Source organism: Gillisia sp. JM1 (assembly GCF_000424645.1).
In the GTDB taxonomy this organism is placed as follows: Bacteria; Bacteroidota; Bacteroidia; order Flavobacteriales; family Flavobacteriaceae; genus Gillisia.
The window spans coordinates 654964-770306 of record NZ_KE384218.1 but is presented as its reverse complement, the minus strand read 5'-3'; the positions used below and the strand labels follow the sequence as shown (position 1 = coordinate 770306).

General features: G+C 35.7%; 98 protein-coding genes, 2 tRNA genes, 1 pseudogene and 1 riboswitch (2 of these 102 only partly in view). Of the genes and pseudogenes, 50 read left to right on the top strand and 51 right to left on the bottom strand.

The window, feature by feature from the left end; translation table 11 throughout:
* The 10 genes from cobA to H033_RS0106670 form a co-directional block, all read right to left on the bottom strand.
* Positions 1-62, bottom strand: the 5' portion of a protein-coding gene (gene cobA, locus H033_RS19750; RefSeq protein ID WP_034886155.1) for a uroporphyrinogen-III C-methyltransferase. Its footprint begins 736 nt before the window's first position; only the first 62 of its 798 coding nucleotides appear in the window; the start codon lies at positions 60-62; the stop codon falls past the left edge of the window.
* The gene (locus tag H033_RS0106710) at positions 55-2148 is read right to left on the bottom strand and encodes a HEPN domain-containing protein (protein WP_026837608.1); all 2094 of its coding nucleotides are present in this window, start codon (positions 2146-2148) and stop codon (positions 55-57) included. Before H033_RS0106710 ends, cobA begins: the two co-directional genes overlap by 8 nt.
* A gap of 156 nt (positions 2149-2304) precedes the next feature.
* The gene (locus tag H033_RS0106705; RefSeq protein WP_026837607.1) at positions 2305-2934 is read right to left on the bottom strand and encodes a phosphoadenosine phosphosulfate reductase family protein; all 630 of its coding nucleotides are present in this window, start codon (positions 2932-2934) and stop codon (positions 2305-2307) included.
* A gap of 2 nt (positions 2935-2936) precedes the next feature.
* Entirely contained in the window at positions 2937-3185 is a 249-nt protein-coding gene (locus H033_RS0106700) for a DUF2061 domain-containing protein (RefSeq protein ID WP_026837606.1), read from the bottom strand.
* Between the two features lie 157 nt (positions 3186-3342).
* Entirely contained in the window at positions 3343-3750 is a 408-nt protein-coding gene (locus tag H033_RS0106695; protein ID WP_026837605.1) for an RrF2 family transcriptional regulator, read from the bottom strand.
* 141 nt (positions 3751-3891) lie between these two features.
* A complete protein-coding gene (locus H033_RS0106690) occupies positions 3892-4962 on the bottom strand; it encodes an aspartate kinase (RefSeq protein ID WP_026837604.1) in 1071 nt (356 codons plus the stop codon).
* A gap of 516 nt (positions 4963-5478) precedes the next feature.
* Positions 5479-6663 carry a trans-sulfuration enzyme family protein gene (locus tag H033_RS0106685; protein ID WP_026837603.1) on the bottom strand — a complete coding sequence of 395 codons (1185 nt, stop codon included), beginning with the start codon at positions 6661-6663 and terminating at the stop codon, positions 5479-5481.
* 4 nt (positions 6664-6667) lie between these two features.
* Entirely contained in the window at positions 6668-7747 is a 1080-nt protein-coding gene (locus H033_RS0106680; protein WP_026837602.1) for an aspartate kinase, read from the bottom strand.
* A complete protein-coding gene (locus tag H033_RS0106675; RefSeq protein ID WP_026837601.1) occupies positions 7710-8723 on the bottom strand; it encodes an alpha/beta fold hydrolase in 1014 nt (337 codons plus the stop codon). Before H033_RS0106675 ends, H033_RS0106680 begins: the two co-directional genes overlap by 38 nt.
* 94 nt (positions 8724-8817) lie before the next feature.
* Positions 8818-10110 carry an O-acetylhomoserine aminocarboxypropyltransferase/cysteine synthase family protein gene (locus H033_RS0106670; RefSeq protein ID WP_026837600.1) on the bottom strand — a complete coding sequence of 431 codons (1293 nt, stop codon included), beginning with the start codon at positions 10108-10110 and terminating at the stop codon, positions 8818-8820.
* 833 nt (positions 10111-10943) lie between these two features.
* Here H033_RS0106670 and metK point away from each other — a divergent pair.
* The 4 genes from metK (at position 10944) to H033_RS0106650 (ending at position 15100) form a co-directional block, all read left to right on the top strand.
* Positions 10944-12203, top strand: a complete 1260-nt coding sequence (gene metK, locus H033_RS0106665) for a methionine adenosyltransferase (RefSeq protein WP_026837599.1) — start codon at positions 10944-10946, stop codon at positions 12201-12203.
* A 137-nt stretch (positions 12204-12340) separates the two neighbouring features.
* The gene (locus H033_RS0106660; protein WP_026837598.1) at positions 12341-13705 is read left to right on the top strand and encodes an acyl-CoA dehydrogenase family protein; all 1365 of its coding nucleotides are present in this window, start codon (positions 12341-12343) and stop codon (positions 13703-13705) included.
* A gap of 11 nt (positions 13706-13716) precedes the next feature.
* Entirely contained in the window at positions 13717-14637 is a 921-nt protein-coding gene (locus H033_RS0106655; protein WP_026837597.1) for a 2-hydroxyacid dehydrogenase, read from the top strand.
* 10 nt (positions 14638-14647) lie between these two features.
* Positions 14648-15100, top strand: a complete 453-nt coding sequence (locus H033_RS0106650; protein ID WP_026837596.1) for a universal stress protein — start codon at positions 14648-14650, stop codon at positions 15098-15100.
* Here the strand turns inward: H033_RS0106650 and H033_RS0106645 are convergent.
* The gene (locus H033_RS0106645; RefSeq protein ID WP_026837595.1) at positions 15097-15612 is read right to left on the bottom strand and encodes a DinB family protein; all 516 of its coding nucleotides are present in this window, start codon (positions 15610-15612) and stop codon (positions 15097-15099) included. The two genes, H033_RS0106650 and H033_RS0106645, sit on opposite strands and share 4 nt — an antisense overlap.
* Positions 15613-15683: 71 nt before the next feature.
* Between H033_RS0106645 and H033_RS0106640 the strand changes: the two genes are divergently transcribed.
* The 3 genes from H033_RS0106640 to H033_RS0106630 are packed head-to-tail and all read left to right on the top strand — an operon-like array spanning position 15684 to position 19729.
* Entirely contained in the window at positions 15684-18977 is a 3294-nt protein-coding gene (locus H033_RS0106640) for an amidohydrolase family protein (protein ID WP_026837594.1), read from the top strand.
* 18 nt (positions 18978-18995) lie between these two features.
* Positions 18996-19310, top strand: a complete 315-nt coding sequence (locus H033_RS0106635) for a DUF202 domain-containing protein (RefSeq protein WP_026837593.1) — start codon at positions 18996-18998, stop codon at positions 19308-19310.
* Positions 19311-19357: 47 nt separating this feature from the next.
* Entirely contained in the window at positions 19358-19729 is a 372-nt protein-coding gene (locus H033_RS0106630) for a DUF6122 family protein (RefSeq protein ID WP_034886311.1), read from the top strand.
* Positions 19730-19734: 5 nt separating this feature from the next.
* Here H033_RS0106630 and H033_RS0106625 read toward each other — a convergent pair whose 3' ends face one another.
* The gene (locus H033_RS0106625; protein WP_026837591.1) at positions 19735-20655 is read right to left on the bottom strand and encodes a DUF302 domain-containing protein; all 921 of its coding nucleotides are present in this window, start codon (positions 20653-20655) and stop codon (positions 19735-19737) included.
* A 222-nt stretch (positions 20656-20877) separates the two neighbouring features.
* On the opposite strand from H033_RS0106625, the gene H033_RS0106620 reads away from it, so the two are divergent.
* Both H033_RS0106620 and H033_RS0106615 read left to right on the top strand, forming a co-directional pair.
* Entirely contained in the window at positions 20878-21492 is a 615-nt protein-coding gene (locus H033_RS0106620) for a deoxynucleoside kinase (RefSeq protein WP_026837590.1), read from the top strand.
* Positions 21493-21504: 12 nt separating this feature from the next.
* On the top strand, positions 21505-22158 hold the full coding sequence (locus H033_RS0106615) for a sterol desaturase family protein (RefSeq protein WP_034886310.1): 654 nt from the start codon (positions 21505-21507) through the stop codon (positions 22156-22158).
* Between the two features lie 51 nt (positions 22159-22209).
* On the opposite strand, the gene H033_RS0106610 is transcribed toward H033_RS0106615, so the two are convergent.
* Complete coding sequence (locus H033_RS0106610; protein ID WP_026837588.1) at positions 22210-23241, bottom strand: App1 family protein; 1032 nt, start codon at positions 23239-23241, stop codon at positions 22210-22212.
* A 294-nt stretch (positions 23242-23535) separates the two neighbouring features.
* On the opposite strand from H033_RS0106610, the gene H033_RS0106605 reads away from it, so the two are divergent.
* Together H033_RS0106605 and H033_RS0106600 are read left to right on the top strand one after the other, a co-directional pair.
* Positions 23536-24021, top strand: a complete 486-nt coding sequence (locus H033_RS0106605; RefSeq protein WP_026837587.1) for a ferritin-like domain-containing protein — start codon at positions 23536-23538, stop codon at positions 24019-24021.
* Positions 24022-24154: 133 nt separating this feature from the next.
* The gene (locus tag H033_RS0106600; protein ID WP_026837586.1) at positions 24155-24922 is read left to right on the top strand and encodes an XRE family transcriptional regulator; all 768 of its coding nucleotides are present in this window, start codon (positions 24155-24157) and stop codon (positions 24920-24922) included.
* A gap of 56 nt (positions 24923-24978) precedes the next feature.
* Here the strand turns inward: H033_RS0106600 and H033_RS22270 are convergent, their stop codons facing one another.
* The 4 genes from H033_RS22270 to H033_RS19745 all read right to left on the bottom strand — a co-directional run bounded on the left by H033_RS22270 (position 24979) and on the right by H033_RS19745 (position 27092).
* On the bottom strand, positions 24979-25101 hold the full coding sequence (locus H033_RS22270; RefSeq protein WP_262489276.1) for a hypothetical protein: 123 nt from the start codon (positions 25099-25101) through the stop codon (positions 24979-24981).
* A gap of 104 nt (positions 25102-25205) precedes the next feature.
* Complete coding sequence (locus H033_RS0106590) at positions 25206-25466, bottom strand: hypothetical protein (protein WP_026837585.1); 261 nt, start codon at positions 25464-25466, stop codon at positions 25206-25208.
* 96 nt (positions 25467-25562) lie between these two features.
* Positions 25563-25799 carry a hypothetical protein gene (locus tag H033_RS0106585; RefSeq protein WP_026837584.1) on the bottom strand — a complete coding sequence of 79 codons (237 nt, stop codon included), beginning with the start codon at positions 25797-25799 and terminating at the stop codon, positions 25563-25565.
* Between the two features lie 90 nt (positions 25800-25889).
* Positions 25890-27092: a 3-deoxy-D-manno-octulosonic acid transferase gene (locus H033_RS19745; RefSeq protein WP_081661861.1), complete on the bottom strand. Its 1203-nt coding sequence runs from the start codon at positions 27090-27092 to the stop codon at positions 25890-25892.
* 172 nt (positions 27093-27264) lie between these two features.
* Between H033_RS19745 and H033_RS0106575 the strand changes: the two genes are divergently transcribed.
* Positions 27265-28398 carry a DegT/DnrJ/EryC1/StrS family aminotransferase gene (locus tag H033_RS0106575; RefSeq protein ID WP_026837583.1) on the top strand — a complete coding sequence of 378 codons (1134 nt, stop codon included), beginning with the start codon at positions 27265-27267 and terminating at the stop codon, positions 28396-28398.
* 9 nt (positions 28399-28407) lie between these two features.
* The gene (locus H033_RS0106570; RefSeq protein ID WP_026837582.1) at positions 28408-29688 is read left to right on the top strand and encodes a metal-dependent hydrolase family protein; all 1281 of its coding nucleotides are present in this window, start codon (positions 28408-28410) and stop codon (positions 29686-29688) included.
* 76 nt (positions 29689-29764) lie between these two features.
* On the opposite strand, the gene fabD is transcribed toward H033_RS0106570, so the two are convergent.
* From fabD to H033_RS0106550, 4 genes are all read right to left on the bottom strand, one after another.
* Complete coding sequence (gene fabD / locus H033_RS0106565) at positions 29765-30646, bottom strand: ACP S-malonyltransferase (RefSeq protein WP_026837581.1); 882 nt, start codon at positions 30644-30646, stop codon at positions 29765-29767.
* 87 nt (positions 30647-30733) lie between these two features.
* Positions 30734-31234, bottom strand: a complete 501-nt coding sequence (locus tag H033_RS0106560) for a pyridoxamine 5'-phosphate oxidase family protein (protein WP_026837580.1) — start codon at positions 31232-31234, stop codon at positions 30734-30736.
* 169 nt (positions 31235-31403) lie between these two features.
* Positions 31404-31886: a dihydrofolate reductase gene (locus H033_RS0106555; protein ID WP_026837579.1), complete on the bottom strand. Its 483-nt coding sequence runs from the start codon at positions 31884-31886 to the stop codon at positions 31404-31406.
* A 4-nt stretch (positions 31887-31890) separates the two neighbouring features.
* On the bottom strand, positions 31891-32376 hold the full coding sequence (locus H033_RS0106550) for a 2TM domain-containing protein (RefSeq protein ID WP_316928625.1): 486 nt from the start codon (positions 32374-32376) through the stop codon (positions 31891-31893).
* A gap of 35 nt (positions 32377-32411) precedes the next feature.
* On the opposite strand from H033_RS0106550, the gene H033_RS0106545 reads away from it, so the two are divergent.
* Complete coding sequence (locus H033_RS0106545) at positions 32412-33500, top strand: aminotransferase class V-fold PLP-dependent enzyme (protein ID WP_026837577.1); 1089 nt, start codon at positions 32412-32414, stop codon at positions 33498-33500.
* Here the strand turns inward: H033_RS0106545 and H033_RS0106540 are convergent, their stop codons facing one another.
* From H033_RS0106540 to H033_RS0106490, 10 genes are all read right to left on the bottom strand, one after another.
* Positions 33501-33782, bottom strand: a complete 282-nt coding sequence (locus tag H033_RS0106540) for a DUF427 domain-containing protein (protein WP_026837576.1) — start codon at positions 33780-33782, stop codon at positions 33501-33503.
* 240 nt (positions 33783-34022) lie between these two features.
* A complete protein-coding gene (locus H033_RS0106535) occupies positions 34023-34991 on the bottom strand; it encodes an L-histidine N(alpha)-methyltransferase (RefSeq protein WP_026837575.1) in 969 nt (322 codons plus the stop codon).
* Positions 34992-35006: 15 nt separating this feature from the next.
* Positions 35007-36173, bottom strand: a complete 1167-nt coding sequence (gene egtB, locus H033_RS0106530; RefSeq protein ID WP_026837574.1) for an ergothioneine biosynthesis protein EgtB — start codon at positions 36171-36173, stop codon at positions 35007-35009.
* Positions 36174-36355: 182 nt separating this feature from the next.
* On the bottom strand, positions 36356-36772 hold the full coding sequence (locus tag H033_RS0106520) for an energy transducer TonB (protein WP_026837573.1): 417 nt from the start codon (positions 36770-36772) through the stop codon (positions 36356-36358).
* A 78-nt stretch (positions 36773-36850) separates the two neighbouring features.
* On the bottom strand, positions 36851-37675 hold the full coding sequence (locus H033_RS0106515; protein ID WP_026837572.1) for a thymidylate synthase: 825 nt from the start codon (positions 37673-37675) through the stop codon (positions 36851-36853).
* Between the two features lie 303 nt (positions 37676-37978).
* Entirely contained in the window at positions 37979-38953 is a 975-nt protein-coding gene (locus H033_RS0106510) for a YihY/virulence factor BrkB family protein (RefSeq protein ID WP_026837571.1), read from the bottom strand.
* A 127-nt stretch (positions 38954-39080) separates the two neighbouring features.
* The gene (locus tag H033_RS0106505; protein WP_026837570.1) at positions 39081-40784 is read right to left on the bottom strand and encodes a NupC/NupG family nucleoside CNT transporter; all 1704 of its coding nucleotides are present in this window, start codon (positions 40782-40784) and stop codon (positions 39081-39083) included.
* 10 nt (positions 40785-40794) lie between these two features.
* Positions 40795-41409 carry a bifunctional nuclease family protein gene (locus tag H033_RS0106500; RefSeq protein ID WP_026837569.1) on the bottom strand — a complete coding sequence of 205 codons (615 nt, stop codon included), beginning with the start codon at positions 41407-41409 and terminating at the stop codon, positions 40795-40797.
* A gap of 84 nt (positions 41410-41493) precedes the next feature.
* On the bottom strand, positions 41494-42462 hold the full coding sequence (locus tag H033_RS0106495) for an electron transfer flavoprotein subunit alpha/FixB family protein (RefSeq protein ID WP_026837568.1): 969 nt from the start codon (positions 42460-42462) through the stop codon (positions 41494-41496).
* A 74-nt stretch (positions 42463-42536) separates the two neighbouring features.
* Positions 42537-43283, bottom strand: a complete 747-nt coding sequence (locus tag H033_RS0106490; protein WP_026837567.1) for an electron transfer flavoprotein subunit beta/FixA family protein — start codon at positions 43281-43283, stop codon at positions 42537-42539.
* 173 nt (positions 43284-43456) lie between these two features.
* Between H033_RS0106490 and H033_RS0106485 the strand changes: the two genes are divergently transcribed.
* The 5 genes from H033_RS0106485 (at position 43457) to dinB (ending at position 51542) form a co-directional block, all read left to right on the top strand.
* Entirely contained in the window at positions 43457-44434 is a 978-nt protein-coding gene (locus H033_RS0106485; RefSeq protein ID WP_026837566.1) for a pyruvate dehydrogenase complex E1 component subunit beta, read from the top strand.
* Positions 44435-44493: 59 nt separating this feature from the next.
* Positions 44494-46983: a DUF5686 and carboxypeptidase-like regulatory domain-containing protein gene (locus H033_RS0106480; protein WP_026837565.1), complete on the top strand. Its 2490-nt coding sequence runs from the start codon at positions 44494-44496 to the stop codon at positions 46981-46983.
* A 66-nt stretch (positions 46984-47049) separates the two neighbouring features.
* Positions 47050-47562 carry an inorganic diphosphatase gene (locus tag H033_RS0106475; protein WP_026837564.1) on the top strand — a complete coding sequence of 171 codons (513 nt, stop codon included), beginning with the start codon at positions 47050-47052 and terminating at the stop codon, positions 47560-47562.
* A 120-nt stretch (positions 47563-47682) separates the two neighbouring features.
* Positions 47683-50076 carry a sodium-translocating pyrophosphatase gene (locus H033_RS0106470; protein WP_026837563.1) on the top strand — a complete coding sequence of 798 codons (2394 nt, stop codon included), beginning with the start codon at positions 47683-47685 and terminating at the stop codon, positions 50074-50076.
* 251 nt (positions 50077-50327) lie between these two features.
* A complete protein-coding gene (gene dinB / locus H033_RS0106465; RefSeq protein ID WP_026837562.1) occupies positions 50328-51542 on the top strand; it encodes a DNA polymerase IV in 1215 nt (404 codons plus the stop codon).
* A gap of 91 nt (positions 51543-51633) precedes the next feature.
* On the opposite strand, the gene H033_RS19740 is transcribed toward dinB, so the two are convergent.
* Positions 51634-53028 carry an IS4 family transposase gene (locus H033_RS19740; RefSeq protein WP_051227822.1) on the bottom strand — a complete coding sequence of 465 codons (1395 nt, stop codon included), beginning with the start codon at positions 53026-53028 and terminating at the stop codon, positions 51634-51636.
* Between the two features lie 198 nt (positions 53029-53226).
* Between H033_RS19740 and H033_RS0106455 the strand changes: the two genes are divergently transcribed.
* The 5 genes from H033_RS0106455 to H033_RS0106435 all read left to right on the top strand — a co-directional run bounded on the left by H033_RS0106455 (position 53227) and on the right by H033_RS0106435 (position 58899).
* A complete protein-coding gene (locus H033_RS0106455) occupies positions 53227-56247 on the top strand; it encodes a DNA polymerase III subunit alpha (protein ID WP_026837561.1) in 3021 nt (1006 codons plus the stop codon).
* A 22-nt stretch (positions 56248-56269) separates the two neighbouring features.
* On the top strand, positions 56270-57529 hold the full coding sequence (locus tag H033_RS0106450; protein ID WP_026837560.1) for a putative DNA modification/repair radical SAM protein: 1260 nt from the start codon (positions 56270-56272) through the stop codon (positions 57527-57529).
* On the top strand, positions 57526-58311 hold the full coding sequence (locus tag H033_RS0106445; protein WP_316928624.1) for a TIGR03915 family putative DNA repair protein: 786 nt from the start codon (positions 57526-57528) through the stop codon (positions 58309-58311). The genes H033_RS0106450 and H033_RS0106445 overlap by 4 nt, the downstream gene beginning before the upstream one ends.
* 136 nt (positions 58312-58447) lie before the next feature.
* The gene (locus tag H033_RS22035) at positions 58448-58588 is read left to right on the top strand and encodes a hypothetical protein (RefSeq protein WP_231367566.1); all 141 of its coding nucleotides are present in this window, start codon (positions 58448-58450) and stop codon (positions 58586-58588) included.
* An 80-nt stretch (positions 58589-58668) separates the two neighbouring features.
* Positions 58669-58899: a hypothetical protein gene (locus tag H033_RS0106435; RefSeq protein ID WP_026837557.1), complete on the top strand. Its 231-nt coding sequence runs from the start codon at positions 58669-58671 to the stop codon at positions 58897-58899.
* Positions 58900-59475: 576 nt separating this feature from the next.
* On the opposite strand, the gene H033_RS0106430 is transcribed toward H033_RS0106435, so the two are convergent.
* The gene (locus H033_RS0106430) at positions 59476-61938 is read right to left on the bottom strand and encodes a zinc-dependent metalloprotease (protein WP_026837556.1); all 2463 of its coding nucleotides are present in this window, start codon (positions 61936-61938) and stop codon (positions 59476-59478) included.
* A 249-nt stretch (positions 61939-62187) separates the two neighbouring features.
* On the opposite strand from H033_RS0106430, the gene H033_RS0106425 reads away from it, so the two are divergent.
* Positions 62188-64605 (top strand): hybrid sensor histidine kinase/response regulator, encoded by a 2418-nt coding sequence (locus H033_RS0106425; RefSeq protein ID WP_051227820.1) that lies wholly within the window; start codon positions 62188-62190, stop codon positions 64603-64605.
* 230 nt (positions 64606-64835) lie between these two features.
* Here the strand turns inward: H033_RS0106425 and H033_RS0106420 are convergent.
* The 4 genes from H033_RS0106420 to H033_RS0106405 all read right to left on the bottom strand — a co-directional run bounded on the left by H033_RS0106420 (position 64836) and on the right by H033_RS0106405 (position 69959).
* Positions 64836-64919: transfer RNA gene (locus H033_RS0106420), tRNA-Leu, on the bottom strand.
* Positions 64920-65102: 183 nt separating this feature from the next.
* A tRNA-Gly gene (locus H033_RS0106415) sits at positions 65103-65175 on the bottom strand.
* 111 nt (positions 65176-65286) lie between these two features.
* Positions 65287-67875 (bottom strand): DNA mismatch repair protein MutS, encoded by a 2589-nt coding sequence (gene mutS / locus H033_RS0106410; protein ID WP_231367565.1) that lies wholly within the window; start codon positions 67873-67875, stop codon positions 65287-65289.
* 251 nt (positions 67876-68126) lie between these two features.
* A complete protein-coding gene (locus H033_RS0106405; protein ID WP_026837553.1) occupies positions 68127-69959 on the bottom strand; it encodes an ABC transporter ATP-binding protein in 1833 nt (610 codons plus the stop codon).
* A 121-nt stretch (positions 69960-70080) separates the two neighbouring features.
* Between H033_RS0106405 and H033_RS0106400 the strand changes: the two genes are divergently transcribed.
* Positions 70081-70620 (top strand): TrmH family RNA methyltransferase, encoded by a 540-nt coding sequence (locus tag H033_RS0106400; protein WP_026837552.1) that lies wholly within the window; start codon positions 70081-70083, stop codon positions 70618-70620.
* A 4-nt stretch (positions 70621-70624) separates the two neighbouring features.
* On the opposite strand, the gene folK is transcribed toward H033_RS0106400, so the two are convergent.
* Complete coding sequence (folK, locus tag H033_RS0106395; RefSeq protein WP_026837551.1) at positions 70625-71767, bottom strand: 2-amino-4-hydroxy-6-hydroxymethyldihydropteridine diphosphokinase; 1143 nt, start codon at positions 71765-71767, stop codon at positions 70625-70627.
* 103 nt (positions 71768-71870) lie between these two features.
* Positions 71871-72332, bottom strand: a complete 462-nt coding sequence (locus H033_RS0106390; protein ID WP_026837550.1) for a tRNA (cytidine(34)-2'-O)-methyltransferase — start codon at positions 72330-72332, stop codon at positions 71871-71873.
* 447 nt (positions 72333-72779) lie between these two features.
* Here H033_RS0106390 and H033_RS0106385 point away from each other — a divergent pair, with 447 nt between their 5' ends.
* A complete protein-coding gene (locus H033_RS0106385) occupies positions 72780-75464 on the top strand; it encodes an AsmA-like C-terminal region-containing protein (protein ID WP_026837549.1) in 2685 nt (894 codons plus the stop codon).
* A gap of 305 nt (positions 75465-75769) precedes the next feature.
* Here the strand turns inward: H033_RS0106385 and H033_RS0106375 are convergent, their stop codons facing one another.
* Positions 75770-76564 carry a DUF2797 domain-containing protein gene (locus H033_RS0106375; protein WP_026837548.1) on the bottom strand — a complete coding sequence of 265 codons (795 nt, stop codon included), beginning with the start codon at positions 76562-76564 and terminating at the stop codon, positions 75770-75772.
* A 118-nt stretch (positions 76565-76682) separates the two neighbouring features.
* Here H033_RS0106375 and H033_RS0106370 point away from each other — a divergent pair, with 118 nt between their 5' ends.
* On the top strand, positions 76683-78227 hold the full coding sequence (locus H033_RS0106370) for a GH3 auxin-responsive promoter family protein (protein WP_026837547.1): 1545 nt from the start codon (positions 76683-76685) through the stop codon (positions 78225-78227).
* Positions 78228-78314: 87 nt separating this feature from the next.
* On the opposite strand, the gene era is transcribed toward H033_RS0106370, so the two are convergent.
* Positions 78315-79199, bottom strand: coding sequence for a GTPase Era (era, locus tag H033_RS0106365; protein ID WP_026837546.1), 885 nt, complete (start codon positions 79197-79199; stop codon positions 78315-78317).
* Between the two features lie 762 nt (positions 79200-79961).
* Between era and H033_RS0106360 the strand changes: the two genes are divergently transcribed.
* Together H033_RS0106360 and H033_RS0106355 are read left to right on the top strand one after the other, a co-directional pair.
* Positions 79962-81500 (top strand): SulP family inorganic anion transporter, encoded by a 1539-nt coding sequence (locus H033_RS0106360; protein WP_026837545.1) that lies wholly within the window; start codon positions 79962-79964, stop codon positions 81498-81500.
* 148 nt (positions 81501-81648) lie between these two features.
* The gene (locus tag H033_RS0106355; protein WP_026837544.1) at positions 81649-83076 is read left to right on the top strand and encodes a nicotinate-nucleotide adenylyltransferase; all 1428 of its coding nucleotides are present in this window, start codon (positions 81649-81651) and stop codon (positions 83074-83076) included.
* A 3-nt stretch (positions 83077-83079) separates the two neighbouring features.
* Here H033_RS0106355 and H033_RS0106350 read toward each other — a convergent pair whose 3' ends face one another.
* Together H033_RS0106350 and H033_RS0106345 are read right to left on the bottom strand one after the other, a co-directional pair.
* Positions 83080-87084, bottom strand: a complete 4005-nt coding sequence (locus H033_RS0106350; RefSeq protein ID WP_026837543.1) for a two-component regulator propeller domain-containing protein — start codon at positions 87082-87084, stop codon at positions 83080-83082.
* Positions 87085-87271: 187 nt separating this feature from the next.
* Entirely contained in the window at positions 87272-87598 is a 327-nt protein-coding gene (locus tag H033_RS0106345) for a YegP family protein (protein ID WP_026837542.1), read from the bottom strand.
* 284 nt (positions 87599-87882) lie between these two features.
* Between H033_RS0106345 and H033_RS0106340 the strand changes: the two genes are divergently transcribed.
* The 3 genes from H033_RS0106340 to H033_RS0106330 all read left to right on the top strand — a co-directional run bounded on the left by H033_RS0106340 (position 87883) and on the right by H033_RS0106330 (position 89328).
* Entirely contained in the window at positions 87883-88257 is a 375-nt protein-coding gene (locus H033_RS0106340; protein WP_026837541.1) for a hypothetical protein, read from the top strand.
* Positions 88254-88445: a helix-turn-helix transcriptional regulator gene (locus H033_RS0106335; protein ID WP_026837540.1), complete on the top strand. Its 192-nt coding sequence runs from the start codon at positions 88254-88256 to the stop codon at positions 88443-88445. The genes H033_RS0106340 and H033_RS0106335 overlap by 4 nt, the downstream gene beginning before the upstream one ends.
* 316 nt (positions 88446-88761) lie before the next feature.
* A complete protein-coding gene (locus H033_RS0106330; protein WP_026837539.1) occupies positions 88762-89328 on the top strand; it encodes a PAS domain-containing protein in 567 nt (188 codons plus the stop codon).
* 347 nt (positions 89329-89675) lie between these two features.
* On the opposite strand, the gene katG is transcribed toward H033_RS0106330, so the two are convergent.
* Positions 89676-91973 carry a catalase/peroxidase HPI gene (gene katG, locus H033_RS0106325; protein WP_026837538.1) on the bottom strand — a complete coding sequence of 766 codons (2298 nt, stop codon included), beginning with the start codon at positions 91971-91973 and terminating at the stop codon, positions 89676-89678.
* A 398-nt stretch (positions 91974-92371) separates the two neighbouring features.
* Between katG and H033_RS21215 the strand changes: the two genes are divergently transcribed.
* Both H033_RS21215 and H033_RS0106315 read left to right on the top strand, forming a co-directional pair.
* Entirely contained in the window at positions 92372-92569 is a 198-nt protein-coding gene (locus H033_RS21215) for an integrase core domain-containing protein (protein ID WP_316928646.1), read from the top strand.
* 103 nt (positions 92570-92672) lie between these two features.
* Complete coding sequence (locus H033_RS0106315) at positions 92673-93311, top strand: DUF2459 domain-containing protein (RefSeq protein ID WP_026837537.1); 639 nt, start codon at positions 92673-92675, stop codon at positions 93309-93311.
* Positions 93312-93612: 301 nt separating this feature from the next.
* Here the strand turns inward: H033_RS0106315 and H033_RS19725 are convergent, their stop codons facing one another.
* On the bottom strand, positions 93613-94281 hold the full coding sequence (locus H033_RS19725; RefSeq protein ID WP_231367564.1) for a bacteriorhodopsin: 669 nt from the start codon (positions 94279-94281) through the stop codon (positions 93613-93615).
* Positions 94282-95006: 725 nt separating this feature from the next.
* Between H033_RS19725 and H033_RS0106305 the strand changes: the two genes are divergently transcribed.
* Both H033_RS0106305 and H033_RS0106300 read left to right on the top strand, forming a co-directional pair.
* Positions 95007-96158, top strand: coding sequence for an ISAs1 family transposase (locus H033_RS0106305; protein WP_081661817.1), 1152 nt, complete (start codon positions 95007-95009; stop codon positions 96156-96158).
* 55 nt (positions 96159-96213) lie between these two features.
* Positions 96214-97002, top strand: coding sequence for a PhzF family phenazine biosynthesis protein (locus H033_RS0106300; protein ID WP_026837535.1), 789 nt, complete (start codon positions 96214-96216; stop codon positions 97000-97002).
* 55 nt (positions 97003-97057) lie between these two features.
* On the opposite strand, the gene H033_RS0106295 is transcribed toward H033_RS0106300, so the two are convergent.
* Positions 97058-99157: an amino acid carrier protein gene (locus H033_RS0106295; RefSeq protein ID WP_026837534.1), complete on the bottom strand. Its 2100-nt coding sequence runs from the start codon at positions 99155-99157 to the stop codon at positions 97058-97060.
* Positions 99158-100225: 1068 nt separating this feature from the next.
* On the opposite strand from H033_RS0106295, the gene H033_RS0106290 reads away from it, so the two are divergent.
* A complete protein-coding gene (locus tag H033_RS0106290; RefSeq protein WP_231367563.1) occupies positions 100226-100813 on the top strand; it encodes a response regulator transcription factor in 588 nt (195 codons plus the stop codon).
* A gap of 13 nt (positions 100814-100826) precedes the next feature.
* Here H033_RS0106290 and tnpA read toward each other — a convergent pair.
* The 3 genes and pseudogenes from tnpA to H033_RS21210 all read right to left on the bottom strand — a co-directional run bounded on the left by tnpA (position 100827) and on the right by H033_RS21210 (position 103396).
* Positions 100827-101259: pseudogene (tnpA, locus tag H033_RS19720) on the bottom strand (IS200/IS605 family transposase).
* 165 nt (positions 101260-101424) lie between these two features.
* A complete protein-coding gene (locus H033_RS0106280) occupies positions 101425-102294 on the bottom strand; it encodes a DUF4403 family protein (RefSeq protein WP_231367562.1) in 870 nt (289 codons plus the stop codon).
* A gap of 829 nt (positions 102295-103123) precedes the next feature.
* Positions 103124-103396: a hypothetical protein gene (locus H033_RS21210; RefSeq protein ID WP_231367561.1), complete on the bottom strand. Its 273-nt coding sequence runs from the start codon at positions 103394-103396 to the stop codon at positions 103124-103126.
* 328 nt (positions 103397-103724) lie between these two features.
* Between H033_RS21210 and H033_RS22030 the strand changes: the two genes are divergently transcribed.
* The 7 genes from H033_RS22030 (at position 103725) to H033_RS0106240 (ending at position 108462) form a co-directional block, all read left to right on the top strand.
* Positions 103725-104072, top strand: a complete 348-nt coding sequence (locus H033_RS22030) for a Crp/Fnr family transcriptional regulator (protein WP_231367560.1) — start codon at positions 103725-103727, stop codon at positions 104070-104072.
* Between the two features lie 291 nt (positions 104073-104363).
* Positions 104364-104738 (top strand): DoxX family membrane protein, encoded by a 375-nt coding sequence (locus H033_RS0106265; RefSeq protein ID WP_026837530.1) that lies wholly within the window; start codon positions 104364-104366, stop codon positions 104736-104738.
* 122 nt (positions 104739-104860) lie between these two features.
* Positions 104861-106021, top strand: a complete 1161-nt coding sequence (locus H033_RS0106260) for an MFS transporter (protein ID WP_026837529.1) — start codon at positions 104861-104863, stop codon at positions 106019-106021.
* Position 106022: 1 nt separating this feature from the next.
* A complete protein-coding gene (locus H033_RS0106255; RefSeq protein WP_026837528.1) occupies positions 106023-107279 on the top strand; it encodes an amidohydrolase family protein in 1257 nt (418 codons plus the stop codon).
* Positions 107279-107782: a nucleoside deaminase gene (locus tag H033_RS0106250; protein WP_026837527.1), complete on the top strand. Its 504-nt coding sequence runs from the start codon at positions 107279-107281 to the stop codon at positions 107780-107782. The genes H033_RS0106255 and H033_RS0106250 overlap by 1 nt, the downstream gene beginning before the upstream one ends.
* 12 nt (positions 107783-107794) lie before the next feature.
* Positions 107795-108160 (top strand): hypothetical protein, encoded by a 366-nt coding sequence (locus H033_RS0106245; RefSeq protein WP_026837526.1) that lies wholly within the window; start codon positions 107795-107797, stop codon positions 108158-108160.
* An 86-nt stretch (positions 108161-108246) separates the two neighbouring features.
* Positions 108247-108462 (top strand): hypothetical protein, encoded by a 216-nt coding sequence (locus tag H033_RS0106240; protein ID WP_026837525.1) that lies wholly within the window; start codon positions 108247-108249, stop codon positions 108460-108462.
* Positions 108463-108512: 50 nt separating this feature from the next.
* On the opposite strand, the gene H033_RS0106235 is transcribed toward H033_RS0106240, so the two are convergent.
* A complete protein-coding gene (locus tag H033_RS0106235) occupies positions 108513-109046 on the bottom strand; it encodes a DUF488 family protein (protein WP_034886151.1) in 534 nt (177 codons plus the stop codon).
* Between the two features lie 89 nt (positions 109047-109135).
* Positions 109136-109480: a cupin domain-containing protein gene (locus H033_RS0106230; protein WP_026837523.1), complete on the bottom strand. Its 345-nt coding sequence runs from the start codon at positions 109478-109480 to the stop codon at positions 109136-109138.
* Between the two features lie 408 nt (positions 109481-109888).
* Between H033_RS0106230 and H033_RS0106225 the strand changes: the two genes are divergently transcribed.
* The 5 genes from H033_RS0106225 to H033_RS0106205 form a co-directional block, all read left to right on the top strand.
* Positions 109889-111040: an ISAs1 family transposase gene (locus H033_RS0106225; RefSeq protein WP_081661816.1), complete on the top strand. Its 1152-nt coding sequence runs from the start codon at positions 109889-109891 to the stop codon at positions 111038-111040.
* Positions 111041-111213: 173 nt separating this feature from the next.
* Positions 111214-112518: a chloride channel protein gene (locus H033_RS0106220; protein WP_026837521.1), complete on the top strand. Its 1305-nt coding sequence runs from the start codon at positions 111214-111216 to the stop codon at positions 112516-112518.
* A 165-nt stretch (positions 112519-112683) separates the two neighbouring features.
* Entirely contained in the window at positions 112684-113247 is a 564-nt protein-coding gene (locus H033_RS0106215; protein WP_026837520.1) for a TetR/AcrR family transcriptional regulator, read from the top strand.
* 63 nt (positions 113248-113310) lie between these two features.
* Positions 113311-114057 carry an SDR family NAD(P)-dependent oxidoreductase gene (locus H033_RS0106210; protein ID WP_026837519.1) on the top strand — a complete coding sequence of 249 codons (747 nt, stop codon included), beginning with the start codon at positions 113311-113313 and terminating at the stop codon, positions 114055-114057.
* A gap of 205 nt (positions 114058-114262) precedes the next feature.
* A riboswitch (SAM riboswitch) is annotated at positions 114263-114362 on the top strand.
* Between the two features lie 415 nt (positions 114363-114777).
* A protein-coding gene (locus H033_RS0106205) for a RimK family alpha-L-glutamate ligase (protein ID WP_034886149.1) crosses the window boundary here: on the top strand, positions 114778-115343 show its 5' portion. The gene runs 421 nt beyond the window's last position; only the first 566 of its 987 coding nucleotides appear in the window; the start codon lies at positions 114778-114780; its stop codon lies off the right edge, out of view.

Genomic DNA, 115343 nt, shown 5'->3' with positions numbered 1-115343 from the left:
GTGATCAATTCCGGATCTCCCGGTCCTGCTCCAACTATACTTAATTTTGGCGTGTTAAACATTTTGTACCTCCTTTGCTCTATAGGCGTCTACCTTTTTAAGGAACATCTGCGCATCTTCTAAATATTTTACTGCAAATTCTTCACTGGCTGCTCTTTCATTTAGTTGATATGCAAATTCCTTGAAAGAGGTAGAAAGAGAAATCTTTTTCGTTTGCACAAATAGTTCATCGAACTGAGCAATTATCCCGGCCTGTGTGTTGGTTGAAACATCATCTGATAACAATAAAGCTTTAGCTGAATTCACTATAGAAGTATAGGAATGGTAGATACTATCTGCCCAAGCGTTTCTTTCTAATGCACTTCTTGAATTATCAATTTTTTCCTCACTTTCAAAAAGAAGCGTAGCTATAAGATCTATAATTACTCCGGCACATTCTCCTACCCCAACGGCTTGTATATAAGGTTTCTCATGTCCCCAGTCTACAAATTCGTTTTCTGTGATATTCGAAGTGTTAGATAACTCTTTTAAAAGGTCATAGAAATAGGATTTTCCTTGTCTATCATAATAATTGATGAATTTTTCATTATCTAAAGATGAACTTTCGAAATCATTTAGTAGAACACGCAAAGCCTGCGGACCGCGCTTACTGGGAATCTTTAGGACTTTATCTGAAAAACGTCCCTTCCCATTTCCAAGGACTCCTCCTCCTAGTAAAATTTGCAATGCGGGAGCAACGGTTTTACCTACTTTTATAGACATTCCTTGAAATCCTATTTCAGCCATATTGTGCTGCCCACACGCATTCATACAACCGCTAATTTTGATAGTAATATCCTTCCCATTAATATATTGCGGATACTCCTCTTTTATTACATCTTCTAATACATCGGCAATGCCCGTACTACTTGCTATCCCGAGGTTACAAGTATCTGTCCCGGGGCAGGCAGTGATATCTATAGTTTTATTATAACCCGGTTCGGCAAAACCCAATTCTTTTAATTCCGCATAAAAGAACGGCAACAAATCTTCTCTTACATGCCGCAGTAAAATATCCTGACGTAGAGTGAACCTTATTTCATTTCCTGCATATTTTTTAATAAGATCTGCCAGTTTCCTTGCCGTACCAGTATAAAAATCGCCTAATGGAACTCGAATTCCAATGGCATACAATCCTTCTTGTTTTTGAGCAATTACATTTGTGGATTTCCAAGCGTCATATGCCTTTTGATCTTTTATGATCACGGAAGGAACTTCCACATCTGGTAGCACTGAGCTGGTTTCAAAGGCTGCAAGATCAAATTCCACCTTTTCTCCTGACAGTGCTGTTTTTTGTTCTGCTACTAATTCCATAAAAGCCTCTTTTCCAATATCCTTGATCAAGAATTTCATTCTGGCTTTTAGACGTTTTGCTCGCTCTCCATGTCTATCAAAAACTCGCAGCACAGATTCTATTAGTTCTATTATATTTTCAGTTCCAATAAAATCGTATAGCACATCGGCATGCCTTGGCTGAGAACCCAATCCGCCACCAAGCATCACTTTAAATCCGCGTTTTCCATTCTCCATCTTAGCTATAAAACCAAGATCATGGATAAAACTTAAGGCAGAATCTTCTTCTGAAGATGAAAAGGAGATCTTGAACTTTCTACCCATTTCCTGACAAATAGGATTTCTTAAAAAGAACAGGAACGTAGCGTGAGCATAAGGGGAAACATCAAAGGGCTCATTTACGTCTATTCCTGCTGTGGGAGAAGCTGTAATATTTCTCACCGTATTTCCACAGGCTTCACGCAAAGTGATGTCATCTTTTTCAAGTTGCGACCAAAGCTCCGGAGTTCTATCCAAGCTAACATAATGAATTTGGATATCCTGCCTTGTGGTAATGTGTAACCTTCCTGTGGAATATTCATCGGAAACATCAGCTATTCTGTGAAGTTGTTCTGAAGTAACTTTCCCAAATGGCAGTTTTATTCGTACCATCTGAACTCCGGCCTGACGCTGGCCATATACACCACGAGCCAGTCTTAGACTTCTAAATTTTTCTTCATTGGCTTTTCCTTCACGAAACAACCTGATCTTTTTTTCTAAATCCAGAATATCCTTTTGTACAATAGGATTTTCTAGTTCTGTTCTAAAACTTTGCATGGGTATTAATTTTTAAGATGAAAAAAGTCCTTTAAAGTGAAACACTTAAAAGGACTTTTATAAATAAATTATAGAAATAGCTTTTAGGTGTAAGGTTTATAGCCCATACACATATAACACGATTTTATAGAAATGGTATTGTTCATAATTAAATTTTTAAGCTTGCAAACCCCATTCTCTATTTCCTAGTACTCTTGTGGGATCAAAATATTTAAATTTATTTGGTGAATTATGCTGTAAGAGGTATTTATCCAATTGTTCATCGGTCCAGTGACAGAATGGACTAATCTTTAAAACCCCATCCTTATTATAGTTTAATATTTCTATGTTCTCCCTAAATGCCATTTGGCCTTTTCGAAGATTAGTAAACCAAACATCTGGTAATTGCTCTTTCATTGCCCGCTGAAAAGGCTCTGATTTTACTTGATGGGTAAACTCATCATGTAAAGGATTATCAATTTGAGGAATGCCCCCAAAAATAGCATCTCTATACGCTGCAGTTTGAAGAGGTGAATAAACCTTCACATTCAAACTTAACTCTTCAATTACAGATCTTGCATAAAGATATGTTTGAGGAGTATTATATCCTGTATCACACCAAACAACCGTCATTTTAGGGTCAATCTGGACGCAAGCATTTAATATGGCTGCTTCATAAGGTCTGAAATTTGTGGTTACTACTGGACGATCACTTCTTTCCACGGCCCACTGGATTATTTCTGATGGGCTAATACCCTTAAATTGTTGGTTGAGAGCCTTCAACTCACTTTCTGAATGTTTTTTCATAATTATTGTCTCCCATAATTTATTTTATCCCATATCCTCTCATGTCCAAAATAGAGCAGCATCTTTGTTACCAGTTCCACCGACCCAATTGCTAGGGCTGTTTTCATCTCTCCAGTTAAGATCCATGAAATAACTATAGTATCAATGGTTCCCACTACTCTCCAGCTTATAGCTTTAAGTACACTTCGCAAGGGCCGCTCTGTGACCTTATCCTGTTTATAATTGCTTTTCTTAACTTGATCTAATAGCATCAACATTTTTATTTCTCACATAATACTATAAACCTATCGGCTTAGTAGGTTATTAAGCAAATGTAGACTTCATTATTGATATATGCCATTTAATCTGGTATAAAATTAAATTTTAACAGTATTTATTATCTACAGAAAACAAAAGGAAGATGACCAATTAGGCAAGATCTGCTAAAGTTTTTTCGCTTAATACTTTAAGCGTACTGTCTCTTACTTGAATCATTAGTTTATGAACCGAACAAGTAAGCTCATCTGGGCAGTCCTCGCACTTTTCATAATAATTCAAACTAACGCAGGGAAGCATGGCAATGGGGCCTTCTAAAACACGAATTACAGTTGTCATTTGAATTTCCTTTGGATCCTTTATCAAATAATAACCTCCTCCTTTTCCTTTTTTAGCACCTAAAAAACCAGACTTACGCAAATTCAATAAGATACTTTCCAAAAATTTTGGAGAGATGTTTTCACTTCTAGCGATCTCTGCGGTTTGAACAGGCGACTTATCTGTCCTTTTGGCCAGATGTGCTAAAGCTTTAATGCCGTATTTCGTCTTTTTTGAAAGCATTTAGCGAATATAGATAAATAATTTCTCTAGCTCATATTTCATCCTAATAACCTTAAAGACAAAAGCCTCCTAACTCAAAATAAATTTGATTCAGGAGGCTAACTGTCTTCTTAAATATTAACAAATCAGATGAAATTGTTTTTAATATTTCTCTGCTAGTTTAGTTAGATCCGCGAGAATTCCTCTGGCGGCTACGCCAGTTCCTGCAGCAGCCCCTTGAATTACTATAGGAAATTGCCCATTAGATTCTGTGTAGATCTCAAAAGAAGCTTCCGCATTCTTTAGACTCCCAAAAGCTGTATTTGTTTTTTCCTTTACCAATTTCACTTCTAAGCTACCCGTGATCACATCCAGCTCTCCAATATGTCTTAACACCTCATCTGGTTTTAATTCATCCTTCAGGTCATCGAATTCTAAATTGAGATCGCTCAGGTTATCTTTAAAATGTGAAACTGAACTTCGTCCATTTAAATGCTTTGGTACTAAACTTTCGATCTTCACATCTGAAAGTTCTTTTTTCATGTGTAATTCCCTTGCCAAGACTAACAATTTTTCAGCTACATCATTTCCAGAAAGGTCTATTCTAGGATCTCTCTCTGTAAGTCCTTTTATTCCAGCTTCCGCCAACAAAGAATCGAACATTTTATTTTGTTGCGAAAATTGATTGAAAATATAACTTAGCGATCCGGAAAACACTCCTCTTACCTTGGTTACTTTTTCACCTGAAGCATGCAGCCTTTGCAGGGTTTGTATTATTGGTAATCCCGCACCCACGTTAGTTTCATATAAAAACTCCGTTTTATTTCTCCTGAGTTGTTTCCTTAAATTATTATAGAAAACATTGGATAACGTGTTAGCCGATTTATTAGACGCCACAATATCATAACCGTTCTTTATGAAAGTAGAATAATTTTGCACAAACTCTTTACTAGCTGTTGCATCTACAATGATCACGTTCTTATAAGCTTCTTTTTTTATGTATTTTAAAACAGTATCTACTGTATAAGGAACACCAAAATATTTAAAATCGGTTCTCCAAGCTGGACGCACACATTTCTCTTCATAAAATGCCGAAGTAGAGTTTACTATTACCGGTATATTAATTTCTAGTTTGCTTTTATTTTTAAGTTGTTCTCTAGCTTCCAAGATCTGATTGATCAAGGCGCTTCCAACATTACCGACTCCGAAGAGTATTATGTGAATCTTTTTCATAATTCCATTTAATAGGTTTTGACTGTTTTCAAAAACTCAGCCAAGTGTGACTTTAATTTTAAAATTTTCTTTCTAAACTGAATACTTTAACTTAAGTTTTAGAAAGAAAAAATCCCTTTGGAAAAATTACCAGAGGGATCTTTAGAATTAAACTATAAACTAGTTTAAAATCTAAAATTTCTGATAATTGAAAGTGGTGCGATACATGCGCATATAAATATTGCAATGTTTACTAATACACATGATGTTTGGTTTACTTATTTTCCTCTTAAGTTCCATTCTCTAATTTCAATTTATTGTAACAAAAAAGCCGCTGCGGTGGCAGCGGCTTTGGTAATTCTTATATCTTAAGTTTTACGCAAAAGCAACTGCTGTAGGGGTTTCCCACATTAACTTATACATATTACGAATCACTTTATTCATTGTCTTATTTGAAAGCACAAAGTTAAGGACAGAAGATGTTAAAAACCAAGTTAAATATGAAAAAATTTCCACCTTTAATTTATAATAATTCCATCAATATTTTGCTTCAGTTAAAGCTTGTTCCAGATCTTTTATTATATCATCCACATGTTCTAATCCTACAGAAATACGAATGAGTCCATCTGTAATTCCAGATTCCAGTCGATCTGATTTTGATAATTTACTATGTGTGGTAGAAGCTGGATGAGTCAATATGCTTCTAGTATCTCCTAAATTTGCCGATATTGAGCATAATTTGATAGCATCTATAAATTTTCGTCCGGCATCAAGTCCTTTCTTAATTTCAAAAGCAATTACATTTCCACCTAGTTTCATTTGCTTTATGGCAATTTCGTATTGGGGATGCGACTTTAAAAATGGGTATTTCACATTTGTTACGGAAGAATTATTTTCAAGGAACTCAGCAACCTTAAGCGCATTTTCGCAATGTTTTTCTAGACGCACTGGTAATGTTTCCAAACTTTTAGACAAAATCCAAGCATTGAAAGGAGACATTGATGGGCCGGTATTCCTTGAGAACAAATATATTTCCCTAATTAGGTCTGCTCTTCCCACAGTAACCCCACCTAGAACTCTGCCCTGACCATCTATTAATTTTGTTGCAGAGTGAATTACAAGATCTGCCCCAAACATTATTGGATTTTGAAGATAGGGGGTTGCAAAGCAATTATCTATGATCAAGATAAGGTTATGCTTTCTGGCAATCTCACCTAGTTTTTCTAGATCTAGAATATCTACTCCGGGGTTTGTTGGCGATTCCGCAAATAAAATTTTAGTCTCAGGTTCTATAAGGTTTTCAATCTTGTCCAGTTCATCTATCTTGAAATAACTATGTGAAATATTCCATTTAGGAAAATATTGAGAAAACAAGCTGTGTGTAGATCCAAATAAGGATTTACAAGCAACAATATGGTCACCACTCTCTAACAATGCAGCCAAACTAGAAAACACCGCTGCCATTCCTGAAGCAAAAGCAAATCCAGCTTCTGCTTGTTCCATTATCACCATTTTATCTATAAACTCTGAGGTATTCGGATTGGAATATCTACTATAAATATTTCGCTCTTTCTCTTCAGCAAAAGACGCGCGCATATCTTCTGAATCTTCAAAAACGTAACTTGATGTCAAGTACAAAGGAACCGAATGTTCTAAATATTGAGTTTTGGGTGCCTGTGTTCTGATAGCTGTAGTTTCTGTATGTGTATTGTTCGTTTTCATTATATTAAATACCATTAAGTTTTTCTGAAATCTTTAAAAGATCAGACAATACTCCTCTTGATGTCACCGAAGCGCCTGCTCCAGCGCCTTGAATAACAATTGGCCTATTCCCATAAGACTTCGTATATATTTCAAAAGAAGCATCGGCTTCCTGTAAACTTCCAAAGGGAGAACTTCTTTTTTCTGTTACCAATTTCACTTCTAATTCTCCGCTGGCTACGTCTAACTCTCCAATATGCCTTAAAACCTCATCCGACTTTAATTTTGATCTCCGTTCTTCGAAATTTAAGTTTAGTTCTTGTTGATTCTCGATAAAATGAGAAATTGAACTTTTTCCATTGAGATGATTAGGAACCAGATTTTCAATCCTAACTTCAGAAAGTTCTTTAAGGATATTTATTTCTCTGGCAAGGATCAACAATTTTCTACCCACATCTTTTCCTGAAAGATCTATTCTGGGGTCTGGCTCTGTAAGTCCTCTGGTTCTAGCATCCTCCAAAACTTCAGAAAATGATTTGTTACCGTTGGAAAATGTATTAAAAATATAACTTAAAGACCCTGAGAAGATCCCTCTTATTTTAGTTATCTCTTCGCCCGCTAAATGTAGATCTTGTACTGTTTTAATTACCGGTAGCCCAGCTCCCACATTGGTTTCATAAAGGAATTGTTTATTGTGCTTTTTTAATTCAATTCTTAACTCCTTATAGAATTTATCTGACAATGTATTAGCTGTTTTATTGGCGGCAACTATATGAAATCCATTTCTTATGAGCTCCTTATAATTTTTAACGAAATCTTCACTTGCAGTAGCATCTACTGCGATTAAATTGGTGAGTTTCTCCTTTTTAACATGATTTAAAATATGAGACAATTTATAAGGATATCCATAGGTTTTAAAATCTGCCTCCCAAGAGTTGTTTATGGTATTATTATTATAAAAGGCAATTTTAGAATTTACCAAAACCGCGATATTAATTTCTAACTGAGAAGAATTTAAAATTTTGGATCGGGCTTCCAATATCTGATTTATTAAGGCACTCCCTACATTACCTACTCCGAAGAGTACTATGTTTATTTTTTTCATTTTGTTTGTTACTAGTGTTGAATATTGGATTTAAAAAGGATGCTATTTGAGAATTCTCAATTAGAAAAGCATCATGCCCATGTATAGATCTAATTTCATGAATACTTATATTTTCTTTGATAAGAGACAGATTTACATAAGTATCCCAATTCTCATTGGCTGTAAACAAGCCATCAGAATTGATTGTAATTATATGAATGTCTCCAGTAATTTTTGATGCCGCACTTAAATGATCTCCACTACCCAAACTTATATCTGAAGTAGAAAGCAAATGATTCATTAGTTTGTAAGCTGCCAATTGATATCTATTTTCTAGTTTTTTACCATGGTGCTCCAACCAGCCTTCAATATTTCCGGTTCCATTTTTATGGTTTTGGTTTGAACTGAATTTCGAGATGAAAGATTCCGGACTTCTATAAATTGTCATTGCATGCATTCTAGCATCTGCAACCGGATTTACAGAATTATTTAAGATCTGATCCTGCACCTTACACTGTGCCTTTACCCATTGTGAAGATTTATAATCTGCTGCTACTGGAATTATATGTTCAAAGAGATCTGGATCTAAAACTGCCTGTTCCCATAACAAAGCCCCGCCTATAGAGCCACCAATTCCTGCAAATATCTTAGAAATCCCTAATTGTTTTAAAGCTTCAGAATAAATTTTAGCTATATCCCTAAGCGTAAATTCTTTATAATTTAATAATAACTGAGACTCCTCTCCATCAAAACCATTCCCTGGATTATTAAATGCCAGAACTGTATACTCTAGAAGATTGATGCATTTATCAATCCCAATTACTTCTTTCCACCAACCATTTTTTCCTGTTACTGCTGAATTTCCAGTGAGTGCATGATTCACCAGAACTATTGGCGCAGTTCCTAATTCCCTACCAAAAATTTGATATGTCAACTGGAGCTCCTGAATGGTTCCTGCATTATTCTTAAAGTCTGAAATGTATATCTTATGAAGCATTACTAACTATTTTTAAGTTTTATCAATAATGAATAACAATCGGAAATCACGCATGAGGATTTGTTCATTCCAATTGTCTTCATTAACAAACAAATTATTTTAAAACCTTTTTTCCGATCTTGGAAAATGCTTGTTTTAGGTCAGTTTTAAGATCTTCCAGATCCTCTAATCCAACAGAAAGTCTAATGAGATCTTTGGTAACTCCTGTAGTTTCCTGTTGTTCATCACTCAATTGTTGATGAGTTGTACTGGCAGGATGAATTATTAAAGATTTGGTATCCCCAATATTTGCAAGCAATGAGAAAATAGTGGTTTCATCTGCAATAACCTTTGCCGCATCAAAACCACCTTCTACTCCAAAGGTTACAACTCCGCTTTGACCTTTAGGCAAATACTGCTGGGCAAGCTCATAATATTCACTGCTCTCAAGTCCTGGATAATTCACCCATTTCACCTGATCTTGCTCCTGTAACCATTTAGCCAAAGCCAATGCGTTTTCACTGTGCTTTTTAATCCTAATTTCTAAAGTTTCCAATCCCTGAATGATCTGGAAGGCATTGAAAGGGCTTAATACCGCGCCATGATCGCGCAATCCTTCTATCCTTACTTTTGCAATAAAAGCTGCTTCTTTTAAAGCGTCGTGATAAACAAGACCATGGTATCCTGCGGAAGGCTCTGTAAATTCCGGAAATTTCCCATTGGCCCAATCAAATTTTCCGGCATCAATAATTACACCTCCAAGAGAAGTCCCATTCCCGTTGATATATTTAGTAAGGGAATGAATTACAATATCTGCTCCGTACTGGATTGGATTTAAAAGTGAAGGTGTTGCAACTGTATTATCTACTATTAAAGGAACTTTAAACTCTTTAGCATAGGTAGAAATAGCTTTGATATCCAGAACATCTAACTTGGGATTACCAAGAGATTCTATGAAAAACACCCTAGTATTCTCTTTGGCCGCTTTTTGAAAATTTTCTGGATTAGATGGGTCTACAAAAGTGGTGGTAATCCCAAATCTAGGTAAGGTTACATTTAGAAGATTGTAAGTCCCTCCATAAAGACTACTAGATGCTACTATATGATCTCCAGATCTTAACAAAGTAAGTAAAGTAGTATTGATAGCTGCAGTTCCAGAGGCCGTTACCACCGCTCCAATTCCACCCTCTAACGTGGCTAATCGTTGCTCGAGAATATCGTTGGTTGGATTGTTAATTCTGGTGTAAATAAATCCCGGCTCTGCCAACGAAAATAGGTTAGCCGCATGATCTGAATTTTTAAAAACATAGGATGTGGTTTGATACAATGGAACAGCTCTGGTTCCTCCGTTGATTGTTACATCGTGACCTGCGTGCAATGCGTTTGTTGCGAATTGTTGTGTGCTCATAATTTTTGTTTTAAAGGTTTATTTTGAATTTTTCTAATGATCTTGATTTTGCTGAAATAAAAAATCCCTCTGGTAAGTTTGCCAGAGGGATTTAGGAATTGAACTATATAAAACTAATTTACATCCTGAATTTTTGGCAATAGCGGCTTGCTGCGTAAATCATACACATTTGCATCTTACAGCACATTATGGTAATTATTGAGAAAGTTGTTTTCATTTTAATTTGTTCGGACTGAAATCTTTCAAGCCTTTTTAATTATTATTTGTTTTGGATTATATAAACAAAAAAAGCCGCTGCGGTTGGCAGCGGCTTTTGCAATTCTTATAAGTTAAGTTTTATGCAATAGTGAACGCTGCGGGTTTCCCCAACATCATCATACACATATTAAAAATTACTTGATTCATTTCGTTAAAATCTAGATTACAAATTTAACGACAGAATCTTTTATAAACCAAATTTAATCTCAATTATTTTTTATAAAATTCACTTAAACCACTAAAAGTCAATGCTCAGGTCGTGATTTGTTTTTTTGCGCTAAGGATTGAGCGTTTGTTTAAGCTCTCCCGACCTTTTTGTCGGGAAGCGAGTCGCGAAAGCCTGCCGTGAGCCCGCCTGAACTCTCGGGCAGGCCTTTTGGCGAAGTGGAGCGCTCAACAAATATCAAAAAAGAAGTTAAAGGATGACGGCATTCAATCTAATTTTATACATTTGCGACTTACGATTACAGGGAATGATTTGACTGATTGCTACCCTTAAAAAATGCTAAAGCAGTGTAAACTCCGCTAGCAATTCCCGTCAAATATTTTCTTACTTACTAATTAAAAAGACAAGAATGGCGTATTTATTCACTTCAGAGAGTGTGTCTGAAGGACACCCAGATAAAATAGCTGACCAAATCAGTGATACATTACTAGACAATTTTTTAGCTTTTGATGAGAATTCCAAGGTTGCCTGTGAAACACTCGTAACTACTGGACAAGTTGTTTTGGCTGGAGAAGTAAAAAGCAACACGTATATAGATGTACAAAATATTGCCCGAGAGGTAATTAACGATATAGGTTATACCAAAGGAGCTTACAAGTTTAGCGGGGATTCTTGCGGTGTAATTTCTTTGATCCATGAACAATCTCAGGACATTAACCAAGGGGTAGATCGTGGGGAAAAAGAGGAACAAGGTGCTGGTGACCAAGGTATGATGTTTGGTTACGCAACCAACGAGACTGAAAATTACATGCCTTTGGCATTAGATATTTCTCACAAGATCTTAATTGAATTGGCAAAGTTACGCCGAGAAGAAAAAGAAATCACCTATTTAAGACCCGATTCTAAAAGTCAGGTAACTATTGAATATAGTGACGAGAATGTGCCACAACGTATAGAAGCTATCGTGATCTCTACCCAACACGACGAGTTTGATGAAGATGATGATGCGATGTTGAGCAAGATCAAGAAGGACATGAAGGAAATTTTGATTCCGCGTGTAATAAAACTATTCCCTCAATATGTTCAGGAATTATTCAATGATAAAATTACGTACCATATTAATCCAACCGGAAAGTTTGTAATTGGAGGCCCACATGGGGATTCTGGGCTTACGGGAAGAAAGATCATTGTAGACACCTATGGTGGAAAAGGAGCGCACGGAGGTGGAGCCTTTTCTGGAAAAGATCCTAGTAAAGTAGATAGATCTGCCGCATATGCAGCAAGACATATCGCTAAAAATTTGGTTGCGGCGGGAGTTGCAGATGAAGTTTTAATTCAAGTTTCGTACGCTATTGGAGTTGTTAAACCAACTTCTATTTCTGTAGATACTTATGGTTCTTCTAAAGTGAAACTTTCTAACGGGGAGATCGCAAAAAAAGTAGCCGAGATCTTTGATATGAGACCTGCAAGCATTGAGAATAGATTGAAACTTAGAAATCCTATATATAGAGAAACTGCCGCTTATGGACATATGGGGAAAGAACCTAGAACTATCACCAAAATTTTTGAAAGTCCATATTCCGGGAGGATTGTGAGAGAAGTGGAGCTTTTTACTTGGGAGAAATTGGATTATGTAGATAAAGTAAAAGAGGCTTTTGAATTAAATTAATCCAAAATTTTTAACTTATATTCGAAAAGGTCACTAGAAATAGTGGCCTTTTTTGTTTTCTGAAAATTCTTCGGAAATCTTTAACAAGGAACAGCGTATTAAAACCCTAATTTTAAGATTCAAGAAAAACCTTACCTATGTCGCTCTTCGGAAAAGTAAAAAATACGATCAATCTTTTAAAGTCGGTAGATTTAAATCAGCTGGCAAAAATAAGTGAAACCATAGATCTCCCTGAAGCCATGGATGCTTTAGGAAATCTTGATGAGCGCCAATTGAAAGGCCTTATGAAAATGCTGAAAACCAAAAAGAAAAAAGGTCAACATGACCTGCCTCCTATCGATGGTGATTTCTATAATTTGGACCTTAAACTTTCTCCAGAGCAGCGCGAGCTTCAGCTAGAAGTTCGTAATTTCATGGAAGATGAAGTAAAACCACTGGTAAATGATCATTGGAACAGAGCAAAATTTCCGTTTGAGATCATAGAAAAATTCAAAAAACTAAATATAGCTGGTATTCCTTATGAAGGCTATGGCTGTCCTAATTTGCCTTTCTTAATGGAAGGGGTCATCGCACAGGAAATGGCTCGAGTAGATGTTTCAATCTCCACCTTTTTTGGAGTGCATAGCGGTCTGGCAATGGGATCTATTTATCTATGCGGAAGCGACGAGCAAAAACAAGAATGGCTGCCACAAATGCAAAAATTAGAGAAGATTGGCGCATTTGGATTGACTGAACCCAATGTTGGATCTGGAGTTTCTCAAGGTATGGAAACAACCTGTAAATTTGATGGGGAGAATTGGATCTTGAATGGACAGAAAAAATGGATTGGAAATGCCACTTTTGCCGATGTAATAATTATCTGGGCACGAGATGAAGATTCTAATAAAGTAAAAGGTTTTATACTTAGAAAAGACAATCCGGGTTTTGTCGCTGAAAAGATGGAAGATAAAATGGCTCTTAGAATCGTACAAAATGCCCTAATTACACTTACAGATTGCGTAATCCCTGAAAGTGATAGGCTGCAGAATGCTAATTCATTTAGGGACACCGCCAAAGTTTTAAAAATGACCCGCGCAGGAGTTGCTTGGCAAGCGGTTGGATGTGCACGTGGAGCTTATGAAAGTGCTTTGAAATACTCCAAAAAAAGGGAGCAATTTGGAAGACCTATTGCCTCCTATCAACTAATTCAAGATCATTTGGTAGAGATGCTTTCCAACTTAACGGCTATGCAAACTATGGTATTTAGACTTTCAGAATTACAAGATCAAGAACTCCTTACAGATGAACATGCCTCTTTAGCTAAAGTGTATTGCAGCATGCGCACGAGAGACGTTGTAAGCAGAGCTCGAGAAGTATTAGGTGGAAATGGAATTCTACTGGAACATGATGTTGCCCGATTTGTTGCCGATGCTGAAGCTATCTATAGCTATGAAGGAACCAAAGAAATAAATACACTTATAGTAGGACGTGCCATTACCGGTTATAGTGCCTTCGTGAATTAAAAAATTAAAAGATGTCAGTCTTATTGATATTTCCTGGAAGAGACCCTAAAGTTTGGGTAAATGCTATTAAGGAAGAACAGCCTAATGTTAAGTTGTATGTATATCCAGAAGAGCATAATCCACAGGAAATAACTTACGCAGTAACTTGGAAACACCCAAAAGGAATATTTAACAAGTATTCTAATTTAGAGGTGATTGCTTCTATTGGCGCGGGAGTAGATCATATTATTTGCGATCCCGAAATTCCTAAAAACGCTCTTATTACTCGAATTATAGACGAGCAACTCACTAAGGATATGAGCATTTTCGTGTTAGCTTTAGTATTAGATAAGATTAGAAATATATCATTACACCACAGTGAGAAAATTTGGGATCCACAGGCCTACAATATTGTAGATGAAGAAAATATTGGCATCATGGGTCTTGGAGTACTTGGAAAATCCGCAGCTTTAACCTTATCTAAAAACGGATTTAACGTTTCCGGCTGGTCTAAAACTCAAAAGCAAATTGAAGGCGTGAGCACCTATCACGGAGAAAGAGGTTTAAACGATTTCCTTAAAAATACTAGTATTCTTATCTGTTTGTTACCCTTAACTTCAGTAACGGAAAGCATTCTAAATAAAGAATTATTTGAAAAATTACCTAAAGGCGCTTACCTTATAAATATTGCCCGAGGAGAGCACTTGGTAGAACATGATCTTTTAGAAATGCTTGATACCGGACAACTTTCTGGAGCAAGTTTAGATGTTTTTAGAACAGAGCCTTTGCCGGAGGAACATCCTTTTTGGAAGCACCCCAAAGTGCATATCACTCCACATATTGCCAGTGTTACAGATCCCAAGAAAGTAGCGCATCAACTAATGGAGAATTATATGCGGCTAAACAACAGCGAACCTTTAAGAAATGTAGTCGACTTGAAAAATGAATATTAAAAAATAGGTTATGAAAACAGTATTTAAAAATATCATGGTGGCGGTAGATTTTAATGATGCCGTAGGAAAATTATTAGGATATGCTGAAGCTTTAGCCTTGCAATTTGATGCTAAAATATGGGTAGTTCATGTAGCAGATCCCCATCCAGATTTTGTGGGATATGAACCCGGACCTCAATACATAAGAGACTTTAGAGCAGATGAATTGAAAGACGAACATAAAAAGCTACAGGCAATCACCAATATGTTTCTTGATAAGAAAATAGAATCTGCTGCCCTTCTAATTCAAGGTTCAACAGTAGAAACTGTTTTAAATGAAGCAAAAAAGCTACGTGCAGATCTTTTGATAGTAGGAAATCATAAACATAGTTTCCTGCATAACTTATTATCTGAAAGTGTTTCGCTTGAGCTCTTAAAGAATGGGAACATTCCGCTACTGACTATTCCAATAAATGAAGATTAATTTTCCTCTTTTACAACACTTACTGTAACCAATAATTGTCCTATATGCCGTTGGGTATGTTCTGCAGCATGAAAGATCAAACCGATTACAGAAGAAGGTAATTGTTTTCTCCCCACACCACGAAATTCGGTTAAGCTAGCAACCGGGATGGTCTTCAACTTTTCGAGCACTTCCTCTATTTTTTTGTTGAATTCAGCTATTAACATCTCTGAAGAAAAATCACTGTTTGGAATAGCTTCCTTTTTTAAGAATTTTAATTGTTCTTCCGTTAGATTTCTACCTTCAGCATAGGTGAATAATCTATCTAAAACTCCAGTGAGATGTTGCAAATGAAATCCTACAGAAGCTCTTCCTGCAGGCTTTTCCCAGAGTAGAGATTCTGTAAAATCCAACATATATTTCTTCAGTTCAAGTTTAGACTGAAGCAATGAATGAACAATTGGTTGCAAAAGATCTGGAGTGCCTTCAACTTTACCCCTAAGCCAATATTCGGGAAGATCTTTATCTTTCATAGTTTAAAAATATTAAGATTATGTAAAAATAAAAGAAATGGTATCTTTAACTATCCTTATAAAAAATAAATATGATTCAAAAATTATTGCTCACACTAGCTTTAGTATTACTCTCTGCCACCACATTCTCACAGGAAAAAGACAAAAAAGATAAATGGGATGTTTCCAATCCTTATACCAAAGATTGGAAGATCAATGAGGTTCCCTTGAATACAGATGAAGGTACCTGGATGAATTTGGATGTGAGTCCAGATGGCAGCAAGATAGTATTCGATCTTTTAGGAGATATTTTTAGCATGCCAATTTCAGGCGGAAAAGCTGAGCTATTAAGATCGGGAATGCCTTATGAAGTGCAACCAAGATTTAGCCCAGATGGATCTAAGATCTTATTTACCAGTGATGCTGGAGGTGGAGATAATATTTGGATCATGGATGCTGAAGGAAAAAACGCAAAACAACTTACCACCGAAGAATTTCGACTCTTAAATAACGCAGTTTGGACGGCAGATGGAAATTCCATAATCGCCAGAAAACACTTTACCTCCGGACGCTCTTTGGGTGCAGGAGAAATGTGGCAATATCATATTGCAGGAACTGCAGGGCTTCAACTAACCGAAAGAAAGAACGATCAACAGGATGTGAATGAACCTAGCACTTCCCCAGATGGTCGCTATTTGTATTATAGTGAAGATATGTATCCTGGAGGGAATTTTCAGTATAACAAAGATCCGAACAAACAGATCTATGTTATAAAACGTTATGATCTTGAAACAGGAGAAATTCTTACAATTACAGGAGGTTCTGGTGGAGCTGCAAGACCTCAGATTTCCCGAGATGGTACAAAATTGGCTTTTATTAAAAGAGTGCGTACCAAGACTGTATTGTACGTGCATGATCTAAAAACTGGAGAAGAACGACCTGTTTATGACAACCTAACTAAAGACCAGCAAGAGGCTTGGGCTATTTTTGGAGTATATCCTGGATTTAGCTGGATGCCGAACAATAAAGAAGTGGTGATCTGGAATGAAGGAAAAATAAAACGCATTAATGTGGAAACTTCTGAAGTAAAAGAAATCCCTTTCAATGCTGAAACAACTATAAAAATAGCTGAAGCACATCATTCCAGTCCTAAGGTATTTTCTGAGAATTTCACCGCGAAAGCTATTAGAAATGCAGTGACTTCTCCAAGTGGAAAAACATTGGTTTTTCACGGATTAGGATTTCTTTGGAAAAAAGAACTTCCAAATGGAAAACCTCAACGCTTGACTAAGGATACAGATTTCGAATTTGATCCTTCTTTTTCTACAGATGGGAAGACTATTATCTACGTAACTTGGGACGATCAAAAGAAGGGAAGTATTAAAAAAGTAAGCCTTTCGGGAGGAAACCCGGTAGCATTAACTTCAGAAAAAGGAATCTATAGAAACCCATCTTTCTCCAGAAATGGCGATAAAATAGTGTACACCAAGGAGTCTGGAAACACAGATCTAGGCGAAACATTTACCAAGGAGCCAGGAATCTATTTGATGAATGGCGACGGGAAGAATTCAGAAAAAATAAATAAAGAAGGAGATTTTCCTGTTTTCAATAAAGATGATTCCAGAATTATCTTTCAAACTGGCGGATACCTTTTTGGCGATCTTACCAAGAGTTTAAAAAGTATAGACCTGAATGGTGAGGATGAACGTGTACATTTCAATTCGAAATACGCAAACAGATTGATCCCTAGTCCAGATAATAAATGGATCGTATTTTCAAATTTACATAAAGCCTATGTGGCTCCTTTTGTAATGACAGGGAAGCCTATAGATCTTGATGGAAAATCCAAAGCTTTTCCTGTAACCCAGATCACAAAAGATGCAGGAATCAATTTGCATTGGTCTAATAATAGCGACAAAGTTCACTGGACCTTAGGAGACGAATATTTCACAAATGAAATAGACCAGAAATTTACATTTTTAGAAACTTCACCAGACTCTATTTCAGCAATAACAGAGACTGGCTTAAAAATAGGTTTACTAGCAAAGACAGATGTTCCAAAAGGGCAAATTGCCTTTACCAACGTGCGTATAATTACTATGGAAGGTGATAGTGTAATTGAAAATGGAACTATTGTAGTAAACGAAAATAAAATTGTCGCACTTGGAAATGCTAATGATATTGAAGTTCCTAAAAACGCAAAAACTTACGATCTAACAGGAAAGACCATCATGCCTGGAATTGTAGATGCACATGCTCATATTGGAGCCTTTAGATATGGAATTAGCCCAAAGAAACACTGGCCGCTTTATGCAAACCTTGCCTTTGGTGTTACCACTGCCCATGATCCATCTGCATTAAGTGAAACGGTATTTGGAATGGCAGAAATGATCAAGAACGGAGAAATGGTTGGACCGAGATTGTTTTCTACAGGGATCATAATCTATGGTGCCGATGGCGATTTTAAAGCAGACATCAACAGTTTGGAAGATGCAAGATCTGCACTTAGAAGAACTAAAGCCTTTGGTGCAAATTCTATAAAAAGTTATAATCAGCCAAGAAGAGAGCAACGCCAACAAGTGATGCAGGCTGCCAAAGAATTAGATCTAAATGTGGTTCCTGAAGGAGGAAGTACTTTTTTCCATAATATGAGTATGATCATAGATGGCCATACAGGGATTGAACATAATATTCCCGTAGCACCGGTTTATAAAGATGTGCTCACACTTTGGGGAAATAGTAATACAGGCTATACCCCTACTCTTATTGTAAATTATGGTGGAATCAACGGAGAATTTTACTGGTATGAGAAATCGAATGTTTGGGAAAATGAAAAGTTATTGACCTTCACTCCACGTTTCATTGTAGATTCCAGATCTAGACGTAGAGAGATGCTTCCACAAGAAGAATATGACAATGGTCCCATTTTAGTTTCTGAAACTGCAAAAGCATTAAGCGATAAAGGTGTAAAGGTAAATCTTGGAGCACACGGGCAACTACAAGGCCTTGGAGCACACTGGGAACTGTGGTTACTACAAATGGGTGGAATGAGCAATATGGAAGCTTTGAGAACCGCAACAATTAACGGAGCAGAGTACCTTGGAATGGGTAATGAAATAGGATCTTTAAAAGTTGGAAAATTGGCTGATATGATAGTTCTGAGTAAAAACCCTTTGGAAGATATCCAAAATTCAAATACAGTTGAATTTACCATGGTTAACGGACGTTTATTTGATTCTGCCACTATGAATGAAGTTGGGAACAATCCGAAGGAAAGAAGTGATTTTTATTGGGAAAACAATAATTATAATCAAGCATTTCCATGGCATGAGAGCAGTCAAAGCTTTACTGCACCTGGTTGTACTTGCCAATCTACTCACAACTAAAATCTTTTATTTTTACAAATGAGAAGAGTTAAACTATACAATCCATTTAAAACTCAGAGGATCGATGAGAAATTCATTCGGGAACATCTAGCATTGGAGCGGACGAAATTAGCGAATGAGCGAACATTGCTTTCCTACATTCGTTCTTCCTTGTATCTATTTATTGGGGGATTAGCTATTTTACAGATCAAGGAATATGAGCATGTACAATGGTTGGGATATCTTTCTCTATTTATATGTGTTATTTTTATATCTATTGGGATCTACCGATATATTCATTTGAACAGAAAACTTCGGAGACTTTTACAGCCAGATGTTGAAGATAAATCTTAAAAAGAAAAGTTTGAACCCGATCTTTAACTATTACTAGTCTCCAATTGATATTGCAATCTATTGTCCATTATTCACTTCATTTTCTCGCCATAGGTGCTATTGCTTATTGGTATGATAAGGAGCAATGGAAACGAAACTGGCTAATTCTTGTTCTCACTATGTTGGTAGATTTAGACCATGTTTTTACCACACCTCTTTTTGATCCCAATCGGTGTGGAATTGGCTATCATCCGTTACATTCTGAAATTGCAATTTTGGGATATATTCTTGGTGTTTTGCTTATCAAGAATAAACTTTTTAAACTAATATTTATTGGATTCTTATTTCATATGATCACCGATTTTATCGATTGCCTCTGGATGTTTTCAGATTGTAACGATTGTTATTTACGATCTGAAATTTATAAGTGGACTTATTGATGTGATTACAATCCAGCAGCACTATTTGCAAGATTTGTCAAGGCGGTGGAAATTTGATCTAAGATATCTTCATTCCCCTCAATATTATACCTAATGGCGAGAAAGAAAGGATCATTATAGGAGATCTTCACCACAGCATTTTCATCCTCCCAAACCAACATTTTCTGAGGGAGATCTAGTCCTATAGTTTGTTTGTTTTGCATTAAGGGTGAGCCAAGATTAGGGTTTCCAAAAACAATGATTTTTGTTGGCCTTAATTCCAATCCTACACTAGCTGCATTTGCCTGATGGTCTAATTGAACAACAATACTTAAATTTTCATTTGAAGCTATAGCATTTTCCAAAGCATTGTAAGTAGATTCAAAATCTTGAGCACTTTCAACAGTGATAATACCTTCTTCAAATTCTACCGTTAGATCTGTAGCTCGTTTAATTTCCGAAGAAGTAGCAGCTTTCGTTAAGTTCTCCAAAGCAGTAGAAATTTGTGACAAAGTACTAACTCCTTGAAGATCGTGTCTGGATTCTAAATAAGGAACGCTATTATATAGTGCATATACTGTGGTTGCAGAATTTTCGAAGAATAATACCTTTTGTGGCAGATCTAAACCAGCCAACTGATTTTTCTGCATCAATGGAGTTCCCAAAACTGGATTTCCAAAGAATACAATTTTCGTAGGATTAAGAACACGCCCTACAGATCTTGCATTTGCTGCATGATCCACTTCTGCAACTATTGTAATCGCTTCATTAGCCTTAAGAGAATCTATAAAGACGGAATAAGTGTTAGCAAAATTATTTTTGCTTTCGGAATACTTTGTGCCGTTTATATTTATTTCTTCAGAAGAAAGAAGAACATCTCCTGGATCATCATTTTTGCAGGAGTTTAGTATAAGTAGCAAGCTAAAAAAAGATATAGTTTTAATCATGACTAACATAGAATTTCAATTAATATATGACATTAACTATCTTAAAACTTCATCTTTATAATTCTTTAACCAACAATGTTAATTGTGTTTGAAGAAAGAAACAAATATAATGCATGCTTAGAATTATTCTAATCAGCTATTTTTAGGCTAAAACTTGTATCTTTATCGTCTTTGAGTTAATTTCATCGTACTCAAAAAATAATCAGTCATAAAGAGTTAAATATGCATGTAGCCATTGCGGGAAATATAGGGTCTGGTAAAACCACCCTCACAAAATTATTAGCGAAACATTATAAATGGGAACCACAATATGAAGATGTTCTTGAAAATCCTTATCTCGAGGATTTTTATAATAAAATGGAGCGTTGGTCCTTTAACCTTCAAATATATTTTCTTAATACTCGGTTTAGACAAATCCTACAAATAAGAGAAAGTGGTCAAAAGATTATTCAAGATAGAACTATTTATGAAGACGCTCATATTTTTGCACCCAACCTTCATGCAATGGGATTGATGCCAAATAGGGATTTCGAAAATTACCGATCACTTTTCGACCTAATGGAGGGTTTGGTAGAAGGTCCTAATCTTCTTATATATCTAAGAAGCAGCATCCCAAATTTGGTTGCGCAAATACATAAACGAGGTAGAGAATATGAAAATACTATCTCTATTGATTATCTTAGTAGACTGAACGAACGTTATGAAGCTTGGATCCATACATATGATAAAGGGAACTTGCTCATTATAGATGTAGATAATATAAATTTTGTGGACAACCCGGAGGATTTGGGAGATATAATTAGCAAAATTGATGCTCAATTGCACGGATTATTTTAAATTTTGATGAAAATGGAGGCTATCAGGCATAAAAGACCAAAACAAAAGGGCTCTATTAAACTTTTTAAAAATCCGATTTTAGAAAAGCTTACGCACACCCATATTGCTGCGCCTTTAATCATTTTTACTGTGATCTCTATCATTCTAATATATTTTGGGATCGTAGAAAAAGGTTTTGAAGTACCAAGTATAATCTTACTTTTCTTATGCGGATTGTTCTTTTTTACGTTTATAGAATACTTAATGCATAGGTATCTCTATCATCTACCGGTCACCAATCCTAAAAGAGAAAAATTTGTATACACTATGCATGGTGTACATCACGATTTCCCGAAAGATAAAGACAGATTGGCTATGCCGCCCATTTTAAGTTTGATCTTGGTAACTATTTTCTTTATTATCTATAAAAGTGTTATGGGATATTATGCATTTGGATTCCTTGCAAGTTTTCTAATTGGATATACCGCATATTTAGGAGTACACTATTCTGTGCATGCATTTAAGGTTCCCAAGAATTTTTTGAAAATCTTGTGGCATCACCATATTATTCACCATTACAGAGAGCCAGATAAGGCTTTTGGGGTTTCCTCTCCTTTATGGGATGTTATTTTTAGAACAATGCCTAGGAAGTCTCCTTTGGAACAGCAAGCAAGTGCTTCACACTAAGTGGATATCATAAAAAATCCAATCTCGAAATTCGCGGGATTTTTAATTTTACTAAATAAATCCGTTTTGGCGGGCATGTTCTTCAGCATCATTAGAATTATCTACCATCAATATTGGGGTGGTATCAAATTCGGTTACAATACTCCTTACCCGGTCCATCTGTCGCTTGTGATTCACACTTCTTAAATAGATAGTCAAGATCCTATCTGGATATTGCGCTGCGATATCTGTATATATAGATGCATCATGTTCTCCACTATCACCAATTAATATGAATTTTAATTCTGGGTAGGTCTTTAAAATATTGATGATCTCCTTCTGCTTATGAGGTTTTTCTGGTTTAATAGATCTATCGAAAGGAGTGCGAAAGTTTCGAAGTAAAATTGGCCCCTTTGGAAATTTATTAAAGTCCATGAAAAGCTTTAAATACTGGTACAAATTCCACGGACTATTACTAATGTAGAAAACCGGATTCTTATTTTCACCATTTTTCCCTAAATGAAGTTTCTGATAAAAATCTGCTGCCCCTTTAAATGGAATCCTTTTATAAGCATTGGTAAGCAATGAATTTTTAAGGAGCCTCCATTTTAAAAAAGAAGTAACTCCTGTATGAATTATAGTATCATCTATATCGCTAATTATACCATACTCCGCCTTATCATTTGGAACTAATACTTCTCCTTGGAAATGTTTTCTTTCTTCTGAAGGGATAGAATCTTCACTTTTCTTAAACAACAAATTTACAGTAACCCAACCTTCATCATTTGCCTTTGAGGAAAGGTCCTCTGTAAAGGTTTCTTCGAATAGAAAATAACCTTCTCTATCTGCTTCAGTTTTTAGATCTAAAAATTGGGGAATATTCAGTTCTACTTTTGCGTATGAAATTTCAAAACTATCAAACTGTTTGTAGGTGGTTTTAAGAGTATTAAAAAAGGACTGATCCTTTACGATTTTAAGAGGAACATCATCTAAAACTCTACCCAGAATATAGAGATGATTCTTTGTTCCATAACTTCTATATGGGGTAATTAATACATTTTCAATTCTATTACTACTAAATAATCTTTTTAGTCTTCTTAGCATTCTTTCAAATAAGTTCTAAATTCAATAGAAAGGTAATTTACCATTATAGAAATAGTTGTAATGAGATTACCGCTAATTTTAGATAAACTTTAAGAGCCCTTCCTGTAAATTCTATCCTTTTATAAAAAAAAGGTATTCCAAAACGTCTAAGCATCATATTAGGTTATAATTAGCAGACACTAATTAGGACTTAACAATTTATTTACAAACATTAGATTTTAATTATCATGTATTTAACTAAAAATGAGTCACTTACTTTTTACATTAGTTTCATAACCATTAAAATATATTATTATGAAAAATTTAGAAGAATTATTTGAACATCAGTTAAAAGATCTTTACAGCGCAGAAGACCAATTAATAGATGCCTTACCAAAAATGATGAAAGCTGCTCATGATGCTCAGTTAAAAAAAGCATTTGAAGGTCATTTAGAAGAAACAAAAACTCATAAGCAACGTATTGAAGAGATTTGCAAGGAACTTTCTATTAAACCTACCGGTGAAAAATGCAAAGCTATGGAAGGTTTGGTTAAGGAAGCTCAATCTATGATTGACCAAAAAGCAGATCCCGAAGTGAAAGACGCCGGATTAATAGCAGAGGCACAACGAGTAGAACATTATGAGATATCTGGATATGGAACTGCAGTTCGGTTCGCAAAAGAACTTGGGCATGACAGTATCGCAAAAAAACTTCAGAAAACTTTAGATGAAGAGTATAAAGCTGACCAGAAATTAGATGATCTGGCTGAAAAAAGATTGAATAAGAAAGCGAAAGCTTAGATCAATAAAATTCTGGTAATTTAAAAGCTCTCTAAGATGGTATATCACAGAGAGCTTTTTTTATGTGAATTTTACATGTAGGAAAAATTCCATTATAAAAATGGATTTATTCCAAAAAATGTTATATTTGATTATGGGTACAGATGTAACATTTGAAATAAAGCGATTTAAGGAAATTCGCGACGATCACAATTTTACGCAAAGTGAATTTGCAGAATTGCTGGGTATAAAAAATTCTACAGCCGATATTGAACGCGGTCGCACCAAACTTTCAGGTAAAATAGTTGCCGAATTGTTAGGTCAATTTGGAGTGAATCCACTTTGGTTATTTGGGGAGAGTGCTCAAAAATATCTACAAATAAATAAAGGAGATGTTAGTCCAAAAGTTATAACGGTAAATAGCGGGGAGGAAGAAAATATAATTTTAGTAAACCAAAAGGCTGCAGCAGGCTATCCCCATAACGTTCAAGATGTAGAGTGGTACCAACAATTACCAGCTTTTGATATTCCTTTACCCGAATTTAGAAATGCCTCTTATCGCGGTTTTCAGGTAGAAGGAGATAGTATGATGCCTAACTTACGCCCAGGAGAATGGGTTTTAGGAAAAGGAATTCCAAGTATTACAGAAATTAGCAACAACAAGATCTATGTGGTTGTATTATATGATTCGGTTCTTGTAAAAAAGATAAAAAAACTGGACGACCCTTTTAAAGTAGTACTTATCTCTATTAATGAAGAATATGCTCCTGTAGAAGTTAAAATAAATGATATCCAGGAATTGTGGCAAGTAAATAGCAAGCTTACATTTAGTATAGATGCCACCTCAGAAAGTGGCTTGCTTAGACAACTACAAGAATCTATGGAAGAATTAAAAAGTGAATTTAAAACTTTTAAGCATTAAAAAAAATCCATCTTGGTTAGAGATGGATTTTTAAATATTTTAGTTGATTTATAATGCTAATCTACAGCATCTTCAACATCATCAGCTACCTTCTCAATACCAGATTTTTCTTCTCGGCAAGAGGTTAACACAATACTAGAAGTAAAGGTTAGCGCTAATAAAAAAACAATTTTTTTCATAATTTAAAGTTTAGTGGTTGTTTTAAAACACCAAATCATTTCTAATTACAGTGTTCCTAATTATTTAAAATGCTTGCTTATTGCTGCTATATTAGCACAATAAATTACATATCGTCTGTTCCTTCAACCTCAGCTTCAACTTCGTTAGCTGCATTTTCTACCGCATCACCAGTTTCATTAGCTGCATTTTCAATAGCATCTCCGGTATCATCCACTGCATCTTCTAAGTCGTCACCTACATCATCCATGTCATCCATATCATCACTCATTTCCATATTGTCACTTTCTTTTTTTGTGTCTCTACATGAAGTGAAAAATGCGGTAAGTGTAAAAGCCGTTGCTAATACTAAAATTGATTTTCTCATAAGTTTAATTTTATAGTTATTGGTTTGTCTAGTAAATATCTCTATAAATATTAATAAAAAAGTATAAGATCCTAATTTCAAATAAAATTGATTTAATTAATTGTCGTCACCTATTTCATCAATTCTTTTATCTACCTCTTTGTTAACTTCCTTATCAACCTCTTGTGCCGTTCTCTCCAGAATCCCTTTACGCTCCTCTACAGGTTCAGCTTTTTCGGTTTCAACTCTAACTTCTTTTACAATAACCGTTTCCTTTTCTGCAGTATCCCTACAAGAAATAAGCGTTGTTGCACCTGTTAAAATCAAAGCTGTCAAATAAATAACTCGTTTCATATAGTTTTAGTTTGTATTATAATTTAATCTTCGAAATTACTGTTTAATTAAATGAAGCGCTTATATTTTTAGAATATTTTAGTAAAAAGTTCATGCAAATAGAAAAATGAAGTTAATTTCTATGAATTTTAACAAAAAAAAATTCAGATAATCACAAATCATTTCCGTAGCTCCAATGTTTTCTCGAATATATTTTCTTGAAATACTACCCGTTTGCAGTCGAAATTCAGTGTCGTTTATCAACTTATTAAGGATTAAGATGAGTTCATGTTTAGAATTCACAGCATATAAACCTTTGAGAGCCTTCAATTGAATAGCCTCTGGAAACTTATTAAAATTAGTCCCTGTAATAATCGGAATCCCAAATGTTGCGGGTTCTAAAATATTATGAAGCCCAGTGGTGCCAAATGCCCCACCCACGTAAGCAATATCTGCATAACTATAGATCTTTGTTAATAGACCTATTGTATCTATAAATAATACTTTAGCATCTGACAAATGTTTTCCCTCTTTTTCTGAAAAGAGAACAGATGGAACTGAAATACTTTTCTGAAAAGCCCTGATCCGATCTCGGTCTATAGTATGCGGTGCAATAATAATTTTGACATCCAAGTTGTTTTGCATTATGAATTCCTTCAGAAGCGATTCGTCTTCTGGCCAAGTACTTCCGGCAATAATACATAATTTATTATCTAAAAATTCTTCAATAAAATCTAATGTGTTATTTAGCTGAAGTTGATTTGCAACCCTATCAAATCTTGTATCGCCACTAACACTAACATTATTAAATCCTATAGAATTAAGCAATGACTTAGATTTTTCATTCTGAACAAAAAAATGACTGAAGGCTTCCAAAGGTTTTTTAAACCAGCTATTGTTCATTTTAAAAAAAAGTTGATCTTCTCTGAATCCGCCAGACACCAATACTGTTTGAATATCTCTTCTGTTAAGTTCATTTAAAATATTTGGCCAGAATTCATATTTCACAAAAATCGCAAGTTCAGGATGTAGAAGATCTAAAAATGAGTTTGCATTCTCAACTGTATCTAAGGGGAGATAAACAACAACATCTGCAAGGGGTGAGTTTTTCTTGATCTCATAACCCGATGGAGAATAGAAACTTACTACAATTTTATAAGTAGGAAATAGCTCTTTAACCTTTTCCATTACAGGCACTCCTTGCTCATATTCTCCCAGAGAAGCCATATGAAACCAAATAACCCGATCGTCTTTATTAATTTGAGATATTAAAATTGGAAAAGTATTCTTTCTTCCCTCAACAAATAATTTCATTTTAGGATTGAAAAATTTTGAAATTGGCAGCAGTTTTTCAGCCAACCAGATCAATATGTTATAAAGTGTTTGCAAGCTTTTTAATTTGAATGCTAAAATACCTCTTTCCTAAAAATTGCATTGGTGGAAGGGGCTATATTTTGTATTTTCGTGGCACTTCAAGAAAAATTAGATGAAAAAGATACAAATGGTTGACCTTCAAGGTCAATATGACTCCATAAAAGACCAAATTAACAACTCTCTTCAGGAAATAATGAATACTTCGGCATTCATAAATGGTCCTGAAGTCCAAAATTTTCAAAAGGAGCTGGAAGAATATTTAGGTGTTAAGCATGTTATTCCTTGTGCAAATGGAACAGATGCGCTTCAAATAGCCATGATGGGACTTGGATTAAAACCCGGAGATGAAGTGATCACTGCCGATTTTACTTTCGCAGCCACTGTAGAGGTTATTGCATTATTGCAATTAACACCAGTGCTAGTAGATGTAGATCCGGAAACTTTTAATATTGATCCAGAAGCAATTAAAAAAGCAATTACTCCAAAAACAAAAGCAATTGTTCCTGTTCATCTTTTTGGCCAAACCGCAGATATGAATGCAATTATGGAGATAGCCAAAGCTCATGATCTTTTTGTGATCGAGGATAACGCCCAAGCTATTGGTGCAGATTTTCACTCTAAAGAAGCCAAGACATACAAAACAGGGACTATTGGACATGTTGGATCTACTTCATTTTTCCCCTCAAAAAACTTAGGTTGTTATGGAGATGGCGGAGCTATTTTCACCAATGATGATGATTTAGCCCATACTTTGCGAGGAGTGGTGAATCATGGAATGTATGAACGTTACCACCATGACGTAGTAGGAGTGAATTCTAGATTGGATAGTTTTCAGGCAGCAGTACTTCGTGCAAAATTACCAAAACTAGATATTTATAATGAAGCAAGAAAAGCAGCTGCTTTTAGATATAATGATGCGTTTAAAGATCAAAAGCATATTAAAACCCCATTGAGATCTGGAGATTGTGATACGCATGTATTTCATCAATACACCTTAAAGATCACAAACGGGAAAAGAGATGCTTTGGTAAAACACCTAAATGAAAATAATATTCCTTGTGGAGTGTATTACCCAATTCCTTTACACAACCAAAAAGCATATAAAGACGCTAGATATAACGAAGCAGATTTTCCGGTAACCAATCAATTAGTAAAAGAAGTGATCTCTTTACCTATGCATACGGAGTTAGATACTGACCAAATTGATCATATCACAAAAACGATTATTGAATTTGTAAATAATTAAGACGAGTCTATGAAAAAATTAATATCGATACTATGCGGAGTTGTATTCGCTTCAACTGTAAATGCTCAGGATATTTATATCCAAAGCGGAAAAATAGTAGACACAAAAAATGGGAAGATTCTCACTGAGAAAACTATTATTGTTTCTGGAGAAAGGATTAAAAGTGTGGAAGATGGATATATTCAGCCAAAAAATGAAGGCGATACTTTAATAGATCTTCGTGAAATGACTGTTCTGCCTGGATTAACAGATATGCATGTGCATATGGAAGAAGAATCTAATCTCGGAGCTTATTTGGAGCCATTTACTTTAAATGATGCAGATGTATCTTTTAATTCTGTGAACTTCGCGAAAGTAACCCTCATGGCAGGCTTTACAACTGTAAGAGATCTTGGTGGAAGCGGTGTAAATATTGCTTTAAGAAATGCCATAAATAAAAAGAAAGTAGTTGGCCCCAGAATTTTTACTGCAGGTAAATCCCTAGCAACAACAGGAGGCCATGCAGATCCAACTAATGGATTTAACCGAGAATTAATGGGAGATCCGGGACCAAAAGAAGGAGTGGTAAATGGACCAGAAGATGCTAAGAAAGCAGTGAGACAGCGCTATAAAAATGGTGCAGATCTTATTAAGATTACAGCAACTGGAGGAGTTCTAAGTGTAGCAAAATCAAGCTCCAATCCCCAGTTTTCTATTGAAGAAATAAAAGCAATTACAGAAACCGCAAAAGATTACGGATTTCATGTAGCTGCACATGCTCATGGAGACGAGGGAATGCAACGCGCAGTTAAAGGTGGCGTAAAAACAATAGAACATGGCACTCTAATGAGTGAACAAACCATGGATCTCATGAAAGAATATGATGCCTATCTAGTTCCTACAATTACCGCAGGAAAAGAAGTTTCAGAAAAGGCGAAGATTGAAGGATATTATCCAGAGATCATCGTTCCAAAAGCTTTGGAAATAGGACCTAAAATTCAGAATACTTTCAGCAAAGCATATAAGAGAGGTGTTAAAATTGCTTTTGGTACCGATGCCGGAGTTTATCCACATGGTGAGAACGGTAAAGAATTCGGGTTCATGGTAGAAGCTGGGATGCCAGCAATGATAGCAATTCAAAGCGCAACTATCACTCCTGCGCTTATTTTAAATATGGCCAATGAATCTGGACAAATAGCAACTGGTTTTTTTGCTGATATTATTGCTGTAAAAGAAGATCCAACCCAAAATATTAAAACATTAGAAGATGTAAGGTTTGTGATGAAAGAAGGAAAGGTTTATAAAAATTAAGCAACTCTTTTTTATATAAATAAAAAGCCTTGATCTAAGATCAAGGCTTTTTATTTATATAATTATTCAGAATCGATTATACTTCTGCAGAACTAGTTCTAACAGTTCTATCTATTTTCTTCACCAATCCTTGTAATACTTTACCAGGACCAACTTCAATAAATTCTGTTGCGCCGTCGGCTATCATATTTTTAACAGAATGTGTCCATTTTACTGGTGCTGTTAATTGGAACACTAAATTCTTCTTGACCTCTTCTGGATCTATTACCGCGAACGTACTTACATTCTGATAAATTGGACAGCTGGGAGTGCTAAAAATTGTTGCCTCAATCGCCTCTGCCAATTCTTTCCTAGCTGGCTCCATTAGAGGAGAGTGAAAAGCTCCTCCCACAGGAAGTATTAGTGCTCGTTTAGCGCCTCTTTCTTTCAATACCTCACATGCTTTCTCTACTGCAGCTAAATCTCCTGAAATCACCAATTGTCCTGGGCAGTTGAAATTTGCAGCGACTACTGTTCCTTCAATTTCAGCACATATAGCTTCTACTAATTCATCTTCCATTCCTAATACGGCTGCCATAGTAGATGGCTCTAATTCACAAGCCACTTGCATCGCTAAAGCGCGTTTATATACTAATTTTAAAGCAGCTTCAAACTCCAATGTATTATTTGCCACTAAAGCAGATATTTCACCAAGCGAGTGTCCTGCAACCATATCTGGCTTAAATGAATCTCCCATCAACTTACTCATGATCACCGAATGCAAAAATATTGCGGGCTGTGTAACTTTGGTTTGCTTAAGATCTTCAGCAGACCCCTGAAACATGATATCTGTAATTCGAAACCCTAAAATATCATTTGCTTTTTCAAATAATTCTTGTGCTTCTGGATACTTATCATAAAGATCTAAACCCATTCCTGTAAATTGCGCTCCTTGTCCAGGAAATATATATGCTTTCATATTTTCATTTTAATAGCGCTAAAATAGAGATAAAAAAAAAGACCTCATAACTTATATGTTAGAGGTCTTTTTTATAAATATATGTGTTTATAGGTTCAATTTTCCTTTTTCTCCTACATCTGCTTTATCTCCGGTAATGGTAGCCATTCCCTTTTTAAACAAGGCTATATATTTATTTTGTTTTGTATCCCAATAATACGCTTGACTTGGCGCAAATTTTATGGCAGTGATGTTCGGATCGTTTTTATCTTCGAACCATGCATCATCACTTTTACTGTAAAGATCATGGATAATACCTTTATCTGAATGAATGGTTGCCGAACCATAAATACTGATAAATTCCATATCGGAATTATCGCTATACAAAAGTTGTGTTTTTGAATCTTTCGAAATATTGGAGTTATGCTCGCTTTTCTTCCCGCTTAGGAACCAAATGTTGCCAGCTTCATCAACTTTTTTGGTAGACATAGGAATTGCGCTAATTGGCTTAGAATTCAAATCGGTTAGCATCATGCAAAAATCGATATCTTCCACCAATTCTCTCATTTTCTTTAATGCTTCCGTATTATTTAAGTTTTCTGTGCTCATCTTTTTTTATTTGCAAGATACCAAGCAAACGAAATCTAATGAATTAAGAAACAGCCAATTCTTAGGCTAATTTTGTTAAAAATTGTGAAAATATTCAAATAATCATAATTGTTTCTGAAAAGACAAAAGCTTTTATCTAGTAAGTGAAGCGAGAGAAATTTATAAATAATTATCGACGGACGTAAGTCAGGTAGGTAAAAGCATATTTGTGTCTTTCGTCTTTTTCGTGAAACTCTTCCTTTTCAAGAACCCAGATCTTTTCATCGATCTCTGGGAAATAAGTATCTGCTTTAAAAGTTCCGTGAACCCGGGTAAGTTCCATCTTGTCGGCTACATCCATCGCCAACTTATATATTTCGCCACCTCCAATAACGAAGGGCTGAGGATCTCCCTTGCTAAATTCTATAGCACGTTCCAAGGAATGTACCGTTACAATCCCCTCTTTTTTGAAATTTTCTTTTCTCGTGATTACCACATGTGTTCTATCTGGTAATGGCTGCGGAAAAGTATCAAAAGTCTTTCGACCCATTATTATATGGTGCCCTGTAGTGAGTTTTTTAAATCGCTTAAAATCATCTGGCAGATGCCATACCAAACCACTATCCTTTCCAAGTTCATTATTCTCTCCTGCAGCTGCAATAATTGTTAGCATAGTATTAATAGTTTTTGTCTGTTGTCTTTGGTTCAATAATTCTAGGTTCAGTACTATCTGTAATTATAGGGTTTTCCAGCTCCTTAGATAATGGATAATCACGATCTACTTTATGCTGAAGCTCAGCAATCCGCTCTTTTTGTCTTGCAACTAATTTTTCTAATTGCTTTTGCTCCCATTCTTTACCCATAAAACTGCTAGTTACCCAAACATTTATAACATGAATAAAAAAGAAAAAAGACCAGGCTAAAATTGCCCAAACAAACCAATTATAGCCTAACGGCATAAAATCTTCCTGATAGCCAATCACCACATTTAGAACTATTAACAACACAGCACCTACCAAAAAAATCACGAAATGCTGAAACAATCTTTTTTTCTGAAGTGCTCTAGCTCGAGCATTTTCATATAACTGGCGTTGATCTGTATCTAGTTTAGAAGTGTTTTTCTTTTTAGAAAACATAATAAGAGGTACTTTAGTGTTTACCAAATTTACAGAATTTTTGGTTTATTGTTAAAATGCTTATGAAGAATTTAAGAAAAGCCTTTCCTGTCCTACGCCAATATGTATATTTAAATAATGCTTCCTGCGGATTATTATCTGAAAAGGTATTCGAATATCGCCAGGATCATGATCTGGATCTGCTTATTTCGGGCAGTGTTTTTAGAGATAAACAAGGAGAGATCTTAGAGAAGGTTCGTGAGACGGTGGGAGATTTTTTTAATTGCGCACCCAACAGAGTTGGCTTAATTCATAATTTTTCAAGCGGATTCAATACGCTTTTAGAGGGTACAGACAAATCAAGTAAGATTCTTTTATTAAAAGAAGACTATCCTTCTATAAATTGGGCGGTGTACTCCAGAGAGTTTGATGTTTGCTATGCGAAAATCGATGAGGATTTAGAAAAAAACATAGAGAATGCACTTACAGAAAATAGACCAGACCTGTTTTGCTTTAGCATTGTTCAGTATGAAAATGGAATAAAATTACAAACCGCTTTTTTGAAGGAAATGAAAGAAAAATTTCCTGACACACTTTTCGTGGCAGATGGAACTCAGTTTATTGGAACTGAAAGATTCGATTTTGATGCATCTAAAATAGATGTTGTAATTGCAAGTGGTTATAAATGGATGAATGCAGGTTATGGGAATGCAATTATGTTGTTTCAAGAAGATGTACCTAAGAAAATAAACCCTAAAAGCTTCGGATTTAATTCTTTACAAGGAAAATATAAAGCTCATGAAGGGAATTTTCTTGGGAAATTTGAACCAGGACATCAAGATACCTTAAATTTTGGTAGTGCAATGGCTGCTATAAAATTCATAAACTCCGTTGGAATAGATCTAATTGAAGAACGGATTAAATTCTTATCTAAAAAGGCTAAAGAAGAATTTGAAAAACTCGGTTTACTAGAGGAAGCCGTAGTAAAAAGAACCCAGCATTCTTCTATTTTTAATATTGGAGGGGATGCTAAACTCCTTCAGTTCTTAAACAATAAAAATATTATAGCTTCCCTAAAGAACCCGGGGGTTCGAGTAAGTTTCCATTATTTTAATACCGAAGAAGAAATTGACCTTTTGGTAACTGCGCTAAAGGAATATCATCAAAAGTAGTTATTCTGTCACCTTGATCTCTTTCCAGAAAGCCACATAATTTTCAATTGGTTTTGCAGCATGGCTGGCTTGGGGATAATACCAAGCTGAGTCTTTATTGGTTTTTCCATCCACTTCCACATTATAGTAAGACGCTTCTCCTTTCCAAGGGCACCTAGAAGTAGTGTTGCTGGGTTTGAAATATTCAGACTTTATAGATTCTTGTGGAAAATAGTGATTGTTTTCCACCACTTTTGTATCGTTACTTTCTGCGATTATAGTATCATTCCAAATAGCTTTCATATTAAATAATTTTAATTCTTATTATTATGTCCGTTTTACGTCCAGAAACACAACAGTCCATCTCGTCTCCCTGTCCTAGGCCACCAAGAGTTTTCAGGTCTTTTCCAGATTTCACTGGGATGATGAAACAATTCCGATAGTTATCAGAACAGTATGACGTAAAACCTAAATATAGTTAGTTGAATGTAATTCCTAGCAAAAAAACTGACAATCAGTTCTTATTTATTCTAATTCAAAAATTTACTTTTTTCTGAAAATATAATTCTTGTAAAAATCTTTTTCATCTGCAAAAGAATCAGTAACCTTAAGTTCTGCCTGGCTGGCAAGCCACTCCACGATCATATCATCATATTTTTGGGAGATCTCGGTGTGTATACTTTCCCAAGCCTCAAAATTCACTTTAAGAGCTAGATTATTAATAGTTACCTTCTGCTTTTCTTTACTAATTAAAAAGCTCTTAGCAGTACCGGTTTCAGGATTATAAGTTTCCCAGTGAAAAAAGGATTCAAGATCAAAATTCCCATCCAATTCGCTATTTATTCTTTCTAATACATTCTTATTAAAAGCCTCAGTAACACCCGTTGGGTCATTATAGGCGTCTAAAATAGTTTGAGGATTCTTCTTCTGATCGAAGCCCATAAAAAGCATGTCATCTGGACTCATAGCCTCTTGTATCTGTTTCAGGAAATCTATTGCATCCTTATGAAGGAGGTTTCCAATATTAGACCCTAAGACTAGGATGACTTTTTTTCGGGAGTTATAATCGGATAAACGCCCTAAGGTTTTAAAATAGGTTCCTTGTTGAGGTTTCACAGAAAGAGATGGCAGTTCTTTTTTAAGAGATTCCTCTAATTCATCTAATGCATTCTGGCTGATATCTACAGGCAAATAATCGAAATCTATCTTTTTATCTGTGAGATATCTCAATAATAATTTGGTCTTCTTTCCATCCCCTGCTCCAAGTTCAATAAGATCGAAACCATTAGATCCCGTAAATGCATCAGCAATTTCCTGAGTATTGGTTGCTAAAATATTATACTCACAATTAGTGAGATAATATTCCGGCAAATTCATGATGTCCTGAAATAACTTATCCCCTTTTTTGTCGTAAAAATATTTAGACGATAAATGCTTTGGATAACTAGTTAAACCAGAATATATATCTTCCTCGAAAGCAGAAGTGAAGCGCGTTTTTGTGTTATTTTTCATGTATTAGAAGTTGAATTATTTGGCCAGTCTTACACCGGTAAATTGCCATCTTAAATGTGGGTGAAAAAAGTTTCTGTAGGTAGCACGAGTATGATTTGCAGAAGTAGCAACAGATCCTCCCCGAAGCACTTTTTGATTTACCATAAATTTACCGTTGTATTCTCCCAAAGCACCATCTGCTTTTTTATAATTAGGATATGGATTATAAGAGCTTTCTGTCCATTCCCAGCGGCTTCCCCATTTGAATTTCTCTTGTGCAACTTCCCATTCAAATTCTGTAGGTAATCGCATACTTTTCCACTGCGCAAAAGCAAAGGCTTCATAATAGGAAATATGGACTAAAGGAGCCTCAAGATCTAAATCTTGTAATCCACTTAAGGTATATTGTTTCCAACTACCATCTACATAATGCCAATAAGAAGGAGCTGAAATTTTTTCTATATTTATCCAATCCCAAGCCTCCGCGTGCCATAATAACACATCTTGATAGCCTTTATCTTTTATAAATTCTAAATATTCTCCATTAGTGACCAATTTATTAGAGAGTTGAAATTGATTCAAATAGACCTTATGTCTACCTATTTCATTATCATAAAAGAAGGAATCTCCCTCATGCCCTATTTCATAAACACCTTCAGGAATAGTTATCCATTCTTGCTGAAATTCCTGTACAGAATTTTCTTCAAAAGTCTCCTTATAAATAGGCAATAATGGGTTGTTTCCTAGAATGTACTTAATATCTGTTAGCAATAATTCTTGATGCTGCTTTTCGTGATGGCAACCTATTTCCATCACATCCAAAAGCTCTTCTGAAAAATTTGTAGAATTATTAAAAAGAGCTGAAATAGCTTTGGTCACATAAGAACGGTATTCATAAATCCAAGCTACTGTTGGGCGAGATAAATTCCCCCTATCGGTTCTCACCACCTTATCCCCTACACTTTCGTAATAACTATTAAAAACGAAAGCAGAATTTTCATCAAACAACTTATAGTCTTTCTGATATTTCTTCAGAACAAATTCTTCAAAAAACCAAGTAGTATGACCTAAATGCCATTTTGGAGGCGAGACATCTACTATAGGCTGCACCACATAATCCTCAATTTCCAAGGGAGCACAAATAATTTCGGTTTGCGTTCTTGTTTCAGTAAAAAGTTGAAATAAATTTTCTTTTGAGATCATAGGTCAGATGGTAACATAAGGCTACCATCCAAAGTTACAATTTTTTAGGAATGAGTGAAATCAATGTGAGTTAAGGAGAAGTTAAAGTCAGATGCCTCATCGCGCGTTGATGAGAGATAAATTCAAAAAAACCAATTTACAAGCTAAGCTGATGTTTTTTATTGGAAAAGCTCAAAGAGGTACTAAAAATTAAACGGCATCTTATATTTGACTTCGATTTTTTTTCCGCCTCTATTCCCAGGTTTCATAACAGGAAATAATTTAGTGATACGCACAGCCTCTTGATTCACCAATTTCTCAGAGCCTTCAGCAGAAACTTTGCATACTTTTCCGTTTACATCTATATAAAATGTGATTACAGATTTTCCTCTAACGATCTTTCCGTTAGCATCCTTTGGATATTTAAAGTTAGATTTAACATGCTTGGCAAGTTGCTTATTAAAGCAATCCTCTGCAGAAAGTTCACTCTTCTCACAGCCAGGCCAAACCGAACCAATATCTTTCATAGTGATGGTGTTTCCTTTAACTGTAACTCCTTCTTGGGCTTGGGAAGCTGTGGTAAACAAAATTAATGCGGCAATAAAAAGTAAATTTTTCATAAGTAGGTATTTTTAAATCCGAGTAACAATCACCTTATTTTTTGGGCAGGCCTCAATAGATTAAACCCTCGATGAGGGTTAAACCGCAACTTTTCCTTTTATGTGAGGATGCGGATCATAATTTTCAAGGCTGAAATCTTCAAACTTGAAATCAAAAATATCTTTCACTTCGGGATTGATTCTAATTTGGGGTAAGGCTCTTAGATCTCTGCTTAACTGAAGTTCCAGCTGCTCGATATGATTATTATAAATATGAGCGTCACCAAAGGTATGAATAAAATCCCCGGCTTCGTAACCACAAACTTGCGCTACCATCATTGTAAACAAAGCGTAGGAAGCAATATTAAAAGGAACTCCAAGAAAAATATCGGCACTGCGCTGATAAAGCTGACAAGATAACTTGCCATCTGCCACATAAAATTGAAAAAATGCATGACAGGGTGGTAAAGCTGCTTTCCCGTTAGCAACATTTTCTGAAAAAGATTTAGATGTATCTGGCAAAACCGAAGGATTCCAAGCAGAAACTAACATTCTTCGACTATTCGGATTATTTTTTAAAGTAGCTATTAATTCCTTGATCTGGTCTATATCTTCATTATCCCAGTTCCGCCATTGGTGACCATACACTGGTCCAAGATCTCCATTCTCATCGGCCCAATCATTCCATATTCGAACTCCATTTTCCTTTAAATACTCAATATTGGTATCCCCATTTAAGAACCAAAGCAATTCATAAACAATAGATTTAAGATGGAGTTTCTTGGTTGTCACCATTGGAAATCCTTTACTTAGGTCAAATCGCATCTGGTATCCAAACACGCTTTTTGTACCTGTTCCTGTTCTATCTCCTTTTTGAGTTCCGTTTTCTAAAACATGTTTTACCAAGTCTTGATATTGTTGCATAATCTACACTTTTTAAGATCCGCCTAAATTACTGAATTGATTAGATTTTCAAATTTAGATTTGCCTTAGAATTATGAATAGTTATTAACGCCCCAATTAAAACTGGTTGTAAGTATCGAAAATAAAATTTCTAAACTTTTGTTAATTAAAAAAGCATAAAGTAAGACTTAGGGCTTTGCTTTAGGTACGGCCGTTTTTATATGATTTATAATCCCTTTTGAGAACCTTACTCCTTTCGTAAAAACATTTTTTCAGAAGATAAGTAAGAGTAAATAACTAAAGATAGTCTCGTAATATTATAAGCTAATCCTCTTCAGTATTCTTGGCATGATGATCCGCATGATATGCTCCCCTTTCTCCCATCGGTTTTTGCTCGCCTACCGTTGTATCGAACATAGTTTGGTGCTCTATTTCTGAATTTATTTCTGCACCCATTAATACGATAAAAGCGGTTAGGAATAACCATAGCATGAGTATAATAACGGCAGCAAAACTGCCATAGAGATCATCGTAACTACCAAAGTTTTTAACATACCATGAAAACAGAAGGGAGCCTGCTAACCAGAATATAGTTCCTAAAATCGCGCCTGGGCTCACCCACGCAAATCTTGGATTGGAGCGGTTCGGTGCAATTTTGTAAACCATACTTAAACTTAGAATAAGAATAATACCAAGGACAACCCATCGGGACCACCCCAGAATACCCTCTATTTGCTTTGGCAATCCTACTTTTTCAATTAGAATTGGAAAGAAAATTATAAACAATAAACTAATCAATCCCAATACCACTGCTCCAAGAGTAAAGATTAGCGTAATAAGGTTCTTTTTGATAATATTCCTTTGATCCAGCTCATTATAGGCAATATTTACCCCTTCAAAAAGAGCGTTGGTTCCTCTGTTGGCACTCCATAAACTTATTGCTATACTAACGGTTAATCCCCAGCCAATTTCCTTTTTAGATTGCTCCAATACAGGTTGCAGAATATTGATAATCATTCCATAGGCCTGTTCAGGCAAGATTGTACTGAGTCTTGAAATTTGTTCCTGAATTTGTGAAGTTTCTAAAACCAGGCTATAAACCGAAATGGCTGCAACAATAGTTGGAAATAATGCCAAGAAAAAATAGAAAGCTACCCCGGCAGACACTATCTGAACATGATCTCTCTTTATCTCGGAAAATACCCTTTTCCCAATATCTAGCCACCCGGCAAGCGGAATATGATGTGGCTTTTCAGCTTCATACCCCCTATTTTTTATTTTCTTTTCCTTTTTTTCCATAGATATAAATATTTATACTGAATCGATAAATCCAATTATAAAATAACATGGTTTAAGATAGAAATAAATAAAGCTATAAAGAAAATGAAATTATAAATTTTTCTAAAACTTACTGTAATTTATGATTTTACCCAATAATCATCCCGGCAATAGTTGCCGATAAAAGCGATGCAATGGTTCCACCTAGTAAGGCTTTCATACCAAATTCTGAAAGCACCTTTCGCTGTCCTGGGGCTAAAGATCCAATTCCTCCAATTTGGATTCCAATGGAAGCAAAATTAGCAAATCCACAAAGCATATAAGTAGCCATGATCACCGATTTTTCATAGTTTAAACTCAAGGCATTCATTGGATTCTTAAGATCTGCCAACTGTATATAACCTACAAATTCACTGGCCGCTAGCTTAATTCCAAGCAATTGCCCCATAAGCATCATATCTTCCTTTGCAACCCCAATAAGCCACATTAAAGGAGCGAAAATGGTTCCAAGTATAGATTCTAAAGAGAACTTATCATAAGGAGTATAATCTGCCATTACCGAGTTAAGAGTAGTAATTCCCCCAATCCAACCTAGCAGGTAGTTTATCATAGCTATAAAAGCAATAAACACTAGTAACATAGCAGCCACGTTTGCAGCAAGTTTAAGACCTTCTGTAGTTCCATTTGCGATTGCATCTAAAATATTAGATCCAATTTTTTCTGAAGAAACCTCCACATTTGTATTAATAGCTTCAATTTGAGGATATAATATCTTGGAAATCACAATAGCTCCTGGCGCTGCCATTACAGAAGCTGCCAGTAAATGTGTTGCGAATTGTAGTCTAAGTTCAGGATCATTTCCCCCCAGAAAACCTATATAAGCTGCCAGCACTCCACCTGCAACAGTAGCCATACCACCAATCATAACCAGCAACATTTCTGAACGGTTCATTCGTTCCAAATATGCTTTGATCATTAAAGGAGCTTCGGTTTGTCCTAAAAAGATGTTTCCGGCAACACTCAAACTTTCAGCTCCGGAAATCCCCATGATTCTGGTTAGCACCTTAGCCATTCCTTTTACTACAATTTGAATAATTCCTAAGTAAAACAATACTGAAGTTAATGCCGAAAAGAATATGATTGTTGGTAATACTTGGAATAAAAATATAAATCCAAAACTATCTATATCCATCATTCCACCTAATAAGAACTCACTTCCAGCTCTTGTAAAATCAAGGATCAATACAAAGATCCCACCAACAAATTCGAATATATTTTTTACCAATGTGATTTTTAAAACTCCAATTGCGAGTAACATCTGTGCTCCTAATCCAATAAGAACTGTCTTCCAGTTAATAGATCTTCTGCTGCTGCTAAATAAGAAAGCAATTAGCAATAGCGAAGCCATTCCTAAAAGACCTCTAGAAACACTTTTAAAAGAGATCCCGGCACTAGGAATCATTTGTTTATCTGTACTAACAGGGATAACCTCTTCTATTAACAAAGGGGTTTCACTAAATGTATAAGTGTTTGAGTTATCTGATAACTGAAGAGAGCCTTCAGTTAATTCAGCTATTCTAAATTTCTTTATAGAATCTCCGGCAGGTTGATTATAAAAGAAAACCAACAGATTATTTTGGTACAAATAATCTCCTTGTGCTTTTATCTCTTCTTCAGAATTAATGGTAAAACGCCCATCTTGAAGGGTCATTTTATCATCAGATGCGAATCCAGAAAGAGTTTGAGTACTATCTTTTACAGACTGAAATGTCCAGGATTTTGAAATTGTTTGGGAATGGGCAGTAATAATTCCGAATAAAACAAAGAACAGGCAACACCAGTATTTCTTCATAAATAACTACTTATTTTCTTTTGGAGATCTCATCTCTAATTCTGGCCGCCTTTTCATAATCTTCGCTTTTAACTGCTTGAGTGAGTAGATCTTCAAGTTCAATCAAGGACATTTTTTTATAATCTGAGCCTTCAGGCTCAATATTTTCTGAAAGTATATCATCTATTTCTGCTTGTTCTTTTGCTGTAGATGGAGTTAAGGATCCAGATTCTCCTTTCAAGAATATTCCTGCTTTATCCAAGATGTTTTTATAAGTAAAAATTGGGGCATCAAACCTTAAGGCCAACGCAATAGCATCACTAGTACGGGCATCTATAACCTCTTCAATTTTATCTCTTTCACAAATTAAGCTAGAATAAAACACACCATCCACTAATTTGTGAATGATCACTTGTTTAATATTGATCGTATATCTGTCGCAAAAGTTCTTGAATAGATCGTGTGTAAGAGGTCGCGGAGGTTTGATTTCCTTTTCTAGCGCAATGGCTATAGACTGTGCCTCAAAGGCTCCAATAACGATAGGGAGTTTTCTATCCCCGCCCACTTCACTTAAAATAAGTGCATAGGCGCCGTTTTGGGTTTGACTGTAAGATATTCCTTTTATATTAAGGCGTATTAGGCTCATATACCAATAATTGAAAAGGGCTTTCTAAATAAGGACAAAATACCAGATTTAGAAAGCCCTTTTAATGCTCGCAAGTTAAAAAAATTATGCGTTTTTAGCTTTAAATTCTTTTAGTTTTTCATTTAGCTTCGGTACAATTTCAAAGGCATCACCAACAACTCCATAATCTGCAGCCTTAAAAAATGGCGCTTCCGGATCATTATTGATAACAACTTTCACTTTAGAAGAGTTAATACCTGCCAAATGTTGGATAGCACCAGAAATTCCAATTGCTATATATAAGTTTGAAGCAACAGGCTTCCCTGTTTGCCCAACGTGCTCACTATGAGGTCTCCAACCCAAATCACTCACCGGCTTAGAACATGCTGTTGCAGCACCTAATGTTTCAGCAAGATCTTCGATCATTCCCCAGTTCTCTGGACCTTTAAGCCCTCTACCGCCAGAAACCACAATCTCTGCATCTGCAATAGTCACTTTATCTTTTGCTTTATCTACATTGGTAACATTTACTGAAAAATCTTCTTCAGATAAATTTGGAGAAAAATCTTCTGCAGTTGCTGCTCCTTCAACTTCTTTTAAACCGAAGGCATTTTTAGAAACTCCTACTACCTTAATATCTGTACTTATTTTTGTGAAATTGAATGCTTTATTTGTAAAAGCTGTTCTCTTCACAACAAAAGGGCTAGCACTTTCTGGAATAGAAACTACGTTAGACGCATATCCAGCATTTAAATGCACTGCTAAAAGTGGCGCTAGGTATTTAGTGTCTGCACTCTGACTTACAACTACCACTTTAGAGTCTTCCTTGTCTGCTGCTTGCTTTAATGCATCGGCATAAGCTTCGGCATTAAAGTCTTTTAATTTTGAATTATTGATCTTCAAAACCTTGTCTACTCCGTAAGTTCCAAGTTCCGAAACATCTTCAGCATTAAATGTTACTCCTGTTACAGTAGTCCCAAGCATTTGAGCAACTTCTTTTGCATAGGAAGCTACTTCTAATGATGCTTTTTTAAACTTTCCTTCTTCTGATTCTATATAAGCTAAAACTGACATGTTTTTTATTTTTATTTGTTGTGGATATTAAATCTTTAACTCATTTCGGCTTTTCTGAAGCCTTCCATATGTAACTAAATCACTTTAGCTTCATTATGAAGTAATTCGATCAATTCATCTAAATTATCCGATTCTACTAATTTAACAGCACCTTTAGGAGCAGGTTTTTCGAACTTCTCAACTTCAGTTTGGGCTGTAACATCTACAGGCTCTACAACATTTAAAGGTTTCTTTCTAGCCATCATAATTCCTCTCATATTAGGAATTCTTAGATCACTTTCTTCAACCAAACCTTTTTGTCCACCAATAACTAATGGTAATTTAGCGGTAACACTTTCTTTTCCACCGTCAATTTCTCTAACCGCTTTTGCTTCGGTTCCTTCAATTTCAAGTCCGATACAAGTGTTTACAAAATTAGCTTTTAACAAAGCAGCTAACATCCCAGGAACCATCCCTCCGTTGTAATCTATAGACTCACGTCCTGCAATAATAAGATCATATTCACCTTCTTTTGCAACGTTCGCCAGTTGTTTAGCAACTTGAAAACCGTCTGTAGCTGGCGTGTTCACTCTAATTGCATTATCTGCACCAATAGCCAAAGCTTTACGTAAAGTCGGCTCAGTCTCAGCACCGCCAACATTTATTACGTCTACAGTTGCTCCTTGTTTTTCTTTGAACCACATTGCACGGGTAAGACCAAATTCATCATTCGGATTAATTACAAACTGTACTCCATTAGTATCAAACTGAGTATTATTATCTGTAAAGTTAATCTTCGAAGTAGTGTCTGGCACGTGACTTATACACACTAATATTTTCATCTATATTTTCTTTTTAAATAATTTTTTTATCGTGATCACGAAGATAGGGAAATTTATACAGAATTTACTATGCATGCATAACAAATATTTTAGCGGTTAGATGCGCTATAAACTTTTACAATTACTATTTTTGTTTTTTCAAAGCGATACATTTAACAGTATAGATATATAGAATGAAAACAATTCAATTCAGAGAAGCGATTCAGCAGGCCATGAGCGAGGAGATGCGCAAAGACGATACTATTTACTTAATGGGTGAAGAAGTGGCAGAATATAATGGGGCTTACAAAGCATCTAAAGGAATGTTGGATGAATTTGGACCAGATCGCGTTATAGATACTCCTATTTCTGAACTTGGTTTCACCGGAATTGGTATTGGAAGTGCTATGAATGGAAATAGACCTATTATAGAGTTTATGACCTTCAACTTCGCGCTTGTAGGAATAGATCAAATTATCAACAACGCAGCTAAAATGCGCCAGATGAGTGGTGGGCAATTTAATATTCCAATCGTATTTAGAGGGCCAACGGGCTCTGCAGGGCAATTAGGAGCTACCCACTCTCAAGCTTTTGAAAGCTGGTTTGCAAACTGTCCAGGTTTGAAAGTAGTTGTACCTTCCAATCCTTACGATGCAAAAGGCTTATTAAAAGCGGCAATTCGCGACGACGATCCTGTGATCTTTATGGAAAGTGAGCAGATGTACGGAGATAAAGGAGAAGTGCCTGAAGAAGATTATATAGTTCCAATTGGAGTTGCAGATATTAAAAGAGAAGGAACCGATGTTACTATTGTATCTTTTGGAAAGATCATCAAGGAAGCCTACAAAGCAGCAGATGAATTAGAAAAAGATGGAATCTCATGTGAGATCATTGACTTGCGTACCGTAAGACCTTTGGATTATGATGCAATATACAAGTCGGTTAAAAAAACAAATAGATTAGTGATCTTGGAAGAAGCATGGCCGTTCGGAAATGTTGCTACAGAAATTACGTATCAAGTTCAGGAAAATGCATTCGATTACTTGGATGCCCCTATTATAAAAATCAATACGGCAGATACTCCAGCGCCTTATTCTCCAGTCTTATTAAAAAACTGGATACCGAATAGTGAAGATGTTGTTAAAGCTGTGAGAAAGGTGCTTTACAAGTAATCTTATAGACTTATCTTTGAAGCTTCATCTAAACGGTGAAGCTTTTTTTGTGCCCAACTATGAAACAATACCTTTTTTTTACCTGTATTTTATTCACTTTTTTTCAAGGATGGTCACAAACCAGAATTAGCGGAACTGTTGTAGATGAGACAGGTACTCCTATCCCTTTTGCGAATGTTATCTTTTTAAGTTCTTCTGAAGGGACTACCACTAAAGAGAATGGTGATTTCTACATAAAATCTGATCAAGATCAACCTAATGTAGAATTCTCCTATGTAGGATATGAGACTTTGCTAATACCCCTTGAAAAAGGAGATAATTTGAATCTCAAGATCGTTCTGAAAGAAATAACCGAATCTTTGGGTGAGGTAATGGTCTATCAAGGAAAAACTTCTAAAACCAATAATCCTGCTTTGGATATTCTTAGAAAGGTCTGGGAGAACAAAAGACAGAATGGTGTTAAGCAATTCGATCAATACGAATACAGGAAATATGAAAAACTGGAATTCGATCTTAATAAAATAGACAGCGCTTTAATTAATAGTCCCATTTTTAATGGAATGGAATTTATATTTAAAGATCTGGATACTAATAGCGTTACTGGAAAAACCTATTTACCTATTTTTCTTAATGAAGCTGTTTCTAAAATATATGGAGATAAAAAATCTGGTAAAATTAAAGAAAAACTTTTAGGAAATAAGAATTCCGGTTTTAGCAATAATCAGATTTTAATCTCTTCTGTAAAAGATATTTATTCTGAAATAGATATTTACGAGAATTACCTCAAATTTTTTGACAAGAGTTTTGTAAGTCCGCTTTCTACAACTGGAATAAACAATTACAATTATATTCTAACAGACAGCTCTTTTGTTGGCGACAAGTGGTGCTATAGAATAAGATATTATCCAAGGCGAAAAAATGAATTAACCTTTAAAGGAGACTTTTGGGTAAATGACACTACTTGGGCGGTGAAGAAGATCGATCTAGAAATGGCAGAAGACGCCAATGTAAACTGGGTAAAAGGGGTTTATATAGAACAAGAATTTGACGTTTTAAATGATTCTATTTTCTTAATTACTCGAGACTTTTTTCAGGTAGATTTCTCACTTAGAGACAAAGAGTCTGCACGAGGGATCTATGGAAAAAGAACGGTGCTTTATGATAATTATAATTTCAATAATAAAAAACCATTGAAATTTTACGATAACCGAGTTATAGATTTCAAGGAAGAAGTGTATAATCGAGATGATGAATTTTGGAAAAAGAATCGGCTAGAAGAATTAAATGGTGACGAAAGAGGTGTTTATAAAATGCTGGACACCCTGCAAACGGTTCCCGCTTTCAAGCGTTTATATAATTTAACTACTACCCTATCCACAGGATATATAGAATTAGATGGTTTCGATTACGGGCCTATATATGCCACATTAGGATTTAATGATGTAGAAGGCTGGAGAGTTAGAGGTGGCGGAAGAACCTATTTTGACCAGAATGACCCATGGAGAATTGAAGGATATGGAGCTTACGGTTTTAAGGATAAGAAATTCAAATACGGGATCGCAGCTAAAGTATTATTAGACAAAAAATTGAGGATAATTGCCACCGCCGGGAACAGGCGCGATATTGAGCAGTTGGGAACCAGTCTCACTAATACTACCGATGTGCTTGGTAGAAGTTTGGCTTCTTCCTCTTTGATAAATGTAGGTGATAATGATAAGTTAAGTTCCATTAATCTATCTGTAGCAAGCCTGGAAATTGAACCCATTAAAAATTTCACTTTTAGACTAGCTGGATCTTATAGGATCCTTAAGCCGGCATCACCAACTTTTAGTTTGGATTTTTACACAGATGATGCGCTTACACAAATAGATTCAGAAATAAATCAAACCGAAATTTCCACCATTTTCACTTATACCCCAAGAAGAGAAACCACTGGGTATGGGGTAGATAGAAATATTATTAATGGAGATGATTTTCCAACATTTTTCTTGAATTATACTCTGGGAGTAAAAGATATTTTTGAAAGTGATTTTAATTATAAAAAGATACAATTCTTTTATAATCAGCCGTTATTAGTAGGAGGCTTCGGAAGATCTAATGTTAGTTTAGAAACAGGAAAAACCTTTGGCGAAGTTCCACTGGGGCTATTGAGCGTAGTACCTGGAAATCAAACCTATTTCGCTTTATACAACAGTTTTTCACTGCTGAATTTCTACGAATTTGTTACAGATACTTATATAGCAGCACATTTGGAACACAACTTTAATGGAAGATTGTTTTCAAGGATTCCGGGCCTTCGTGACCTTAATTTAAGGGAGATCATTGGAATTCGTGGAGTTTACGGAGAAATTTCAGAAAAGAATAAAAACATAGATGCTTCTGGATTACCGCTTATTGCGCCAGATTCTGAACCTTATTGGGAATATAGTGTAGGTGTTGGGAATATTTTTAAGTTCCTGAGAATAGATGCTCATTTTAGAGGAAATTATTTCGATAATGAAGATGCAAGATCGTTTGGAGTAACCGCTTCATTTGGTTTTCATTTTTAATATGCTCTTTAAGAGTATAAATTACTATATTTGCCGCCTGAAAAATTTGAATAAAAAAGAAAGAAAATGTCAGAGACTTTTGATGTATTGATAGAGATCCCAAAAGGGAGTAGAAACAAATATGAGTATGATTTTGAATTGAAGAAAGTTCGGTACGACCGAATGATCTTTTCTTCTATGATGTACCCTGCAGATTACGGATTCATTCCAAACACATTAGCATTGGATAGCGATCCTTTAGATGTATTAGTATTGGTAGCAGAGCCTACTTTCCCTGGAATTGTAATGGAAGTAAAGCCAATTGGAGTTTTCCATATGGCAGATGAAAAAGGACCAGATGAAAAAATTATCTGTGTACCGGTTTCAGATCCTATCTGGAATAGATTGAATGATCTTGATGATGTGAATGGTCACTTATTAAAAGAGATCGAACATTTCTTTAAAGTATACAAAGACCTTGAGAAAAAGAAAGTAGATGTTGGGGGATGGGGAAATGCCGATGAAGCTAAAGAGATTATTAAGCAATGTATCGAACGATTTAAGAATTACGAAGGAGACAAAGACAGATTCGGCATATAACCGAATATTTTTTAATAAATATTGAATAATTAAAAGCGATGACCTTAAAAAGTTATCGCTTTTTTATTTATCATTGATTTAACTACATTAGCAGACATTAACTAATATTTAACTCTCTCTATGGAATCAATGATTATCTATGCCCCAATTGTTCTGGCTATCATAGGCCTTATTTATATGTGGATTAAGAGCTCCTGGGTCTTAAAACAAGACGCCGGAGACGGAAAAATGAAAGAAATTTCAGATCATATCTATGAAGGCGCACTAGCCTTTTTAAATGCCGAATATAAATTACTTGCCATTTTTGTAGTTATTGTGAGTGTTGCACTTGCTGTAGTTTCTTTTGTAGTACCGACTACGCACTGGTTAATTGTGATCGCTTTTATTTTCGGAGCATTTTTCTCTGCCTTGGCAGGAAATATGGGAATGAAAATAGCAACAAAGACAAACGTTAGAACTACACAAGCTGCCAAAACAAGTTTACCAAATGCTTTAAAAGTTTCTTTTGGCGGTGGAACTGTAATGGGCCTTGGGGTTGCAGGTCTAGCTGTATTAGGCTTAACAAGTTTCTTTATCTTTTTCTTTTGGTACTTTATGGGAGGCGAATGGACAAATACATTGGACATGACTATTGTATTGGAAACGCTAGCTGGATTCTCTCTTGGAGCTGAATCTATAGCCTTATTTGCCCGTGTTGGTGGAGGAATTTATACCAAAGCTGCCGATGTTGGCGCCGATCTAGTGGGAAAAGTGGAAGCAGGTATTCCTGAAGATGATCCTAGAAACCCAGCCACTATTGCAGATAACGTGGGAGACAATGTTGGTGATGTTGCCGGAATGGGAGCCGATCTTTTTGGGTCTTATGTAGCAACCGTTTTAGCAGCCATGGTTCTTGGGAATTATGTGATCAAGGATATGGGTGGAAGCATCGACGATGTTTTTGGCGGAATTGGCCCGGTATTATTACCAATGGCGATTGCTGGTGCAGGAATTATCATTTCTATGATTGGTACCATGTTAGTGAAAATAAGCAGTAATGATGCTAAGGAAGACCAGGTTATGCGTGCCTTGAACATCGGGAACTGGGTGTCTATAGCCTTAGTAGCAATAACATGTTATGTATTGGTAAAATGGATGCTTCCGGCAACTATGCAAATGGAATTCTTTGGAGAAGGTATTAAAGAAATTTCTTCAATGCGTGTATTTGGAGCTACCATCATCGGACTTATTGTAGGGGGAGCAATTTCTTCTGTAACAGAATATTATACAGGATTAGGTAAAAAACCAATTCTTAAGATCGTACAACAATCCAGTACTGGTGCAGGAACCAATATTATTGCAGGTTTAGCAACAGGGATGATCTCTACTTTTCCTTCAGTTTTATTGTTTGCTGCTGCTATCTGGTCTTCTTATGCTTTCGCAGGATTTTATGGAGTTGCATTAGCAGCATCAGCAATGATGGCTACAACCGCTATGCAATTAGCAATAGATGCCTTCGGACCGATATCTGATAATGCAGGTGGTATTGCCGAAATGAGTGAACAAGAACCAATAGTAAGAGAACGTACAGATATTTTAGATTCTGTTGGAAATACAACTGCCGCAACAGGAAAAGGTTTTGCAATTGCATCTGCAGCCTTAACTTCTTTAGCCTTATTTGCAGCCTATGTAACTTTTACAGGGATTGAAGGGATCAATATTTTTAAAGCTCCTGTTTTAGCAATGTTATTTGTTGGAGGAATGGTTCCCGTAGTATTTTCTGCCTTAGCAATGAATGCAGTTGGAAAAGCAGCCATGGAAATGGTTCAGGAAGTACGTAGACAGTTTAGAGAGATTCCTGGAATTATGGAAGGAACTGGAAAACCACAATATGATAAATGTGTGGCGATCTCTACAGAAGCTTCTCTAAGAGAAATGATGCTTCCAGGATTATTAACTATAGGTTTTCCTCTAGCGATCGCTTTTATCCCTATGATCTTCGGAATGAATAATTTGGCAATTGCTGAAATGTTAGGAGGTTATATGGCTGGAGTTACTGTGAGTGGTGTTCTTTGGGCTATTTTCCAGAACAATGCAGGTGGAGCTTGGGATAATGCTAAAAAATCTTTTGAAGCCGGAGTTTTAATTGATGGTGAGATGACCTATAAAGGATCTGATGCCCATAAAGCGGCTGTAACTGGTGACACTGTAGGAGATCCATTTAAAGATACTTCTGGTCCATCTATGAATATCTTGATAAAACTGACTTGTTTAATCGGTTTGGTAATAGCTCCAATATTAGGAGGACACACTCTTGATGATGTTAATTATTCAGCTGAAAATACTGAAATAATAAATGTTACTGATCTAGAAAATTCTGTAACTAAAGAAGTGGAAATTAGAATGACCACTGAAGGTGACGAAACTGTTGCAGAGGTTAGAATTACTACTATTGAAAATGGTAAGACTGATGTAAAAGTAAAAACCTACAGAGGAACTAAAGCTGAAGTTGAAGCAGAGTTGGAAAATATGTAATATTTATTCCTTTTTCATAAAAAACCCTCAAGGTATTCCTTGGGGGTTTTTCTTTTTATAATCTTCTAGATTCTCATTATTATATTTATAAAGGGGAATTTATTCTTTCAAATTTCTGCTATTCCCTACTTACACTACATCCTTCTATTAAAGATCAAAATCTTCTAGTTTTAACATTGGAATTATTCCAATATATTGGAATAATTCCATAATTTTGTAGTCATTCCCTACTAAGATGGAATGAATATAAAATGGCAAAAACAGTATTACATCTGGATCTGGACACCTTTTATGTTTCTGTAGAACGCCTAATAGACACTCGTTTACAGCATAGACCCTTATTGGTAGGAGGCACCAGCGACCGTGGAGTCGTAGCAGCCTGTAGTTATGAAACCAGAGCTTTTGGGGTGCATTCCGGAATGTCTATGAAACTCGCCAAGCAATTATGCCCCGAGGCTACTATTATAAGAGGAGACGCAAGTACTTACACCAAATATTCTAATGATGTAACCGATATAATAAGAAAAGATGTTCCGCTTTTTGAAAAATCAAGTATCGACGAATTCTATGCAGATCTCACCGGGATGGATCGCTTTTTTGGCTGTTATAAGTATTCCTCAGAATTACGTAAAAAGATTATTAGGGAAACAGGATTACCTATTTCCTTCGGACTTTCAGCAAATAAAATAGTTTCTAAAGTAGCCACTAATGAAGCAAAACCCAACAATCAATTAAAAATAGATTCAGGATTTGAAAAGGAATTCTTAGCTCCGCTTTCAGTTAAAAAAATACCTATGGTGGGTGATAAAACTTATCAAACCCTTCGGAATCTCGGAGTTCGGCATGTAAAAACAATACAAGAAATGCCGTTGGAAATGATCCAAAAAGTATTGGGAGCAAACGGCACCACCATCTGGCATAGGGCGCAAGGAATAGATAACACACCGGTTATTCCCTATTCTGAAAGAAAATCCATCTCCACCGAGCGCACTTTCGATCGGGATACTATAGATGTAGATAGATTATCTGCTATTTTAATAGCAATGACGGAAAATCTCGCATTTCAGTTACGCCGTGGCGATAAACTTACTTCCTGCATCTCGGTTAAAATAAGATATTCAGATTTTAATACCTATACCAAACAACTCAAGATCCCTTACACGAGTGCAGATCACATCTTAATTCCCAAGATTAAAGATCTATTTAAAAAACTCTATAACCGCCGCTTATTGGTGCGGCTTATTGGGATACGATTTAGTCATTTAGCAGGTGGAAATTACCAGATCAACTTGTTCGATGATAACGAAGAGATTTTGAGTTTATACAATGCTATGGATACTATTAGAATTAGGTATGGAGACCGAAGCGTATTAAGAGCGGCCTCTCTGGGAGCTAGGACCATTGGCCGGATGACCAATCCTTTTAATGGGGAACCACCGGTAGTGCTAGCGCACAGAAAGCAATAGAACCTTGCTTAAAAAGAGAAAGAAAAATTAAAAAGAGAAAGAAAAAATCAAGAACCTCGGGGCAAGCCCACGAGGTATGTCCCGATGGTTCCTATCGTGTGGACATATCTTTATGAATGGTCCACCCTTCCATTGCGGCTTTAAAATATTTCAATCCTATCCATAGGGTTGTTATACCTGGATGTCTTTTGCTTTCATACCCTTTCCAACCACCAAGTCTAGCTATCGCCCAAACATATCTTTTTAGCTCTTTTTTCTTATAGTGGTTTTTTTGTTTCTCTGTTTTACCTTCCAGACTTTTTATTTGGAGCTCTAAAAACTCTTGCTCTTCTTCTGTAAAACAGCTATCGGCGCTCATCTCTCTTTCTGGTTCTGCATACGCTAGACGCATTAGGAACAGTTTGATGACGACCTCCATTATCAATAAGCTTAGTTTTCTTACCGATGACCCATACTCCAGCTCTGACGCCTCAACATTGTATCCCTCTTTTTTTAATATTTTGAACACCTCTTCTATCGTCCATCTCCACTTATACCATTCCACGCACATTTCTGCCATTTCTATTGTCTGTATAGGCAAGGTTGTCAAGAGCCTCCAGCATATTTTATCGGGGCCAGTATAGTCAGCCTCTTTGGCCTCTACCAGATATAGTTTTATGCTGGATGCCACTCCTTTGCTTGTTGCGCTGGTTCTTTTGAGCTCCACCTCTTTATATCTGATTTCAATTTTTGCCGTCCTTTTTTTTCTTTTGGTCTTTGCACAGGCATCCACCTGTACCTCATAAAACCCTTGACAGGGTTGATCTTCCAGGCAACTGAATAATTTTGACCTATCTGCCAATGTTCTATCCACACGGGCTCTTATCAACAGATCTGTTTGTGCATCTGGTATGATTGCAAACTGTTCGTAAATATCCCCTTCTCTATCTTGTATGATCACCATTCCCTCTACCACATCCCGTAGTGAGGCCTGTGTGTTTTTGGACACCTCTATCCATTTATAGGATTCTTTTTCTTCTATGGGCAGTTTACCGTACTGTCTTTCATGCTTTGATTTGAACTCTAAGGGCCTGTTCCAAACTTTAATATCAGAATAGCCGTAGGGGGTACCAGTCACGGCATCCAAGACCAAACTTGGATGAATAAAGAATCCCAATCCTTGGGAGCCCTTTGCATTGGTAGTGCCCACAAAGCTATCTTTGTTGATCCTTTTACCATGGCTGCTTAAGTCGATTTCTGTGGTATCTTGGATACAGACAACGAATCTGCCGGCACATGCCGTCCGGCAATTATGAATCAAGTTTTCTATAATATCTTTTTCACTGACCCTGTCGTTCTGCAAAAAACGGTAAACCGCTTTTGCCTCTGATTCATTCCTGCTAATCTGACGGATTGAATGGACGCTCTTACTGAATAAATCCGATAAAATCTTATTGCCTCTATAAACTAAACGTTTATCCTCTAAGTCTGTGAATCCCCTTTTCATTTTATTAGCAAAACTATTATTAGTCAGCTAAAATATTAAAAAATTGTGTCCACACGATAGGATGGTTCGGGAGGAAAAATACTTTCAAAAATTCGAGGCAAGCCCGCCTGAATGTTTCGGGCAGGCCTCGGGGAATTAAACCCTCAATGAGGGATTAAGAATTAGAAGTTTTAAATACTGTAAACATAAGACCTGAAATTGTACTTAAATAACCACACATATTATAGCATGCGCTTTGGAACATTTTCAGAAATAGAATTACTGGAACTGGCACAAAAAAATAATGTAAAAACTTTAGTGCTTACAGATATTAATAACACTTCTGCCAGCCTAAATTTTGTGAGAATTGCCAAAGAATATGATATCACCCCAATTCTGGGAATAGATTTTAGGAATGGAGTACAGCAACAATTTATAGGCATCGCAAAGAACAATGAGGGTTTTCAGGAATTAAATGATTTTCTTTCTAAACATCTTCAGCAAAAAATAGCCATCCCAGAAAAGGCACCTTTTTTTGAAAATGCTTTTATTATTTATCCTTTTGAAAAAATATTAGCCTCAGAAATAAGTCAATTTGCCGCAAATGAATTTATTGGGGTAAGTATTGCTGAATTGCGAAAATTGAAGTTTTCAAAATTAAAGGAACTCACCACCAAACTGGTAGTATTACAACCTGTCACCTTTAGAAATAAACGAGATTTTAATGCGCATAGATTGTTGCGCGCCATTGATAATAATACACTTCTAAGCAAACTCTCTCCTGAAGAACAGGCTGGAAAAGAAGAGCAAATGAGCCCTCTTGAGAAAATAAAAGAGCATTTTGAAGAGTTCCCTTTTATTCTCAAAAACACCGAAGAGCTTCTGGCAGCCTGTAAGATCCATTTCGATTTTTCTGAAAACAGAAAGCCTCAGAATCAGCAGGTTTTTGGGGAAAGCGCTTCTAATGATGAAAAATTCCTAAAAGAACTTTGCGAAAAAGGACTTCTTATTCGCTATCCTGAAGCTAAAGATGAGGTTCTTAAAAGAATGACCACAGAATTAAAGGTCATTAAGAAAATGAACTTTATCTCCTATTTTCTTATTAACTGGCGCATTTGCCAATATGCCCGGGAAAAAGGCTATTTCTATGTAGGCAGAGGAAGCGGTGCTAATAGTATTGTGGCCTATCTACTGCAGATCACCGAGGTAGATCCTATAGAATTAGATCTTTATTTTGAACGATTTATAAATGAATTCAGGACCAGTCCGCCAGATTTCGATATAGATTTTTCTTGGAACGATCGGGAAGATATCACCCGGTTTATTTTTGAAGAATTTCCACATACGGCCTTGCTCGCCACTTACAACACCTTCCAATTTAGAGCCGTAATTAGAGAATTAGGAAAAGTCTTTGGGCTTCCAAAAGAAGATATAGACAAACTTTGCAAAGGAGATCTCCCAAATAACAAACAAGATGAGATCCATAAAATAGTCCTTAAATATGGCGAATTAATCCAGGGCCTACCTAATTACCGAAGTATCCATGCAGGAGGGATCCTTATTTCCAACAAACCGCTTACGGCCTTCTCTGCTTTAGACCTTCCGCCAAAAGGATTTCCTTGTGTGCAGTTTGATATGGTGATCTCTGAAGATGTGGGACTTTATAAATTTGATATTCTCGCACAAAGAGGATTAGGGAAAATTCGGGATTCTATAGACATCATAGCTGAAAATCAGCCGGATGCAGCTGCATTCGACATTCATGATGTGGCAGCCTTTAAAGAAGATCCTAAAATAAATAACCTTATTAAAGAAGGTTCTTGTATTGGCTGCTTTTATGTGGAATCCCCTGCGATGCGCATGTTGCTTAGAAAATTACAAACCGATACTTATTTAGGTTTGGTGGCTGCCAGTTCCATTATTCGCCCCGGGGTTGCAAGGAGCGGAATGATGCGAGAATATATTTTGCGCCACAGATATCCGGAAAGACGAGACAATGCGCATCCCGAACTTGCCAAAATAATGCCCGACACTTATGGCATTATGGTGTATCAAGAAGATGTAATTAAAGTAGCACATTTTTTTGCAGGCCTCAGCCTTGCAGAGTCAGATGTTTTGCGTCGAGGAATGAGTGGGAAATATCGCTCCCGAGAAGAATTTCAGCGGGTAGAAGAAAAATTCATCTCCAACTGTCGTGAGAAAAAGATAGCAGAAACGACCATTTCTGAAGTCTGGGATCAAATAAAGAGTTTTGCCGGATACGCCTTTGCAAAAGGGCATTCTGCCAGCTATGCCGTAGAAAGTTATCAGAGTTTATTCTTAAAAGCCTATTTCCCATTAGAATATATGGTGGCAACTCTTAATAACGGAGGTGGTTTTTACTCTACAGAAATGTATGTACATGAGGCCAAGATGAGTGGAGCTAGTGTAGAGCCACCATGTATTAATAAAGGGGACTACCACAACACCATAAAAGAAACGACCATTTATTTGGGTTTTGGAAATTTAAAAGAAGTCGAGCATCGCGCTATACAACGTATTCTGGAGAACAGAAATTTTAAAGGAAAATTTAAATCCTTAGAAAATTTTATAGATCGTATTCCCATTAGCATAGAGCAATTAAGTATCCTAATTAGGATCAATGCTTTTAGGTTTACAGGCATAGATAAATATCAACTCTTATGGGAGGCTCACTTTAAACTAAACAAAAAACCCAAGAAGCCACATCAGATTCCGCTTTTTACGCCAAAGCATAAAATATTTACATTACCAGAATTACACACAACTCTTCAAGAAGAGGCTTTTGAGCAAATAGAACTCCTGGGGTTTCCATTATGTAGTCATTTTGACTTGCTACAGGAGTTACCTAAAACCCGTTATGGTCAAAAGGATCTAACGCAGTTTCTAAATAAGGAAATTTTGATCTACGGATATTTGGTAACGGTGAAAAACACTAAAACGGCAAAGGGGAAACCTATGAATTTCGGAACATTTATAGATCGAGAAGGTTCCTTTTTTGATACTATTCTCTTCCCTCCTATTGCTGAAAAATACGCATTTAGAGGTAGTGGAGTTTATGCACTATTAGGAAAGGTCACCGAAGAATTCGACTTTTTAAGTATTGAAGTAAGCAAAATGAAAAAAGAGGCTTACATCACAGATCCGCGATTTTCTGAAGGAAATCTGGCTACTGGCCACCGAATTGAAAAAATGAAAAGTCTAGAAGAAAAAAAGAATTGAAGCTAAACGAAAAAGAAAAACTATGTCTTTTGAAAGGATTAAGGAAAAATTAAATATTCTCGCAGATGCCGCGAAATATGACATTTCATGTTCCAGTAGCGGGAGCAAACGTGCTAATAAAGGAGGTCTGGGAAATAGCGATGGTGTAGGAATTTGTCATAGTTATACGGAGGATGGAAGATGCGTTTCTTTGCTGAAGATCTTATTAACCAATCACTGTATTTTTGATTGCGCCTATTGCGTAACTCGGAAAAGCAACGATATTAAGCGAGCTGCGTTTAAGGTCCAGGAAGTGGTGGATCTCACAATGAATTTTTACCGAAGAAATTACATAGAAGGACTATTTCTAAGTTCAGGAATTTTTAATAGTCCGGATACTACCATGGAAAGATTGGTACAGGTAGCTAAAAAGTTGAGGTTGGAAGAGAATTTCAATGGCTATATTCATCTAAAATCTATTCCAGGCGCCAGTGATGAACTGATGCAGGAAGCAGGATTATATGCAGATAGGCTTTCCGTAAATATTGAAATTCCCACAATTTCAGGATTAAAATTGCTGGCACCAGATAAAAAGCATGAAGATTTTATAAAACCAATGGAAGCCGTAAAAAATGCGATCCAGATCTATCAGAGCGAAAAAAAGATAATAAAGAGCACACCAAAATATGCTCCTGCCGGCCAAAGCACACAAATGATTGTTGGTGCCACTGGAGAAAGCGATAGGGATGTAATGTACTCTGCTGCCTATTATTATAAAAAATATAAGATGAAAAGAGTCTATTATTCCGGATATATCCCGGTAGCCAACGACTCCAGACTTCCAGCACTTGGAAGCCCCGTCCCGCTACTCCGTGAAAACAGGCTTTACCAAACAGATTGGCTACTGCGGTTCTATGGCTTTGACATAAGAGAACTCTTAAATAATGAAAATCAAAATTTAGATCTAGACATAGACCCAAAATTAAGCTGGGCTTTACGCAATAGAGAACTATTTCCTATAGATATCAATAAGGCAGATAAGTTGCTCATTGCCAGAGTACCAGGAATAGGATTAAAATCGGTTTATAAAATAATTGAGGCGAGAAAATGCAGAAAACTGAATTGGGATCATCTCAAAAAAATAGGAATCGCGTACAACAGAGCAAGATATTTTATAACCTGTGATTCTAATAGTTTTGAGAAGAGAGATCTTTCCAGTCTTCAAATAAAGGGCTTGATCCTTCAAAATTCCAATAGCAAATTCAGAAAAGACTATAGTTCACAATTAAGTTTATTTTCATGATGAACGGTCCAACTACTTTATATTACGATGGCAGTTTCGAGGGTTTTCTTACTTGTGTGTTTATGGTATTTGAACAAGGACTAGAAGTACACGGAATTTTTCCAAGCACCACACTACAAGGAAACATCTTCGGAGATCTGGAGACAATTATTACTGATAATGAAAAAGCAGATCGGGTGGTTCTCGGACTAAAAAATAAAATTTCAGAAAAGAGTTACAGACACTTATATTTTGCTTTTTTAAGCGAAATAGAAGGCATAGAACTCATCTTACTTCAATATATACAATTGGTGTTTAAGGATAAGTGTTTTGAAGAAAGGGATTTTGGAAATCCAGTAGTCCTAAAAGTAAGTAAAACTGCTAAAATGGTGAGTAGGGAAAAACATAGGATGGAAGCTTTTGTTAGATTTAAGCTAACTAAAGATGAGATCTATTTTGCTACTATTGAGCCAGATTTTAACGTTCTCCCCATAATTTTACAGCATTTTGAAAGACGATATGCCGATCAAAAATGGATTATTTACGATATAAAGCGAAATTTTGGCTTGTTTTATAACTTACGAGATACCAGTTATATAAATTTTAATTTTAAATCCAAAGATCACCTAGATTCATCTAACACTAGTGTTTTCAGCACTTCAGAAATAGGCTTTCAGAAATTATGGCAAGAATATTTTGAAAGCACTAATATCAAAGCCAGAAAGAATATGAAACTACACCTGCAACATGTACCTAAAAGATATTGGAAATATTTAACTGAAAAGAGTACTTGGCAAAATTAAAAATTAGTTTAAATTTGTTACTCAACTAATTAAACAATTTACAATGAAAAAATTATCTTTATTATTATTAGCTGCTGTATTCTCTTTATCAATCTATTCTTGTAGAGAAACAACAGAAGAAAAAACAGAAGACGCTATGGAAGACGCAGCTGACGACATGGAAGATGCTGCAGAGGATGTTGCTGATGACTTAGATGCTGCTGCTGAAAACGTTGAAACTGAAGTAGAAGAAGAAGTAAATGGAACTGATGATGTGAACGGAGACGACGACATGTAGTCTTTTTTGCATTCATATTCTTAAGCCATCTTAATTTAATTTGAGGTGGCTTTTTTAGTTAAACCCTTTAAATCTAAACAATGAAAAAATTATTTTTAATGCTGATGCTTGCTGCAATGGCAACATCGGTATATTCTTGTAGAGAAACTACTCAAGAAAAAACAGAAGATGCTTTGGAGTCTATAGGTGAAGATATAGAAACAAATGCTAAAGAAGCAGGAGAGAAAATTGAAGCCGGTGCCGAAAAAGTTGTCAAAGAAATAGATGAAGAAGTTCATAATACAGATGATGTAAACGGGGAGAATCAGTAATTCTATTTGAGGGCAAAAAAGTCTTATCCAATTTCCTATTAATCAAGAACCTCGGGGCAAGCCCACGAGTTATGAATGGGAAAATACTTTTAAAAATTCGAGGCAAGCCTCGGGGAATTAAACCCTCAATGAGGGATTAAAAAAATGCCCCCAATTAGTGTTTAACTTTTTGAGGGCACTTTACTTCCAAGAATTAGAAGAACAATCAATTTACATTCGCAAAATGTTTTTGAAATTAATACAAAATTTGACGGAGAACAAAGAAACGCAGTAATGATGTTACGAAGTGACGCTGTGAAGTTGTGATTAATTGATATTGAAAGAAGTTAAAATAAAACTACGGTACTACATCACTAGGTCACTTTATCACATTTTTGATGTGACAAAACGGAGTAATGTTGTGATGATCTGACTAAGTGATGAAGTAACGCTGTAATGAATTTAAGAAGTGTAGAAGAACTATGTTCAAAACTCCGTCACTGCTTTACAAGGTCACTCCGTTACTAAGATCCCCCATCACATGGTCACTGCGTTACTCTGTCACTAATATTGAGATACATGAAAATAAAATCTATTTTAAAAATCGACTGTAAGGCCAGCATCTATTCTTGCAACTAGATCATTCCAGTGATATTTCGTTAAGGGATCATTATTATTGTTTTTCCTTGCACTGATGTCCCTTTTTAACCGCTCCACTTCACCACGCATTAATGCGATGATATCCGACTTTAAAACAGCTTCATTATCTTCTCCTTTTAACTGCTGAAGGTATGCGGAAGCAGCATCAACATAAGAACGTTGTAAATTTCTGCGATAGGCATCAGTCTTTCTTCCAGAATATAATTCACTGAAGATTCCTTTTCGCAGGTCATCCATCAATTCTACTGCCGTATAGGCTCCTTTGCCATTCATCTGTTGATTACTTACCATCCTCTTCAGCCTGTCCTCATCAAGGAGATTATTAAGGGCTCTGGTCTGTAAATTCTGTACACGTTCAATAGCTCCTGATGCTTCAATTCTACTCAAAATCTCCTGGTTTAGCAACCAGTCGGGAGTTGTAAAAGCATGATTATTTAAAAACACCACGGCATTTTTTTGAATTTCCTTTGGAACATCTCTATACACAGCTCCTTCCTGATCTGAAGTTTTCAGGGTTTCATTAACTCCACCTACATTGGCAACCACATGGTTTACATAACCTCTCCATAAACCGGTCAATTCCCCGTAAACCTCATCAAGATCCTCGTAATCTACTCCGTCTTTGGAAGTCCATGCAATAAGATTTGGAACTACCTTTTTTAAATTTGCAAGTCCATATTCACTGGCCTTTACCTGGTCCGATCCTAAACTTTCCCTTTGCGACTGGGGATCTACTCCACCATAACCACTTCCAAATTCATACATCCTGTCCCCGGCTTTTTCAAGTATCCATTTATCAAGAATAGGCTTCTCTTCAATAGCACTTTTAGCTTCTGGTATATATCGATACCCCCAATTGATCGCATAAAGATCATAAGGACCCATCATCCGGATGTATCGTACATCTTTGTCCTCCGGTTGTGCTACATAATTCACTCTTGCATAATCCATAATGGAAGGTGTTAGTCCATATTTCTGCGTAAATTCAGCTGAACGAAGAGAATCTGTTGGATATGCTGAACTGGCTTTCATATTATGTGGTAATCCCAGGGCGTGACCTACTTCGTGAGCAATCACCATTCGCATCATTTCCCCAATTTCAGCTTCCGGAGTATTTAAAGTTCGGGCAGCAGGATTCTGTGCTCCTGCTTCTATCATAAACCTGTTTCGGTAAGAACGCAGGTGGTTGTGATACCAAATTATGTCACTTTCTATTATTTCACCCGTACGTGGATCTGATACGGAAGGCCCAGTTGCATTCCTTGTAGTACTGGCAACATATCTTACCACAGAATATCTTATATCTTCAGGGCTAAATTCCGGATCTTCTACTTTAGTAGGCGGATCCTTGGCTATGATAGCATTCTTAAATCCTGCAGCTTCAAAAGCTACGTTCCAGTCTTCGATTCCCATCTTGAAATAGGGTCTCCACTTTTCTGGTGTTGCAGGATCCAGGTAATAAACAATAGGTTTTACAGGTTCTACCAATTCTCCTCTCTTATAGGCTTCAATATCCTTCGGAACCAATTGCCACTTCCTTATAATCCTGTAATCATCAGATTTGAGTTCGTCTGAATTATAATCGTATTTCTTGATACTGAACCAGCCTACTCTTTCATCTGCCAGTCTTGGCTGCATTTTTTCATCAGGAAGTAATATCATGGATTGATTCATCAGCAAAGAAATAGTTCCTGCCTGATCTCTTTCCGGCGGTTCCTCTGCTTCATAGGTCATCACATGTTTTACTTCCATATTCTTCGGAAAAGATTGAACAGACTCAATATAAGAACGATTTTGATCAAGCTTTTTTACTTTATACTTTTTTTTAAGAGAACTTGAGATACCGTTAATCGCATCTATATCAGTTTCATATAAGCTGTTCACCTCAACTACAACGGCCGTAGAATCTGGGTTGTAAGCCGAAATTTTTGTACTGTAAAGTATTGGGAAAAAGTTATTTGCAGCAACAGATTGGTATATAGGGGAGTTTTCATCGCTTTCATTCTCAAAACTGATGATCTTTATATCTACATTCTCACCCCTTTTGGTCCATCGTACAACCTGTTCATTTGCCTTGGAACCAGCATTTACATAGCCACCACCAAAACCGGCCGGCACTTTTGCAATTCTGCTCACCAACAGCATATCTTGATCAAGCAGGCTGAGTGGAATTTCATAATATAACTTATCTCCTACCCTGTGGCTGGTGAACAAACCTTCATCACTTTTAGCTTCTGAAGTAATTACCTCCCGGTAAGGCTTTAGTTCGCCATTATCTTTTTTAGAATCTGTTGTTGAAGCTGATTTATTCCCTGTTTGTGTTCCTGTAATGGATCCCTGACTCTGGCATCCAAGAAAAACAAGTGCCAACAAGCCGAATGCTGATATTTTTTTGATCATATTCAATTTTTTTTGAGATCTCAATATAAGAAAACGTTAAGAAAAATAAGGCAGTGAAAACTAACATTCCACCAAAGTTTACTTCAGAAGCAATTTATCATTTGATATTTTTAAAAAGTATAAAACTAAGAAGAGCGGTTCCATGATCAATCTCAAAAGTTTTTTGCTTGATATAGTGCCTTCAGATCTAATCTGAAAATTAATTTCTATCTTAACCGCCATTATCAATATTAATTAAATATAATATTAATGGCCCCCTACCTACCCTGCCCTGAAGGTCAAATAAGATATTTTCCCAGCCTGGTCTTTCTACTCCTGTGCTCTTTTCAGGTTAATGCTTTGGTACAGCACCCGTACCCCGCCCAACAAATTACTGAAGTTGTTTCCTTGCATGAATATGCACTTTATGCCAGCGCGGGAGACGAAATCTACACTCTTGAAGAAGTAAGGAACAATACCGCAAACCTGGATTTTAGGCCTCTGGAATCTGAAAATATGAATATTGGATTCACCCGGGACCACTATTGGGTGAAATTCAGAATCAAAAATACTACTTCTCAAAATCTCACTTATTATCTTGAGACCGGCCGACCTATAACAGACAGGGTGAACCTCTACAGCATTTCAGCTTCAGGAAACATTCAATCCCAACAAAGCGGGGATAAAATGGCCTTTTCAAATCGCAGTTTTGACCACCGGAAAACAATTTTTGAAATACATCTGCCTTCTGAAGAAACCCTTGATATTTACATACATTACGAGAATGACGGAGAAGTTTTAAATTTACCCCTACTTCTTCATAATGCTTCCAGCCTTCTAAAGATCACCTATATCGAGCAATTGGTGTTTGGCATTTTCTACGGTATCTTATTAATCGCTGCCATTATTTATCTGTTTTACTTCTTTGCCCTTGAAGAAAGGAGTTTTCTATATTATAGTATTTATGTAATCACAGTGGGACTTTTACAGTTCTCCCTGGATGGCTACTTTTTTCAATATCTTGCACCTGCAGGTGGCTGGTTCTCCAATCATTCTGTAATTCTGTTTGCCATTTTATCAGCCGCTTTTCTGGGCAAATATTCTGAAGTGTATTTGAATATACGGCAAGGCAACAGCGTTATGCCCTGGATCTTTAATGCGATCTATGTGGGCCTTGGACTTCTGCTGCTCGCGCTGCTATTTGTGCCGGGGGTTCTGGAATTTTCATATCCCTCAGCAAACCTCCTGGGACTTGGGGTATTAATAGCCATAGTGGTTTCGGTGATCATCCTGGTTTCCATAAAAATAGCCGTGGACAAATTTTTTCTCACGGGAATATTTTTCCTCATCCTGGGATTTGTGATCTTTATCCTGAATAATTTAAGTGTCTTACCCAATACATTTCTCACCCAAAACAGTGCAAAACTGGGAACAGGACTAGAAATTATCTTCCTGTCCCTTTCCATGGCCAACAGGATCAAAAAACTTAAAACCGAAAAACAAGAACTGCAAAATCTTGCCTTGATACGACTTCAGGAAATGAATGAGCTTAAATCTTATTTTCTGTCTAATTTAAGTCACGAATTGCGCACTCCGCTAAATGCAATTATGGGACTTGCAGATGCTATGGCCAATGAGACCAATGAACAGAAAGTAAGGACCACCTCAAATTTGATCAAGGCTTCATCGGTACGTCTATTAAATCTTATAAACGATATTCTGGATTTTTCAAAAATAGAAAAAGGGGAACTGAAACTTGAGAATGAGGTTTTTGATCTTATGGAGATCATGGAACAACTACAAATAAGCTATAAGAACCAGGCCGAAGAAAAAGGTCTTTCTTTTGAATTTCATACTAATAACTTAGTAACCGAGGCAGTAGTAGGTGATACAAACCGGGTAGCCCAAATTGTAAACAACCTCCTAGACAATGCCCTGAAATTTACTCCGGATGGCAGTATACGATTAGACCTTGAAACTCGGAAAGGAAACCTTAATACTATGGACCTGTTACTGAAGGTTACCGATACCGGAATTGGAATACCTACAGAAAAAATGGAAACTATATTTGAGTCGCTGACCCAAGAAAGCATCAATAATAAGCGAAAATATGGTGGTCTTGGCTTGGGACTCTTTATTATAAAGGTACTTGTAGATATGCACAAGGGCGAGATTCAAATACAAAGTAAGCAGGGAGTTGGAACCACCTGCATTCTCAAGCTCTCGTTCCCCCTGGCCAATAAACCTGCAGCCCTATCAAAATTGACTCCTATTCAAACTTATGATTTGAAAGGCAGCCATATCCTAGTAGTTGAGGACGACCCCATAAACCAAATGGTCCTAAAAATGATCCTTAAAAAATGGAACGGAACCCAGGTAAGTTTTGCCAATAATGGTGCTGAATGTCTTGAAAAATTGCAAGAACAGGCATTTGATCTTGTACTAATGGATTTGCAAATGCCGATAATGGATGGCTATGAAGCCTGCATCGAGATACGAAAGGGAGAGGCAGGGACCTATAATAAGAACATTCCTATAATAGCCGTAACAGCAGATGTTATGGAAAGTACCAAACAGCGGGTGAAAGACATAGGGATGAACGATTATCTCGCTAAACCGGTACATAAAGACAGGCTTTATTTAAAAATGGCAGTGTTGCTTGAAGGAGTGGAAAAAGTGATGGATTAGTTTATTGAAAAAAGAGCAGTCCCACCCTTGGATACCCTATCATATAAGAGGTATCCTGAGTTTTTTACGGAACGAAAAATGGTCGAAGTATACTTACAGAGATGTTAATCTGCTCTGAGAAACATTCAAGGATCAATCTTAAAAGTTGTGGCGAATTCACAAATGGTTTAACAATTTTTAATCTATAAATCAAAAAACCCTGATAATCAATCGATTAACAGGGTTTAAAGTACTCGGGACGGGACTTGAACCCGTACGAACTAATGTTCATTGGATTTTAAGTCCAACGTGTCTACCAATTCCACCACCCGAGCGTGGATGTTTTAATATTTTAAATCCTAATTTGGATTTGTTGCTCTTAAGACTATTTCCCGATAATTATCGGGATCCACCATACGAGCGCGGATTATCATAAAGAGCGATTTTCACCTGTCAGAGCGAAAAATGTCCCCGAAGCATCGGGGGAACCCGCAAACTTCAAATGTTTCGCCTGTCAGAGCGAAAAACGGGATTCGAACCCGCGACCTCCACCTTGGCAAGGTGGCGCTCTACCAGCTGAGCTATTTTCGCAATTTGTCTGAACGTTTTTTCGGTTTCCCGAAGAGCAATAACACCTTATTGCGGTTGCAAATTTAAAACAATTCTTATAATACCAAAGGATTTTCTATAAAATTATCGCCTTTAAATCTGGGCTTTTTGTTTCCCGGAAAGCATTCTCTTTATTTCATTTAATTTCATCAAAGCTTCAATTGGCGTAAGTGTATCAATATCAATATGCAAGAGCTCCTCTTTTAAACCTTGAAGCAAAGGATCGTCCAGATTGAAAAAACTCAATTGCATCTCTTGTTCTGCAGAATTTTTTAAAATTTCTCCCGAATCTTCCATTTTATGGGATTTTTCAAGCTTCTTCAAGATTTTATTCGCTCTGCTTATCACTTGCTGTGGCATCCCTGCCATTTTAGCTACGTGAATTCCAAAACTATGTGCACTTCCACCGGGAACCAATTTCCGAAGAAATAATACAGTATCCTTTAACTCTTTTACAGAAACATTATAATTTTTGATACGATTAAACGTATCTCCCATTTCATTTAATTCGTGATAATGGGTTGCAAAAAGTGTTTTTGCATGGGTAGGATGTTCATGAAGATATTCCGTAATAGCCCATGCAATCGAAATTCCATCATAAGTACTTGTTCCCCTACCAATTTCATCTAACAAAACCAAACTGCGCTCAGAAAGATTATTAAGGATACTTGCTGTTTCATTCATCTCTACCATAAAGGTAGATTCGCCCATAGAGATATTATCGCTCGCCCCTACTCTTGTGAAAATTTTATCCACCAAGCCAATTCTCGCGCTTTCTGCCGGAACAAAACTTCCCATTTGAGCCAGTAATACTATAAGTGCAGTTTGTCTTAAAATGGCCGATTTACCACTCATGTTAGGCCCGGTGATCATAATTACCTGCTGAGTTTCTCTATCTAAGAAAACATCGTTTGTAATATACTGTTCCCCATGAGGCAGTTGTTTTTCTATAACAGGATGCCTTCCATTCTTGATCTCTAATTCAGTTGAATCATCTATTTCTGGCTTGTTATAATTTTCCTGAACAGCCTGTTGTGCAAATGAAGACAAACAATCCAACTGACCAATTAATCGCGCATTTTGCTGCACAGGATTAATATAATCTCTCATCCAGTCTACAAGACCTGCAAATAATTCTTGCTCTAAATGCAAGATCTTTTCTTCTGCTCCTAAGATCTTGCTTTCGTATTCTTTCAATTCTTCAGTAATGTAACGCTCGGCATTCACTAAAGTTTGTTTCCTAGTCCATTCTTCCGGCACTTTATCTTTATGGCTATTCCTTACTTCAATATAATAGCCATACACATTATTACTTCCTATTTTAAGGGAGGTGATGCCGGTAGCTTTACTCTCCCGCTCTAACATCCCATTCAGATAATCTTTCCCTGAAAAAGCTATATTTCTAAGATCATCCAGCTCTGGATGATAACCTTTAGCAATAGTATTCCCTTTTACAATATTTACCGGAGCCTCTTCATGCAACATTTCGTTGATCTTGGTTCTTAAAACTTCACAGCTTTGTAACTTATCACCAAGTACTTTTAAGGACTCTTCCTTAGCATCCATTGCCAGTTTTTTGATTGGCATGATGGCATCCAGAGAATTATTTAAATGAATCACTTCCCGAGGACAAATTTTCCCAGTAGCTACTTTAGAGATCAATCTTTCCAGATCACTAATGCGTTTTATTTGTTTCTGAAGCTGCGCTAACTCCTCTTTATTCTGAATAAAATAGCTCACCACCTGATGCCTCGCTTTAATCTTTTCAGCATTTTTAAGCGGAAGCGCTAGCCATCGTTTCATCATTCTTCCTCCCATAGGAGAAATAGTCTTATCTATTATTTCCAGAAGGGTGACTGCATTTTGGGCGTTGGAATTGTACAACTCAAGATTTCTAATTGTAAACCTATCCATCCACACATATTCCTCTTCAGCTATTCTATTTAAAGAAGCGATATGCTGCAATTTATGATGTTGGGTTTCACTTAAATAATATAGAATAGCTCCTGAAGCAATAATTCCTTCTTCCAAATGATCTACTCCAAAGCCTTTCAAAGATTTGGTTTTAAAATGCTCGTTTAAGGATTCATATCCATAATCCAATTTAAAAACCCAATCTTCCAGATAAAAACAGTGAAAACTATCTCCAAAGGTTTTAGTAAATTCCTTTTTATAGTTTTTCTGAATAAGGACTTCACTAGGCCCAAAATTTTGAAGAAGCTTATCTATATATTCCGAAGAACCTTGCGCTGTTAAAAACTCTCCAGTAGAGACATCTAGAAAAGAAATTCCCATTGTCTTCTTGCCGTAGTGAACAGCACATAAAAAATTATTGGCCTTGCTATTCAAAACCTCATCATTCATTGCGACTCCCGGAGTAACCAACTCTGTAACACCTCTTTTCACAATAGTTTTTGTGAGTTTAGGATCTTCTAACTGATCGCAAATAGCAACCCGCAAGCCAGCTTTAACCAATTTAGGCAAGTAGGTATTCAAGGCGTGGTGAGGAAATCCTGCCAAAGCAGTTTCTGTTTCACTCCCATTCCCTCTTTTAGTTAGAATTATATTCAGTATCCTGGCAGTTCTAATGGCATCTTCCCCAAAGGTCTCATAAAAATCCCCTATTCTGAATAACAATAGTGCATCAGGATATTTCACCTTGATGGAGTTATATTGTTTCATTAAAGGAGTGATTGATTTAGGTTTTTTAGCTGCCAAAAGAGTTCAATTTAGTTCTTGCTAAAATACTCAATCCTAAAGGCTATGAGAAATTTAAAAAGCTGCTTTTATTCAAAATTATCCACAATATCTTTTAATGAGAATGTTTCTAACTTAAAGATCGATCTTGAAAGAGGTGAAAGTCATTTTTAAAATAGAATTATTTAGGCGTTGATTGAAATAGAAAAAAGCTTATAAAAAATATTCGGAATAAATTATTGATATCCAGCTGCCTGAAGATTGAATAATTCAGTATATAATTTATTATTCTCCATTAATTCTTCATGAGTTCCAATTTCCAGAACGGTGCCTTCCTTTAGCACCATTATACGGTCTGCAATTCGCACAGTGCTAAATCTGTGAGATATGATCACTGCGGTTTTTCCTTCGGTTAACTTTATAAATCTATCAAAAGCTTCAGTTTCTGCTCTCGCATCTAATGCTGAAGTTGGCTCATCCAGCACTAATACTTCTGCATCTTTCATATAAGCTCTTGCAATAGCGATCTTTTGCCATTGCCCTCCAGAAAGGTCTTTCCCATTTTTAAAGCGCTTTCCTAATTGCTGATCGTAACCTCCAGGTAATTCTGAAACTACTTGATTCGCAAGACTTTTATCTGCTGCATTGTCTATTCGGGGCTGATTCCCAATTTCCTCTATTTCACCCATTGCGATATTTTCCCGCAAGGTTAATTCGAATTTCACAAAATCCTGAAAGATCACTCCGAAATACTGCTGATATTGAAGCTGATTATATTTCTTTATTGGCACACCATCCAATAAGATCTCACCTTCGGTTGGCTCATAGAATTGAAGCAATAATTTTATAAGTGTGGTTTTCCCTGCTCCATTTTCCCCTACAAAAGCCAGCTTTTCACCTGCTTTCAATTCAAAATTCACATTACGGATTACCCAGCGCCCAGATTTAGGATATTTAAATCCAACATTATTAAACGTGAATCCTGTTTTTATACTTTCAGGTAAGGACAGTCCTTCTACTTCTTCAGATCTATCGAATTTAAGATCTAAAAACTCAAAATAATCCTGAAGATATAATGCGCTTTCTGTGATTGCTGTAAATCTGGTAAAAAATCCTTGTGATTTATTTTGCAAACTTTTGAAAGAGCCTGAAAGAAAGGTAAGATCTCCTAAACTAAATACTCCAACCACGGTCCTAAAAACTATTAGCACATACGCGCCATAATATGCCCCAGTTCCTATTACATTAAAAAATGAACCCCAGGCTGCACGTTGCTTTGCAAGCTGCTTACTTTCCTTGTAATATTTATTGGAAAGGTTTTGAAATCTTGTTGCAAGATAATCTGAAAGTCCGAACAATTTCACCTCCTTAGCTGTCACATCACTTGCTCCTGCATATCTTAGATAATCCAATTCTCTGCGTTCCTGCGTCCAACTTCTAGCTAAAGAATAACTGGTTCCACTAAATTTTATTTCGTTTATAATAGTTGGGACTATAGAAACAACTAGCAGAATTATCAACCAAGGTTCAAAAACAACTACCCCCGCCATTAAAGATATAATCACAATTATATCTTGTCCTTGGGTTAAAATATTGGACATCAAGCCTACTCTCCCAGTAGTTTGTTGCCTCGCCCGTTCTAATTTATCGTAGAATTCTGAATCTTCTAACTGATCCAAATTTATTTCTGAAGTTTTTTTTATGATCTTTACTGAAGTATCTATAGAATATTGATCTCCCAACAGCGCATCTGTAAGCGCGATTGCTCTAGATAATAGATCTGAAAGTATTGCCAACCCAAGCTCAATTCCCACAAATAACCAAAGCCTGTCATAATCTTTAATATCAGCAACTATTTGAAGCACTACCTCATCTACAATGATCTTTCCAATCAATAATATTAGTACAGGTAAACTCGCATTTAATACTCTACTAGCTACGTTGGCATAAAATAACAACGGATTAACCTTTCGTATTTCTTTAAAAAAACGGGGCACAAACTTTAAAGAGGCAAAGCTTTCTTTAAAGTTAATCTTTTCAGGTTTTAAGGATCTTTGAGTTCTAGGCAAGAGCTATATTTTGATAAGCAAGCAAGTTACTCAGGAAATATCATATTTGGAAGTAAAGTAGATTAAGTATTTCCTTTTAACATCTTAAAAAACACTTATAAATATTCCTATTTTTGCCACTATGGGAGAAAATAGAAAACTTAAGAATAGCGAATTAGAAAGAAAGACGGTAGCCGAATTTAAGGAAGCTGCTAAAACGCCCATTATTGTTATTCTGGACAATATTAGAAGTCTTAACAACATAGGTTCTGTATTTAGAACGGCAGATGCCTTTTTAATTAAAAAGGTCTATCTCTGTGGAATAACAGCTACTCCACCGCATAAAGACATTCAAAAAACAGCACTGGGAGCTACAGAAACGGTGGAATGGGAATATGTGGAAAATACTATCTCTCTTATAAAACAACTTCAAGACGAGCAGGTAGAGGTCTTAGCTATTGAACAAGCAGAAGGCGCTACCATGCTAAATGATTTTCAGCCAGAAAAGGGTAAAACCTATGCCGTGGTGTTTGGAAATGAAGTTAAGGGAGTGCAACAAAGCGTAGTAACTGCAAGTAATGGAATAATCGAAATCCCTCAATTAGGAAGTAAGCATTCTCTAAATATCTCTGTAAGTACGGGAGTTGTGTTATGGGATCTTTTTAGCAAGATCAGTCTATAAACGTTTAAGCCAAAGTAATAGTCTCTTCAATCTTCGCTAGAATTTGTAAATAATCTTTACGGTTATTCACAAAATCCAATTCAGAAATATCAATGATCTTCACCTTGATATTTGCCTGAGATTTTATGAAAGACAAATAACTTTTATTGATTTCAATTAAATAGTCTGGTTGGATATTCTGCTCGTAATCCCTACCTCTACTTTTAATGTTTTCAAGTAATCGATCGGTATTCTGATACAGATATATATACAGATCTGGCTTTACCAATTCCTTATAAATTATCCTGAAAAGCTTATCGTACAAGGCATATTCATCTTCTTGAAGGGTAATCTTAGCAAAGATCAGCGATTTGAAAACATCATAATCTGAAACCACAAAATCTGTAAAAAGATCATACTGAGCAAGATCGTCTGATAATTGCTGATACCTATCTGCAAGAAAAGACATCTCTAAAGGAAATGCATATCTATTTTGATCTTCATAGAATTTAGGCAGAAACGGGTTATCCTTAAAACGCTCCAAGATCAATTTGGCATTAAAATCTTGAGACATCATGGTAGACAAACTAGTTTTTCCAGCACCAATATTTCCCTCTACCGCAATATAGTTATAGTTGATAAAGCTATATTTTTTGGATGGAGAAGTTAAGTTTTCGGGATAAACTTCTATAGAAGAATCATCTTCTAATCGCTCTTTTATAATAGAAGCAGAAGTTTTTAAAATCGGATGTATTTCCTTTCCTGCAATATCGACCAATGGAAATAACACAAACTTCCTGTTTTGCATCTCAGGATGAGGAACTTTTAAGCTGGAAGAATTTATAATTTCATCCTGTACTAAAATAATATCCAGATCTATTTTTCTACTGGAATATCTTTCGGTAGTTGTTCTAATTCTTCCTAAATCTGTTTCTATTACAAAGAGCTTTTGTAAAACTTCTTCTGCAGCAAATCTTGAAGAAACAGCGATACAGGCATTTAAAAACAAATCGCCTTGAAAACCCCAAGCTGGAGTTTCGTACACTTTAGAAATTGCATCCACTTCACCAATTTCAGCATAAATCTTAGCTATCGCTTGCTGCAATAGCTGCATTCTATTGCCATCATTACTGCCTAGCGCGATATAATATAATTTTGGAGGATTCAAACTTAAAATCGAATATTAAAGAAGGGAGTTATTAAATTTCTCAGCAAAATTAAGTAAAACAAACTTACATATACTTGGTTTTTTAGTAGAGTTATTAAAGTTTTTAAGAACCTAATTTTAGGTTTCTTATACCCTCATAGACCACCACACTAACAGCATTTGCTAAATTCAAGCTTCTTATATGTTCACTATAAATAGGGATCTTATACAGGTTTTCTTGATTGTTTTCTATAATTTCTGAAGACAAGCCAACAGATTCTTTACCGAAAACAAGAAATAGCTCATCAGAAAAATCGATATCCCAATATTGCTTTTCACCATGACTGGAGAAAAATGCCATTTTTTTATCCTTATTCATTTCGAAGAATTCCTCTACATTCTCATAGATCCTTAAAGAAATATGCTTCCAATAATCTAGTCCGGCGCGCTTTACCCGTTTGTCATTTAACTCGAAACCAAATGGCTTTACCAAATGTAAAGTAGAACCAGAAGCCAAGCTCAAACGCCCAATATTTCCAGTATTCATTGGTATTTCAGGTTCAATTAGCACAATATTATATCCCATTTATTTTATATTTTTTCCATAAAAAGACATTCTATAAATTTATTTTATCTTAGATCATCTATTTTAATATCAGTATGATGAGTTAAATGTCAGATCGAGCGGAGTCGAGATGTTTTCTGAACCCTTCGAATTTTATTTATATTAAACCAGAGTCTAAAGATTCAGACAAACTTAAAACAATAATTTTCTGGCCTTTTATAATAATGATGAAGATCAAACTTATTCTGCTTCATTATTTATCCAAAAAATAGATAGTTTGTCTACCCTAGTTATAAATATTTTCACAACAAATTAAGTAAAAGGAATTTACATACTCATAACTTTGGTGCCTGAGTCTTAAAGGAAGAAGTATAAATATTATCTCAAATTTTAATAATTGGCGCAGAGATTGTTTTAATTTAAAGATTCATCCTCGGTTATTAATATCGATTATAGAAAACAAAAAATATGAAAAAAGCATTTAAAATTATAGGTTTTTCGCTGCTGGTAATTATCCTTCTCTTAATCACCGCTCCATTTATTTTTGAAGCACAGTTAAAAGACATGGTTAAAAAGACCATCAATAAGAATGTAGATGCCACAGTGGAATTTAGTGATTTAGATCTCACCCTTTTCCGAAGTTTTCCTCAAGCCACCTTAGTATTAAAAGATCTAAGTATTATAAATAAAGCTCCTTTTGCTGGAGATACGCTTGCTGTTACTGAAGAATTGCTTTTAGAGATGTCTATTAAAGAGCTTTTCAAAGGAGGTGATGAGCCTAAGAAGATAGATGAACTTATCCTGAACAATGCTTTCGTTAATATTAAAGTAGATTCTTTAGGAAACAATAATTATGACATTGCGATTATAGATTCTACAAATACCAATGTGGACACTACTTCCAATCCTTTTAAATTAGATCTTAAACATTACGAAATAAATAATTCCAAGCTCAAGTATGTAGATGAAGGAAATAAAATGGCCTTGCTCTTGGAGAATTTAGACCATCAGGGAACCGGAGATTTTTCTTTAGCCCAATCTGAATTGAATACAGAAACCAATTCCCTTATTTCTTTGGATTATGATGGAACAAATTATTTAAATAAAAACAAACTAGCTCTGGATGCTGTAATCCAGATGGATCTGGATAAATTGAAATATACCTTTTTAGAAAATCAAGCTACCTTAAATCAGTTGCCACTTACCTTTAGTGGATATGTTCAGGTTAATGAAGATAACAATGAAGTAGATCTTTCTTTTAAAACACCATCCTCGTCTTTCAAGAATTTTCTTGCGGTAATTCCGGCTATTTATGAAAAGAATATCGAAAATGTTGAAACAAATGGAGATTTTGTAGTTAGCGGAATTATAAAAGGAATTGTGGACGACACCTATATCCCTAAAATGGATATCAAGATAAGCTCCAGTAACGCCTCTTTTAAATATCCGGATCTTCCTAAAAGTGTAGATAATATTGACATAGATGTTGCAATAATCAATGAAACCGGTCTTATAGATGATACCTTTCTAGATATTAACAAGATGAGTTTTAGAATAGATGAGGACACCTTCAGCGGAAGTGGAAATATTAAGAACCTAACCGGGAATATGTTAGTAGATATGGCTGTAAAAGGAACCATAAACCTTGCGAATTTAGAAAAAGCTTATCCTTTGGAGTTACAACAAGATCTTAACGGGATCTTGACCGCAGATCTAAAGACCTCCTTCGATATGAATTCTATCGAAAAAGAACAATATCAAAATGTAAATAGTAGAGGAGTGGCGAGCATTAAAAACTTTGCTTACAAAACTCCTGAGATCCCAAATGAAGTAAAAATTAGCAGTGCTAACTTTAAATTTAATCAGGGAAATGTACAGGTTCCGGAATTATTAATGACCACTGGAAAAACCGATATGAATGCTTCAGGATCTATTCAGAATCTAATGGGATATCTGTTTACAGATCAGCAATTAAAAGGCGATTTCAAAGTGAGATCGAACACCTTTTCTGTAAACGACTTTATGATCGCAGAAACTAAAACCGTCGAGAAAACAGATAAAGAAGGAGTGCCTACCGAAAAGCCTAAAGTAGTTACCACCGGAAAAGAAGCTATAAAAATACCTTCTTTCCTCGATGCAACTTTGGCGTTTAATGCTAACACCGTATTGTACGATAATTTAGAGCTGAAAAATGTTGTAGGGACCATGATCATTAAAGATGAAACTGCTACCCTTCAAAATGTAACATCCAATATCTTTGATGGTTCTATCGCCTTGAGCGGAAATGTTTCCACGAAAAATGCTGTCCCAACTTTTTCCATGGATATGGGATTAAATGCATTGGACATTTCAAAATCTTTTGAAGGACTAGAATTACTTCAAAATCTCGCTCCAATCGCCAAAGCTTTACAAGGAAAAATTCAAACCCAACTAAACCTATCGGGAAATCTAAATGATGATTTCACACCACAACTTTCTAGTCTTGCGGGGCAGGCACTAGCCCAAATATTAACTGCAAAAGTGAATCCAGAACAAATGGCGTTACTTTCCCAGCTGGACGAAAAATTAGGTTTTATTGATTTTAACGATATAAATCTTGATAATTTGAAAGGGAGATTAACCTTTAACGATGGAAGTGTAGATGTTGAACCATTCGATTTTATTGTAAAAGGAATAAAAGTAACTGTAGCTGGAAATCATAGTTTCGATAATATTATGGATTACAAGCTCACGCTGGATGTGCCTGCAAAGATGCTGGGTAGTGAAATTGGAAACACCTTATCTAAATTGAGCGCACAAGATCTCCAAAACATGACTGTTGCCATACCAATTGGTCTAAAAGGAAATTTCCAAAGTCCGCAGATAAATCTAAATATGCAACAAGCCATTAGCGGACTGACACAACAGATAATTGCACAACAAAAAAAGGAACTAACCAACAAAGGGATAGATGCTTTGGGTAATATTCTTACCGGTCAAAATAAGCAAACTCCAAAAACTACTGTAGATTCTACTGGAGCTGTTAATCAAACTACTCCAAAAGATACTGTAAGAACTCAACAACAGCAACAAGTTAAAGACGTAGCAAGAGATATTTTAGGTGGTTTTTTGAAGAAGAAAACCACGCAAAAAGATACTACTAAAGTGAATTAATTTTGACTATTAAGTATTCGTAATGAAATGTCAGGCTGTGACTGTTGCAGACTTTTTGCTTTGTCAGTCTGAGCTTGTCGAAGACTCTTAATAATAAATAATCCTCGAGGCAGAGCCATCGAGGTATTCAACGGAAGAAAGTTTTAACATTTTATGAAAACCAACCGTTTTCAAACTTTCCTCTAATACCTCCGATGCAGAGCATCGGGGAATTCTAATGATTAAGAATCAAATTACAACTCCCGCTACCTATCGGGAGTTGTAGTTTGATAAGCTCAATTTGACAATGATTCGAATCATTTGGACTAGAGTATTGACAGCTCAACCACAAAACCTTCATGACTGCGCACATTAAAAACAGTGCCATCTTCAAATAATAAATATTGCCCCTTGATTCCTTTTAGTACTCCTTCATAAAAAGGTGCTTTGCTTAGGTTTAGGGTTTTCACCTTTTTTGGATATTGTAAAACCGGGAAATGAATTTCTGTTTCTGTATTATCAGCCAAGAAATATTGCAATGCTTCTTCAGGAATAAACTGCTTTAATTTTTCCCGCTCTTCTGCAAGGTCCAGATCTTTAATGTCATTGGTAAGCATTTTTCGCCAGTTCGTTTTATCGGCAACATGAGCTTTTAGTGCAACTTCGGTTATCCCCGCTAGATATCTATTTGGCACTTCCACGATCTCAATAGCCTCATGCGCACCCTGGTCTATCCACCTTGTTGGAACCTGAGTTTTTCTAGTAACTCCCACTTTTACATTGCTGGAATTTGCCAGATATACAATATGTGGCTTCAGCTGTACCTGCTTCTCATATTCCAGATCTCGGTCCTCTTCATCCAGATGAGCTTTACTCATCTCAGGGTTCATAATCCAATTACCTGTTTGTGGAATGGAAGTATAACAATCATAACAAAATCCCTGAGCAAATACTTTTTTCTCCAAGCCACAATTCATGCATTGATATCTCAAAAAATTAATGCTGATTCGTTTATTGAGAATCTGATTAACATTCAGAAAATCAGACTCAAATACCATGTAATATTCTACTTCCTTCTGCAGCTCTGTTTTCATTTTTGTTAGTACCCCTTCGTATCTCATGCTATTTTATTTGTATTTATTTGATATGGTATTTGTATACTACTGGATAAGTTTTAATTTTAGCCGATATAACGTATATTACCAAGCGTTTTAAATCAGGTTTAAAGATAAAAGAATAATGCCAATTCCACTAGTAAACTCTATCGCCTCTTGGTTTTTAAAGAAGCGAATCCATCAAATGGGGTTGTTTATGAAGTATCCTAATGAAGTTCAGCAAGAACTTTTAAGATCACTTATAAGCAAAGCCAGACATACTGAAATTGGAAAAAAACATAACTTTTCAGAAATAACCAACTACAAAACTTTTGCTGAGCGTGTGCCTATTCATTCTTATGAAGAATATGAGCCAGCTATAGAACGCAGTAGAAGAGGCGAAAACAATATTTTTTGGCCGACACCTATTAAGTGGTTTGCAAAATCTAGTGGGACAACCAACGCAAAAAGCAAGTTTATTCCTGTTAGCGAAGATTCTTTAGAGAATTGTCATTATGCCGCTGGGAAAGATTTGTTGTGCATGTACCTCAACAATAATCCGCAATCTCAATTATTTACAGGAAAGAGCTTGCGCTTAGGCGGAAGCAAGGAAATCTATAGGAATAACGGCACTTCTTATGGAGATCTTTCAGCAATACTTATTGAAAACATGCCTTTTTGGGCAGAATTCAGCAGTACCCCAAGCAACGAAGTTTCCCTAATGAACGATTGGGAGATTAAAATGCAGGCGATTGTAAATGAAACCATCAAAGAAAAAGTGACCAGTCTGGCAGGAGTTCCCTCTTGGATGTTAGTATTGCTAAACAAGGTTTTAGACACTAGTGGAAAAGAAGACTTATTTCAAGTTTGGCAGAATTTGGAAGTGTATTTTCATGGAGGAGTGAATTTTCAGCCTTATGCAGATCAGTATAAAAAAATACTTCCTAGCGATTCTTTTAGATATTATGAGATCTATAATGCTTCTGAAGGATTTTTCGCTTGCCAGGATCACAATAATTCCAACGAGCTATTATTAATGCTGGATTATGGGATCTTTTATGAATTCATTCCGATGGATGCCTATGGTACAACAGAACAAAAAATAATTCCGCTAAGCGAAGTGAAAACCGATGTGAACTATGCGGTTGTTATTACTACAAACGCTGGTTTATGGCGATATAGAATTGGAGATACCGTGAGATTTACCTCTACCAGTCCTTACCGGATCAAGGTTTCTGGAAGAACTAAACATCATATTAATGTTTTTGGAGAAGAGTTAATTATTGAAAACACCGATAATGCTCTAAAAAAAGCATCCCAGATCACTGGCTGCCAGATAATAGATTATACAGCTGCTCCTATTTTTATGGAAGGAAAAAAAAAGGGAGCTCATGAATGGATCATCGAGTTTAAAACTCCACCAGAAAATTTAGAAGTTTTTATCAAGGAACTGGATCTGGCTTTACAACAATTAAATAGTGATTATGAAGCCAAACGGCATAATAACATGACGCTGAATATGCCAACAGTACATCAGGCAAGAGAAAAATTATTTTACGACTGGCTGAAGAAAAATGACAAACTGGGCGGACAACATAAGATCCCAAGACTTTCGAATAAACGTTGTTATGTAGAAGAATTATTGGAAATGTCTGGGACATCATCTGCTAAAGGCACATTGGAGGTCTAATTGAAAAAACACTTTTTATGTGTTGTAAATAAGAAAAGCCTCAATAACTTAAATTATTGAGGCTTTTTATTATACTTAAATTCGTGATTACTTCTTATTGTACCCAAAACGTTTTAACTGTGCAGAACTATTTCGCCAGTTCTTATTTACTTTAACGTAAAGTTCTAAGTGTACTTGCTTCCCGAAGAATTTCTCAAGATCTTTTCGGGCCTCTACTCCTACTCTTTTAAGAGCTGCGCCTTTATGACCTATAATAATTCCTTTCTGAGTTTCACGTTCCACCATGATAATGCTTCGCATTCTAATGATCTCTTCATCTTCAAAAAATTCTTCGGTATCTATCTCTACAGAATAAGGAATTTCCTTCTTATAATGCATCAGGATCTTCTCACGAATGATCTCATTTACGAAGAAACGTTCCGGCTTATCGGTTAAAGTATCTTTTGGGTAAAATGCCGGAGATTCCGGTAATAATTCTATCACGCGGTTAAAAACTTCTGCAACATTAAATCCTTGCAAGGCAGAAATTGGATATATTTCGGCATTTGGAACCTTTGCGGTCCAATGAGTTACCTGTTCTTCTAATTGCCCTTGATTGGAAATATCTATCTTATTCAGTAACAACAATACAGGTATAGTGGCATTGGTAATCTTTCTAAAGAAGGCCTCATCCTTCAATTCCTGCTCTCCGATCTCTACCATGTAGATAAGGATATCGGCATCTTCAAAAGCTGACTTCACAAAATCCATCATAGATTGTTGAAGATCGTATGCGGGTTTAATAATTCCGGGAGTATCACTTAAGATCGCCTGAAAGTCTTCTCCATTAACAATCCCCAGAATACGGTGTCTGGTAGTTTGGGCCTTAGAGGTGATAATAGATAGTCTTTCACCAACAAAAGCATTCATTAATGTGGATTTACCAACGTTTGGATTTCCAATGATATTTACAAAACCGGCTTTATGTGCCATAAGAAAGAATTTTTGCAAAGATATTTCATTTAATAAGCCCTTCCTAACTTTTTGAAACTTTCTGGGGTCCAATGATAACTATCGCCTAAACCACCATCGTCCCTAGTCCTCAGGTTATAATTTTTTGACTTAGTTTGTCAATTTTAATTTCATCCGATTGTTTTTCTAAAATCTACAATAGTTGTTTGTCAGCAACTTTTATAAGCGCTTATTCTCTTTGTTTCAGGAAAACAAGACGTTCATTCTTGGTTTAAAAATCTTAAATCCATTATCCTTTTTTAAATATCCTTCATTTAGCTCACTGTTTCTATTTCATTTATAGGAGTTCGTGAACCTTCGGTTTCTTTTGCTATGCTTTCCTCTAGCTTCACTCGCCGGAAGCAATCAGAAACGAAACAAAGAACCCGCATGAACATTTCGGACAGAAAAGACGACTTTTTTAAGGAATTTTTTGGCAAAAATCCAAAAATCGTGCTGAAATTCCCTCGGAACAACGATTGAAAAAATCGTCGATCTTGAATCTCGGTAATTTCATCACATATTCTACAAAAAAGTATTAAAAACAGCTTCCGGATAGTAGTCCATCATGTTATAAATATTCAGCTTCTAGGTGAGGATTCAACTTAAATTCAATATTTTTGCACGGTCTAAAGCTTTATAACGCTAAACTTTTTACAGTGAAGCATTTATAAAATACTTTAGGCTTTGTTTTTCAAAGAAAATCTATATTATAGAAACACACATAGATCTAAGACTCTTTTCATGACCAAAATTTTCAATCTTTTCGACTTTTCGCAAAAAGTAAATTATAAGACCGAAGTATTGGCGGGTTTAACTGTCGCGATGACCATGATTCCAGAGTCTCTTTCTTTCGCTATATTAGCCGGCTTTCCTCCTTTAATGGGATTATATGCTTCTTTTATAGCTGGTTTATTTACAGCAATATTTGGAGGAAGACCTGGAATGATTTCTGGAGGAGCTGGCGCAACGGTTATTGTTTTAATTGCTTTAATGAATTCTGATGGCTTAGAGTATGTTTTAGCTGCGGTCGCCTTAGCTGGTGTCATTCAAATTTTAATTGGAGTTTTTAAACTTGGAAAATTTATACGTTTAGTACCTCATCCTGTAATGTTTGGATTTGTTAACGGCTTAGCTATAATTATTTTCATGTCTCAATTAGATCAGTTTAAAACTGTTTTAAATGGTGACATTGTATGGCTTACTGGAAGTCCTTTAATTATAATGCTTGGATTAGTAGCCCTAACTATTGCCATTGTGGTGTTATTACCTAAGCTAACAAAAGCTGTTCCTTCTTCTTTAGTGGCTATTATAGTAGTATTTGTATTGGTTTATTTTATGGGTATAGATACAAAAACAGTAAAAGACATTGCGTCTGTTAGTGGTGGTTTTCCTCCTTTTCATATCCCAAATATTCCAATAAATTGGGAAACTTTAAAATTGATTGCGCCTTATTCGCTGATTATGGCTGCTGTAGGATTAACAGAAGGATTACTTACTTTAAACTTAGTAGATGAAATTACAGGAACTAAAGGGAACGGTAATAAAGAATGTATTGCTCAAGGTGGCTCTAACATTTTAAACGGTTTTTTCTTTGGAATGGGAGGCTGTCCAATGATAGCTCAAACTTTGGTTAACCTATCTGCTGGTTCTAGAGCCCGTTTGTCAGGAATTATTGCCGCACTAACAATTCTTGCTATTATTTTATTTGGCGCTCCAATAATTGAACAATTACCTATGGCTGCTCTAGTAGGGGTTATGATTATGGTTGCATTCGGAACTTTTGAATGGGCAAGCTTAAAGATCTTTAATAAAGTGCCTAAGAAAGATATTTTCTTAGTAATAATAGTTGCTTTAATTACTGTTCTATTGCACAATCTGGCTTTAGCCGTTTTAGTTGGAGTTATTCTTTCTGCTTTGTTCTTTGCTTGGGAAAGTGCAAAAAGAATTAGAGCCAAAAAATTTATTGATGAGGATGGAGTGAAGCATTATGAAATATATGGTCCTCTCTTTTTTGCCTCAACAACAATCTTTGCAGAAAAATTTGATGTAATAAACGATCCAGAAGAAATAATAATCGATTTTAAAGATAGTCGTGTTTCTGATATGTCGGCAATTGAGGCTTTAAATGTGGTAACCCAACGTTATCAGAAAGTAGGTAAAAAAGTTCATTTGAGACATCTTAGTGCAGACTGCAGAAGATTATTAAGTAATGCCAATGATATCATCGAGGTGAATATCTTAGAAGATCCAACTTATAAAGTTGCTGTAGATCAGGATTAATAACCTCATACATAATGTAAAAAGTCGCTTGAAAATTAATTCGAGAGACTTTTTTGTACTCCATAGATGTTAAACCCTTCTTTAAATACACCATTTAAGAGCTAGAATATTCTTAAATTTAAGCTGCCAAACTTAAATTTAAAAATATATGCCTGTTAGCGTAAAAGGTGATAAAGAGCTCGAAATTATTCAATCTATAGAGAACAAATGTCTCCGAATAAATCTTAACGAAAACATCTATGGAACTTTTGCCGAAATAGGTGCTGGACAAGAAACTGTTCGTAATTTTTTTAGGGTTGGAGATGCTTCCTGTACCATTGCAAAAACAATTAGTGCTTACGACAAGGATTTTAGTGATGCCATTTATGGAATTGAAGATGACCGAAGATATGTTACCGAAAATAGATTAAAAAGCATTCTTTCTTTTGAAACTGGCCTTATTGAGAATCGGATATCTAGAGAAAAGCATCCAGACAAACTATTCTTTAGCTACGCAAATACAGTAACCACCATAGATTTTGCCAAAAAATACAAAGGTCATGGTTGGATGGGTATTCGTTTTCAAACCCAACCAAAGGAAGAATATAGTGAGATCATATTACATGTACAGTTTCACGAGACCTTGGCTGTTCTTCAGCAAATAACCATTGGAACCATGGGGGTGAATTTAATTCACGGGGCTTATTATCTTCATGACGATCCAAAAAATCTTCTGAACCATCTGTATGATCAGCTAGATAAAGACCAGATCGAGATAGACACCATTAATTTTACAGGTCCTGTTTTTGAGAAGGTAGATAATAGATTAATGAGCCTACAATTGGTTAAAAACGGAATGACAGATGCTGTGATGTTTGCACCTGACGGTCACAACGTACTTCCTGCCAATTTGCTTTATAAACGGAATATTTTAACTCTACGTGGTAGCTTTAGACCAGTAACTAAGGTGAATATGAGTATGTATGAAAAGTCTTTAAAACTTTTTCTGAATGAAAAAAAGGTAGACAAGGACCAAGTGATGGTAATCTTTGAAATGACACTTTCCAACCTACGCGCAGAAGGAGAAATAGACGAAAAAGATTTTATGGATAGAGCCAAATTACTCTGTTCACTTGGACAAACTGTAATGATCTCTAATTTTCAAGAATACTATAAAGTTGTAGAATACTTTGCACAACATACCTCAGAACGCATGGGTCTAACCATGGGTGTAAATACTTTTATAGACATCTTTGACGAAAGATATTATAGACATCTTAGCGGTGGTATCTTAGAAGCATTTGGAAAATTATTTTTCAAAGATCTAAAGATTTATTTGTATCCTCTTAAGGATCCTGAAACTGGCGAAATAACAACCAGTGAAAATTTAAAAGTACATCCTAGAATGAAAGAATTGTATAAATTCTTTAAAGATAATGGAAGAGTTGTGGACATTACAGATTATGAACCATCTATACTAGATATCAACTCTAGAGAAGTCTATCAAATGATTTTGGAAGGTAAATCTGGCTGGGAAAACTTGTTGCCAGAAAGTACCGCCCAACTCATTAAGGAGAAAAATCTATTTACAGATTAACACCTATTTGGTAGGATCATCCTTTTCCATGATAGTTCCAGGCATAAACCCAAAATGCTTTTTAAAGGAAGAAAAGAAAATATCCTTATTCTGGAAACCAGCTTTTCTGGCAACTTCAGTAAGATCTGACTCTCCATTACTAATTAGCGATTTAGCATATACTAATTTCGTTTTATTAATAAAATCTAGAGGAGTAAGCCCATTAGACTTTTTTAGCTTTAAATAGAAAGAATTACTAGACATACCAATAGCTTCACTAAGATCTTCTACAGTGAAGCTACTATCCTGAATGTTTTGGATGATGAGTCTATCCAATTTGATAATAAATTTATCATCTAAACCACCCTTAAGCAAATTGCTGTTTCGTTCACTTAACTTAGTGTTCACGAAGGGCTGGGAGTCTAAAGTATTCATCTGCTCCCCAACTTTTTCCAACAATAGTTCTAGATTTACCGGTTTCGAAATTAATTGAAGAGATTCAGATTGATCCTCTACATATACTTGCATCCTATCTTCATCTGTAAGCATAACGAAAACTGGTACATTTTTTAGATCTGTATTCTCCTTGAGCGCATTGTAAAGAGTAATCCCATCCATCCCCGGCATATCAAAGTCGGTAATAATAGCAGTGGGTATAATTCTCCTTGCAATCTCATAAGCCTCTAACCCATTTTTGGAATCGAAGACTTCGCCTAATTTCTTAAAAGATTGAACAAATACTTTTCTAAGTTCATCATTATCCTCCACTATTAAGATCTTGATCTCTTCTGAAGTGATCTTCTTTCTTGACCCTGTTTCTTGAGGAACACTTTCTACAACCTCAGCATTTTTATCAAGCTCAATTGGCCTAGCAGTTTTGGTCACTTTAGTTTCCTGTGCTTTTTTAAGAATTGGCTCATCTAAAATCACCTCTTTTAATTCTTTAGATTTAGGAGTTTCTGTAACCTCATCTTTAATATGATTTTTAAGGATCAAAGTAAATGTTGTGCCTTGGTTTTTGCTACTTTCAAAAACTATGGTACCTCCCAATTTATCTATAAAATCTTTTACATATAATAAATTAATATGCTCAGAATTCTCTGTCACTCCTCCGCTTCGGGAACTTCTATAATAATCTTTAATCACTTTTTGATCCCCTCTTGGCAGCCCTAAACCATTATCTGCTACCTGTATCTTAAGATCCCCTTTATTGGTACCAATAAGATTTATGATTATTTTACCTTCATCAAAAGAATATTTTATAGCACTGGAAATAAGATTAAAGAAGATCTTATTCAAATTCTCGGCATCGTAATAAAAGAATTCTTTATTCCACTGATTATTTATGATGATCTCCAAATGCTTTTGACGCAGAAGAGGATTAAAATACTTGATCAATTCTTCAAAATAACTATTAAGTGTGATTTTAGAAATCAAGGGAGCAGCATTCTCTTTCCTCATTTTAGAAGGATGAAAATTTAAAATAGGTTCTAATAATTCCTTCAACCTATTTACAGTATTTTTTAAACGGTGTTTTGCTTTAGACTCTTCTTCAGCAATAGTTTCTAACGAGGTCAATAAAATAGTAAGTGGTGTTCCAATCTCTTGATTCAAGTTGCTGTAGAATTTAGAACGTGCAGCTTTATTCTCTCGCTTTTTATGAATTCTGAAAAGATAAAACGGAATCACAATTAATGCAAGCAATAAAAGTCCGTAGATCAAGTATGCTCCAGTAGACATCCACCAGGGAGCTGCAATACTCATAGAAACTTCTTTCACAGAGCTCCATTTTCCATTTGTCTTTTTTCCCTTTACTAAGAAAGTATAATTCCCCGGTGCCAGGTTTGCATAATTCGCTTCATTTTGAGTACTTGGCTCAGACCATTCTGAATCTAAGCCCTCTAATTTCCATGAATATGCCAATTGAGAATAATCTCCAGGCGTCATTCCGTAGAATTTTATATGAAAAGAATTCTGATCTGTATCTAAATTCAGCTTCTTGCCGGAACTGAAATTGGCTAGAGACTTTGTTCCTTCCTCTTTAGATCTCACCTCTAAAGACCCGAACAAGATATTAGGAATGGTTTCGGGCTTGCTCTTTAATTTATTCGGATTAAAAACACTTACTCCTTTTAAAGTTCCAAACGCCAATTTATTATCTAATTGTGCAAAACTTCCTCTAGTAAAAACAGCACTTAACAAGCCATCATCTTTATCGAAAACGCGTATTGTTGGATTATCTTCAATTGCAAAATTCACCAATCCTTTATTTGTTCCTGCCCAAATTTCATTTCTACCGTAGATCAACAAGCCTTGAATCCTATTAGAGGGCATTCCCCCCTTTACATCTATAACCTTAACAGAGCCAGTTTCAGGGTCGTAAATTACAATTCCCGCACCTTCTGTTGCTAATACTATTTCTCCAGCTAAAGTTTCGCTTATAGCATTTATATTAAAATAAGGAAGGTTTTCGGTGTTTGGTTCTAATTTCTTTATTGGCTGAAATGTATTTGACCCGGTATGAAAATTAAACACCCCATTCTTACCAGCTGCAAGGACATCACCATTGACTAGTTGAGCCATCGCACTTATACCTTGTAAAGTGAAACTGTTGATCTCATTATTGGGACTAATGCGAGTTAGATCCCCGTCTTCTCCCCCCGCCCAGACGTTTTGATTGGTGTCTACCAGCAAAGCATTCACTTTTTGAAGTCCGGTTTTATTTGAGGCATCTGTAGAATAATGTGCTCTCAAAAATGTATTGATATTGATCTTATAAACCCCATCATTAAAGGTAGCTACCCACATATGCATATCATCTGCCTGAAGATCTCTAATAATATCTGGAATTTTGCTCTGGTATTTAAATGAAAGGTTTTTTAAATTTTGCCAAGAATCAGAGCTTCTATTCCAAACACTTAAGCCCTCTCTAGTGCCAAACCAAACATTCCCGTTTTTATCTACTTCGATTGCGGTTGTGAAATTATCGGCCAGACTACTATATTTTTTAGGATCATGCCGTAAGAATACAAAATTGTTCTGTTTTAAATTGATGGAGTTAATTAGGCCAGTTTCCGTGGAAACCCAAAGCGTATTGTATTTATCCAGAAACAATCCAGTTAAACCATTATCAGACAATGACAAGTTATTTCCTTCTTCGTGTAAATAATGAGAAGTCAGTTTTAAATTTTCATTTAAAATCAATAATCCATCTCCAATAGAAGCTATATACACATTCCCAGCCTTATCTATAGAAATATCTGCGATGGGCGTTTTTTGGGTAGAATAAGGAAGGCTATAAACTTTTTCTGGATTGCTGAAATTCTTATCTATTTTAAATAATCCGTTTTCTTGTGTTCCAATTAAATAATATCCACCAGTCAACAATATGCTTCTTATATTAAAATCTTTATTACTTGAAAGTGGAATCTTTTTATAATGGCCGGTATTTTTATTTAAGCTGAATAATCCTTTTGAAGTTCCAAATACGATTCGCTTATCGACGGGAGCTAGTTTGTTAACAGATTGCATTGAAGGAAACGGTGAAATTAGCACCATTTGATTTTGGCTGAAGTTCCAGATTCCGCTATTGGAGCCTATCCATATTTTCCCTAATTCATCTTCAGCGATCTGCTGAACATTCATTTTGGCATTTGCTCTTTCTGAAGGAATACTAACAAAAACATTTTTTTCCGGATCATAGCGATATAGGCCGTTTTCAGTACCTGTCCAGATGCGATTTTGAGAATCTATAAAGAGGGTGTTAATTTGCCCAACATTTTCGGGCATTCCTTTAAATTGAGAATAAAATTCTGAAAAGAAGGAATTATATCGTTGCACATGATTATCTGATGCAATCCAAAGATTACCAATACTATCCTGTTGGATTTCATTTATTTTGTCGAAACTGCCGTTGACTTCTGTAAGTTTCTCTATTCCCTGTAAATCTTGCGCCAAACATTCACCTAATGCATTCCCCAATAAAATAAGTGTACCCGCAAGAAATATTTTCAATTTAAAATTCCCCAAATCTTAAATATTTAATGTTGTTAATTCTAACAATTTACTGATAAGGATAGAGATAATTGACTGCTAACAAGAGAATTAAAATTGATTTATCAAGAGGTTATTAACCGAAATATATTCAGTCTTTAGAATAAATGAAATAAAAAACACCTCAAAAAAGGTAGCCTTTAAATATTTTGTAAGACTGAAATTAACTATTATCCTCTAAATCTGCGTTCGGAGCATTTTTCTTAACTGAAGCAATCCCATTTTCCATGGCCGCAGATGTATTATAAGATTTACTAACTCCTATAATTAGAGTACTGGTAGCTCGTAGTTTAAAACGATAATTCCCATCTGCATCTTTTCTGTCGAAATTAGCATCATCCTGAGAATTTTTTCTAACAGACTCTATTCCATTTACGCAAGAAGGTTTCTGCCTGTATACCTCACTATTTAGAATTACCTGTCCGTTTGTTGCTTTTAAATTAAATCTAAAATGACCAGAAGCATCCTTTTTAATTTCAAATTTTCCCATGATTAAGTTTTAGTTAGACTATAAATTAAAAAAAACACTCGGCACAATCAAGTTTTTATAAAAAGTATAACATTTTATACATTTCAAACTACCTCAATTATAATCATTTAGAAAGAATAAATAAATCCACATTTATTTTAAGCAATAAACGAATTTGAATGAGGCACGCTATTCTTGTTTTAGATAAAAGTAAAGTTTTATTTACTTTTTGTAAATAAAACTTTACTTAATTTAATTTTAATTATATATTTGTAAAACAAACTTTACATAGAAACATTATAATCATGAAAGAAAAGAAAGAACCTCGAGCTAAACTCGAAAGAAAAAATATCCTCAATCTCGCATTTTGGACTGGAGCATGGATATTAACTATGGCAATAAGCACCTTTGGATCATTGTACCTTTGGGAAAGCAATGTTTTACTTAGTGTATTGGCTATCTTATTGAACTTTGTAGTTGGAATAGGAATGATTTTAGCGAACATTCGTCATTTGAATAGTTTAGACGAATTACAACGCAAGATCCAATTAGAAGCCATGGGAATTGCCCTTGGACTAGCCGTTGTGGGAGGTCTAGCTTACTCTTCATTAGATCAAACCAATATAATTGGTATTAGCTATATGGCTGCAATATTAATTGGAAATTCTCGATACCGATGAAAAATAAGATTAAAGTACTTCGAGCAGAATATGAGTTAACCCAGGAACAACTTGCAGAAAAAGTAGATGTCTCCAGGCAAACGATAAATGCTATTGAAAAAGGAAAATTTGACCCCAGTTTACCCTTAGCCTTCAAAATTTCCAAACTATTTAAAATGAGTATCGAAGATATTTTCCAGAATGAATAACGAAGACGAAGATTAATAATCTATTTAAATGTTTTGGAAAAAACCATTAGATTAACCGTTCGTTTTTAGTCGGATTTTTTAAATAAGGACTATTCCATTACTAATTCGAGGATTTATCGCTTAAGCACCTTGAATCATCTCAGTATTCTTCTAATACTTTACATCACTCACCCAATTTTTTTTTATAACTTCTTAAGTGTAGGAGTAATAATTTTATTAAAAACATCAAAACTAAATTTATCCCTAAGGATTTGATTAATAATTTATATTAGTTTTGCCATAAGGACATTGCAACAATATTAAAAAACAGACTACTATGAAATATAATCTTTCTGAAATGATGTGTTTAGATATCTATCTATCCTCTTTGACGGAGGAAGAATATGATAAAATTAGCAATCAAATTAAACCCTCAAAAACTAAAGTTATGCCATTATTGAGTTGGGATATCTTTAACCAGTTCTATTTCCAGACAATTGAGAAACTGAAAATAAAAAGAGATATTAAAATGGTAAAATCGTTTGCAGAAAAATCGAAATGGAAAAACGAAATCGATACTATTTTTAAAAACCAAGATTTTGAAGCTCTAATAATCACAGATGTAGAACAGAAAATACTTTGGGTTAATGACGGTTTTACCCAAATGACAGGATATTCTAAAACATTTGCACTTAATAAAAAACCTTATTTTTTACAAGGAATCCATACTTCTACGAACACAAAGAAGCGATTTAGAAATAGATTAAATGATTTAAAACCATTTACGGAAATCATAACCAATTACAGAAAAGACAACACCCCTTACGAATGCGAGGTTAAAATCATTCCAATGTATAGCGAAAATGTAACTCACTTTTTAGCAATAGAAAAGCAAGTCGTATAAAAATAGCAGAACGAATACAAACCTAAACAGCAAAAATTTTTAAAGCAGGGTTTCCGAATGCACTAAATCTCATGACACCCTATTCGCAGAAACAGCTAGAAAATTGGATTACTATATAATTGCAAAATTAATATCTGCTATAGGTTTTTCAATATAAACAACATGTGGCCATTAACAATACACATACCTTCTTGAAGCATCTGATTTTGATAAGGCTTAGTTTTCTTTATTGCTAATATGCGCGTTACAGACCTATTGTATCTTGTTTGCATGGGAAGAAGATGGAAATGCCCGATTTCATTACAAATAAAATCGGGCATTTCCATTACTTTCTTTTTGTAGAAATTTTATTCGTCCTTCACATCGTAACGGTCAAGCATCATAACTTTATCCCAGGCCGTAACGAAATCTTTCACAAAGCGCTCTTGCCCATCACCAGCTCCGTAAACTTCAGCGATGTTACGTAGTTGGGCATTAGAGCCAAAAATTAAATCGCAGCGGGTAGCTGTATATTTTGTGGTTCCGCTTCCCCGTTCGTTAATGTTGAACAGCATCTCGTTTTCAGCTTGAGGAACCCACTCATAGTCCATACTGGTTAGCACCCGAAAGAAGTCATTAGACAATTGGCCGGGGCGGTCGGTAAAGACACCGTGTTTAGAGTGATCGTAATTTTGATCCAATACACGAAGTCCACCTACTAGAACCGTCCATTCTGGCGCACTCAATGTCAGTAGTTGAGCACGGTCAAGGAAGATTCGTTCTGATGGCACACGGTATCCTACTTTATCATTGTGGTAGTTTTTGAATCCGTCAGAAACAGGTTTAAGCCAATTGAAACTTTCCACATCGGTTAATTCCTGAGTAGTATCCAAACGGCCTGGAGTAAATGGAACTCCTATCTCAACTCCAGCATCCTTTGCTGCTTTTCCTATAGCTACGCATCCGCCGAGGACCACTAAATCTGCTAAAGAAACTTGCTTATTTCCAGATTGATTACTATTGAAATCGCTCTGAATGCCTTTGAGTTTTTGAAGGACCTCATTGAGTTCCGCTGGTCGGTTTAATTCCCAGTTATTCTGAGGTTCTAGTGCTATACGCGCTCCGTTTCCACCTCCACGTTTGTCACTATGCCGATAAACGGAGGCCGAAGACCAGGCTGCAGAAACTAAAGCAGAAACTGTTAGATTGCTGTCCAGTATGTACTGCTTAAGTTTGACGATATCAGCATTATCAATTAGATCATAATTTCTGGCTGTTAAGGGGTCCTGCCACAACATATCCTCTTTTGGTACTTCAGGACCTAAATAGCGATCTTTTGGTCCCATATCTCTATGTGTTAATTTATACCAAGCTTTTGAAAAGGCTTCTGTGAAATAATCAAAGTCATTTAAGAATTTCTGACATACTTTGCTATATGCAGGATCTACCTTTAAAGCGATATCAGAAGTCATCATCATCAAATCATCCATCTTTCCATCTAGATGTGCATCTGGAGTTTTTGGAGCACTTAAATCTATCGGAGTCCATTGGATAGCTCCTGCAGGACTTTCTTTCTTTTTCCATTCAAATTTGAACAGATTGATCAAGTAGTCATTGTCCCATTGTGTAGGATCGGGCGTCCATGAACCCTCAATCCCGTTGGTCATCGTGTACTGGGCAAATCCAGTGCCTTCTGGGTTCTGCCAGCCCATACCCATGGCCTCAATTGGTGCTGCTTCTGGCGCTGGACCTATTTTATCGGCACTTACCATACCGTGACTCTTCCCGAATGCATGTCCACCTGCAATTAAAGCTACCGTTTCTTCATCATCCATCGCCATGCGCTTAAACGATTCTCGAATTGCTCGCGCAGAATCCATAGGTTCCCCATTACCACCAGGTCCTTCAGGATTTACATAAATTAATGCTTGATGGGTAGCGGCAAGGGGATTTTCAAGGTCCCGATTCTCGTCCGAAGGTTCTCCTTCCCAGCGGAGCGTTTGGCTCACCATTTCATCGGGATGCCCGTGGTGTTGTTCACCAACTTTTGATTCCTTAAAGGGTTTTCCGTTCCAGAATTCCGGCCCCCAATAAGTGCTACGGTCTGGCTCCCAAGCATCACGACGTCCACCGCCAAAACCAAATGTGGGAAAATTCATTATTTCTAAAGAACAATTACCAGCCAAAACGATAAGGTCTGCCCATGAGAGTGCGGCACCGTACTTTTTCTTTATGGGCCAAAGCAATCGACGTGATTTGTCAACATTCCCATTGTCCCACCAGGAATTTATAGGGCCAAAACGCTGCATGGCTTGTCCTGCACCGCCTCGACCGTCGGCGATACGATAAGTCCCCGCTGAGTGCCATGCCATACGAATCATCTGCGGACCATAATTCTTGTAATCTGCCGGCCACCAATCTTTTGAGTCAACAAGTAAAGCCTTTATATCCTGCTTAAGTTGCTGGAAATCGATTTTATTAAAAGCCTCTTTATAATTTTCGTCACTTATTGGATTGGCTGCAGGCTGATCCTGGTGCAGCAACTCCACTTGTAAACGGTTGGGCCACCAATCATCAATCTGTGGAGGAGTTCCAATTGCTCCTCCTACTCGGGTACCCCGAAATGGACATTTACCTAAATCTTCTGGATTATCATTGTTTGTCATAGTAATTTATATTTTTGAGATAAAACTGATTAAATTTTATAGAACAGAATAAAGTTATAAAAAATAATGTTATTGACAATTCAGAAGGTTCAATCTTAAGTAAGTCCTAAGGAAGTAGCGTTCTTAAAGATTACCAATTAATTTTGAATCCCTCATTGAGGGTTTAACCCGCCTGACCGGCTGGGCAGGTTCCCCGAGGCCTGCCCGAAACATTCAGGCGGGCTTGTCTCGAATTTTTAAAAGTATTTTCCAATTCATACCTCGTGGACTTGCCCCGAGGTTCTTGATTTTCTCAAATAATTGGTTATGCTAGACAGTATTATCAAATTCAGTATTACCCATAAACTGAATATTCTTCTGACAGAGGATTACATTATTTCCGCAATGTGTAAACACAGATAATTGAAAGAAAAAAGACAGACATCAGTAGGACACAAGAGAACAATTGTTATGAAAATGCGATGGCAGAACTGGTAAATGGGATTCTAAAAGATGAATTCTACCTGGATAAGGCATTTACAGACGTGGCTGAAGCCAAAAGAGTAACAAAAAACGAATTTAAATTGTACAGCGAAATTAGATTACATTTATCTTAGACTACCAAATACGGTATATAAATTAACAGCCTAAACCCGATAGCTAACGGGATAATTTTAACCTGTAGCCGTATTTCATGACAAGATATATGAGCCAAACTCTATGAAAATAGCCCAGAAAATATTTAAATATATTTTACTAATTCCCGTAACTTATATAATTATTTCCCTGATTCTATCTGTAATAACAATTGACAGAAAAGCGAATGATGAAAATTTCAGTAAATCAATATATTTAAGCACAAACGGAGTTCATTTTGATATTGTTATACCAAAGACGGATATAGATAGTTTAGTATTGTCTGGAATAAAACATAGCAAAACTGAAAATTATTTGTCATTCGGTTGGGGAGATGAGAATTTTTATTTAAACACACCGACCTGGGGTGATCTCACTTTTAGCAACGCATTCAAAGCGATGTTTTTGAAAAGCAGTACATTAATGCACGTCACTCGCTACGAACAGGAGCGTACAGATTGGATAGAAATAAAAGTAAATGAGTTTGAACTACAAAAACTGAATACTTATCTATTCAATACTTTTGAATTAGATGAAAATGGAATGAGAATTTTACTCGAAAACAAAGGTTACTCTCCAATAGATGATTTTTATAAATCTAAAGGAAATTTTTCTTGTTTTAATACTTGCAATAGTTGGGTAAATAAGGGGTTTGAAGAAAGTGGATTAAAATCTAGCTTATGGACACCCTTCGATTTTGGGCTTTTAAATAAATACAAATAAGCTTTTGCTAACATAAGTTATCGCAAATAGGATTTATTTCATTGAAAAGTCATGCTTCAGAGCCCAACAATGAAATCGATTAAGCCGAGAATCCCGATAATCACCGGAATCCGTCCCTCCTCCACGCTACTTGCGCTAATTAAGACCCATAAGCAACATTTTGGTCCGGCCTGTCTAGCAAATGCATATTCACAAACGCTTAGATTCGGAAGGATGTCTAACTAAATTGCGTTACTAAGGCAGACCGGGTGCTATATTTTTTTTCTAATTATTTGTTTAAAAACTTATTCATAATAGGTATCTAGATGGTTACTTCAACAATTTCTTTATTATTGCTCAGTTTTAGAGCAAGATTACCAAGGAGTACGCCGTATATTACTTTTGAACAAACATCTGCAACAGTATAGACTAACTGCCTCGCCATTACTCCATTCTCACTGTACAAGAAGCCATCAAGCCCGGTGAGATATGGCATTAGATAAGCTCCAGGATACAAGAACCAAGAGACTAAGAAGAGTACCCAGATATTTGATAAAATCTTTTGAGCATCAGTCGAGAGACCAACTTTACCTTCATTTATTACTTTTTTCATCACCCAAAGGATATGGAAAAAGAATGCCGACGAAATGGCTCCCCAAACAAAAAATGCGGTAAGATTACTTACTCCATAAAATTGACCGATATAACCTGTAATAATCATCATCGCCCCAGAAAACCAAAATTGATCACGTATAGAACTAAATTTTGATTTTGTTAGACTTACTACAAAAAGAATCTGGAAAAGCAACATAGGCACATCGATAAGCCAGATTAGGTAGCGGTATCCGTTGTTAAATAAATCACCTTCCGGATTTAAAAAATACCTTCCTCTGGAAATGTCAAAACTAAAACTTGTTGTCCAATTCTCGGCTTGCGCATATAAAAGCAAAAAAGCGGAAACCATTACCACTGCGGACAATTTATTGGACATTTGATATTTTTATATACATTTTTTATCGTTAATATAAAATATAGTAGTCCAGCAAGCATTACAGCATAACCTAATGTTAGAATGTGCCATGTAAACTGATATGCAATTTCTTAGAAGCTGTTGCACCAATGAAATTTTCAAAATTGGCATTTCCTAATTCTTGTGTCATTTCAAAATAATTTAGTTCAACTTTCTCTCCACTAAAATTAATAATTTTTTAATATGTTTAACATATCTAATAATATATTAAACATGTTTTTATAAAATTGTTCGTGGGGAAGCTTGATTTCAATTTGAAAATTTTATCAGTAAGGGAATGATTTGGAGATGGTTTTGGCTAGAAAAATACAACACATTTAAGTACCTATCGGAAACCTATAGTCGGGATGCTTTAGGCTTTCGATTAATTTACAGAAAACATAAAATATCCATCATTCGCAATACTTGATTTAAAAATATTCGATAAAGAAAATCTGAAAAACTATAAAAAGAAAGCATTCAAATTATAAATCGATTTAGCTGAAACCTCAAAAATAATTTATGGATTTCTCCGCTTTGAACTGAAAGTTTTAGCATATCAAATGCTGAGACAGACTTCCAAATAAATTTATTATAAATTAAATATCCAGGGCAAACGCATTAAAAAAAGTTTAAGTTAATTGGGTAAAAAAGAGTGCCAATCACTTAAAAAACCAGCAGAATATTTGCTGTTTTCAGTTTAAAATATTGTATATTATACTGATAATCAATATTTTACACATTTAAAAACCGCCCAAAAACTAAAGACCATATTTGGTCAAATACCCGACTTTAGACGTTCCCACAAGCAACTTTATGATTTGGAAAGCATCCTTCTCATCGGGATCATTTCAGTAATCTGTGGGGCAGATTCATGGAACGAAATGGAAAACTATGCCAACTCAAAAGAAGAATTCCTTCGCAGCTTCCTTGATCTGCCCAATGGCATCCCTTCGCACGACACATTTAATCGCGTTTTTTCCAATATTGACAGTGATCAATTTGAAAAGTGCTTTATACAATGGGTCAGTGATCTTGCACAACTCCAGCCCAGGGAAATCATTGCCATAGATGGCAAAACAATCAGGGGTGCCAAAGCTGGCGGTAAAAAATCCCCGGTGCACATGGTCAGTGCTTGGGCAAACGACAATAATTTGGTCTTGGGACAAGTCAAGGTTTCTGAGAAGTCAAATGAGATTACTGCCATTCCAGAATTATTAAAGGCCTTGTCCATAGAAAACACCATTGTAACCATTGATGCCATGGGATGTCAGACAGAAATAGCCAAGGCCATCGTCAATAAAAATGCAGACTATATCTTGGCCGTAAAAGACAATCAACCTCAGTTGCTGGAGCATATTGAAGATGAATTTAGATTTGGGAAAACCATGGAATCAAACCTTGTCCAAGAACTGGACCATGGCAGGATAGAAACCAGGACATGCAGTGTGATCGACAACTTTCAGTTTATTGAAAAGACCAATAACTGGGAAAACCTGACAAGTGTTATAAAAATAGAAAGCAAACGTGAGTTTAAAAACTCAGAAAAGCCTGCACAACATGCAATAAGATATTATATTTCAAGTATAAAGGCCAGCTCCCAAGATTTCCAAAAGGCCATTCGTTCCCATTGGTCCATAGAAAACAAGTTGCACTGGACTTTAGATGTTGCTTTTTCAGAAGATGCTTCTAGAAAAAGAACAGGCAACTCCACTCAAAATTTCTCGATACTCAATAAAATCGCATTGAATTTGTTGAAAAATGAAAAATCATCCAAAATAGGCGTTAAAAGCAGAAGGCTCAAAGCGGGATGGGACAACCACTATCTGATAGAAGTGCTGAATCTAATGAAAGTTTAATGCGTTTGCCCTGATTAAATATCCCATTGAGCCAAGTAATCATTAATTTTAAAGCATGCAACTACATCTATACCAAATAAACGCCTTCACCGATCAACTTTTTAGCGGAAATCCCGCTTGTGTGGTTCCATTATCAGAATGGCTTCCCGACGATTTGCTTTTGAAGATAGCCAGAGAAAATGCCGTGGCCGAGACTGCATTTTTTGTAGACGAAGGTTACAAAATTCACTTAAGGTGGTTTACTCCCGAAATGGAGATGGATCTTTGCGGACATGCTACCCTGGCAGCTGCTCATGCCTTGAAAGAGATTAGAAAATATAGTAGTAAAAACATCATTTTTGAAACCCGAAGCGGAGACCTTAATGTAACTACTGAAGGCTCCAAATATATTTTAGACCTACCATCGAGAAATCCTGTTACCACTTCTCTTCCCGAACTTCTTCAAGAATCTTTAAATATTCAGCCGAAGGAAGTTCTGAAGGCAAGGGATTTTGTGCTGGTATATGAAGACGAACAGGCTATAAAGAACATAGAGATTGACCGTTCTTGGTTCGATCAATTGGAACTAGGAACCGGTGGGGTAATTATTACCGCAAAAGGCACTGATTGTGATTTCGTTTCTAGATTCTTTACACCTAAAGCTTCGGTTTTTGAAGATCCTGTCACCGGATCTGCCCATTGCTCCCTCACCCCTTATTGGAGTGAAGAACTCGGGAAACAGGAACTAAATGCCCGCCAGCTTTCTGAACGTGGCGGCAGCCTTGTATGCCGAAATAAAGGCACCAGAGTCGAAATTGCGGGCGATGCCCGTACCTATTCCATTGGAAAACTATGGACTGAATAACTTCTTCAAGATTTAGAATATCTGCCTAACCCCTAGAATTATATTTTACAATAAATTAATCTTCAGTTTTGATGAATTTTGGATTGATAAATAATTTACCGGCTTTTAATTTCTGCCAGTAAATTTTCATATCGGCATTAATTTCAGGAGCCATAATATACAATCCTATTATATTTGGAAATGACATAGCCAGAATCATCATATCGGCGAAACTTAAAACTGCTCCTAAACTTACCGATGCACCTAACACTACAAAACCTAAATACAAAACTTTATAGACTATTTCCACTTTTCTACTTCTTCCGAAAAGAAAGGTCCAAGAACGCATTCCGTAATATGACCAAGAAACCATGGTGGAAAAGGCAAATAAAAACACAGCAACTGCAAGCACAGAAGGGAACCATGAAACTACACTTCCAAAGGCATCAGCGGTAAGTTCTACTCCACCTATTCCGCTGTTAATTTCGTGCATGCCTGTAAATATCAAAACCAGCGCGGTCATGGTACAAATTAGCATAGTATCTATAAAGGGCTCAACTAAAGAAGTAAAGCCATCGGCAATAGGATGATTAGTTTTGGATGCACTGTGAGCAATTGCTGCTGAGCCTACTCCGGCCTCACTAGAAAATGCGGCGCGTTGCAAACCTAAGATCAGCACTCCAATAAATCCACCTTTTAAAGCTTCGGCAGAAAAAGCACCGTCGAAAATTGCTACAAAAGCGCCACCAAGATATTCGAAATGATATCCAATCACCACTAAACAACCTAAAACGTATAATATTGCCATAACAGGAACTACTTTTTCTGTCACTTTGGCGATACTTTTAATTCCTCCAATAATCACGGCTCCTACCAACACTGCAAAACCAATTCCGAACCAGAATCCCTGACCTTGCAAAACGGGGATTTGCTCTGATACTATTTTAAAAGCCTGATTTGACTGCAACATATTACCACCACCAAATGAAGCACCAACGCCAAGAACTGCAAAAAGTATAGCTAAGAATTTCCCCAAACGCTTAAGGTTTCGCTTTTCTAGACCATAGCGTAAATAATTCATGGGTCCCCCAAATATTCGGCCTTCGTCATCAATAAAGCGATATTTTACTCCTAATGTACATTCGGCAAACTTTAAAGACATTCCGAAAAACCCGGCGAGAAACATCCAAAAAGTTGCTCCTGCACCTCCCAGAGAAATTGCCACGGCTACACCCGCAATATTTCCCAATCCCACTGTGGCTGATACTGCGGTGGCCATAGCTTGGAAATGCGTTATCGTGCCGGGAGCATCGGGATCATTATACTTTCCTCTTGCTAAATCTATAGAATGTTTAAATCCGCGAATGTTTATAAACTTTAGGCGAATGGTAAAGAAAATACTTCCCAAAATAAGCCAGATAACAATGAAAGGAATGTTATTGGTTTTTATATCTCCATTTGGATACAAAAGAGGTTGGGGATTTTGAAATTGAATTACCCCCAAGAGAGGAGCTTTGAAAGAACCGGTTTCAGGCATTCTGGAAACTACAGATCCTTCTTTGGAAACCTGTTCTAAAATTCCTTCGGCAGGAGCATGAATGGATAATTCAATGTTATTATTGCTTTCCAACAATGCAATTGTATCACCTTTATTTACCTGGCTTCCTTCCGCAGCCACCCATTTTTTTACTTGATATTCCTCACTAGTAGACACTTCGATTCTTGGAAGGGGAATGTTTTTATGAGAAACGTAAACTACTGGATCATATATTCCGAGGGTAGCAAAAGCATCCCAAAATAGAACGGCTCCTAGCACATCTACCGCCGGTTGTACTTTGCTGTTAAAAATTTCGGGTATTGATTTTGCAGGGATAGTGAATTTCTTGGAAACCGTATTTCCACTGGCATCACTTATAATTACAGAATGCTCCAATCCCTCGATCAAACCAACAGATTCTGCCGCAATTAAAGGAGTGTTTACATTACTCCATTTGTATTGATAGGGAGCTAGACCTCCTTCTATTGACACCCGTGCAACACCATTATTAATTTCGGAAGAAGGATTTAATAATTCTAAGTAAACTTCCATTTCACCGCTAAGTTCAACTTGAGCTATAGAATTAGTGAAGGGAATGAGCAACAGCGCTAAAAGGGTAAAAAGTCTAGATTTTATCATCTAATAATTTAAGAATTCGTGATTCATTTATGGATAATCACAATATTAGTAATAAGCAGAAGTACTCCCAAGAAAATCAGGCTATTTTTTTGAAATTGAGTAAGACCGAGAATTAATAAATGAAGTTTAACCGACTCTTCTTTTGATATCTTATAGGACCCGAGTTAAAAATACAAGCCTTTTTAAATGATAGCCGTCCTGCTTACTTATAATTATATTTGAAAGAAAAGTATAATCCTTCACTTCTGTATTTTGAAACTCAAATTCATAATATTCAATAAAAGAATTCAAAAGATATTAAACAATACTACCCAAAGGAGATAAGTAAATTCTGTATTGTAAAAAATTAAAAAACTTTCAGGAAACTGAAAGGGTTTTCCTAGTAACGGAAGCCTTCTATAAAAATTAAATAAGTTTCCATGGAATATGTTAGACCAGCGATCTATAATTTTTGTTATAATTAAAACATTGTCGTCCGACAAAAGATATAAGATCGCTGCGCTGCTAGATTCAAGACGTAAGACTTTATTCCAACTAATTGAAAATCAACATCTTAATCTATGTAAATTTTTCAAAAATGAAAAAATAATTTCGTGTTCCAAAAGCAAGCTCCTAAACATTGAAAACAGTTTTAATCCACGTTACTTCTAGCCTCACCGAAATCATGAATTTTTTTTACCGGACAATACTATAATTAAAAGTAACAGATTTGAAGAGGAAATGTAAACACTTCTTTAGAGATCTAATATCCAGGTAGCTATTTCCTGAACTAAATAAAAGTCATTCCAATTTATCTCTATTCCTTCCGAATTTTTGATAAGCTTACTAATACTCCGTTATTATAATTTCTAATATTTTAGTATATTTTCTATAGTTTAGCCATAAAGGTTAAAATTTAAACAATGAAAGTTTACGAAAGTGACCTGCTCACTATAGATTTTGAGAAAGACACCAATAGTTTTGTGCAATTCTGGAAAAAATCTCCGAAAACTTATTGCTGTCTAAAAAAAAGAATTTCTCATTTTTACTGACTTCTATAAGAAATATAAGCCAACAAATGCATTATGGGTGCAGCAAAACTTTTGTCTTCCTCTTAATGTGGATATAAATAATTGGATAGAAGAGCATGTAAACATTCCCTGCGTGGAAAATGGAAATAGAAAAGTCGCCTTTGTGGTAGGGAAAGACGTGTTGGTGCATTTAAGCCTTATGAATCTTTTTAAGGAAGGAAAATCCATTATTTCTCCTTTGCATTTTGCCACTGAAAAGGAGGCCAGAACTTGGATAACTGAGACCAAACCAAATCCCATAAATAACAACAAGATTACCATACTTTTTGAAGGAGTAGATGAAGAAGGGAATTCTATCATAAAAACAAAAAGACCATCCAGTGATATTTCTAATACCATAAAATCTTTTGGTGCTCTTATTGAAGAAAACAGTTTTATTAAAACAAATATCTCCAAGTTCACTCAACTCACTAAACGGGAAAAAGAAATCCTTCTCATTTTTTCTAAAGGAATGAGACATCAGAAAGTTGCAGACGAATTATTTATTTCTGTTCAAACCCTTCGCAAGCATTGGAAAAACATAAAAAACAAACTCGAAATGAACCACTATGGACTTGAAGTCCATAGTTTCGGGCTGGTGACTTGAAGTCACCCAATGGTCATTTCTCCAATATAAAGTCTGTGTTTTCACCATCACCTGGCTTTCTATGATGTTCCAAATATTCATTCACCATTTCATCGGTTATATTTCCTGTACTCCAGCAACCATAACCTATTGCCCAAAAATGACGACCCCAATACTTTGATTTTAGTGAAGGGAACTCCTGTTGAAGTTTTCGTGAACTCCTGCCCTTAAGTTTCTTTACCAGATAGCTTATACTCATCGATGGACGATATTCAATGTGGACGTGGTCTTTGGATATAACTCCTTTCAAAAATTATGAGATCTTCAGTTTCACATATCTGTATCAGAAGGGTTCGGCAACGAATTTGTTTATCACCAATCAGAACAGGATAACGATACTTTGTACTCCAAATTATATGAGCAGATAACCTTGAAACTGTATGTCCATTACTTCTTTGGTCTGGCATAACACGAAGGCAGGTCTTTTTAGAAGCTAAAGCGAAATGCACTAAAGTGCATAGTTTTAACTATTTTTGAGACCAATAAAATCTTTGGTAGACGTAATAATGTACGTGAAGGCTTTTGAAATGGAATAAGGCTGGTAAGATCAAATTGCTTTGCTAAATCTACAGCTAGAGTTTTTCCAGTTCTAGCAGTCCAGTACCACTAACCGATACCGATATCCAGAGTTCTTTTTCCCCAGCCGTGATGTTGGAAATCTCTACTTTATCTAATGAACCGATTAATAGGACGCCGTCTTTTGCCTCTAGCTTATTTTCCAATTTTACGTTAATAGCATCAACTTTTTCCTCTATATGAGGCATCAAATCGAAATTCATTTTCTTTTTGAGCCTTTTATACATCCATTTATTCACAATAGTTTCCAGCAACCTGTCGGTAAACCAATTCTTGGTTTTTCCATCTACTTCATAATCTTTCAGAGAAATATGCTGAAGCTCTTTATCAAATTCCAGAGCCGCATGAAAAAATATCTTAACCTCCCTGTTCTTGAAAAGATTTGTTAGTGTTTTTAAAGTTAGATTCAACAGAATATCAAATCCTTCCAAATAACTTTTTTCTATAGAAATATTTAATACCTGAGCATAATTAGATTTCTCACCATTCTTGTTTTCCTTGAATAGGATCTCCCCAACCAGCTTTTCCCCTAGATATTTATCCAAGACCTGATATCCCACTATAACCGGAATTGTGATATTTATATTTTTATCTATAACTTTATCATTATCAAACATATACCTCATTTTTTTGATGCAAATTCTTACTCTGTATTTCCATGATTCTTGACTTATTCGTTCAAACAACCAAACACTAAAGGTGAGTGCTATCACAAAAAACATAAAGGATGGTAAATACCAAATCCTATAAAACAACCTGTTGTTCTGCCTTACCAGATGTTGACTGCTGTGGTCAGATTTTTTATCTTGATTTTTTCTCCACTTCTGAAGTATCACAGCTACTCCAAATAAAACTACACCTATCACCACTTAGCCTTCGACACGGATCATATCTGTAATAGCGGCAGATTAAAAAGAGCCAAATAATAATAATAATAATAATAATAGAAACTGAAGCTCCAAGAAAAACAAGAGTAGAAGTTTTTAAGCTTCACAGCATTTCCTTGAATTTACGATATAAACTCAAAACTATCAAACCAAATTCAGCGACAAAACTTTTTATTTGAAATTCTGGGCTATCTATTTCTAGACTGAATTATTAGCTTTATAAAGCTAATAAAATCATTTGAGAACAAAAGAATTTGGAACTTATAAACTGCTTAATAAATGAGATATAAGAAGTATACAAAAAATAAAAACCTTTCAGAGAACTGAAAGGTTTTAGTATTAATCCGGTAATATTAATTGGATACGACTTAAGTATTCCTACCCTACATCGAAAAAACATAATTTATATCCATTACCGAATAAACGGAGGACTAAATTAAGTCGGGAAATGGAACTCTGAAATACCCAAAAAGGGGTATATTTCACATATTTTTAACTTTTTCATTATAACCATTTGATGTGTCGTTTTTATTCTATCCATTTAATTAATGCAGAGAAACTTAATAATCTCCTGACCAATAAACTAAATCAGCCTAAAAGGAAATAATGCCATATCCAGTCATCTAATAATTGAGACAGCAGTAGCCTCGACCTTAACAAATATCAAAAAGTTAAATATAATTAATGTGACAAATAATCCAAATCGATTAACAGAAATCTCAAGCGTGCATTAAAAAAGACTACAATTCACTTAGGGTTTAATAAATACATAAGCATCACATTGCAAGACAGTAAAACTAATACTGATTCATTTTTTAGACTTGTCCCACCAAACATAAATCCCAAAAGCTAACAAACTTGCTATAGAACCCCAGAGTAGTCCAGTTTTCAAAGTTTCAGTACTTCCCCCAAGAATGGATATGAATACAGTTAATGGAAAAATGCCAATTAGTGTTGCGCCAATAAACTTCCAATAGCCCATTCTTAAAATTCCACCTACGAAACTTATAGCATCATTGGACAAAAAAGAATTTAGATATGAGTTTGGTGTTAAACGATGGATGAATACAACTAAGAACAATTATTTAAAGGCCGAAACCGAAAGCTTATTTGAACTTGCTTAAACGTCAAAGCCCGAAATAGAACAAAGATTTACTATTGGATATGGGTGGCAACTACTAACTGATTTTGAAATTGAAATAGGATCTCAATATCGCCTTGCATATTATACCCAAGAAATAGGTCACGAATTATTTTTTGTTGTAGATATAGAAATAGATTTATAGGAATATCTTAAAACATCTCCTCGTTGGTTAATTTCAACTTTTTCTCTTTTTTAATAAAAATTAAGGACCACTACTGCCAAAATTTTAGTTTCTTTAATTTTCATTAAAATAGTCCAAGCTACTGTGTTAGAAGAATTTGAGAAACATCTACAGAAGAACACCAATCTGGATGCAAATGCAATAAAGCAGATCGGGAAACATTTTATCCTTAAAACAACCAGTCGAAATGAAATATTGGTAGATTATTCTTCTGTGTGTGAAGATTTTTACTTCATAAATAAGGGAATTCTGCGCATCTTCAATATTAATTCTGAAGGTATGGAAACTTCCCGTTTTTTTGCTTTCGAGAATATGTTTTGCACGGTATTGCCAAGTTTTATTGATCAAAAACCTGCATGTGTATATTTACAGAGCATCGAAAAATCTATACTTCTAGTTTGTAGACGCGAAGATTTTTATAACCTAATATAGCTCTATCCGGGATTGGATAGATTATACCGGGAAATTCTTGAACTTGGGTTTATTACGTCTCAAAAACGAATCTATGGTTTTCAGGGATTTAACGCTTTGGAAAAAATACAATGGACCATAAAAAACCAACCAAGAATCTTACAACGAGTTTCTAATAAAATGGCAGCCTCCTATCTTGGCATCTCCCCCTCTACACTTAGTCGGGTGAAATCCAGGTTGTAAAAACCTTGACATAGATCAATCCCCAGAAGTTTTGTAACTGCTATCTTTATATATATTAATTAAAACATTATGAATTCAAAAGTCTTTTTAGGTATCAGAATCTTCTTCGGAATTTTTCTATTGTTCTTCGGTTTAGATCACTTCTTTAACTATATGCCCTTCCCGGAAATGGCTCCAGAAGCCAATGAGTATTTTGGTAATTTACTTTCTACAGGTGCGATGCAGCTTGTTGGGGTTGTGGAGATACTTGCAGGATTTGCATTTATTTTCAATAAATTTGGAGGATTAATGGCACTAATTTTAATGAGTGTTTCTATTAACGCCGTGCTATTTCACGTGAGCCTGGATCCAGAAAAAATATGGGGTGCACTTGTACTATTGGCTTTAAATATCACAATGGTTTACTTCTATAGAAATCAGTATAAAGATCTTTTAAAAGGATAAAGCAAATTTTCGACAATTCGGATAAGCAATTTCTTCTTGGAATTGCTTATCCGAATTATCTAATTTTAAATTTCAACTGGTATCTCTAAGTCCAAAATAATTTTTATTAAAAAAGAAATGTCTTGAAACAGCTTTCAAACTCTGTTTTATACTTATTAAGTATTTCTGCAGGACTTATTGTAGCAAACCTGTATTATAATCAGCCACTACTAAATCAAATCGCGCTTACTTTTAATGTAACAGAATCTGCAGTAAGTAATGTGGCTCTTTCTACTCAATTGGGTTACACCTTTGGGTTGCTCATTATAATTCCGTTAGGCGATAAAATAACCAACAAAAAAATATTGAGGGTAGATTTTATAGTCATGATACTTTCGTTGATTGCTGCAGCAATTTCAAATTCTTTGATTTTACTAATAATCAGCAGTTTTTTTATAGGTTTTACTTCAGCTATTCCACAGCTATTTGTACCCATGGCTGCACAACTTTCCGATGATAAAGGTCGTGGCCGCGCTATTGGAATTGTAATGAGTGGATTATTAATAGGAATTTTGGGAAGCAGGGTTATAAGCGGTTTTGTAGGCGAAGAATTTGGTTGGCGTGCAATGTATTATGGTGCAGCAGCAATGATGTTTGCGCTCTTTTTACTATTGAAAATCAAACTACCCAAAATAAGTCCAAATTATAATGGCAACTATTTAGATTTAATGAAATCACTTTGGTTTTATTTCAAAACCGAAAGTTCATTGAGGCTTGCTGCTCTTAGAGGAGCTCTTGCTTTTGCAGGATTAAGCGCATTTTGGACTACCCTTGTGTTTTTAATGGAAGATTCCTTTGGTTATGGAAGCTCTGTAACTGGAGCTTTTGGCCTGTTGGGAATCGTAGGTGCCTTGGCAGCAACAGTAGTGGGAAAAATTAATGACAGAGTAAGTAAAAACAAGATCATTTTATTTTCTATTCTTTTGTTAATTTTATCTTGGGGAATCTTTTTAGTTTCTGCAAACTCTTTAATAGGTTTGGTGATTGGAGTCATTCTCGTAGATCTGGGACTACAAGCTTTGCATATAACAAATCAGAATATAATATTTTCTAAATTCCCCGAAGCTCGAAATAGGGTAAACACTATTTACATGGTAGGCTTTTTCATTGGAGGTGCAATAGGTACAAGTTTTGGAGCCATAGCCTGGCAACATTTTGGATGGACAGGAGTTTCAGTTTTAGGAATTTTATTATCTTTTATTATTGGAATAGTTCATTTAAGTTATAATAAAAAAATAATTTAAGATGAGTAAAAAAATTGATTTAATAATTACGAATGCGGTTATTAACGATACTGAAGAACTCGTAAATTTTTATGTTGTTAGTGGGAAGATTGATACAATTAAAATAGCTACTGAAACCAACTTAAATAATTCAGAATTAGAAGAAGCAAATCAAATTTATGATGCCGGTGGTAACTTCTTATGTTCCGGTTTTTATGAAAGTCATATTCATTTAGATAAAGCTTGTATACTAGATAGATGTAAAATAGAGGAAGGTACTCTGGAGGAAGCGGTGGAAGAGACTGGAAAAGCCAAAAAAGAATTTACAGAAGAAGACGTTTTTACCCGCGCAAGTCGCGTGGTTGAAATGGCCATTAAAAAAGGAACAATGGGATTGCGAACTTTTGTAGAAACAGATCCAAAAACAGAATTACGCTCTTTTGAAGCCATAAAAAAAGTTCGTGAACACTATGCATTTGCTATCGATATAGAAATTTGTGCTTTTGCTCAGGAAGGTCTTACTCAAGAGATGGAAACGCATGATTTGTTGAAAAAAGCTTTACAAAATGGAGCCGATCTGGTTGGTGGTTGTCCTTACAAAGATGAAGATCCAGGCAAACACATAGAAATGATTTTTGACCTAGCAGAGGAGTTTGATGTAAATGTCGATTTTCATCTGGATTTTGACCTGGATCCAGATAATTCAAGTATTCCAAAAATTGCTGAAGAAACCGAAAAACGAGCTTATCAAGGCAGAGCTTCTATAGGACATGTTACTAAACTTTCAGCAATGCCAAAAGAACAGCGAGAGAAGATGGCTATGCTTTTAAGTAATGCTAATATTGCCTTAACTGTTTTGCCAGCAACAGATATATTTTTAAACGGGAGAGATCATGATGTTTTGATTCCTCGAGGTATGGTTAATGCCAATCAATTAGCTGAGAATGGAATTACAACAACGATATCCAGTAATAATATCTTAAATGCATTCACTCCTTATGGGGATGCATCTCTACTTCGAATGGCAAATATGTATGCCAACATTGCTCAGCTCTCTAAAGATAAGGAGATTGCAGAAGTTTATAAAATGATAACCACAAATGCCGCAAGATTATTATCAATGCAATCCGATATAAATGAAGGTGCTCCAGCAAATTTTGTGATTTTAGAAACTAAAAATGCAATTGATGCGATAAGAACAATTGCTCAGCCTTTGGCAGGTTTCAAAAATGGAAAGCAAACATTTTCCAATGAAAAGGCCGAAATATATTTTAAATAATGAAGACTTCAACTGAATTAAACGATACAGACTTAAAACATTTAAAGCATTGCCTTGTTCTAGCTGAAGAAGCTCTTAAGGCCGGTGACGAGCCCTTTGGTTCCATCCTGGTAAACCAAAAGAATGAGGTAATCGCCACAGCTCGAAATCGGGTGAATGAAATTAATGTGTTGGCACATCCGGAAATTGAACTGGCAAATTGGGCGGCAGAAAACCTTTCAGCAGAAGAAAGAAAGAACACTAAGATGTTCACAAGTGGCGAGCATTGCCCCATGTGTGCCGCCGCACATGGCTGGGTGGGATTGGGAGAAATCGTTTATCTCAGTTCGGCTGAGCAGCTGGGGAAATGGTTAGAAGAAATAAACGCCAAACCTGCGCCCATTAATTTTATTCCCATTGAAAAAATTATCAAAAATAGCGCAATAAAAGGTCCTGCAGACGGAGAGCTCCTTCAAATAATAAAAGACTTACAATTAAAATATCACAAGAATAATTTAGAATAAGATATTAGTCTCGTGCTCAAATTAGAACATCAAAAAGCAGCTATGGAAGATCTTTTTTTAACTTATAAAACGCATATCATTTACGCGATTATCGTGATTACGATTGTTGCTCTTTTACTTATAGGAACTAGCCTCTTTTATAAATGGCTAGTAAAACATGACCATAAAAAATTTCCTCGAGTAAAACCAACTACCCTAAACCTTGTTAAGAGAATATTCAATGCGCTTTGGCTTATTTTGGACCTTATTGCACTAAGTTTTGTTTTTGTTGAAAGAGACAAAGATGCTTTTAATTTAAAGAACCTAGAATTAGTTCTTTATAAGTGTAGTGATTATAGCCACTCTTGTTGTTGCAGCAACTACAAATATGTGGTTTAATAAAAATAATAGGTTTTTTTATCATTTTTATTTTGTGTTGGTTAGTACCTGCGCCTATTTTTTATTAAATTTCATAAAAAAAAGATATGGAAATATTAGAAGAAGCCAAAGCTTTTGAAAATGCCAAGATGAGTAATATGTCCACTAGTGATCGGGTTTCTGCCTCACGGGAGGTAAAACGACTTATTTTAGGGATCAATGAAATTTATAAAGAAACAAAAGACTCAAAATTGATGGACTTGATGAAACGGTTGACTGCCAAAAAGAAAAAGATTGAAGTTCGGTTAAAGGGACGACAATAGCCAGTTATCCCTTTATGAGAGTTTAAAAATAAAATCTATTTTCAATTCCATTAAAGCTGCTCATAGCTAAGTTTCCCATTGACAATTTTTGCGGGTTGGGTATATGGGTGCTCATTTGCTTTACTAATTCCCATAATGTGCATTACCTTCCATTCATCTGCTTTCATTGCATCAGAAACCATAGAACGATGACAACGCCACCACACCGCTTCTGAGCACATAATTGCTGTTCTTTTTTTTAATGCCATTTTTTTAAGGCTTTCCAGGCCTTCTTTAAATTCCGGCGTTTCCATATAATCCGCATAGCCCATAAACGAAACATTACGCCATGTCGTATTCTTTGAATCGGGATTTGCTTTCCTTCTTCCGCCTAATTCTTCTAAATGGATGTATTGAATGTTATGTTCTGCTAATAATTTTTCTATGTTTTCTTTATTGAACTGCGGAAATTTTCGTGAACCTGGAAATCTTCGTATATCTACCAAATGCAGTATATTGTATGATTCCAACATGGCTACAAACTCGTCAAGGCTACGTGTGGAATGTCCAATGGTCCAAAGTTTCTTGTTTTCTTTTTGTGTCATAAACTTGATTTTAAAATGCCGCAGCACTTTTTTATTCATCTGGTTATGAATTTAATGGTCTTTATTTTTGTTGATGGTTTTGCTTTTCATTAAGAATTTTTTGCGACATCTTCTACACGTTTGGCACTATCAGATTTATTTAAACTTATCCGAACGATACTGTCCGTTATTGCTGATAGATCATGAGGAACGTTACCTTCCAGCGCGACTAAATCTCCTTTATTTAGAGTATGAGCTTTTCCGTTAACCCCAAAATTAATACTGCCTTCAAAAATTTCAACCACGATAGGAAAAGGGGTTTTGTGCTCTTTCATTACTTGGTCTTTCTTAAAAGCAATCCGTATTTCCTTTCCTGTTTCCGTTTCTAGCAACACCTGGATGGCGGGTCGCTTTTCATTATATTCTATGTTGCTTGTTAATGATGCTGTTTTCATAAGATTTGGATTTTATTATAATTCTTAAATGTTTTTTGGAGTAAATCTACTACAACGAAAAAGATCTTACTAGAACTTTAGGCAGCCAGTGATTCAATTCTTTTTTCAATTCCACTGTCTTTGGAAAATTAAATCTCACCTGTATTGGACAAAATAATTAAGGGAATCAGTTTTCGAAAAATACACTATCATAAGACTCTAATTTAATTCCATTTTTTAATGAAACTTTTTTCTGAAATTTTGTGTTTCTCTAAACTTTCAGCCTTTTTCAGAACTATTATTCATACTTAGAATAGCTACATAGTTTGACAGGGCAAACGCATTAAAAAAAGTTTAAGTTAATTGGGTAAAAAAGAGTGCCAATCACTTAAAAAACCAGCAGAATATTTGCTGTTTTCAGTTTAAAATATTGTATATTATACTGATAATCAATATTTTACACATTTAAAAACCGCCCAAAAACTAAAGACCATATTTGGTCAAATACCCGACTTTAGACGTTCCCACAAGCAACTTTATGATTTGGAAAGCATCCTTCTCATCGGGATCATTTCAGTAATCTGTGGGGCAGATTCATGGAACGAAATGGAAAACTATGCCAACTCAAAAGAAGAATTCCTTAGCAGCTTCCTTGATCTGCCCAATGGCATCCCTTCGCACGACACATTTAATCGCGTTTTTTCCAATATTGACAGTGATCAATTTGAAAAGTGCTTTATACAATGGGTCAGTGATCTTGCACAACTCCAGCCCAGGGAAATCATTGCCATAGATGGCAAAACAATCAGGGGTGCCAAAGCTGGCGGTAAAAAATCCCCGGTGCACATGGTCAGTGCTTGGGCAAACGACAATAATTTGGTCTTGGGACAAGTCAAGGTTTCTGAGAAGTCAAATGAGATTACTGCCATTCCAGAATTATTAAAGGCCTTGTCCATAGAAAACACCATTGTAACCATTGATGCCATGGGATGTCAGACAGAAATAGCCAAGGCCATCGTCAATAAAAATGCAGACTATATCTTGGCCGTAAAAGACAATCAACCTCAGTTGCTGGAGCATATTGAAGATGAATTTAGATTTGGGAAAACCATGGAATCAAACCTTGTCCAAGAACTGGACCATGGCAGGATAGAAACCAGGACATGCAGTGTGATCGACAACTTTCAGTTTATTGAAAAGACCAATAACTGGGAAAACCTGACAAGTGTTATAAAAATAGAAAGCAAACGTGAGTTTAAAAACTCAGAAAAGCCTGCACAACATGCAATAAGATATTATATTTCAAGTATAAAGGCCAGCTCCCAAGATTTCCAAAAGGCCATTCGTTCCCATTGGTCCATAGAAAACAAGTTGCACTGGACTTTAGATGTTGCTTTTTCAGAAGATGCTTCTAGAAAAAGAACAGGCAACTCCACTCAAAATTTCTCGATACTCAATAAAATCGCATTGAATTTGTTGAAAAATGAAAAATCATCCAAAATAGGCGTTAAAAGCAGAAGGCTCAAAGCGGGATGGGACAACCACTATCTGATAGAAGTGCTGAATCTAATGAAAGTTTAATGCGTTTGCCCTGCATAGTTTGAGATTAAACAATTTGCTATTGATCAAAAATCGCTATTTTTGGACACTTCTAAGTGTAAGTATTAAGTCTATAAAATGTGATGATGTTTTTTAATTATGTTATCTAAACTGTTTTTGAATAAAAGACTTATACTAAAATTGATACCAAAAAAGTGAAACTGAAACGAAGGCGAAAATTAATAACATATCTAAATATTTTAGATCAACCAATTAGATTTAATCCGTTCGTATTTAGTCGGACTTTTCTATTATGGGCTCTTCTAGGACTGATTGGTGGTCTTATTGCTGGGGTGTATTGGATTATTCTTGAGTATTTGACGCATAGAATCGCTGTTTTTGAAGGTTGGGAGGTTATACCCGTTATGTCTATTTGTGGGCTTTTAGCTGGGTTAATAATTCATTTTATTGGTGACCCAGGAGAAATTCACTTGATTGTAGATAATATTAAATTCAATAAAGGAAAACTTGACCCCAAGAATAATCCCTCCATGATTTTGTCATCCTTATTATGTGTCGCTTCCGGAGGTAGCCTTGGTCCTGAAGCACCTTTGGTGCAAGTAACAGGCTCGACAGGTACCTGGCTAGGTAAAGTATTTAGACTTAAAGACGAAGAATTGAGGTCTTTAAGTATTGCTGGGATGGCTTCTGGATTTACGGCTTTATTTGGTGCTCCTTTAGGAGGAAGTTTATTTTCATTAGAAATTCTGCATCATAAACATGCGCTAGAATATTACAAAGCAATCATTCCTGCCTTAGTTGCAAGTAGCTTTAGCTATGTGATTTTTGCTTTAATCGTACATCTTGGACTCGGTGCCACTTGGGCTCTTCCAACTTATGAATATTCTGGAGTTTTTGATTTTGGGATAGCAATTCTTTTTGCAATTGCCGCTACAGCTATTGGATGGGGATTTATTTATTGTGTGAAGTTTTTTAAATTTCTATTTGAAAGACGCCCTATACCAATATATATAAAAACTCTCATTGGTGGAATCTTACTTGGAATTATATCTTATTATCTCCCGATCACCAGATATTTTGGTCATCATGAAATAAATGAACTTTTAGCTGATGAACTTAATATAAACCTTCTACTTCTAATTTTGTTTTTTAAAATAGTTGCAATCTCAATTACGGTGACTTCAGGTTGGAGAGGTGGTTTTATTATTCCATTATTTTTTGTAGGTGCTAGCCTTGGGTTAATTATTCATCAAATATTTCCCCAGACAAATTTATCCTTGGCAGTGATTACTTGCATGGCAGCAATAAATGTCTGTGTAACCCGTACTCCTATGAGCACTACGATCTTGCTCGCTACTCTTACAGGGTTCACCTATTTCATACCAATATTATTTGCAAGTTTAACAGGATATTTTTTAGCACCCAGAATACCATTTATAGGTTCACAAATGGGAAATGGAGAAAAAATACGGCACACAACATCGATTAAGCGCAAATAGCGGGTGTTTAAGTAACAAGTTATATTTCAGATACCAAGAAACAGACAACAAAGCCGACAAGAACGTGTCCTTTCTCCACGCTACTTGCCTTAATCAAGACCATTAGTTATAATTAAAAAAAAGACCGACTTGTCTGTTTTTTGAAATTTTGATTATATTTAAGGCGTGAAACATTCCAAAATAAAGCAAAATATAATTGAGACCGCTTCATCCTTGTTCTATAATAATGGATATAACTCTACGGGAATAAATGAAATAATAGAAAAAGCTGGAATTGCTAAAGCAACCCTTTATAGTCATTTTGATTCAAAAGAAGATGTTTGTATTGCTTACCTTAAACATAGGAATGAAATTTTCGTAAAGGAAATAACAATGTATTGCAAATCACAAGCAAAAGGAAAACCACAAATAGTTGCAATTTTTGATTTCTTACAGTTATTTTTTTTAAATGAAAATTTCAATGGCTGTTGGTGTATTAATACAGTTTCGGAAATTCCAAAAGGAAATAAAAAGATTAGAAATGAAATACAAGAACAGAAAATCATGTTTGTCCAAATTATTTCGGAATTAGTAAAATACAACTTGCCAAACCTAACAGAAAATCAATTAACCCCATTATCAAGGCAAATCTATTTACTATATGAGAGTGCTGTCTCAGAAAGTCATTTGCACAGAGCTGATTGGCCGATAAAGGAGATGAAAAATATATGTTCGCAAATCATAGCATAAAAAAATTTGCGTATTAAAATACAGACTTGTCTGTTATTTATTAACATTATTAAATAATTACGAATGAAAAATTTTAAAAACAAAGTTGCTATCATTGTTGGTGGAACCAGCGGAATAGGTAAATCTACCGCAGAGCAATTACTAAAAGAAGGCGTTATCGTGCATATTGTTGGACGGAATACAGATAAAATAGAAGACCTTCCAAATCTTTTTAAACATAGAACAGATATTACCGATGGTGGTCAGCTTGATAATTTGATTAGCGAAATCAATGAATTTCAAACTATTGACTATCTGGTAAATGCTTCCGGAATTTTTGGGCCAAAGCCTTTTCTTGAGCATACAAAGGAAGATTACGATTCATATCTTGATTTAAATAGAGGATTCTTCTTTTTAACTCAAGCCATTGCAAAGAAAATGAAAGAAACTAAGGGAGGCTCAATTGTAAATATAGGTTCAATGTGGGCAAAACAAGCTATAAAAGCAACACCATCTTCTGCATATGCAATGCAAAAAGCGGGATTGCATTCATTGACAAAGCATTTGGCAATGGAATTGGCTGACTATAACATAAGAGTAAATGCTGTATCACCAGCAGTAGTCAACACGCCTGTTTATCACAGTGTGTTTGGTGGAGAGGAAGAGGCGGAGAAAGCTCTCGAAGGCTTTAATGATTTTCATCCCATTGGACGAATTGGCACGCCAAAAGATATATCAAATAGCATTGTATTTCTTTTATCTGACGATGCATCTTGGATAACTGGAGCTATTTGGGATACAGACGGCGGAGTTATGGCTGGGAGAAATTAATTGCAAATGCCATTGAGTTATCAGCAAATAGAGGGCATTCGTGTAAAAGCGATATAGAGATCAAATAACAAAAAACAACGCCAAGAAATTTGCGTCCTTATCCCATTTGTCCTCAACTTTAATCATTAAAAAGATATTTTTTTGCCAAAAAAATTGTTTTTTATAGTTAAAGAGTTAATTTTGTTCTATCAAGTCAAGTAAAATTGATTTATAAAGAAGCGTTGAGAGACAGGCTCTTTGATGCGCTAGCAACCAGACTCCGGTCAAGGTGCTAATTCCTGATCCGATTTTGGAGAATATAAAACAATTGAAACAATGAAGAATTCTTTTCTTATTTTGACTACCATCTTTTTTGAGCATTACGCTCTTTCTACTCCTAACTCAGCAACTAAGAATTGTTGTTGTTGTTGTTGTGGATAAAACTTACTTGCCTCTTATTACATAATCAGGCTATGAATAGGAATTTACTAGCTGTATTTCCAACCCTATTCTTTTCACTAAACTATAAATATAAGTGCTCTATTAGAGCTATTACCTTAAGAACACGATTGTTTTCGTAACAATTTATCACCGTTCAATAATTTGTTTTTAATAAAAATTATAGACTGGAGGCAAAAGTGAAAGAGTTATAGCCTCATAAAGTTTATTGTCGATTAAGTAAGCTTCTACAAAAATTCTCAACGAAATAAATATTTTAATTACTAAGTAAAAATTAACATCATGAATATCAATAACAAAGAACAGGCAATTGCCGTTTACTACGAACATCCAGATTGGTTTCGTCCCCTATTTAAAGAACTTGAAAATAGGCAGCTTCCGGTAATAAAATATGACGCAGCAGAACACCACTTCAATATATCTGAAAAAGAATTTCCTTACAGGGTTTTCTTTAATCGCATGAGCCCATCTGCATATCTTCGGAACAATACGCAGGCAATTTTCTATACAACAGGACTACTAGCATCTTTGGAAAGCAACGGAGTACGGGTTATTAACGGTTCAAAAGCCTGGAGACACGAAATTTCTAAAGTTTTACAACTTAGCCTCTTGGAATCTTTAGGCCTACCCTATCCTAAATCTGTAGTAATCAACAATCCTTCACAAGCCTTGGCTGCCTCAAAGGACCTACGCTTTCCAATTGTCGTTAAAGCGAATATTGGTGGAAGTGGTGCGGGAATAACTCGTTATAATACCGAGGAAGAACTCAAAAAGGCTGTTGTTGATGAATCTATTGAACTGGGATTGGATTTTACTGCGCTTGTACAAGAGTTTATTCCGGCAAGGGG

Excerpts from the sequence above, each read along its gene's own strand:
- H033_RS0106710 (WP_026837608.1), bottom strand. The coding sequence starts at position 2,148 with ATGCAAAGTTTTAGAACAGAACTAGAAAATCCTATTGTACAAAAGGAT.
- H033_RS0106705 (WP_026837607.1), bottom strand. The coding sequence starts at position 2,934 with ATGAAAAAACATTCAGAAAGTGAGTTGAAGGCTCTCAACCAACAATTT.
- H033_RS0106700 (WP_026837606.1), bottom strand. The coding sequence starts at position 3,185 with ATGCTATTAGATCAAGTTAAGAAAAGCAATTATAAACAGGATAAGGTC.
- H033_RS0106695 (WP_026837605.1), bottom strand. The coding sequence starts at position 3,750 with ATGCTTTCAAAAAAGACGAAATACGGCATTAAAGCTTTAGCACATCTG.
- H033_RS0106690 (WP_026837604.1), bottom strand. The coding sequence starts at position 4,962 with ATGAAAAAGATTCACATAATACTCTTCGGAGTCGGTAATGTTGGAAGC.
- H033_RS0106685 (WP_026837603.1), bottom strand. The coding sequence starts at position 6,663 with ATGAAAACGAACAATACACATACAGAAACTACAGCTATCAGAACACAG.
- H033_RS0106680 (WP_026837602.1), bottom strand. The coding sequence starts at position 7,747 with ATGAAAAAAATAAACATAGTACTCTTCGGAGTAGGTAATGTAGGGAGT.
- H033_RS0106675 (WP_026837601.1), bottom strand. The coding sequence starts at position 8,723 with ATGCTTCATAAGATATACATTTCAGACTTTAAGAATAATGCAGGAACC.
- H033_RS0106670 (WP_026837600.1), bottom strand. The coding sequence starts at position 10,110 with ATGAGCACACAACAATTCGCAACAAACGCATTGCACGCAGGTCACGAT.
- metK (WP_026837599.1), top strand. The coding sequence starts at position 10,944 with ATGGCGTATTTATTCACTTCAGAGAGTGTGTCTGAAGGACACCCAGAT.
- H033_RS0106660 (WP_026837598.1), top strand. The coding sequence starts at position 12,341 with ATGTCGCTCTTCGGAAAAGTAAAAAATACGATCAATCTTTTAAAGTCG.
- H033_RS0106655 (WP_026837597.1), top strand. The coding sequence starts at position 13,717 with ATGTCAGTCTTATTGATATTTCCTGGAAGAGACCCTAAAGTTTGGGTA.
- H033_RS0106650 (WP_026837596.1), top strand. The coding sequence starts at position 14,648 with ATGAAAACAGTATTTAAAAATATCATGGTGGCGGTAGATTTTAATGAT.
- H033_RS0106645 (WP_026837595.1), bottom strand. The coding sequence starts at position 15,612 with ATGAAAGATAAAGATCTTCCCGAATATTGGCTTAGGGGTAAAGTTGAA.
- H033_RS0106640 (WP_026837594.1), top strand. The coding sequence starts at position 15,684 with ATGATTCAAAAATTATTGCTCACACTAGCTTTAGTATTACTCTCTGCC.
- H033_RS0106635 (WP_026837593.1), top strand. The coding sequence starts at position 18,996 with ATGAGAAGAGTTAAACTATACAATCCATTTAAAACTCAGAGGATCGAT.
- H033_RS0106625 (WP_026837591.1), bottom strand. The coding sequence starts at position 20,655 with ATGATTAAAACTATATCTTTTTTTAGCTTGCTACTTATACTAAACTCC.
- H033_RS0106620 (WP_026837590.1), top strand. The coding sequence starts at position 20,878 with ATGCATGTAGCCATTGCGGGAAATATAGGGTCTGGTAAAACCACCCTC.
- H033_RS0106615 (WP_034886310.1), top strand. The coding sequence starts at position 21,505 with ATGGAGGCTATCAGGCATAAAAGACCAAAACAAAAGGGCTCTATTAAA.
- H033_RS0106610 (WP_026837588.1), bottom strand. The coding sequence starts at position 23,241 with ATGCTAAGAAGACTAAAAAGATTATTTAGTAGTAATAGAATTGAAAAT.
- H033_RS0106605 (WP_026837587.1), top strand. The coding sequence starts at position 23,536 with ATGAAAAATTTAGAAGAATTATTTGAACATCAGTTAAAAGATCTTTAC.
- H033_RS0106600 (WP_026837586.1), top strand. The coding sequence starts at position 24,155 with ATGGGTACAGATGTAACATTTGAAATAAAGCGATTTAAGGAAATTCGC.
- H033_RS22270 (WP_262489276.1), bottom strand. The coding sequence starts at position 25,101 with ATGAAAAAAATTGTTTTTTTATTAGCGCTAACCTTTACTTCTAGTATT.
- H033_RS0106590 (WP_026837585.1), bottom strand. The coding sequence starts at position 25,466 with ATGAGAAAATCAATTTTAGTATTAGCAACGGCTTTTACACTTACCGCA.
- H033_RS0106585 (WP_026837584.1), bottom strand. The coding sequence starts at position 25,799 with ATGAAACGAGTTATTTATTTGACAGCTTTGATTTTAACAGGTGCAACA.
- H033_RS19745 (WP_081661861.1), bottom strand. The coding sequence starts at position 27,092 with ATGAAATTATTTGTTGAGGGAAGAAAGAATACTTTTCCAATTTTAATA.
- H033_RS0106575 (WP_026837583.1), top strand. The coding sequence starts at position 27,265 with ATGAAAAAGATACAAATGGTTGACCTTCAAGGTCAATATGACTCCATA.
- H033_RS0106570 (WP_026837582.1), top strand. The coding sequence starts at position 28,408 with ATGAAAAAATTAATATCGATACTATGCGGAGTTGTATTCGCTTCAACT.
- fabD (WP_026837581.1), bottom strand. The coding sequence starts at position 30,646 with ATGAAAGCATATATATTTCCTGGACAAGGAGCGCAATTTACAGGAATG.
- H033_RS0106560 (WP_026837580.1), bottom strand. The coding sequence starts at position 31,234 with ATGAGCACAGAAAACTTAAATAATACGGAAGCATTAAAGAAAATGAGA.
- H033_RS0106555 (WP_026837579.1), bottom strand. The coding sequence starts at position 31,886 with ATGCTAACAATTATTGCAGCTGCAGGAGAGAATAATGAACTTGGAAAG.
- H033_RS0106545 (WP_026837577.1), top strand. The coding sequence starts at position 32,412 with ATGAAGAATTTAAGAAAAGCCTTTCCTGTCCTACGCCAATATGTATAT.
- H033_RS0106540 (WP_026837576.1), bottom strand. The coding sequence starts at position 33,782 with ATGAAAGCTATTTGGAATGATACTATAATCGCAGAAAGTAACGATACA.
- H033_RS0106535 (WP_026837575.1), bottom strand. The coding sequence starts at position 34,991 with ATGAAAAATAACACAAAAACGCGCTTCACTTCTGCTTTCGAGGAAGAT.
- egtB (WP_026837574.1), bottom strand. The coding sequence starts at position 36,173 with ATGATCTCAAAAGAAAATTTATTTCAACTTTTTACTGAAACAAGAACG.
- H033_RS0106520 (WP_026837573.1), bottom strand. The coding sequence starts at position 36,772 with ATGAAAAATTTACTTTTTATTGCCGCATTAATTTTGTTTACCACAGCT.
- H033_RS0106515 (WP_026837572.1), bottom strand. The coding sequence starts at position 37,675 with ATGCAACAATATCAAGACTTGGTAAAACATGTTTTAGAAAACGGAACT.
- H033_RS0106510 (WP_026837571.1), bottom strand. The coding sequence starts at position 38,953 with ATGGAAAAAAAGGAAAAGAAAATAAAAAATAGGGGGTATGAAGCTGAA.
- H033_RS0106505 (WP_026837570.1), bottom strand. The coding sequence starts at position 40,784 with ATGAAGAAATACTGGTGTTGCCTGTTCTTTGTTTTATTCGGAATTATT.
- H033_RS0106500 (WP_026837569.1), bottom strand. The coding sequence starts at position 41,409 with ATGAGCCTAATACGCCTTAATATAAAAGGAATATCTTACAGTCAAACC.
- H033_RS0106495 (WP_026837568.1), bottom strand. The coding sequence starts at position 42,462 with ATGTCAGTTTTAGCTTATATAGAATCAGAAGAAGGAAAGTTTAAAAAA.
- H033_RS0106490 (WP_026837567.1), bottom strand. The coding sequence starts at position 43,283 with ATGAAAATATTAGTGTGTATAAGTCACGTGCCAGACACTACTTCGAAG.
- H033_RS0106485 (WP_026837566.1), top strand. The coding sequence starts at position 43,457 with ATGAAAACAATTCAATTCAGAGAAGCGATTCAGCAGGCCATGAGCGAG.
- H033_RS0106480 (WP_026837565.1), top strand. The coding sequence starts at position 44,494 with ATGAAACAATACCTTTTTTTTACCTGTATTTTATTCACTTTTTTTCAA.
- H033_RS0106475 (WP_026837564.1), top strand. The coding sequence starts at position 47,050 with ATGTCAGAGACTTTTGATGTATTGATAGAGATCCCAAAAGGGAGTAGA.
- H033_RS0106470 (WP_026837563.1), top strand. The coding sequence starts at position 47,683 with ATGGAATCAATGATTATCTATGCCCCAATTGTTCTGGCTATCATAGGC.
- dinB (WP_026837562.1), top strand. The coding sequence starts at position 50,328 with ATGGCAAAAACAGTATTACATCTGGATCTGGACACCTTTTATGTTTCT.
- H033_RS19740 (WP_051227822.1), bottom strand. The coding sequence starts at position 53,028 with ATGAAAAGGGGATTCACAGACTTAGAGGATAAACGTTTAGTTTATAGA.
- H033_RS0106450 (WP_026837560.1), top strand. The coding sequence starts at position 56,270 with ATGTCTTTTGAAAGGATTAAGGAAAAATTAAATATTCTCGCAGATGCC.
- H033_RS0106445 (WP_316928624.1), top strand. The coding sequence starts at position 57,526 with ATGATGAACGGTCCAACTACTTTATATTACGATGGCAGTTTCGAGGGT.
- H033_RS22035 (WP_231367566.1), top strand. The coding sequence starts at position 58,448 with ATGGAAGACGCAGCTGACGACATGGAAGATGCTGCAGAGGATGTTGCT.
- H033_RS0106435 (WP_026837557.1), top strand. The coding sequence starts at position 58,669 with ATGAAAAAATTATTTTTAATGCTGATGCTTGCTGCAATGGCAACATCG.
- H033_RS0106430 (WP_026837556.1), bottom strand. The coding sequence starts at position 61,938 with ATGATCAAAAAAATATCAGCATTCGGCTTGTTGGCACTTGTTTTTCTT.
- H033_RS0106425 (WP_051227820.1), top strand. The coding sequence starts at position 62,188 with ATGGCCCCCTACCTACCCTGCCCTGAAGGTCAAATAAGATATTTTCCC.
- mutS (WP_231367565.1), bottom strand. The coding sequence starts at position 67,875 with ATGAAACAATATAACTCCATCAAGGTGAAATATCCTGATGCACTATTG.
- H033_RS0106400 (WP_026837552.1), top strand. The coding sequence starts at position 70,081 with ATGGGAGAAAATAGAAAACTTAAGAATAGCGAATTAGAAAGAAAGACG.
- H033_RS0106390 (WP_026837550.1), bottom strand. The coding sequence starts at position 72,332 with ATGGGATATAATATTGTGCTAATTGAACCTGAAATACCAATGAATACT.
- H033_RS0106385 (WP_026837549.1), top strand. The coding sequence starts at position 72,780 with ATGAAAAAAGCATTTAAAATTATAGGTTTTTCGCTGCTGGTAATTATC.
- H033_RS0106375 (WP_026837548.1), bottom strand. The coding sequence starts at position 76,564 with ATGAGATACGAAGGGGTACTAACAAAAATGAAAACAGAGCTGCAGAAG.
- H033_RS0106370 (WP_026837547.1), top strand. The coding sequence starts at position 76,683 with ATGCCAATTCCACTAGTAAACTCTATCGCCTCTTGGTTTTTAAAGAAG.
- era (WP_026837546.1), bottom strand. The coding sequence starts at position 79,199 with ATGGCACATAAAGCCGGTTTTGTAAATATCATTGGAAATCCAAACGTT.
- H033_RS0106360 (WP_026837545.1), top strand. The coding sequence starts at position 79,962 with ATGACCAAAATTTTCAATCTTTTCGACTTTTCGCAAAAAGTAAATTAT.
- H033_RS0106355 (WP_026837544.1), top strand. The coding sequence starts at position 81,649 with ATGCCTGTTAGCGTAAAAGGTGATAAAGAGCTCGAAATTATTCAATCT.
- H033_RS0106345 (WP_026837542.1), bottom strand. The coding sequence starts at position 87,598 with ATGGGAAAATTTGAAATTAAAAAGGATGCTTCTGGTCATTTTAGATTT.
- H033_RS0106340 (WP_026837541.1), top strand. The coding sequence starts at position 87,883 with ATGAAAGAAAAGAAAGAACCTCGAGCTAAACTCGAAAGAAAAAATATC.
- H033_RS0106335 (WP_026837540.1), top strand. The coding sequence starts at position 88,254 with ATGAAAAATAAGATTAAAGTACTTCGAGCAGAATATGAGTTAACCCAG.
- H033_RS0106330 (WP_026837539.1), top strand. The coding sequence starts at position 88,762 with ATGAAATATAATCTTTCTGAAATGATGTGTTTAGATATCTATCTATCC.
- katG (WP_026837538.1), bottom strand. The coding sequence starts at position 91,973 with ATGACAAACAATGATAATCCAGAAGATTTAGGTAAATGTCCATTTCGG.
- H033_RS0106315 (WP_026837537.1), top strand. The coding sequence starts at position 92,673 with ATGAAAATAGCCCAGAAAATATTTAAATATATTTTACTAATTCCCGTA.
- H033_RS19725 (WP_231367564.1), bottom strand. The coding sequence starts at position 94,281 with ATGTCCAATAAATTGTCCGCAGTGGTAATGGTTTCCGCTTTTTTGCTT.
- H033_RS0106300 (WP_026837535.1), top strand. The coding sequence starts at position 96,214 with ATGCAACTACATCTATACCAAATAAACGCCTTCACCGATCAACTTTTT.
- H033_RS0106295 (WP_026837534.1), bottom strand. The coding sequence starts at position 99,157 with ATGATAAAATCTAGACTTTTTACCCTTTTAGCGCTGTTGCTCATTCCC.
- H033_RS0106265 (WP_026837530.1), top strand. The coding sequence starts at position 104,364 with ATGAATTCAAAAGTCTTTTTAGGTATCAGAATCTTCTTCGGAATTTTT.
- H033_RS0106255 (WP_026837528.1), top strand. The coding sequence starts at position 106,023 with ATGAGTAAAAAAATTGATTTAATAATTACGAATGCGGTTATTAACGAT.
- H033_RS0106250 (WP_026837527.1), top strand. The coding sequence starts at position 107,279 with ATGAAGACTTCAACTGAATTAAACGATACAGACTTAAAACATTTAAAG.
- H033_RS0106240 (WP_026837525.1), top strand. The coding sequence starts at position 108,247 with ATGGAAATATTAGAAGAAGCCAAAGCTTTTGAAAATGCCAAGATGAGT.
- H033_RS0106235 (WP_034886151.1), bottom strand. The coding sequence starts at position 109,046 with ATGACACAAAAAGAAAACAAGAAACTTTGGACCATTGGACATTCCACA.
- H033_RS0106230 (WP_026837523.1), bottom strand. The coding sequence starts at position 109,480 with ATGAAAACAGCATCATTAACAAGCAACATAGAATATAATGAAAAGCGA.
- H033_RS0106210 (WP_026837519.1), top strand. The coding sequence starts at position 113,311 with ATGAAAAATTTTAAAAACAAAGTTGCTATCATTGTTGGTGGAACCAGC.